We start from the raw sequence: 112,686 nt of genomic DNA on the forward strand, positions 1-112,686 counted from the left end.
GGCCGGCCCCTGGCCCCTGCCCTGCTGGACGCGCTTCCAGAGCCGTTCCTTGATCGCGTTGCTTGTGGCGATCACGGCTTTGCCGACATATTTGCCGTCCCTTGCGAGCAGCGCTTCGCTTCGCTTGCCGGGCTGGCGGTGGACGCCGAGCAGTTCGAATTCGCCGATGTCCCAGCATTTGATTTTCACCCAAGCCTCGTCCTTGCCGCCGCTTCGGTATGGGCTTCCCCGGCGCTTCGAAACAATGCCCTCGAGGCCTATCTGCTCGGCTGCCTTATAGAACGCAGCGCCGCCGCCCTCGACGTGCTGGCTGTACTGGATGATACCCTCGGCCGGCTTGACCAGTTCCCACAGGATTGCCTTGCGATCGATCGCCGGCAGCGGGCGCAGATCCTGGCCGTCCCTGTGCAGGATGTCGAACGCTACGAACGCGAGCAGTTCGGCGTTCCAGGCCACGCGCGAGTGGATCTCATGGAAGTTCGGCCGACCGTCCGGCTCGGGCGCGATCATCTCGCCGTCGAGGATGAGCGATCGGGGCAACCTCGACCAGGATCGGTTCCTGCGGCTTGATGAACCTCAGCCGCTTACCATCGCTTCGCATACACGCACACTCCCACCCGCCGCCATTAAATAAGGTTGAGCTAAAATAGTTCCGGAACTCGGAAATCGGCTTTTTGGTGCAACAAACATGTCAACTGGACGTTGCGGTGGGCGAAGGAGGAATCGATATGGCCGACGATAAGAGCAAGCGGGATTCTCGCGATCGGGACCGTGTTTCAGCCGACGACGATTATGAGGTTCAGTATTTCGCCAAGAAGGCCGGGATCACGCCCCAGCAGGTGAAGGAACTGATCGCCAAGCACGGGAACAATCGCGCGACGCTGGAGCGGGAAGCGAAGGCAATGGGGAAGCGATAGGTAAGCCAGCATGCCAGAGTATCAGGTGGAAGAGTGGCATGGAGCGGAGTGTGTCTCAACTCAAGCCACAAACGCGGATGATCCGATATCAGCTGTAGAGAAAGTCGCTGGGCAACGAGTGTCGCCTCGAGCTCTTCAGGAACACTGGTTTCGTGTGGTCGATGAGGATGCGAGAAGCACGCACGAATTCAGTCTTGAGGATGGCGTGCCCGGGGACTTTGCCAAATGACGAGAATTGCGGACCCTGGACCACCCAGGCCCGGCAAGCCCCACGAGCCGAAGGCAGACGGCCACGACCGTTTTCACACATGCCCGATCTGCGGCCAGCAGGTCGACCCGCGCGACTTTCGCCAGGTGAGTGGCACCAGCAGCCGGACCACGAGCCGCTTGAATTGAACAACTAGGCGCGGGGCGGTTGCCGAAGACCCTCAACCATGCCGTCGACCTCGATCAGCAAGTTCGACTATGATCCAAACACCCGGGTTCTCTCGGTCTGGTTTGTAGCCAGCGGGAAGCACTACGAGTTCTTGGACGTACCAGTTGAGGCCTTTGCCGCGTTTAAATCGGCGTTTGCTAAGGGCCGCTATTTCAACAACCACATCCGTAACAACTACGCATTCCGGCTCGCGGAGGGAAAGGCAGGAAGCTCATCGGGCGATTGACATAAGCGGCAAGAGAAAGCTCGACCTCCTGGCTCGCGCCGCGGGCATGAAAAACGGCTCGCATCGCTGCAAGACGGCCCTGCAGACGAAGGCAAAGACCATTGTAACTTTCCAGAGTGTGGGCCCGCCCCTCTGGGGGCGATGCGGGCCCGGCCAAGGGTTGGGGCGGCCCTCGGCCAGCAGCGGGCCGCTGCCGCATCTGAAACCAGCCGCAAAATATCGGGTTCCGCTTATGTATCAAAAAGCCGGCCAAGCTCTTTTGACCGGCAGCCGCATCGGCTAGATAGTGCCAGTCCGTATGATCCATTCCAGCAAGTTGGAATCTACGTCATCGCTATCCGTATAGTTTCGGATCAACAGCGCAGCCTCATCACGCCATCGGTTCTCCGGGATGTTCTTTTCAATGACGCATTTTACGAAGGCACCGCGCAAGACATTGCAGTCGGAAGCCGATATCCTTGGCTGGGTCATGATGCCAACCTCTAATCCCGGGGCGAAAGCGCAACGAACTCCAAGCACCGATGTCCATACGTCGCCGGTGACCTTGGGGGATTTAATGCGCTCAGAGGTGGCTTCAACCAGGACTCACCGTACGTCCTTAACCAATCGTTGCCGATCGTTCGGAGAGCGCTAATTTCCGTGGGCGGGTCCCGTATTCCGCGGTGGCCGGCGCGGATTTCACTGTTCTCACCGGCCAAGATCGCGTCGGCCATCTTCAGGCTCTATAAGCATCGCCTAATGAACGATTCCACCAACCGGCCTGGCCCCCCGGGCCGGTCAGGGCCGGACGTTCATCCCGCCACCCCAACGCACTGCCGGCCCGCTACTCTCACCGTACACACAGGTTCCTGCTTCGCTTTTTTTGTTCAAAAAGTGTGAGCTTGTCCGGATAGCCAAGCCTTATCCTCGCGTCGCATTGGTCGCAGTTGAAGCTCGATATAACCTTGAACCACGAGCCCTTTTTCACCATTACATGGGCACAGTGGGCACTCAAATTCCAGGTACTCGTCCTTCAACTCATTCGAAATTGGCATTAAGCCACGTCCCCATACAACGACGCGAATGACACTGCCGAACGTAGCGCTTCAGCAAACGTTCCGCGTTCCGACTACCAAAACTGGGCCCGTTCCTGAGGCTTTAGCCGGACCGGAACGGGCCACGTGGCAACAGGCACTAGCTAGAATCGCAGCACGACCGCAGGACGCCGTCTACGATAGCACCGGACGCGACGCCGGCCATGCCGCCAGTAACTCCGGCAAACCCGTCTCCAGCCGCGCCGGCGATAGTGTCGGCGGCGATGCCAGTAGCGATGGTAGACTTGCTGCACTTCTGCCTGTGCATCTTCGTCAAAAGCATCGGCCTTTGGCGTCTCGAGTTCATCGAGAATGCCATTTCCGGCGACTGGAACACCGGCCATCGCGTTGATGGGTCGGACAGTACTTGCAAGGGCCGCTACCCCGGCGATGCCGAACATTGCAGTCAAGAAGGATCGCCGATCCATAGTAAACCTCCCAAGGTTGCATGAGCGAAGCGCCCCACGACATGTCAGCCAAGCACCATGCCCATCACCAGGAAGCTGACGGCTGTGGCGAAAATTGGCGCGAGCAACCACCACGCTTGGCCAACACTCTTATCCATTTGTTTTCTCCCACTTTTCGAAGGGACAACAATCAGGATTGGGGGCCGTTCCGTCGGGAATTCATGCTTGGACTATTGCTTTTGCCTGCAGGACCAAAGTCGGACCGGCATGTCCGACTGAAGCCCGGCGATGGAACGTTCGCCCCGGCCCAAGGTTTGGTTCCCCGGACGCCGGCCAGTCCGGTCGGCGCCGATCTCAACGAGGAGTGAAACCATGAGAATGTACCTTTCTGCCGCCGCTGCGGCATTTGTTCTCTTGGCCGGTGTAGGCGTTGCTGCCGCCGAGGACATCATCATCCAGCCCGAACAGGACACGGTCATCCAAGAGTATGTAAAGAAACAGCCGCTGGCGTCGGTGAAGCTTCCCGGGGTGGAACTCAATGTCGGCACAGCTCTGCCCGATACAGTCGAACTCCATGAAGTTCCCAACGTCAAATATCGCTACGTAGTGGTCGACAACCGAACGGTTCTTGTCGATCCGGGCACCCGGAAGATCATCAAGGTCTATAACTGACCTTCGCCTCATCAAGTAAACGCCCGTCGCCTTCAATGGCGACGGGCAGACCATCAAGGATGAGTATCAGCATGTCGAATCATGACTCTAGAAAATCCGACGCTTTGGGCACGCGCGTCGCTAATCTCAAGGCGCGCATGCTGGAAGCTAAAATCACAGATAGCGAAATTCATAGTTTTAAGAAGGTCGCTGCCATTATGGATGGCGGTCGGGGCCGCATCGACGGCGACGATCTGATTGCCGCTTCGTTCCTCGCGGATCCTCTTGAATAGCCATGCCAACACATGCGCAAGAGCCACACGCGCAGGCCGAGATGCAGGCCCGCGACCAAGGCGGGACGCGGGCCCGGCCAAGTCTTGCGGCCCTTGGCCAGCAGCAGTGCTGCCGCGTACACAACCTACGGTCCTATATGCCGTTCCGCTAATAGAACAAAAAGAGCCCGCCACCGCGATGCGGCAGCGGGCAGTTTGGTATGGAGTAGCCGGAATCAACCGGCGCGAGTCAACGAACGTTGAAGATGTTGGTTGCAACCTCGTTCTCGTCGCTCCCAGGGGTCCAAAGAGCGACAAGTTGTTGTCTGAGCTGCGCCGTACTGAAACATCGCCGCGCCATAAAAGGATGCGCGTTCACGGTAAGCGGACCATAAAGGCAACGCTAAAAAAGGTACGCTTAAAAAGGCCCGCCCGAATGCGGAAACGGGCGGGCAAGGGAGGCGAAGTGTGCCGGTTAAACCGGCATAAGTTAACGAGCGCCGGAGCGGTTGGTTGCGGCTGAGCGTAGCTGCCGAATGTAGGCCTGGCAGGCGCCGGCAACCGCTGACTGCGAGTCCTTTCGAAATCATCTGGAGCGGTTCTGCATCGCATCGAAGATGACGTCGAACACGCTGCCGACTTCTTCGGTCATCTCTTCCAGGCTGATGCCCTCTTTTTCGGCCGCCTTAATAGCCTGATCGGCAAGGTCGGTAATTGCCGCAAACCGTAGTCGGCCGGTTCATGCCCTTCGGCGCCGTCCCGCATGCCCCTGGACGCGTTTCCGTTAGCGGATAGCACGGCTCGAGTGGATGAAAGCGCTGCCGACATAGCGGCCGGTCTTGCGATCAGCCATCAGCGCAAAGGCAGGTTTTCCGGGCTCGCGCTCTATGCCGAGAAGATCGAATTCGCCGATTGCATAGCATTTTGCCTTCAACCAGTTGGTCGACGGGCCGCTCCGATATTGGCCGACCGTGCGTTTCGACACACGGCTTGGTCGGCAAGATGAAAGATGCTCTTTGCGTCGCCAGGAAACCGAGGCGTTCGAACAGCCCGCGGCGGACAGTGGCAGGTACTCGAACGTCCGAAACATCCTGGCGCGCTCTAGATGAGCTTTGATAAGCGGGAAAACCAAGCCAGAACGGTATCAGCGTGAGAAGCGCCGCCCCTCTTGTGGCACGGGGCCTCGATACCGCTGCGGTGGCGCAGCGCCTACAAGGTCGCGGATTGGCGGCTGCTGCTCAATGGGACGCACATCCACATCGGCCGTCTTTCGCACGAGCCAGGCGGGCAGAAGTTCCCTGAGTACCGATTTGAGGTAAAGCATCACAGAGCGTCGCGGCTAATGGCGCGAGGGCGCAGTTGCTTCAGTCAGCCTTGCGATATCTCGCTCGACCTGTTGGGCGGCCGCGTCGGTTTCGTCCATGCTCCGCTCGAGTACGTGCTCCAGCAATGCGAGCCGGGCTTGGCGATAGATCGGCCCGCTCTTGGCGATTTCAGGGTTGAGAGGAAAGGTCGGTGTCATGGACTAGACTCCTTTGTCCCGTCGGCCCGGCTCATTCACAGAGCCGGGCCTGCAGTGGACGGAAATCAGTTCTGGATGATGACGTGACGATGGCGATGGGGGCGATCATCGCGCTTGATGACCACAACGTCGTCAGAGCGGTGCTTCCGCTTCCAATAGCTTTTGCCGTGCCAATGGCGCTTGCCGTGATCGTAAAAAGCTTCCCGGCCGTGCTTGCGATAATGGAGCCGCTGGCCGTCCTCATTTATGACAATCGCCGGCTTGTGGTGGTGGCGGTGATGCTTCGTTGTCACGACGACCGAAGCCGCCGAAGCAACCGTTGGCGCGACCAGGCAAAGGGCCATAGCGCCCAGAATCAGGGTGGTTTTCACGTTCAGTTCTCCGAATTAATTTGCCCTTCGCTGGGTAAACATAGCTGCCGGACTTTTGTTCCTCCTTGCGACCGCAAGGTCCAAGTTGGGACCAAGTGCCACGTCAGTATTGTGGCGTCACCAGGCGCTACTTTGGATCATCCTTAAGGGGATCATCCTTAAGGCGCAGCTGGTCGGATCCGATGCGACTACAGAGCATCGCAAGGCTGAGACAAACGCCGGTATCGTCGTCCAAAGCCTGATTTGCTTGATCAAGCGAACGCTCCGCACGCTTCACGCGCAGCCGGGCCTTCGCCGCTTCAAAGTCATAGATTTCGACCATCGTTCCGAATCCTTACGGTTCGAGGTCCCTTCGATAAACCAACCCCCGTCAACCGCTTTGGTTCCTGCGGCCGAACGCAAGCGATGGCCGGTCAGCGGGAGGCAGCGGGCACAATGCAAATTTGCCTCGCCAGCCAATTGCGCCGACGCGAACTGATGCGGTCGGTCGGACAACGCCGTTGCCTGCCGCCTACGCCTTTGCCTCGTTCAACGAGGCGTCGTGCGCCTGCTGCTCGCGCTCCCATCTTTCGTCCTCGTCAGCTTCCTCTTTGTCCAGTTCCTGCCGTCGCTGCCTGATGGCGTTCATGGCGTCCTCATGGCGGCTACGAGCCCGTTCGAAAACGGCATTGGCCTTGGCAATCGCTCGTTCGCGTCGCCTTTTCGCACGCTCGCGCTCGGCCTCTGCTTTTGCGCGATCGAGGGCCTGACGTTTGTTTTCTTTTTCGAGAGCCGCAGCCGCCTTCAGTTCCGCTTTCTCTGCAGATTTCGTGTCGGCTTTCTTGCCAACGTGCGGGCGTTGCACACGATCGTGCGCAGCTCGCTGACCCACGTCGGGTGCTCTCGGAAACGCAGCCTTTTGAGTGAATTTCTCGCGCGATCCGACCGGCCGCCGTAAAACCACGCCTGGCGTGGCTATCGCTGCTTCAACCACTTTGGGGTCTTCCGTCTGTTTCGCGAACCCGCGCTTGAAGATGTCGGGGTCCGATCCCCATGCTTCTGCGGCAGCCTTCATCGATGGTGCGGCGACGGCAAGGTCGAAGAAACCGATGGAGGTTTGATAGACTTTGAGTTTCTTAGCCATCTGATAGCGACCCTTACATGCACCGCGTTTTGGAATAGATGGACTTTGCACCCTTTGCCCACGGCGCCCCAGCCTTTGTCAGGCCGCTCGATAAGCTCGTGGTCCTGCAAGCTGCACGCATCGTCGAAGGTGCGGCAGATCTGGCACTAGTCGCGGCTTACAGGCCTCAGATTGCTGCAGAAAGGTCAAGGGAACATATTAGCCATATTAAATGTTTGAATGCTTATGGACAGCCGCAACCTACTCTCAGCAGATCAATTAAGAGCAGCACGATCCCTCCTGAACTGGTCGCGAGTTCGACTTGCCGCAAAGGCCAATCTTAGCGAAATGACGATCAGCGATTTTGAGAACGGCGTTAGGAAACCGCGTCCCCATAACATCGCGGCCATGCGCCAGGCGTTTGAGGACGCCGGAATTGTCTTCACCGTCGGAGGCACTCCATCGCTCGCCCGCCCTGAAGATGATAATGGTCTCGTCACCGACAATAGAATGTGGCGCCGCCGGCAGAGAAAGGCATAAGGGGAAACCCCGCCATCCCTCTCTTTCGCGTTGCGCTGTGCTCTACCTCATGCCTACCTAAGCTCGCAGTCGCGTCGCGCGGCCATGCCTCCGACGAAGTGGCGGCCGCCTCCTGCATCCATTAACATACAGAGCTGAGCTCGCTGTGCAGTTCGTCGGATGCACCGGGGCGCCTCCTCCCCTGCTGTGCGCCTCACAGCCTAGGGGCGACTGTCACTCCGAAGGCCAGGAACTGCTCGCACCAACGCCGAGGATCAATTTGTCCTGTTAATCGACGTAACCGCGAGGTTCGTCAGCTTGTTGTTGGTGGCTTTTTCCTGGTCGAGGATCTCGCTGAGCAACTTGTGCGCCTCATCATGCCCAAGATCCTTTGCCCATTCCCTCAGCGAGCCGTACCGGGATATCTCATAGTGCTCGACTGCCTGACAAGCCGCCAGCAGGCCGGAATCGAGGGCCGTTCCTGACGCTTCCTCCATCAGTCCGTCAGCTTCCTTGATGAGGCCCTCTATCGCGTCGCACTTCTCGCCAGACGCCTTCTTGCCTATCGACTTGAACACCTGCTCGAGTTTCTTGATCTGTCCCTTCGTCTCCTCGAGATGGTCCTCGGCCGCTTTCTTTAACTTGGCGTCCTTCACGGCCGCAGCCACCTTGGGCAAGGCCTTGGTAATCGCGTTCTCCGCGTAATACATGTCTTGGAGGGTATGCTCGAAAATATCGGCTAGAGTTTTCATTACAATGCTCCTTGCCCGAATTGGCTTCGAGTGAAAGAGCGGGCGAGGCGAAAGGTTCCGTGCCCTTCACGCGGGCGCGCTACATCCTGCCGGAAGTCGCGATGGCTTATAGAATTGCGATGGCTTACCGCGTGGTCAGCGGCGAAGACCCAACATCAAGGTGGTCAGTGTTGCGCTCGCGCAGGCCACCGCAAACAGCACGACAACTCCAGCAGGGTTAGACTTTTGCTCTGCGCGCAATCCGACGACCTGTCTTGCAGGCAAAGCACTGTGAACCACCGCGTGCAGATTGGACCTGCTGCCGTGTCGAACGGAATAGGCGCGAGTGATTTCCGCACCAAAAAGAAAAATTTCCGCCGAGTAGTAAACCCACAGCAGGATGACGAGCAGACCACCGGCAGCCCCATATGAGGACGCGATCGCGCTGGAGCCGATATACCAACCGATAAGCGATTTCCCGAGCGTGAACAGGGCAGCGGTCACAACGGCGCCAATCCCGACATCGCGCCATTCAAGGGTTCGATCAGGCAAGATCTTGAAGATAGCGGCGAACATGGCTGCGATCAGGACGAACGAAACGACTGCGTTGATCACGCCTAGGACGATTGTGCCGAACGGCAACTGTGCGTTGATGACGTTGCCTAGGGCCGAAATCGCCGCGCTCGCTACGAGAGAGACGAGCAACATGAAGCCAAGTGCAGCGACCAGTCCCAGACTTGCTGCACGTGCGCGCACCAGGCGCGACAACGAACTGCCCTGCGCTTCGACCTTCCATATCGCGTTCAACGACTGCTGCATTTCGCCAAAGACACCGGAAGCGGTCACAAGCAAGGTGATGATGCCAATGACCGCCGCCCAGGTGCCGGATGATTTTCCGGATGCGCTCTCTAGTGCAGTTTGAAGGAGACTTGCGCTTTCTGGACCCATCAGGCCTGTAATCTGGGCAGACAAAGCCAATTGCGCGGCTTCATGGCCGAATGCGAGACCCGCGATTGCCACGACGATAAGCAGAATTGGCGCCAACGATGTCGTGGCGTAGAAAGCGATTGCCGCGCCGTGGCTAAGAGCGTTGTCGTTGACAAACCCAACGACACTTTCTCGCAGCATGCCCCATGCAGTTGTCAACGCGCGACTCATTTTGAGTCCCAGTCGAATTGCCGTTCACTAGCAATGCACCAACACTTCCGATGTTCCGGTTGGGACCACAGCAGGAGTTTCGCACTCCTCTCAAATCCGAGGGCTAAGCGTCGCAAGAGGGGCTGTGAAAAAACGCGTGATCCCTAGGACCACGCGCCTCAGTCACGAGTAAGAACGTGCAAGCTCGATTATTGGATCAGCGTCTAATCATTCGAGCCACGGCAATCAAAATGCATGCACCGATGAAGCCGGCGACAAGATAGCCAAGCCAGCCGCTCAACGATACGCCCAGCAGCCCGAGAAGGACGTTGGCAACGATGGCGCCAACGATCCCCAAAATGATGTTCATGAGCACGCCCATATTGCTTTTCATGAACATCTCGGCGAGCCAGCCGGCGATACCGCCGATGACGATAGCAGCTATCCAACCGACACCTGGATTTTCCATATTTTCCCCTTTCCTTGAACCTAAATTGGTTCGGCGGGAAAACGTGCCATACGCCAATAAAGTTCCTCGGGGGAATACTGAGCTACACTCAGGCAGGTCGCGTCACCCCAGCTGCCAGCTTCCGCCTACCTCTGGAGGTGACGACGAAGCAGTCGGATGTTGCGGTTGTTGGCTTTAAAATAGATATCGAAGATTGAACCGAGAATAGGAACGCTTCCCCCTACCGTATCAAGCAGCACGTTCCCTAACATGCGGGCGACCAAGCCATTTCCAGCACCGCAGTTTCGGGCTCGCACCACGATATATGCCGAGACTAGGCCCGTCGCCACATCTCCGAGTACGGGCACCAGACCCACCAGGGCATCCAACCCAAAACGAATTGATGTTCCTGGAATGCGCCATCGGGAATCAAGCAACGCGGCCAACAAATCCAACTCGACAATTGCTCTTGCCACCTCAGAATCGCCATCCCGGCTCGTCTCAGCGGCCGGGCGTGTGCGATTTATCAAATCGACCCGGTCTAGAGCTGTGGCCCTAGACATCGTCCTGGCCGGTTGAATTCTTAGCTTGTGGCCTACGCGTGGGCACGTCATCAAGCAGGGTCGTTTCACCCGAGTCTCGCGTCGGCTCAGCGGGCAATTTACCATCTGGCGTCATCTTGTTGACTGCTTCGGGCAAATCTCGCGTGATCCTGCTGATGAGGTCCTCGCGTGAAAGACCCGTCTGCATCGAGAGCGAAGTGAGTGTGTCTTCGTCTATGGCCGCCTCTACGTCGCTTGGCTGGAGAGGCTGGTTCGGCCCGGTGCCAACCCAAGAGTCGACCTTCGATCCTGCCCCTGCCCCTCTGAATCGGTCGAGGATGTCACCTAGGGCTGTTCCCGACACGCCTTTCGATATCTGATCCAGAATCCCGCCTTGCGGGTCGCTTGGATTACGATCTCCCGCCCTACGGATCATGTCGCCGATCTTGTCGCGATTCTGGTATGCCAGGACGCCAAGCATCGCTATCGCCAATCTTCCCAGATTTGCCATTTTGGTCTCCTCCACGGTTCAAATGGAGGAAGGGCTCAGCTTCACAAAAGTTCCGCGAGCGGCGATCTAATGTTGGGTATCGTTGCGGCGCTGTCCGAGCGCGACCAAGCTATCCGACTGAGGTGTGAGGGCCGGTACGAAGTTACGCTTAGGTGGATCGCGGGCTGCCGCAAAGAGCTATTGGCTTCATCGATTTGACGCCAGCATCCGCTTCAATGTCCCATCGCGAAGCCAAAACTGATGGAAGAGAGCAGCCAAGGCATGGACCGAAATCAGAAGGTGCGTGATCGTAGAGGATCACGCGCCTAAAATCAGTAGCCGTCCGGGCACCGAGCCACGTAAACTCTTCCATACCTATCGCGGTATCTGCACTGGCCGGCTTCGCTGGCGTGCCCAATGACCGCCCCGGCTATCGCGCCAACTGCGCCGCCAACAACCGCGCCTTTGACGGGGTCGCCTGCCACGGCGGCGCCGACTGCTGCGCCGCCCAATCCGCCGACGGCAGCGCCCTGTTCGGTGCGCGAACATGCTGCGAGCGGGATAAGTAGACTCAAAATAAGAAGCGTCTTTTTCATTGATTCCTCCTTAGGCCATTATTAGCCATAACTTAAATGCGCGATCGGGTTTTTTGATCCACCGACACCCGCTGCCAGCAAGCGAAAATCAGACCAGGCATGTCGCATTCGTCAGTCATTGGGCCTGATTTTCATTCGGCGTGCGGCGTCCACCAACGCGGCACCGTCTCCTTCAATGCTATCGACGAGTTCGCGAGCTTGATCGGGGTCGATGCCGGTTTCCCTTGATAGGAAGAAGACACGGAAGGACTTCTCTTCAGATGGAACAGGCGCAACATACCCGCCCCCATCTTCAGCCAGACGCTTGGTACGCTTCCGCGGTGTGCGCTTCCTCTGATCAGATGCCGTGAGCGGGTCGACGGACATGGCCACGCCGTCTGCTGGGCCAGAAACGCTCATTATCGCTGTCCTCGATCTGCCGCTTCTTCTTCGAGCACGATAAGCTTTTCCCGGATCTCCTCCGGCTCGGCGTGCTCCAATCCGACGACATCGTTTCTGGTTTCATCCAGTGAAACGATGATCTCATCGAGTTTGGCGTGGATGGCGGCTGTGTCTCGGTAGCCCTGAATGAGGACGATCCCCGTGATCACGATAGCCGCTACTGAAAGCGCATAGGTAACTGCATTTGTCATGCCAAAGGGCACCAGAGCGGTGCACGCCACCATGGCTATCATCAAGACGTAGAAACCCGGTGGCCGCGATAGGAAATCGGCCGCCACGAAAAGGATGCGGTTCATGTCCTTGCCACGGTCAACAAGGCGATCAGGGCAGCGAGGGCGACGCAAATTGGCACTGCCGCGAGTAAGCCTGCCTCCAGGACTTCTTTGTCGCGAAACATTAGTTCACCCACGCTAACCAGTCAGAACAGAGGGTATCGATCGCCATTTTCTGCTGCAGTAGAATCGTCTCAGCGCAGCAATGGGCCAAGCAGATGTTGGGATCGTCAGCCAAGGGATATTCCAATCATCAGGAACGTGACGGCCACCGCAAAAATCGGCGCGAGCAGCCAACGCGCTTGGCCAACATTTCTATCCATAGGTTCCTCCTGCAATCTCATCAAACAACGAGCGCAGGGAGTGGCTGTTCCGGGCAGCATAATCCGCAAGACCATTGCGCCTTGCAGTCAGACCTTGGTCCTGCGTCAGCCCGACCGAAGTCTGTGCCTGGGAACATTTGCAATACGACAAAGTTGGATTGGCCAGGCCGACGACGAGGGTCGGTCCGTGCTGACCTAACAAGGGAGAAAATCATGAAAATCTATCTTACCGGCACCGCAGCGGCGCTTCTGCTTCTCGCAGGCATCGGGGCCGCTGCTGCAGAAGACATCATCATCCAGCCCGAGCAAGACACGGTTATCCGTGAATATGTGAAGAAACAGCCTCTCGCTTCGGTGAAGCTTCCCGGTGTGGAACTCAACGTCGGCACGGCTCTGCCTGATACGGTCGAGCTTCACGAAGTGCCGAACGTCCAATACCGTTACGTCGTGATCGACAACCGCACGGTTCTCGTGGATCCGGGCACCCGCAAAATCGTGAAGGTCTACGACTGAGCACGTTGCTACGTCAGCCCGTCGCCTCCCAAGGAGGTGACGGGCGAACAAGATGCGGGTTGTTCGCTGTCAACCTGTTGTCGGCCACGGGCAGTCAGACGCAGACCCAGACAATCGCCGCCGCCATTACGCGCCACCAGCCAACCGATCGGGCGCATGGCCAGAGCCTCAGTCCCGGCCCGCAACTGCCAGGTCAACGCGGCGTGTTGTCATTGGCCTGCCGGGCGGCTTGAGCCTCGGCAACGTCGATCGCGCAAAGCTCGTGGCCGCCCTGGTCGCGCACGCGTACCAGCCATCCGGTCAGATCGTCAGCGCCGGGCTGCAGATCGACCAGCATGTCGATTGCGCAACGGATCGCTTCGGCACGAGCGGCCTCAAAACTTGGCATTTCGGCAGGGGGAACCTGGCAGGCCTTGTCCCCCATCGCGATATTCGAACGTGCTCTCCCCCGAATGGACATCGTCGCGTTCCGCAGAACCATCCGACACGTCGTTCCCGTGACTGGCATCTCGAACGTCGCGGTCTGGACAAGCAGGGCTTTTGCACGGTCGATTGCGCCCAGCGCGCTGTCGGCGTCTTCGCCTCGCGCCATTTCGACGGCGACAGCTTCCCGCCCTCACCTTCAAACACCACTCGAACCAGAGGCAGGCCGGAGGGCGCGGCCGTAGGCCCAATGTTGATGCCAACAATCTGCATGGGAATTCTATGAACAGCCTCTCGCCACTGCCGATCAGCGATTTGGCTGATCGTCGTCTTCATCCGCGCGGCCGAGATAGTCGCTGGCTGCCGTCAATACAGACAGGAATGCAGCGGCGTATCTGGCAAATCCGAAGGCCTGTGCGGCGGCCAATTTCGCACCGCGCGCGTGTTCGGCGATAAACTTGTCCGCGGCATCCTGAACTTCAGCTCCAGCCTTGCCGAACAGGGCGCGCTCTTTTGCTGTGGGCTCGAACGCCTTGCCGATAATGTGGCCAAGCAACAGGCCTCCTGCAGATCCAGCAAGCACCTTCGTACGCATTGAGTTTGTGATCGCCTTGGGCGTATGGGCTTCGTATCGAATTGACGCTGCGTCCGAATGCGTGGTGCTGGCAACCAGGTCGACACCGTCGCCATCGGCGCTTGCTGGGCCGCGGGCACTTCGCCTGCCGGCGTCAAACACCGCAACGGCGCCCAACGCGACTGCTGCGGCGGCGCCGCCATTATCCTTCACCGCGTCGGACACACCGCCAAGCGCCATCGCAACCTTCCGCTTCGCGTATCGGGTCGACGCATCGACCAGATTTCGGGGCTGCAGCCGCCGGCTTGTTTCGCTGACAGGCTCAAACAAGGCCTGCCGTTCTGCTCGGCTTTGCAGCATGATCTCTCGCATCTCTTCACTGGGTTGAGCCAAAACGCATCCCCTGTTTTAGTGCTGCGATATCGGTGCGCACCTGGTTGACGGTCTCGACCGGTGTGATGGTCCATCCCACCAGCGCTCGCTTGGCAAGATAGAGCAACAGCACTCCGCCGACCCCCAGCAAAACACCGACCGCCAGACAAGCGACCATCGGATTTACGCCGACATGGATCATCGCGAGGATCAGGAACTGGACCATCGCGAACGCTGCCAGGACAAAGAGTGCTAATGCGGCGATGCCGCATGCACCCGATGAGACGATCGTCGACGTCTTGACCTTCATCTCCGCCTGGAGAAGCCGAAGATCGAGGCGCATCAGCGAAGCGAAATGGCTCAGCCCTTCGCTGAACACGCTCCCCAAGGGTCGGCGATCGAAACCATCATCCATTTGGAGTACTCTTCCTCTCAGGACCGATCGGAGCTTCGCATGATGCGCGTGAGAACCACGCCGGCCAGGATGCCGACGCCGAAAAAGGCAGCCGGTTGGCGCTGGGCGAATTTCGTCACCGAATCCAGCAATTCGCCAACGTTGCGATCCCTGATATCCGACGAAATCCGTTCCACGCCTTCGGCGGCGCTGCGGACCATGCCAGCAACCTGTGGGGATTGTTTCTCGATGCCGTCGGCTGCTTCTTTGACGGAATGGGCGATATTGGCAATCGCGTCGGCGCCCGCGGTCTTGTTCGACTCGACCGCTTCCTTGAATGCTCCAGCAGCATCCGATGCCACCGAGCCGGCATAATTTTTCGCGTCAGTCGAAACTGACGCGGCTGCGGTTTTGAGGTGCGTTGCGGTTTCAGCCGCGCTCGACTTCAACTTGCCGAGTGCTTCCTTGCTGGTGCCGGCCTTCTCGGTAGTGTGAAGCCATTCCAGGTCGCTTGAAGTTTCGCTGAGGTCGTTGGTTGGTGTGTTCACGATTTTTCACTCCTGTTGTCGTGAATTGAACTCGGCCAACAGCAACCAGTTCCTGCCGCAAACGAATATTCCTGCCGCCAAATTTGCCGCCCAGGCCGGGCCGCCGCAAGTGGCCTCAGCTACCCCTGACTTCGTATCGCCGATGGACAACCCGTCGCCGGGCCAATCCAGTCTGGACCAAGGGCAGCAACTGCCGACTTTCAAATGACGAGCTGGCAGCAAAGGAGGTGCGATGGCAAAGCCAACGACCAGCACCGAACCGGATTCGGACACCTGCTCCTACGAGCTGAATTTTTTCGCCGACAAGCACGTCCTGTCTCTGAAGATGGCGGAGGTCATTTCGCGCAGCGACGGGCCATCCCGGCCGCGGTGCGATTGCGCGGCTGCAGCCTATCTTCGCTTTAAGCGTTTGAGGGAGGTGAGAGCCAAGCCGCCAGCGACGAGTATCAAATCCCAGAGTGCCATGACGGGAAGCGCTGTGTCTGGCTTCAGATCGAAAGGAACACGCAATGCCAAAAAATACGATTTGCCTCTGGTACGACAAAGACGCGGAGGCTGCGGCTCGGTTTTACGCCGAGACCTTTCCCGATAGCGAAGTGGGTGCCGTCCATCGCGCACCAAGTGACTTTCCGTCCGGAAAGAAGGGCGACGTCTTGACGGTCGAATTTACCGTCGCTGGCGTTGCCTGTATCGGTCTCAATGGCGGCCCAGCGTTCAAACAGAGCGAAGCCTTCTCGTTCCAGATCGCCACCGACGATCAGAAAGAGACGGACCGCTTCTGGAATGCAATCATCGGGAATGGCGGCCAGGAAAGCGCTTGCGGTTGGTGTAAAGACAAGTGGGGCGTTTCTTGGCAAATTACACCGCGCATACTGACCGAGGCGATGGCGGCCGGCGGCGACCAAGCCAAGCGCGCGTTTGATGCGATGATGGACATGAAGAAAATCGATGTCGCGGTGATCGAGGCGGCGCGTCGCGGCTGAGGTTCGATCGCGCCGAGCGGCTATGTGCGAACGTCAGGGAACGAATGATTCTTCTGCGAATTGTTAGCGGGCGCTAACAAATTTGTGGGAGGGATATAATGGGTCGTCGAGATTGCTTTGCCGTGCTGGAATTCCGATTCTGATGATCATTCTCGTCATGCTTTTCGCGCGCCAGGTGCCACTTGGCTGACCAAAGGCGCCCTAGAGTGCTCGTTGTTGAGGACGAAGTGCTTGTCGCCATGCTCATCGAAGACATGTTGGCGGACTTGGGATTTGAGGTTCTCGGCCCCGCAATGCGCCTTGACACTGCGCTAAAGATGGCGAGGGAAGAAACGTTTGATCTCGCGGTTCTGGACGTCAATTTGGCGAATGAACAGTCCTTTCCCGTAGCCCAGTTGCTCCAGGAGCGAGGTATCCCTTTCTTTTTCGCCACAGGCTACGGTCTGCGTGGACTGGACGAGCGCTTCAAAGAAGTCATGACACTTCAAAAGCCGTTCGAACCGCACCAACTCGCAGATGCAATTTCCTCGGCCTTACCTAGGCGGGGATAAATAGTTTCATTTTCTAGATCGCACTTGATTAGTCTCAGCATGTTGATTGGCGCGCCGAACAAGTGTGGGGATGAAATTGCCTCGTCTGTCAGCTCGATTGTATCTCCTGGGTCTGATAACAGCCGCGGTTGTACCGGTTTGGCTCTTTGCTGCTTACCTCCTCGCGCAATACGCGTTGAACGAGCGGTCGCGTTTCGAGAGTGAGGCGCTGCAGGTCGCGCACCAGATGTCACTCGTGGTCGAAGGCGAGATTACCAACCTCGCCACGGTGGTAGGCGGTCTGTCTAAATCCTCCGCTATGTCTCGAGGCGACCTGATGACGCTGCACAAGGAAGCGGCCCGCTTGGTGCTGGGTACAGATCGCATCATCTTCTTGCGTGACGTAGGCCGCAACCAGTTGCTCAGCACTCAGGCGCCCTTCGGCACCGCCTTGCCGCCAGTCTCTGCGCTGTCAACATCGGAGATAGCCAAGCTAAGGTCCAATCTGCCGATCGTCAGTGGCGTCTATGCGGTTTCGGGCACATATCGAATTGCAGTCTCTATTCCTGTACATGGCCCGAACGGCGAAGACTGGCTCCTCGCCATTTCGGTCCGCACCGACCACATTCGCGACATCATGATGCCGGCTGTGCCGGAGGGTTGGACTATTGGAGTTGGTGACCGGGAGGGCGCCTATGTGGCAAGGTCCTCGCTTCACGAGGAAATGACCGGTAAGCCGGGCTTGCCCGAGTATCTGGAGAAAGTAGCCGGCCGCTCGGGGACGTTCACCTCCCGCAACTTTCAGGGCATGACGCTGCTGGCCGGCTACTACCGCTCCGGCGCCTCCAACTGGTTCTACACCGCAAACGTGCCGCTCTCGATCGTTCAGGCACCCCTTTGGCGATCCCTGGCAGCGATCGCCGCCCTTGCCCTTGTGGCAATGTTGATCTCTTCCGCACTCACCTACGTGGTCGGCAAGGGGTTCGCCAAGGCGGCCCGCGATCTGGCTAGCCGCGCTGATGCCTTGGGACAAGGCCGACCGGTCAAGGCCATGTCCACCGCGATCTCAGAGTTTGCAGTGATCGCTGACGCGCTTGTCGCCGCCGAACGCGCGCTTGCTGAACGCGAATTCGAACTGGAAGCTGTGCTGGAAACGGCGCCTGCGGCGGTCTGGTTCACCTACGATCCCCAAGCACGCCGGGTGATACGCAATCGCTTTGCGGCGGAACTCATGGGTTTGCCGACCGACACTCGGAAGTCCTTCGGTACGACCGATTTGGTTATCGACACGATTGCCCTGCAGGATGGCCATACCGTGAGCCGCGAAGATCGGCCGCTGAGCAAGGCGATGCGCGGCGAGCAGACAGACAATCAGGAATTTGCTTACATCCTTCCGAATGGCGTTCAGCGCACACTTCTGTCGAGTGCCCGCCCGATCCGCGGCACTTCTGGCAAGGTCATCGGCGCCGTGCAGGTCAGCCTCGACATAACCGCACGCAAGCAGGGCGAAGAACAGCGCAGGCTCCTTGTTAACGAGCTCAATCACCGTGTCAAAAACACCTTGGCGGTTGTTCAGTCCATCGCGAGCCAAACCCTGCGCAATGCCACCAGTTTGCCCGAGGCGGGACGCTCGCTCACAAGCAGGCTCGTCTCGCTCGCCAAGGCACACGATATCCTGACGCAAGAGAATTGGAGCGGTGCCGATCTGAAGGAAGTCGTCACAGCGGCACTTTCACCGCATGCCAATACGGAGCGCTTGGAAATCTCAGGGGATGCGGTCTGGCTTTCCCCTGCCCTGGCACTGTCCCTGTCATTGGGTTTCCATGAGCTGACCACCAATGCAATCAAATACGGAGCACTCTCGTGCAAGGAAGGAACCGTCTCCATCTCCTGGGCGGTGAGTCGGCGAGGGGAGAGCAAGCACGTTCGAATTGAATGGCGCGAGCTGGACGGCCCCCCTGTGGTAGCTGTCGAGCGCAAAGGATTCGGTACGCGAATGCTTGAAGGGCTTCTCGGGCCACAATCTGTAGGGAACGTTACCATTACGTTCGAGCCGACCGGGCTCGTTTGCGTTTTTGAGGTTGACCTGGGAGAATCCGCGGGACTCGATAACGCGTCCTGAGCTCAGCGCGAGGTGTGACTTTCGCCCGATCTCTCGTTCCACCTTGCACAGCCCGCGCACAGGACTCGACAGACTTCCCATCATAGGACGAGCTGAGCGCGCTATTAGGGTCTGCGCATAACCATGCTGTAACGCAAGACCCTCCCATCGGGAACGAAGCGCGAAGCCGTCAGTCCGATGCACCGCCGGCAAAGAACGTCCTCCGGTATTTTGAGGAGAGGATCGTTCAATGACGCGATGTCTTTCAACGCGACGATGTCAAGGTCCTCGCGGCATTGATCAAAGTGGATGCCGATGACCGTCTGCCTAAGGAAGGTGCCAGGCGATCTGAGTGCCGCGGAAAAGTGCGGTTCAGCCGCTCGGCACCGTGGCACGAAAAAGGCTCCCCGAAGGAAGCCTTGGCGGTGTGGCCGAGAACCTCTACCAAACAAATTATCCCACATTTTGTGCGTGCAGCTCAAGCTCGTCTCATGGCGACAGGCGAGGCTTGACGGTCTCGGCGAACAGAGCGGCGCGCAAGCCGGACCCAGCGCCGATGTAAAGTCGTTGGCGCCATCTAACTCAGATGTGTGAGATCTATAAGTACCAGTCGTCTCTTACTGCATGAAGGGACTATTCGGACCAAATGCTCCCGCGGCGCTGCATCACCTCAAGGATGACGTCGACCACGCTGCCAACTTCCTCGCTGATCTCGTCGGCGCTTATACCCAGCTCCTTTGCTGCTTCAATCACCTGGCCAGCTAGTTCGACGGCTGTGGCTGGATCATCGTTGATCGCATGCAGAAGGTGTTCTGCCATCCATTCGTCCAGGAAGTGGCTGCCGCGATCACTCATGCAAGAATACATGTTCGACGCACGTATCTGATGGATTGCACGTAACCTGCGGTAGCGTTTCCAAATATGGATACACAGCCCGTGGCTGCGGGCTGGCGGGAGTCGCCGGTCCGTGATTGGCCGCAGCGGGTCCCACCGGTACCCGTTTCGGCCAACGCTTCTTGTGGGACGACAAACAGTTGACTTTAGATGACGCCGACGCCCCCTTTGCCAACATAGCCTGCCCTTCGTGAGGCGGTGGGCGACCCCGCCCGTGGCTTCATGCCGTGGGGTCGGCGACCGTGTTCGAAGTCGTTGCCACGCCTAGCCTATCAAGAGTAGGCTATCCACTACGTCTTCCGACGCTGCGTCGATGCCCAATTCGACGTCTGCCAGCCGAAGCTGTTCGCCTGCCAGGCCTCAGAAACCCTTCCTTCAGCAATCCAAGCGCATCGAGCGCGTCTTCACCTAAAAGGTCTGTCAAGGCCACGCCCTCTACGACGACAGCTTCTCCGTCATCGATGTCATAGACATCCCAACGGTCGTCTCCGGCCCTTCGTATGGTGTATCGCCGTTCCATTATGTTGCGCTAGCTGAGTCGCACGACAGGGTGTAGCGAAACCTACCGCGGACCGGCAGATGGCAGACCTTACCCACAGGTCAGATGAAGATAGGCCTAGCCGTCCTATGGATAGTACAGCAGACATTCTCGATGATGCCTCCGTTCGCTTTGAGCCGGTGCCAGGCGTTGCCGAGAAAGAAGCCTCACTCATCGTCCGCCGCAAGGCGGCAACGCCTGTGATCAATGACATCCTGGCCAATGTGCGCCATCCGCACGGGATCGGCGCACACATTATGGCCTGCGCGCTGGACTTCGGTGTCGATCGTCCAAGAATGCCACGGGTTGGCAAGTGGATTTTTGTGAAGGATCGAAAAGCGCTCGCTGCGGCTTTCCGCAAATGGCGAACGAACCGGCTCTACTGCGGATCGTCGTAAGCCATGGCGATGCTATCATCGATGAACCCCGCAAGGTCCTCGAAGAGATTGCAGAAGACTTACAGGGCAGAACTGGAGCTAAAAAGGCTCGCCCTTGGAATCCGCCAGGCCAAAGAAAAGGCCGGCGCAATGACGCCAGCCCACTTCTAAAGTCACAGCTTCTTATTGATTGCGGCCGCCGTTTTGTTCGTCGCGTCCTTCACTGCCGATTTCACGCCACCGACAGCCGTCTAGACTTTGCCCTTGGCTTCCTGGGCAGCGCCCTCTGCCCTCAGCCTGTCATTTCCGACAACCTTGCCGACGCCTTGCTTCACATTGCCGGCTGCCTAGCTTGCAAGTCCGGCCGCTTTGTCGCTTGTGCTTCCCCATGAGAATACGCGCTCCTTGAGGATTTGGATCAACTCTTTCAGAACGCCGTCGGGTACGAGGTTCCTCCGTTTGAACCTTCTCGTCAGGCGCGCTGTACATCGTCTGGCCGTCATTGCATCCAAGTAGATCCGGGTCGTGGGGCTGGCTAGAGCTGAGATTCAATCGGAAGGCAACGGACCAATCCCGCCAGGATACGGCGATAGAACCCGGCTTCTGGTTCATGCGTGAAGTCCTGCATTTTGCCTTCGTCGCAGCCGTGCCAGTGCAGAACATTGTGCTTCAGTTCGAGACGGTAACTCGCTTCCGGAGATATCTCTGATTGGAATCGATCCCGCAGCTCAGCAACCAATCTCGCATCCTCAAAGAGGACGCCCATTTCCGAATTCAAAGACACCGACCGCGGATCGAAATTGAAGGAGCCGACGAAGCCGGTCCTGTCGTCAACGGTGAATGCTTTCGTGTGCAGACTGGCGCCCTTTGAACCAAACACCGAGATTGACGGCTGACGGCTGAAGGGTTGAAGCTCGAAAAGTTTGACGCCCTTCCTCAGCAGCCGCTTGCGGTAGTTTGCGTAAGCGCCGTGGACCGCGGCGACGTCTGTGGCGGCCAGGGAATTGGTCAGAACCGAGACTTCAACACCGGCACTGACAAGGTCCAGCAACATCGCTGTGCCCCTTTTGCCGGGGATGAAATAGGGGGAGACAATTTCCAGACACTCGCGCGTCGATTGAATGATGGGACGCAGCTCTTTCATAAGCCAGCTGCGGCGTCTCCAACCACGAACCTTCTCTGGTGGATCGGAAATGATCCGCACTCCATCCACCCAATGAACGTCGTTACCGGCCTCAATAAACACTGAGATCGAGCTCCGGTCGCCGATCCCGTTCAAGAATTTGGAGTCGGTGTCGGAATCTCTTACTTCGAAAAGTCTGACGTGCTCATGCTCCGTCGCCGAACTAAGAGATTTGATTGGCTTGGCTTCCTCGCACGCCCAGAAGGCATCGAATATCGCTGTGGTTTGCTGTACGGCTGGGCCAAGGAGCAGCATGTCGAGGTCCCGGAAATTAGTTTCTGCCGCATCGAAATAGGCATCGCCAACATTGCGCCCGCCGACAATGGCAAACTTGTCGTCGGCGATCCAAGCCTTGTTGTGCATCCGTCGTGTCAGTGCAAAAAGCCGCAACAGCACTTCCATGCCACGCATGATCCGGCCGCTCCTGATGCCACTCGGATTGAACAACTTCAATTCGATGTTTGGATGATTGCTAAGCGCCCAATAGGCAGCATCGTTTTTGCGCGGATTGACGTCGTCAAGGAGCATGCGCACTCGCACGCCGCGGTCAGCGGCTCGAAAAACCTCCTGCAGTAACAAACGGCCAGTGTGGTCATCGTGCCAAAGGTAGTACATGAGGTCGAGCGTGCGCACTGCGCTCCGTGCCGCCAGCACGCGCACAGCGAAAGCATCATAATTGTCCGAAACAAGCAGCAAGCCGCTCTTGCCGGCCTTGATGTTGTCGTCTGCGGTTTGAGAAACCGATACGTCCATGTAAATTGGCCATCTTCGGACGGCGGTCGCAGCCGGCCCTGCTCAAAATCATAGCAAGAACCCTTCACTGCCATTCTGGTTGCATATCCAGCCGTTTAATAGCCTGGAGCCGCCCGTCAAATGACGGCGAACCGGCGGTGGACCACCTAAATCCTACGGCCGGTTCAGGTTGATCTCGCTGATGACAATGTTCTTCCCGGTGGATGGATTTTTGTCGGTTGTCGTCAGACGCATCCCGTTGTCGCCAACCTTCTCCAGCTTCAACTGCGCAGCCCGGTCACCATTGACTTCTTTCGCCCAATGAATGCCCAGCACCAAGGCGTCGCCTGAACGATTGCCATTGAGTCCAGCCGGGCCGGTGCTCGATCCGGTATAGGTGCCCGTGTATGTCTCGCCATCTGTCTTGACGTCGGCGCCGATGGCTCGCGAGAACACGACGTAGCCTGTACATTTGCCATCAAGTGACAGCGAGCTCACTGTAGCGCTGGACGCAAATTTGCAATTGATCTTGATGGGCTTGGAATCGGCGTCGGTTTTCACCGTTCCCTTGCCAACCCAACTTCCGGCAAACGATTTCAAAAAGGCACCGTCATCGGCCTGTGCGGGCCATGCCACGCAGAGCATTGCTGCTGCGAACCATCCAAGGGATTTTTTCATAATAGGTATCCTTATTTTCACCATAGCCGTAGCAACACCGGGGCGGCACGTGCGATCCGTCTAGGCGGCGGCAACTGCCTTCTCTATCTCCTGAGCCGAATGGCCCGTGAGATCCTTGGCGATTTCGCCGATGAGCACGGCTGACAGTTTCTGATGGTAGTGTTTGCGCAGTTCGCCAAGCGTTCGGGGCGCGGCGATGATGATCAGATTGTCGATCTGCCCGCCAAGAACCTGGCGGTTGAGCAGTTCGGCAGTTCCGGCTGCGAAGCTATCTTCCTCGATCCGGCTGTTGTCCGGGTTGGCGGAGCTGCTCTGATGCCGGGCGCCGGATCCCTTGTTCTCGTTTGTCACATCCTCAACTGCCGAGGCAATCAGACTGGGATTGGCTTCGTCTCCCGAATTGCGAAACAAATTGAGCTTCTCGCCATCAGCTACGGCTACGGTCGCTCCCTTGGGGATATCCATTTTTATTGATCTCCGAGATTGCGCCAGCCGGTGGCGAATCCGGTTGATTGCCCGCTGACGTCAGTCTCAACGTTTCAACGCGTTATTGGATGCCTTTCGTGAAGTTTGGTCGAAACCCGGTGTCCCCGCTTTTCGAAAGGACGGCAGAGGGCAGCACTCGGCTATGCGAGGCGAGCGTCAGCCTGAACAAGTTGAAACCCTCAGATCCAAGCGAAGGGGCAATCCGCTGGTCGTGAAATGCGGCCATTGAACTGGCAAACCTAGTCATCAGGATCGTTGGTGCTAGGGGCAGGCTGCGCATTCATCAGCGTAGATAGGGCAGTGATGATCTGGGGGAGGAAGAATGGCTTGGTGATCATAACGCTTTCAGGGACGCCCTCGGCGCCCCAATTGATAGCACTATCGCCGCTCACGTAGATGACGGGGATGCTCGAGTTAGCCTGGCGAAAATGCCTGGCTATTTCCCAGCCGGATTTACCAATTCCCAGGCGGATGTCCGTAACGAGGCCCTTGACCTTGGTTGGATCCGCGTCGAACGCCGCCAAAGCCTGTTCGGCGTCATTAACGGCTATAACTTCGAAACCTGCTTCCTGCAGCGCCGTCTCAACGTCAAGCAGGATTAGCGGCTCATCCTCAACGACCAAAACCGCACCGATACTCATTTGTTAATGTCCCCAATTTCGCACCACTACGGTTCAACCTGGGGTTTGGTTCCACAAGCACACGAATAACCCGATCTTGCCACCGTCGCCGGAGAATGGCGGAACATCCCCAACCAGCGAACCGGCCTCACCAAACGGAACAAGCTATGAGTAGGAAGCGAGACCTCCGGAGCTATATCGGCGCTCTAGTCGATGCAGCAATGCCTCTGGCGGCCGGCCGACTTGTCACGCTACGCTCCGGACGTCTGATTGGAATTGCAAGCATTGCGATACGGTCACGGGTCGCTCGGCGGCTTGCTGAGCGCAGCCTCGGCGCGCTCCTGATCCTTTTTCGCCACGGCCATTCAGGTATCTCGGTCAATCGTCTGGGTTGGTGGCACGCCTGTCCAATATTCCGAAATCTGCGGAATGGGCCCCGCTTTCAGCTTCCAGAAATCCTTCCGCAGCCAAGCCGCGCCTGAGCAATTCCCGGACTGCAGCAGCCCTGCTAGGCATGCGTTTCTGAAAGCGCCAGGTATCGAGCGCCGTGAATTCCTTAGCGTTGAGCATGACTTGAAGACGTTCTGGTCGCTCAAGATTATCCGCCACAGCTGCCTCCATCGGTCGTTGAGTGAAATGAGTAACTTACCCGTGTGCCTCATAAGACCTCAAAGGGTGCGTAGGTTCCAAAGGCGTCAAATACATTTGATGCATGCCCTACTCACCATCATGAAATTCATCCAAAGGCGTAACCTACTAACTTATTGATTTAGCTAGATATTATTTTCGATTTTACTTGCTTTCAGTTTATTTCGGCTGCATGTTCACGTCCGAGGGAAAACCCAGTCCTTGGGACAGGAGTTGACCATGCAATATTCCACAAGCCTGCGAGACGATCTCAACCAGATGGTTGTGGACGCGATTCGAAAGTACGGGATCGTGAACATACCGGTAATCGCGGAGCGCATTCGAGCCCAGCAACCGGATGAAGGTTTCACCGCGCTAGATGCAGAGCACTTAGTGTTAGGCTTCGCAGCCCTGTATTGCGCACCCATTGAGTTTGACAGCACGGGGTGTGCCTGGCGTAAGCGAAGGCCGGTGTCAGCGGTTAACGATGGCCTTCTGTTAGAGTTTGTCGAAGACTGCGATATGGCAGCGCTTGCGGGCCAGCCTGCGGCTGGAACTAAGGCAGCCTAGTGCTGTCGCAGGCACGGAGCCAGTCAAGCCACTGCCTGTACTTTTCGCAGAAAGGCGTGCCGAAAATAGGCTTCGCCTCGCATGAAGGCCCGCCTCGGATTGTGTCCCCAATCAACTCTGCATGGAGTGCAAAAGAGCCTGCACATGCTCTTCAAGGTCGAGCTCGCCACGCGCTTCAATTTTCAATAGGTACTCTGCCTTGACCCGACGCTCGCCCGAGCCGGTCGCGGGATGGGCACATATGGCCAGCAGCGCTTGCTGTTCTATTCGGTCTGCAATCTCGCGGTCGTTCCAGGTGCTGCCGGCGCTATGAACAACCTGATGGAGCGCCTCGTAGGCGACCTCATGGGCGTCGATGAGGGCCTGCAACTCCGGTGCGGTAGCCTCACTCCGCGCTAAAGATGGTTCAACGACAGACGCGACGGCGGCGAACGCAAGAAGCGTGCGGCGAGTGACTCCGGGCATGCGACATCCCCTTTCTGTCTGACAGTTTCCGGCACATTATAGCACCAGCGTAACAGCTCGCGGAGATGTCCGCGGAGCGAGCGCATTGTCTGCTGACAAGATGGCAGAAGCGGCTGGGCTGGTCATGCGGGATATTCATCAGGCGCGCCCACCTTGAAGGGGGAGGCTTCACCGCCGAAGGGCGCTATCCATCGCCTTTTCCAAGTCCTCCTCAAAAAAGGGCTTGGCCAAGCGGGTGGCATTTGTCTGTGTGTCGGATGGAAGTTCGGCATAGCCCGTGGCTAGAATCGCAGGAAGATGGGGGCGCTCGGCCCTTACACCGCATAATCGGTAATAGAATCGATGAGCACGCGATAGCGGTCCTCAACAGGAAGCGATGAGGTCGGCTGCTCGATTGACAATTTTTGCAAAGTTCCTGCTCCCGTAACAGCGAGAAACGCTAGCTCTAACCCTTAGTTCCGTTCTGACAACGGTGTCCTATCTTCTGAAGGTGTGGCTGCCGTCGGAAGGTTCGCCATACATCTCGGCGATACCCCAAGCGATGGCTATCCGAGCACACCCAACAAGACGCCCAGAACAGGCGGCCAATTTGCCCCAGCGAGCTTTGTTTTCTGGAGTGTCGTTCGTCATAAACCTTAAGGGGCGCGGGCCGGCCAGATTGTATAGGCCTACCGCTTGTGCCTCGACGGAAATGAGGTCGGGCGTTCCGGTCAAATAAAAAAGGGCTGTCGGCGTTCGCGAGATGAATCCGCTTTGCCGGGGAACGAGATCCCAAGGCAGCAGTTAACCGGCATCGCGGATACGGCAAGGAGGAAAAAATGGGATTCTTTGGCAAATACTTTTTCGGCTTCGGCCGCAAGAAGTCTGACGACAAGCAACAGAGCGGCGACATGCGCAAGGCTACAGGTGCTGGCCCCGCTATCGCAGCGCATTCAAAGGACGCCAGGAGCTCGGCGGCCACGGGACAGAACCCGGCGGCGGCAAAGAAGAAATCGGACAACTAACCTTCGGGAGGCCACCTGGGCCCAGGATCTTCCGATCCAGGTCGCACTTGGCCACTCCGTAGCGCAAGCGGTACTTCGTCGCGGCGCGCCAGCACTGATAAAATAACAAAAGCTGGCGCCCTCGATCATCACCGTCGAATGCCCGTTTTCGCCAGGCTCTCCCGGTTCGAGTACGGGCCCGAGACGACGGTCCCAGACGCATCGCCGTGCCTACCTCGATCCGAGTGTGTTGTCGATTTCCGCCGGTGGCAACCTTGCTGCAAAGCGATCCTGCGCGTTCCACAATCGCGGTGGCGAAGGCAATTCTGGACCTGATGATTGATGGTCAAAGGCGCGAGTTTGAGCTTATGCGAGCCGGTCCGGGCAATCAGTACGCGAATCGCTCGACTGTCCACGGCAGGGTAGCACTGTAGCAAAGAGGAATGTTGCCTACAGCAGTACGCCCTGCTCATCAGCTTCGCTTACACCGATCGAAGCATTTTGGCGCGAACGGAGGTACAGGCGTCATATGAAATTTTAACATCAACCCGGCGGCCTTCCGGAACAAAACACAGTCTCACCTATTGATGCGTAGCATTCAGTGAGTGACGACAGATGGCGGGTAACACAGCACCGGCGGATAGAACTCCCAAGACATTCCTCGGGCGCATGACCCGCGTGTCCGTGCCCCGTCACGAGCTTGAATTCATCAGCAAAGGGGGCCGCCTCAATCGAGAGGAGGCTGTTGCTCTTCTGCACAAACATATGGGCGACCGAGAGGCTGTTTTCAGGGAGCTGTCATCGCGTCGCAAACCCTGACCACGGAGGACAGCATGGACGACGATTTAAGACAGCGATTGATCGACCATAGCACCCGCATGCGAGGCAGGGCGGCCGAGTTGGCGCTGCCTGAAGGCAACAGCGATATCTCCGCACTGATGTCGGGCATTGCATTGACGCTCGATGCCGTGCTGGTCATTGCCGAAGAGACCAAGACGCCGCGATCTGGACCAGCGGTTGACCCCTCCGAACGCCCCTAAAACTCGTCGAGCCCCGACAGGATGAGGAGGAGTCTGTGGTACGGCTGACCGGCGCACAATGCCGTGCGGCGAGAGGGTTGCTGGGGTGGCCACAGGTCAGGCTGGGTGCGAAGTCGAATGTAAGTGAGGGAACGGTCCGTGATTTCGAAAACGGCAAGCGCGTCCCCACTGTCGACAAGCTGATCGCAATTCAATCGGCGTTGGAAGCGGCAGGTGTCGCCTTTCTGGGTGATGGCGAGACAGCGGAGGGCGGGCCAGGAGTTCGGCTCAAGAAACCACCTGCCTCGCGCCCGGTCATTCGAGATGGTGAAGCCGGCATCATCGACAACAGCGAAATGTAGGAGTGCTCTGAGACGCGGCCGCCATAGTCAGCCCGTTCAAGCTGAAGATGGCGACATTCCTGGCTGCATCTTCTTTGCGCCCCTAGGCATTGCCCGAGGTGGGTTCTGACCATCTGACTGGTGTGTCTTGTCATCGACGTCGTTTACAGGACGCGTCAGCCCGATCCCGTCTTTCGGCTTCTTATTGCCAGCCGCGTCTTGCGAGAACGCGTCCGAAGGGTCCGGGCCGGTCCGGGCCGGATATTTCGTCGCTCCGGTTTCGCGATGGTTTTCGTCGGGCATTTTGATCCTCCTGGCTGATGGATCGATAACCACGCCAGACGCCAAGGAGTTCCGCGCCTCATGGAACATTCCTCCCGGCAGGTCGTTGGCCAGCAAAGGAGATCGTTAGAATGGGCAGCATCAAAAACCTCAACAAGGCGATCATCAAGGACCCTGAAAGCGCCGGCGCCAAAATCGAACGCAAGAATCCGAGCGACAAGGATGCCGGCGGAGCCCCCAAAACTGCGGGAGCCGCGAACGGGAAGGCAAGCCCTTCTACCGATCCGTTCTCAAACCGGCGGAGCGATGCACGGCCGGTAAGCGGCAAGACACCGCGCCCAACCGAGAAGCCCGGAGAATAGTCATGCCGCCCAGACCAGAGCCGACTGACGACCCGCCGGTAGACGCACCAACCTGGACGCCGGACGTACGTGAACCTGATCCCGATCTTCTTCCAGATGAGCTACCCGTCCCCAATCCCGACGAAACCGTGACCCGCCAAAGCGAGCTCTGACAGCGCGGCGGCGACGTCTACACTGGTGGTTGCCTTTGTGGGGCGGTTCGCTTCTCAGTCAAAGGCGCTCCGCTTCGCGTCGGCCTCTGTCACTGCCAGGATTGTCGGCGCGTGAGCGGCAGCGCGTTCAACTTCTTTGGCGTTTGGTCGCGATCGGTTTATGAAGGAACGGGAACCCTCACGACATTTGAAGGCCGAAGTTTCTGCTCCGTTTGCGGTTCCCGTGTCGCATCGCTTCGCGATGACGAGGCGGAGACCATGCTCGGTGCTCTCGACCTTGCTCCCAGCGATATCATCCCGGGCTACGAACTCTGGCTCGGGCGGTGGGAGCCGTGGCTGATGAATCGGCATGGGCCGAACAGTATCAACACGATCGCGAGCCGCGCACCATCGATGCTCCGCCGATCGAATCTGACATTCCCGCGCCGGCGCAACAGCCTGAGACTTAGTGTCGTCCCTAGGCAGTTGTGGCGGTGTCCTGAGCTGGGACCCGTTTTCGAGGGGCGACCCGGAGAGCCGTCATGTTTTCAATATCTGGTCGAACGTGCACTGCTTTGGGCTCTTGTCAGGGCGCCATCGCATAAGTTTTGTGCCATGCCGAAATCGATCGCCGGTGATGTGATCGAAGCGGACTTCCACTACGAGTTCGGGACGAACGGGCTCCCACTGTCCGCTCCTTTCCGTGCTCCACCGGCTCGGACCGCCGGGGGCTTTGCCAGTAAATCCCGGAGGCGATCGCAGCGCTTCGAGTTCCCGTGTCAGCTTTGAACGATCTTCCCGGGCGATCGTCGATGTAAATCCCACGTGGTCGAGTTTGCCTTGGTCGTTGTAGAGGCCAAGCAGCAAGGAGCCGACCTCGCGCGAGTTCGCCAGATAGCGGAACCCGCCGACCACACAATCGGCGGTGCGCAGCCGCTTGACCTTGACCATGGCGCGCTCGCCGGGCCGATATTCGTCGTTGAGAAGCTTGGCGACAACGCCATCCGTTGAACCCTGACCGGATTCCCTGAGCCACTTCATTGCAGTCGCCAAACTCTTAGTACAGCGCGACAGCTCAAGTCCGCTTTCCGGTTCTGCCCTGATTAGGGCTTCCAGCGCCGCGCGTCGTGCCGACAGCGGTTGATCGATCAAGCTGGCATCGGCACTGGCCAGCATGTCGAAGAGGATCAATTTGGCTGGGGTCTCGGCCGACAGTTTCCGAATCCTGCTTTCCGCTGGGTGCAGCCGCATCTGCAGCGCGTCAAACGAAAGGGAGCCTTCAACTTCAATGACGATCTCACCATCGACCACAAACTCCTGCGCATTCAGGTCGCGCAACATCGCAACTACCTCAGGAAAGTATCGGCCAAGTGGCTTGCCGGATTTCGCCCTTAATTCCACCTCGTCGCCGGCTTTGAACGCCAGGCAGCGAAACCCGTCCCATTTGGGTTCGTACTGCCATTGGCTGCTGTCATCAGGCAGCGCGTCCGCCGAGTTTGCCTCCATGGGTTCAGTGTCCAACGGAAGGCCAAAGGACGGTTTCACAAGCTTCGATGTCATGCGGCCAGCTTTGCTGAACCCAGCCGCTTGATGGCGGTGGCGATCGACCGTTCGCCATCGTCATAGTCGGCCCAGGCGACGGTCTTTTTCAGGAGGCCCGGCACGGTTCGGACCGTGTATTTCTTCGGATCGAGATCCGCCTTCACCTGCCCCCATGTCAGCGGCATGGAGACGGTCGCGCCTTCCCTTGCCCGCGGTGACAGCGGAGCAACGGCAGTCGCCATTCGGTCGTTTCGGAGGTAGTCGAGAAATATGCGAGCCGTCCGCAGCTTCTTGGCCATGTTGACGAGGTAGAGATCCGGGCGCTCCGCCGCCATCTGCATACAGACAGCTTTCGCGAAGGCCTTGGCCTCGGGCCATGTCGTCTTGCTGCGCTGGCTGGCCAGTGGCGTGACGACATGCAACCCTTTGCCACCCGTCGTCTTGCAAAAACTCACCAGGCCCAGATCTTCGAGGCGATCGCGCATTTCCTTGGCGGCCGCGACCACCTGCGCAAAGGAGACTTCCGGACCAGGATCCAGATCGAAGACGAGCCGGCCGGGTACTTCCGGATGACCGGGCTGGCAATTCCAGGGATGCAACTCAAGGCCGCCTATCTGGGCGATCGCTGCCAAACCCTCAACGCGGTCGATCTGCAGATATGGCTTGTGGTCGCCGAAGACTTTCACCAGTTCCAGCAGATTGGACGTGCCGGGCATCGCGTGGCGCTGGAAAAACTGCTCGCCTGCGTAGCCGTCTGGGGCTCGCACAAGCGAACAGGGGCGCCCTCTGAGATGTTTGATCATCCAAGGCCCCACGGCCGCAAAGTATTCTGCAAGATCGAGCTTGGTGACAGCGGTGATATCGCCGGCATTCGGCCAGAGCGGCTTGTCCGGCTTGGAAATGATGACGCCCATGACGACCGGGCTTTTTCCCGTCCTGCCAGTCACCTTGGCAGGGTCGGCAATCTGAGTCTCCTGAGGATCGGCCGGGCGCTCGGCCTCGACATCTTTCGCCGGCTTGTCCTCGCGTAGACCTTTGAAGGCCGCCTGCCTGATATTGCCGCCGCCGGTCCAGCCGGCGAACTCGATTTCAGCAACCAGCTCCGGCTTGGCCCAGAACACGGTCGCATCTTTTTTCGGTGCGCCATCGCCGGTGAATGGCGACTTCGCAGCCTTCATCTCCTTTAGCCTTGGCAGCAGCTGCTTGACCTTCGCCTCGCTGTAGCCGGTCCCGACACGGCCGATATAGGCGAAATGCTCGCCGCGATTGACGCCGACCAGCAAGGACCTGAACTTGCCATTGGTGGTCGACCACCCACCTATGACCACCTCATGCCCAGCGCGGCATTTCGATTTTGCCCAAGTGTCGGTCCTTCCCGAGACATAGGTTGCATCAGCCTTTTTGGAGATAATGCCTTCGAGTGCAAGTCGACAGGCGGACTGCAGCACCGCGTCGCCGCCGTTGGTGAAATGCTCGACATAGCGGATGAGATTTTCCCCGCCGCGGTCGACCTCGCCGAGCATCTCCCTCAGCCGCTCCTTGCGCTCAGTGAGAGGCAGTTTTCGCAGATCGACGCCATTTGCGAACAGCAAATCAAAAGCGAAGAAAATCAGATCCTTTGTCCGGCGCTCCGACAGTGCGGCTTGCATTGCGGCAAAATCGGGCGCTCCGTTTTCGCCGAGCGCCACGATCTCACCGTCGACGATGACATTGGGAAGGCTTGCGGCCTCGTTCGCGATAGCGCCGAATTTCTCCGTCCAGTCCAGACCCTTCCGCGTCCTCAGCGTGGCGGCGCCATCTTCGACACGCATCTGGACGCGATAGCCATCGAACTTGATTTCGTGGACCCAGTTCGAGCTGGCCGGCGGCCGGGAAAGCGTCGCGCAGAGCTGTGGCGGGATGAAGTCGGGCATCGTCACTGCCGATGCCCGAACGGCTCTCTTTGGACGCGGAGACGGCTTTGACGCTTTGGCGGCACGCTCGTCGGCAGCATGGCCGCGACTGCTGTCCCTCACGGCATCTGCATCGGCCACCGAGGAGCCCTGCAGCATGAAGGGCTTCGGTCCAGCGCCTTTGCCCGCGGCAATCTTCTCCATGCTCCGTCCAGAGGCGATAGATCGATCCTGCGCCAGCACCGCGTCGCCATTGCCATCTGTCGCGTATTTGTCGCGGTGTTTAATCAGCAGCCAGTTCGTTCGCTTCCCGCCATTGCGGTCATGCTTCATCCGCACCAAGACGAAGCTGCCGTGCAGGCGCTTGCCGTCGAGCGTGAACTTTAGGTCGCCTTTCTCCAGAGCCTGTTCGGGTGACATGGCGCCTTCCGGCTCCCAATATCCGCGATCCCACAGCTGGACGGTCCCGCCGCCATACTGGCCCTTGGGGATCGTGCCTTCGAAGTCGCCATAGTCAAGGGGATGGTCCTCGACCTCGACCGCCAGGCGCTTGTCTTGAGGATCCAGCGACGGACCTTTGGTGACGGCCCACGACTTGAAGACACCGCCGAGTTCCAGACGCAGGTCGTAGTGCAGACGGGTGGCATCGTGCTTCTGGATCACAAACCGAAGCCGGTCCGATTTCGCGATCGACCTCTCGCCGCTGGGTTCCTTGGTCTTCGTGAAATCCCGTTTGGCCCGATAGGTGGAAAGCTCGCCCTTAGTCATGAAAGTGCCCCGACTGATCACGCAATGCGCGATTCAACGCCCTGACGGTCATTCGGTTCATCTCTTGACCAGAAAGACCTGATCATGTTGCGAGGTGAAGGCGCGGACCTCTCGAAGCTTGCCGCGCAGGTCGCCAGCCTAGCCGCACCACCCTGCAATCGAACTACAGCAGTTCGTCCCGGCGAATTAGTGAGGGATCGAGCGCGGATGGAAGCCCACCGCTGACAAACGGCAACACGGCGCTAGCCCAGATCAAAACCTGCGCCAGTGTTTCGATCTGGATTAGCTTCAAGATAACGACCGGTCCTCATCCGCGCGGTCGTGAGCCCTCAGGAAGGACGGTCTTTGAGCCTTCCTACCAGTGGTACTCACCATTCAGGTAGAAAATGTCGCGCTCCTCGCCGGGGACATTCTTCTCGCCCTTTTTCGGCAACATCTCCACGATAGCGGTCAGCTTGCCGTTGCGCTTCGCCTCAATGTCGATCGCCCTACTGAAAACACTGACGCCACCTTCCCGGAATGTCACGAAATCGCAAGCCTGAGACGCGTTGATCACAGTGTGGAGAGCGACGAAATCACTGTCACTACTGAGGCGCCGGAACGTTTCGATGCTCCCATCCCAGATCGGCCCATCGTTGGCCCCGCACCCCGTGCTTTTTGCGATGTTCCTAAGATCGACGGGGTCCAACCGACTAGCCGCTCCCGCCCAGGTCTCAAGGGCGTGTCGGCACATGACCATGGCAACCTCCTTGCACTGCCCTACCGCAACAATGCAAGTGCCGTAGTACTTATACCGGAAGTATTTCATGATCTTGAGGGCTGACTTGGTGGAGCCTGCTTCCGTGTTGAGCACGATGAACAGGTACTCTCCCTTACTACGGCGGGGCTCTGTTTCAGCAAACACACATTCGAAAGCCTCCTCATCAATGTCAGAATTGATGTAGAGGAAATCCGCGTTCCAGTCGTCCGCGAGGTCATTGGCAACTTTCTCAACCCGTTCAAAAACATCCATTTTTCGATGCATCCGTTACTTATCGTTACGTGCCCGGCACGCCCTTCGTGTCGGGGTCGCTGCGTGATTTAGGAGGGGCGACTAGGCCCTGCGATGGGCGAAATGTGCTTGTCCTATAGTATCGTCCAAAAAGGCCAGCCCGTGAGTTCGGGCCCTGAGCGCTGCCACCCCGAACGCACCGCGAGCGAAGCCGTGGCGTGCGAATGATCTTGAAAGCAAGAGTTCTTCACCCCGCCGCGCCTCCTCGGGCGTGCCGAGGTGCGGTGAGCTGGGTGTGGCAGCATCCTCCTGTTCCTACTCAGGACCCGCCCAAGCCGGTCGGCCGCGGTGAGATGCACAGTCAAACGTGAGCGCTCCTCGCGTTCTGTACAACTATTTCATCTGGCTAGACGGCCTCGACCTCACGAAAATTTCGCCACAGCTGGTTCACTGCGGGAAATAGGTTGTTCACGCCCTCCAGCTGGGCGATACGATCGCGTACCGCATCCTCGCTGATCACATCGAGCGGCATGCCCATCTGCTGGAGCCAAAGCGCCGAGAACTGCCAATCGGAACACTTACCACCCGAGAGCCATTCGGCGATCTTGTCCGGGCGATAGTATATGCGGTTACCCTGCCCCCTCCGCATCGTTTCGGTTGCGGGCCCCAAATCGCGCATCCTCCAATTCGCTAAGCTCTGGAGGCTGGCGCCAAGAAACCGTGCTGCAAGGCGAGACGGTATCGGGCGCCATGGAGGAAGGCTTGTCGTCATGGCGATCGAGTAGAAGTGCTTTGCGTCGACGTGCTTGGCGATTCCCTTGGGTGTCCAGCTGTCCAACTGTCCAACCTCTTTTTCTTCAAAGTGATAGTTGGTAGAGATATAGGTCTGCATGGTCCTTTGCTCCGCGCACCTGGTCAGTTGGCCAGCTGGACAGCGGCCGCGATAGCAGGCGTCAGGCCAGATGACATGACATCCGAGTCTCTGCCCGTCAGGGCAACCCGGACCGCATCGTTCGAAGCGTTCATCCACCTTTCGACTTCCTGCCACGCCCAGACATAGCCACGCGGCGACCTTCCGAGGCGCGGAACGGACGTCTTCGTGCTCCGCTTGCAGTCGCCGAGCCTCTTAAGGATCGGGGTGATTTGCTGCACCGTGATTGTCTTCCTCATTCGCGCTTCAACCGCCTCGGCCACGTCCTCGGCGAGGTACACGGGACGATTGAACGGGGCAGAGCCGGTTTCCCGCAGGTCAACGATGACCTGTTCCAACACGGGCGCGCTGGCACGGATCAACTCTTCCTTCGCACCGGTTCGCGGCGGCTCGGCATTTGCGTCGAAGTCGGAGAGATCGAAGTTCAGAAGGTAGTGTTTGAAGGCGGCGACGCTCTCGTCGGAGTGGCCGACCTCCCTGAGATGGCGGTAGTAGGCGTCTTCCCGTTTCGGTGCCTCAACCTTGCACACGAAGAGCCGACGGTCGTCATGCTCGATGGCCATCGGCTTATCGCTGTTGGTCATGATTATGATGCCGCGAGGCGTCCTCACGTTGAACGCATCAACCCCCTTGCGCTCGACCGACTGCGTCTCCTCAGTGGCCCATCGCTTTAGTCGGTTGTAGGCGGTCTTCAGCTCATCGATCTGCAATTCGTCGAGAGCCAGCAGGCGAACATTTCCCAGCTCCGCCTGCCAACGTTCCCCAAGGACGCCACCGTACACCTCCCGGACATCGTTCTCATGAAACATACGCTTAATGGCGCGCACCAAGATGTTCTTACCGACGCCCTGCTTGGATTGAAGCAAGATCGCCGACTTGATCTTGTCGGCCGGCCGCTGAACGAGGTGGGCAAGGTATTGAAGCAGCCAACGCCTCTCGCCGTCACCCGGTAGAAGATAGCGCAGATGGTCAAGCCAAAGAGAAGCGTCGCCTTCCGCGGCAGCCACACCTCCATCCTTCCACGTATTCAACTTGCGGATGCCGTTCTCCTCTACAATGAGCTCTTCATTTCCAACAAGGAAGTCATGCTCATCGGCCAGGCACGACACCCGCGAGTTTCGGAAAGCGATGCTTGCCGTTCGGTTTTTCTGAATGTCCCGCGTGTAGGAGCGGTCGAAATCCTCCCTCGTCTTGTCTCGCCCGTTCAGGACGTCGAAGAACAAACCCGATTTAGTGTCGAGCACGTACTTCGCCTGCAGCGGCGCAAGTCCGGGATCGGTCTTTGCCAGCGCGACCGGTGTGCGAATGACCTTTCCTTCCCGGAATAGGCAGCCCTCACACTCGGAGTTTGTTTTGGCGATCGTCTCGCAGAGCTTCGGGCGATACTTGCTGGCATGATCCAGCTTGTCCTCCGCCTGCTGATACGAGTAGCGATCATCGCGGGAGGACATCAGGTGAAAATACCGCCGTCCTTGCGGGATGTGCGCCAGAATGTCCGCGGCGTCCTTCCACTGCGGCTCCGTCAGGCGCTCGCTGCTCTCATCGCATGAACGAAGGAAACTGCAGGCCGTGACCATCGCCAGCGCACCTGCAGCACTCTCAGCGGCCTCTTCGTCGCCCGACATCATTTCCTGGCGGAGCGCGTCCGCCAGCGAATGCTCGCCAGAACGAGGCGGACCGTTGGAACTTGCGGCCATTCGTGCTGCGACGACGCCTTCCAGTTGTTCGAGAGTCCAGGTCCGACCACTTGCCCCGTCCAAGATGTGGACGGGCTTGGCCGGTTTTGTCTTCGGGTTGAACGTTCCCGGCACCCGAAGAACACGTGCGAGCTCTGCGATCGTGTCCAGCTTGAGCCCGCGTTGTACCCAGGCCAGCCGGGCGTGCTCGTTCCAGGCCGACCAGAGCCGCTCAACGCGGCTCCGATCTTCTTTCGTCTCCAGGTGTAGTGGCTCCTGGAACTGCCAGACCGGATAGATCCCACCACCTGAATGTATGGTCAGGGTGGGCTGAGGCAGACCCGCCTCTTCCAGCAGCTTGAGCGCCTGCTCCTCGTTCTCGGGCAGGTTCTTGGCAGAGTGCACCCCAGTGGCAAGATCAATGTCGAGAGCCAGGAAGGCGACGACACAGGCGGTGTCCTGTCGTCGCGTCTGCTCGTCGACGGCGTGGTGATCGTGAAGCGCTACCGCGAGGTACCGATGAATGCCTTCGGGCTGTGTTGCCAGAAAGTCGAAGGCAACTTCCCGATTGCTGTACGGGAAAACCGCATGCCTCCGCCGTGTGTTCGATTGATCGCGTTCGAACACAACAAGGTTGCCCCGGCTCTCCAGCCCGAACATCCGTTCGACATACTCCTTGATCTGCTTCCTGTCAGTCTGCATGGGCACTTACCATGCCTTCCGAGAAAACAAGGTCGTCAGAAACCTCCGCGGGTCGTCATTGTCGTGGGCCTGGAACTCACGAATGCGTCGAGTGCGATCATCCTTCAGGATAATATCGGCCGCTTGCCTGATATCGTCGTCACTGGCGGTGCGAGCCCAAGACTTATAGTTCGTGGCCTGCCACCGGTAAAACCAATAGCGGTTGGAGACAAATGCCGGACGCGGCTCCGGGCACAGCCCTTCCTTCGCCATTTCGACAAGTGCGTCCCTGGGGATATGAAGACGTTGTGCGACTTTGATGTCGACGAGCAAGTCACGGCATTTTGCCAAATACTGATATAGATCAATCGATCGTGTTCGTTCCATAGGACATATCCTTTTTCAAGTGTTTGGTGGATATGCCCTAATTGTTTACGGTGAACATGCCTCGCAAGGACTGGCAGATGCCGAGGTGCATCACGATGATGCCCCGTGCATCACTGTTATTCTTCTGGGGGATTGAAATAATAATATTCTGCACTACAGGGCGTTGCGCTGAGCAGAATCCAACAAGCGCACTCCTCCACCCGCCGCGCCTGCGCAAAAACCTGAGCCAGGTCCAATGGCCGAACTCTGTCTAAGTAACCAAAGCTGCGGTTACTCTACTGAGCACAGCGTGGACGGGGCGCCGGCGCTCCTACAGCGTCAGTCGAGCTTCAGCCTCTGAGATCCGATGGCCTTGAGACACTGCGCAAAGAAAACGGCCGTGAAGGTTCCTCGTGAAAGCTTGTTGGCTATGTTCACTTCCTTTTCGTGAACGCCGATGTCGGCCAGCTTTTCGACCAGATCGGCGTAGCTGAGCCCCCGCAGTTTCAGCTCAGCCTTCACGAGCCCGCTGAGCAGCCGCTGCCATTCGGTCTCGGTCATCGGGACATTCTCCGCGAAAAAAATGTTGCTCGAACTATTGCGCGGCCTAGTTTCATATTTATCTATCTCAAACATTCAGTTTTATACTGAATAGGATATATTAGCGATCACTCAACTTAGACAGGAAACCCCTCTACATGACCCTCAACCAGACAACGGCAAACGTGCTGACCGCCCTCCTTCGCGAGCTCTCCTCGGAGCTGGACCTCCATTATGACGACGAGGACCTGCACGCCCTCGGGTCAACGATTACAACGATGCAACGGGCCGCCAATATGATGACCGAGGCCGGCTACGAGGCCCCCGAGGTTTACCACCACATGTTGGGCCGCTTCGAACGGATGACTCGCTCCTAACATAACGATCCGACAGCGAAAATTCCACGGCACCCAACCACCACCTTCCACAGGACTTTTCACGATGACTGAGCCATTCGACCCGTCCATTTCGTCCTCCGACTATCTGGCGCTGGCGCGGGAGCGCCACCTCGCCGGAACATCCAAACTGATCGAGGAACTTTCATGGATGCTTGACTACGACGCCTACGATTGCGGTCTCGATAAGAAGCATGTCGCCATCCTGCTCGACCCGCTAAACTGGAGCGCAGCTGTGCGCAACGAGAACAGGCGGCCTCGGGTCTTCCTTGACGCCCGGGTCAACCAGAAGGGTAATGCAGAGATCAACTCGGCCCGCGGGGACCACGAAATTCTGTTCGACGAAGACTTTGTCGCCAGATATGCGGCCTCGGCCCGGTCCTATGACTCGGTCCCGTGGCGGGGCCTTGGGGAGCTGATGTGGTGGAAGGGATATGAGTTGCTCGTCAGCAACGTCATCATTCGGAAATCCCCAGCAGCTGCCGCTCTGTTGTACGCGCATGCAGCGCGCCTTGCCGAACTGTCGTCCTTCCTAGCTCAGCACGTAACATTGGTCGGATCTGTGGCGCTCAACTTCACCTATCAAGAAGGCCAGTTAACCGCCGCTGACTTCGTTCCAACCATTCCAGCTGACCGCCTGCAGGAGATGATCAAGGAGCGCGGCCAGCGGACGGCCGTGAGGCTTCGGGAGGCCGTCGCGCGTATGGTGCCGAAGGATGATCCTGAATGAGCATCCCGCGCACTGCGCCCCTTTTTCTCATGCAAGCCTCCGATCGCTCAATGACCTTCCTCAACGCCCACATTAGTCCCACTGCTCTCGCCGCGTTTTTTGCATCTGGTCGACCGCGGCGTCCCTCCGGGCGCCTAAGGGCGTCTGCTCGGACAGCGATCCCACTGCAGGCGACGAGCAGCGGCCGGGGCCCGGTGGATTTTCAGAAGGCATTTCCGTTTCGCAACTCGGCCGTTGGCCGGAGCGTTTTCGAATTGGCTCGGCGGCCGGATTTATCGATCGCCCGCGCACCTGGGGCGGGCGGCGGAAGGGGTGGATGATTTTCTCAGGAAAGGGTCCCGATGGCGGCGGGAATAGTCCCGCTCATGCCCCGTAAAAAAAAACGCCTTTTCGAGTAATAGCACTCGCCGGCCTCACGGGTCTCTGCGTGAAAAACCGCTCTTCCTATAGTAACGTCTATTGGAGCCATAGAACTCCGGCTTCGACCAAACTAGCAAGCACGCTCCGTATTTCGAAAGCCAGGACGTCTGCTGATCTATGAACACCTGCATTCTTGAGAAGGGCAATCACCCGGACGAAACTGCACCGCTCCGGTTGGATATAGCAGCCCGCATCGCGTTCCCAGATGGAACGATGGGCGCCGCCGGGCTCCGTAAGGAACGGGACGCAGGACGACTTGTCACCGAAATGATCGCTGGCAAAGAATATGTCACCCTGGCCGCGATCGGCGAGATGAGGAATAGATGTCGAGGACTTCGAAAGGGACACGCCTCGTCTGGCGCGATGAAAGCAGGAAGCAGGACGGATCACTCCGAAGCCGCGCCGGCTGGTTCATCCGCGACGGCGCGACCTTCATCAGCGCTTGCGGCGGCACTGGCGACCGCAAACGCGCTGAAAAACGGCTCGCCAGTTACATCACCGAAAAGTATGAACCGGTCCGAGAGCGCGGTCGTGATCCCGCTACCGTCGCGATAGCCGACGCCGTTACCATCTACCTGACTGACGTCGCGCCCAATCACGCCCAACCGAAGGAAACTGCGGGCCGACTGGTGGTTATCCTAAACTGGTTTGGCAATATGATGGTTGGCGACATTAACGGTAAAATCTGCCGTGACTATGCCAAAGCGCATGGCGGCGGTGCGGCCGCTCGACGGCAGCTCGAAGACTTGCGAGCGGCGCTAAACCACTATCACAAAGAAGGCTATGTAACCTCAACACCAGCGATCGTGTTGCCGTCGAAGTCGGCGCCACGTGACCGCTGGCTAACCCGTGATGAGGCCGCCGCGTTGGTCCGTTCTGCGTGGCGCATGCGCCAGTCTTGGAAGGGAAAGCCTAGTGACCGTCGGACTGGAAGACACGTTGCCCGCTTTATCCTAGTCGCTCTCTACACCGGAACACGCTCGGCGGCGATCTGCGGCGCCGCTGTCCGTCCAACGGAGGGCGCGGGCCATGTCGACCTTGAGCGCGGTGTGTTCTATCGCCGCGCAGCCGGTCGTCTCGAGACAAAAAAACGCCAGCCACCGGTGCGCCTGCCCAATCGCCTTCTTGCTCATGTTCGGCGGTGGGCGATCACACCTCTTGAAATCAAGACCAGGCGTCGAGGCAAAAGTGAGAACATTGGCCGAATGATCGCCCAAGATTATGTTGTTGAGTGGAATGGCAAACCGGTACAGTCGATCAAGAAGGCCTTCCGTTCTGTGGTCGAGGCAGCGGGCCTTGGCTGGTACGACGACGTGAGAGCCCCTGACGGAACCGTCAGGTCTGTGTTTCGTACCGACATTACCCCGCACATCTTTCGCCACACCGCTGCCACCTGGCTGATGCAACAAGGATCTGACCCGTGGGCCGCTGCCGGCTTCCTCGGCATGACGGTTGAGATGCTGATCCAGACATACGGCCATCATCATCCAGATTTCCAAGCAGATGCGGCCGAGGCGATCGTTTCCAAGTCGGGGACCAGGAACCTGCCGACAAATGTCGTCCGCATGCCGATGGCACGGAAGATGAACTCCCCCACAGCTCCCCACAGAAACCCCACAGATATGTCAGAAACAAACATGAACAAAGGGGGCCAGTCGTGATGAGGAATGCCGGAAATCCGGGCTTTTGCTGGCCCACCCTCTCGTTCGGGACGAGGGGGTCGCAGGTTCAAATCCTGCCACTCCGACCAGAAAAAACAGACACTTAGGTGTCCGTTTCTCCCGACATCCCCACAAGACACCTTAAAGGCAAACCGGCCGCATCGGCGTCTGGCGTCGGCATGGTGTTTTGACGAGACAACCATCCGCGCTACCTCGATAATGGGACAACCGCCGAAACAGCGGCCCGAAACGAGGTGTGCGGAAGATGAATTTGTTGATTTCGATCGCAGGCCGGCTGGCAGCGCTGCTTGCTCTGTCGCTGGCGACAGGCTGCTCATCGCTGGGCAATACGGTCAACCCGGCGAAATACGACAGCATGACATGCGCCGAGCTCAACAATGCCGTGGGCGATATCGCGCGTGAAATCTCGCAAACCGCCATCACCCGCGGCAAGGTCGCCAACACCAGCGTGCCGAACTGGCTGCTCGGCGGCGCACGCGTCAAGACCGCCGTCGCCAACCGTGAGACGGCCAGGATCGAAAAGCTGAAGCAGCGGGAAGAGGTGATTGTCACGACAAGAGCCGGCAGATGCCCCAAGTCAGCGGGCTAAGCGAACTGGCCCTACCCTGAAGATCTGCTTCACTTCACGCCTCAAGCACTCAACCGGAACCGCGTCACATCGATCGCCGCGCTCATCAGCGTCTGTGTGTAGGCTGCTTGCGGGTTGCTGAATATCTCTTCCGTCGGGCCTTCCTCGACGATCTTGCCTTGCTTCATGACGATGATGTAGTCGGCCATGGCGCGCACCACGGCGAGATCGTGGCTGATGAAGAGGTAGGACAGTTCGTGGTCGGCCTGCAGCTTGCGCAAGAGCTCGACGATCTGTTTCTGCACCGAGCGGTCGAGCGCCGAGGTCGGCTCGTCAAGCACCACCAGTTTGGGCTTCAGGATCATGGCGCGCGCGATGGCAATGCGCTGGCGCTGGCCGCCTGAGAATTCGTGCGGGTAGCGGTTGCGGGCATTGGGGTCGAGGCCGACCTCCAGCAAGGCCTCGACGGCGCGCTGGTCGCGTTGCTTACCTGACAGGTTCGGCTCATGCACCAAAAGCCCTTCGGTGATGACCTGGCCGACAGTCATGCGCGGTGACAGCGAGCCGAACGGATCCTGGAAGACGAGTTGCATCTCACGCCGCAGCGGCCGCATCGCCTGGCGGTCGGCGGTGGAAATATCCCGGTCGCCGAAGCGGATGACGCCGTCGCTCGGCAACAGCCTGAGCAAAGCGCGGCCGAGCGTCGATTTTCCCGAACCGGATTCGCCGACGATGCCGATCGTCTGGTTGCGCTTTAGCCGGATCGAAATGTGGTCGACAGCGCGTAGCATCAACGGCTCGCCGGCGAGGAAGCCGCCGCCGATCTTGAACGTCACTTCGACATTGCGGCCTTCGAGCAGCACCGGCGCGTTGGCCGGCGGCGGTGCCTTGGTGCCGGTCGGTTCGGCGGCCAGAAGCATTTTCGTATAGGCATGCTGCGGGTTGGCAAATAGCGCTTCGGCCTCGCCCTCCTCGACCACCTCGCCATAGCGCATGACATAGACGCGGTCGGCAAAGCGCCGGACAATGCCGAGGTCGTGGGTGATGAAGACGATGGCCATGCCGAGCTTGCGCTGCAGTTCGGCGAGCAGCACCAGGATCTGCGCCTGGATGGTGACGTCGAGCGCCGTCGTTGGCTCGTCGGCGATCAGAATATCGGGGTCGTTGGCGAGCGCCATGGCGATCATGACGCGCTGGCGCTGGCCGCCCGACATTTCGTGCGGATAGGATTTCATCCGCCGCTCGGGATCGGGAATATGCACCAGCCTGAGCAACTTGAGCGCCTCCTCGCGCGCCTCGGCCGCGTTCAGCCCGCGGTGCTTGCGGATCGGTTCAATCAGCTGGTTGCCGATCGAATAGAGCGGATCGAGCGAGGTCATCGGCTCCTGGAAGATCATGCTGATCTTGGCGCCGCGCACCTTGTTGAGGTCGGACTTGCTCAGCGTCAACAGGTTGCGGCCGCGATAGTCGACGTGACCCGTCGCCTCGCCGTTGGACGCCAGCAGGCTCATCGCCGCCATCATCGTCTGGCTCTTGCCGGAGCCGGATTCGCCGACCACGGCGACGGTTTCGCCGGCATTGACGTGGATGTTGATGCCTTTGACGGCTTCGACCGCGCCGTCGAGCGTGCGAAAGCGGACGCGCAGGTCCTTGACGCTGAGGATCGTTTCGGGAGTTTTCATCTCGGCGGTCCCCATATTATCGGTCTCTCGGGTCGAGCGCGTCGCGCAAGCCGTCACCGACGAAATTCAGCGCAAACAGCGTCGAGACGAGGAAGAAGGCGGGGAACAAAAGCAGCCAGTTGGCGGTGCCGATGTTCTTGGCGCCGACCGAGATCAGCACGCCCCAGCTGGTCATCGGCTCCTGCACGCCAAGGCCGAGGAAAGACAGGAAGCTTTCCAGGATGATAACCTGCGGCACCAAGAGCGTCATGTAGATCACCACGGGTCCGAGCAGGTTGGGAATGACATGGCGGAGCAGGATGCCGCGCTGGCCAACGCCCATGGCCTCGGCGGCCTGGACATATTCCTGACGGCGGATCGACAACGCCTGGCCGCGCACGATGCGCGCCATGTCGAGCCACAGCACCGCACCCACCGCTAGGAACATCAGCACGAAGTTGCGGCCAAAGAACACCACCAGCATGATGACGAAGAAGATGAACGGCAGCGAATAGAGCACGTCGACGATGCGCATCATCACCTCGTCGATCTTGCCGCCGGAAAAGCCGGCCGCCGCCCCGTAAAGGACGCCGATGACCACAGCGACTACGCCGGCAAGCAGGCCGATGGCCAGCGAAATGCGCCCTGCCATCAGCGTGCGTGACAACAGATCGCGGCCAGTGTTGTCGGTGCCGAACAGGAAATACTGCTGTTTGACCGACGCGGTCATCGTCAATTCGAGCCCGTCGGCCGATTTGCTCTCTATCTTGGTGTTATCGAAGGCATCGGAGCGGTCGAGATAGCGGATGTTGCGCTCATCGATCGGTTTGGTCGAGGTGACGGTGACGGTGACGCGATCGCCGTCCTGTTTCCATTCCTTGATGTCGACGCGCATGCGCTTGATCGCTTCGTCAAGCGCCGTCTCGATCATGTCGGCCCGTGGATAGGGGCTGAAGCTCGGCGGCGTGCGCACATAGTCGGCATAGATGGTGGTGTATTGATGCGGTACGAGCCAGGGGCCGAACACGCTGATGACGCCGATGAAGGCAAGGTAATAGAGGCTGAACATGGCGGCGCGGTTGGCCTTGAGCCGCGCCCATGCATCGCCCCAGAGCGAGCGGCCGACGACGGCCGGCGGAGCGGCGGTGGCTGCGATATCAGTCATAGCGCACCCTCGGATCGACGACCGCATACATGACGTCGACGATCAGGTTGAAGACGATGGTGAAGAGCGCGATCACCACCACGGTTCCCATCACCAGCGTGTAGTCGCGGTTGAGCGCGGCATCGACGAAATAGCGGCCGACGCCGGGAATGGAGAAGATGGTCTCGACGATGACCGAACCGGTGAGCAGCGCCGCGGCCGCCGGACCGGTGAAAGACACGATCGGCAGGATGGCGCCGCGCAGCGCGTGCTTGACCACCACCGACCAGTCCGACAGGCCGAGCGCCCGCGCCGTTCGGATATGATGCGAACGCAAGCTCTCGATCATCGAACCGCGCATCAGGCGGGCGACAATGGCGATCTGCGGCAAAGCGAGCGTCAGCACCGGGCCGATCTTGTTGATCAGTGCGCCGTCGCCCCAGCCGCCGATCGGCAACAGCTTCCAGGTCAATCCGAACACCAACTGGATCACCGGCGCGATGACGAAGGTGGGGATGGTGCTGCCGGCTGTCGCCAGTGCGATGACCGTGTAGTCGCCAAGCTTGTTCTGGTTGAGCGCGGCAATGGTGCCGAGCACCGAGCCGAGCAGAAGCGCCAGGATCAGCGCGGAGGTGCCGAGCTGGACCGAAATCGGCAAGCCCTTGGCGAAGAGTTCGGTGACTGTGAAGTCAGGCAAATTGTAGCTCGGCCCGAAATTGCCGCGCAAAAGATTGCCGAGATAGTGGGCATATTGCAGCCAGAGCGGATCGTCGAGGCCGAACTGAGCTTCCAGATTGGCCCTGATCTCGGGGCTCAAGCCCCGCTCCTGATTAAACGGACCGCCTGGTGCGACGCGTATCAAGAAGAACGCCATCGTCACGATGACGAATAGCGTCGGTATGGCGGTCAGAAGCCGCCGGAGAATATATCGCAGCATCGGCGCCCCGCTTCGGCCAGAGCGACATTACGTCCATGCGGACGCGTTGCCACGCTCCGGCGCCAAATCTTCGCACCAGGCTTGCCGAAAATCGACCACGACTTTCGGACCGATGCGATGACCGACCAGCCCGCCGCGCCCGGATGAGGCGCGGCGGTCCAGTCAAGGATGATTCAGTCCTTGGAGACGAAGCGGGACGGATGGATGTCCATCACATTGTCGTCGAAGCCATGCAGCTTCGAGGAAACGATGTCGTGGAAGCTGTAGTAGAGAAGCGGAATGTTACCGACGTCATCGACAAGGATGCGCTCGGCCTCAGTGAGGTCCTTCATGCGCTCTTCCGGCTTGCCGCCAGCGGCAGCGGCCTTGTCCATGGCCGCCTCGTATGCAGGGCTGTTGTAGTTCGAATAGTTGTTGCCGCTTGCCTTGCGTGTGATGCCGAGGAAGGTTTCCGGATCCTTGTAGTCGGCGATCCAGGCGGCACGCGCCACGTCGTAGTTACCCTTCTGCTCAAGGAAGGAATAGTGGGTCTTGGTATCGGTGTTGAGCAGCGTGATCTCGACGCCAAGCGGCTTCAGCTGTTCCTGGATGGCAACCGCGGTGTTCTTGTGGTTTTCCGAGGTGTTGTAGCGGATCTCCATCTTCAGCGGATGCTCGGGCGTATAGCCGAGTTTCTCGAGGATCTTCTTGGCGGCGTCCTCGCGGTCGATCTGCGACATGTCGGCGTATTTGGCCATTGCCGGGGTGTAGCCCGCGATGCCTGGAGGCACCATCGAATAGCCAGGCAGCATGGAGTTCTGCCAGACCTTCTCGGCGAGGAAGTCCCGGTCGATCGCCATCGAGATGGCGTTGCGCAGCTCGACATTGTCCCACGGCGCCTTGTCGGTCTTGATCGCATAGTAGTAGGTGCCGAGATACGGTCCGACACGGACCTGATCGCCGAACTTGGTCTTGAGGTCAGCGAGCTGTTCGGTCGGCAGGTCGCCGTAGCTGTCGAGTTCGCCGGCCTCGAAGCGCTTCATCGCCGACGAGCGGTCTTCGGTCGGGATGTAGTTGACCACGTCCATCTTGACGGTCGCGGCGTCCCAGAATTTCGGATTCTTGACCAGCTTCATGTGGTCGTTGGGAATCCACTCGGCCAGTGTATAGGCGCCGTTCGAAACGAGATTGCCCGCCTTGATCCAGTCGGCGCCGAGCTTGTCGATTGAGGCCTTGTTGACCGGATAGGTGGCCTGGTGGGTCAGCATCTCGAGGAAGTATGGCGTCGGCGCCTTCAGCGTCACTTCCAAGGTGTTGGCGTCGATCGCCTTGACGCCCAGATCCTCGGGCTTGCCCTTCTTGGTGTTGACTTCCTCGGCGTTCTTCACGGGATAGAGCATGGAAGCGTATTCGGCGGCGGTCGCCGGATCCTCCAGCCGACGGAAGGAATAGACGAAGTCGTCCGCCGTCACCGGGCTGCCATCCGACCACAAGCCGTCCTTGCGCAGCTTGAAGGTGTAGACGGTGCCGTCATCCGATACGGTCCAGCTTTCGGCGGCGCCCGGAATGAGGTTCGTCTTCTGATCGTGCATGACCAGTCCCTGGAACAGGTCGCGTATGATATCGGCTTCGTAGACGGTCGAGGTCTTGTGCGGATCGACCGTCTCCGCTTCGGCGGCGCTGCCTCTGTTATAGACGGTCTCGGCAAGGGCCGGTGTCAGGAACGTGCCTGCAGCAAAGGTCATGGTTGTAGCGACCAGCGTCGCCTTCAGCATATTTTTCAGCATGAAGTCTCTCCCTGCGGCGCGGCCCAGCGGCTCGCGCCTTTCGAGTGTTAACGCCCCGGAACCGATTTCTGGCCCCTTTGAGCGCGCCGCCGGTTCCCTTTCCGGCAGCTGGTGGCAGGACACTAGACAGACGGAAATATTATTTCAACCGCCCGCTGCTTGACGTAGAGTGAGTAGTCCTGCGCTAAAATAGTTCCAGCTAAAATTCAAATGCCATTCAACTGGCTGCACCTTGCGGTTGCTTTATCGGTTTTCTGTTTTTGCAAGCGAAGTTTGGCATACTCGGCAGTATGCTGCAGAACCCAAAACTCCCCGCTTTGTGGTGTCGTTTCCGGGCGAACGCCTCGGGGACCTCGGCGATCGAATTCGCCATGCTGGCGCCTTTGTTCATCCTGCTTCTACTCGGAATGGTTGCATATGGCATCTATTTCGGCGCCAGCCATTCGGTCCAGCAAATCGCGGCGGATGCGGCGCGAACGGCGATTGCGGGGCTGAACGCCACTGAACGCAAGACGCTGGTGACCAACTTCATCAACAACGATGTCAATGGTTATCCCTTCGTCGATGCCACGAAACTGACGGTCGACGCCAAGGACAGCGTCGCCGATGGCAGTCAGTTCGTGGTCTCGGTCAGCTACGACGCACGGAATTTGCCGATCTGGAATCTGTTCCCCAATCTGGCGATGCCGGGCATGACCATTCGACGCCAATCGACGATCCGGGTCGGGGGCATCTGATGCGTAGTGCCGTTGCTGGAATGTGGCAGATATGCCGGCGGCTGCTGCGCGAGAAGCGGGCCAATTTCGCTGTCATGACGGCGCTCTGCGCGCCCGTCGCGCTGGTCCTGACGGCGTTCGCCGTCGACCAAGGTGCGCTATTCAACGAGCGCCGCGCAGCGCAGTCGATCGTCGACCTGGCGGCGATCACCGCTGCGGCCAATCTCGCCAACGTTGAAACGGCGGTGTTGACGACGCTGAAGGACAATGGCATCAGCTCGGTTGCCGTGCAGAAAGACGAGACAACCGTCGCGCCAACAGCCACCAAGGCGGTGGTCCAGATTGTGCAGGGGCGCTACACCGGCTTGAGTTCGATCGCCGCCGGCAGCCGGTTCGAAGCGGGCAAGCTGCCCTACAACGCCGTGCGCGTGTTCCTGAAGAAGCAGGGCACGCTCTATTTCGGCGCCTCGCTCATGGCCCCACCGGTCATCGGCACGACGGCCACCGCAAACGCCCAGGCGCAGGCGACATTTTCGGTCGGCTCGAGGCTGGTCAGCGTCAATGACGGCCTGCTCAATGCGCTCCTCAAGGGACTGGTGGGCGGCAACATCTCGCTCAGCGTGATGGACTATAATTCCCTGATCGCGGCCGACATCAACGTGCTTTCCTTTGTCGACGCGCTCGCGGTTCAGTTGAACATGACCGGCGTATCCTATTCGGATGTGCTGGCTTCAAAGGCCAGCATCGGCCAGATCGCAACCGCCATGGCCAATGTCCCGGGGCTTGGCAACACGGCCAAGCTGGCCTTGCAGTCGGTGGCCTCGAAGGCCACCAGCACGGTCCAGATTCCGCTCAGCCACCTTGTCGACCTCGGCTCGGTCGGCCGCCTGGGTCTCGGGCAAAAGCCCTCGGGTCTGGGTGTCGATACCAGCGCCATGGGGATGCTGACGGCCGCAGCCTCCCTTGCCAACGGCACCAACCAGGCCCAGCTCGACCTTGGCGTCACCGTGCCTGGCCTCACCGCCACGACGCTCAACGTCGGCATTGGAGAGCCGATGCAATCCTCGCCATGGCTGGCTGTCGGCGAGGCCGGCACCGTGGTGCGCACCGCGCAGACACGCATCAAGCTTCTGGCATCGGTCACCGTCGGCAACAGCAAAATCGGCGGCGGCGCCAGCCTGCTCTCCGTCACCCTGCCGCTGCATATCGAAATCGCCTATGCGGAGGCCAAGCTGACGGACATAAGCTGTCCGACGGGCCTTCCCGAGAGCATCAAGGTCACCATCGCCACGCGCCCCGGTGTCGTCGAAGCGCATCTCGCGGCCAGCAGTGCCGACGGCAATCCCGGCGCCTTCGCCGATTTCACCAAACCGCAATCCTTCTACAACACCGAAATCGCTACGGTGAGGCTGCCGCTCGTCCACCTCTTGTCGGTGAAGGGCTCTGCGGCGTTTGCGATGACCAACATGAACTCGACGGACCTCGTCTTCAATTATAGCGACATCACCGCCAAGACGATCAAGACCGTCTCAACGCAGAACCTGACGCAGTCGCTGACCACCTCGCTGGTCAACAATCTGTCGCTGACGGCCAACGTGCTGGGCCTGCCGATCAACCTCAGCGCCCTGCTTGGAACGGTCAAGCCGGCTGTGGTGGCGCTGCTGAACAGCGTGACGGCGCCTGTCGACGCGCTGGTCTACAATGTGCTCGCAGCGCTCGGTGTGAGCGTCGGCCAGGCCGATGTCCGGGTCACCGGCGCGACCTGCGGCCGCTCCGTTCTGGTGCAATAGGCCCGATCTATAGGTTAGAGCAATTCTAGGAAAAGTGTGTGCGGTTTTCCCGGGAAAAGCGCGGAGCGCTTTCCCTTGGGAATTGCGTGAAAACAAAGAGATAGAGCGGTTCGCCGTTTCCGTGAAACGGTGAAACGCTCTAGCCGGTTCGTCCGACAAACCAGCCCAGCGCCTGTAGCGACAGCCCCTCCTCCTGTAGGACCGCACCGCCACCCGGAGCTATCGCCACGACGGGCCCGAAATCCGGCGGCAGTGGCCAGTCGGCCGGCTCGTCGGCGAAATTGAAGACGCAGAGCAATGTCTCGCCCTCGCCCTGCCTGATGAAGGCAAGCACATCGCCCTCGGTGTCGAGAAAACGGATCGAACCCTTGACCAGAGCCGGATGCGCCTTGCGCAAGGCCAGCATCGTCCGGTAGCCGGCGAGCACCGAATTTTCGTCGCCATTCTGGACGTCGACCGCCCGGGCGCGCTGACTTGCCGGCACCGGCAGCCAGGGCTTGGCCGAGGAAAAACCGGCATTGTCCGCGCCCGCTTCCCAGACCATCGGCGTGCGGCAGCCGTCCCTGCCCTTGACCGTCGGCCAGAAGCGGATGCCGAAGGGATCACGCAGATCCTCGAAGGCCAGTTCCGCCTCCTGCAGCCCAAGCTCCTCGCCTTGATAGAGACAGATCGATCCGCGCAGGCAGGCGAGCAGAGCGATCGAGAATTTCGCCACCGCATCCGGATCGCCGCCCGGCCGCGTCCAGCGGCTGACATGGCGCACGACATCGTGGTTGGAAAACGCCCAGCAGACCCAGCCATCGGCAACCGCTGTTTCAAACGCCTCGACGCAGCCGCGCACATGGGCAGACGAGAATTGCGCGCCGAGCAGGTCGAATGTGTAGCACATGTTGAGCTTGTCGCCGCCGGAGGTGTAGGCGGCCAGCGTCTGCAGCGAACGGCTTTCGTCGCCGACCTCGCCGACACTGGCGCGGCCGTCATACTCGTCGAGCAGAGCGCGAAAGCGCCGGAGGAAACCGAGGTTCTCCGGCTGCGACTTGTCGAACAGATGCTCCTGGAAGAGATAGGTGTTGGTTTCGCCATTGGTGCCGGCGACGCTCGACGCCAAAGGCGGATTGCTACGCAGCCAGCGGTCATGGACATAGTAGTTTACCGTGTCCAGGCGGAAGCCGTCGACGCCGCGGTCGAGCCAGAACCGCACCGTGTCGAGCAGCGCGTCCTGGACCTCCGTATTGTGGAAATTGAGGTCGGGCTGTGAAGCCAGGAAATTGTGCATGTAGTATTGCCGGCGGGTCGCGTCCCACTCCCAGGCCGGGCCGCCGAAGACCGACAGCCAGTTGTTGGGGGCGTTGCCATCGGGTTTGGTGTCGGCCCAGACGTACCAGTCGGCCTTGGGGTTGTCGCGACTCGATCGGCTTTCGACGAACCATTCGTGCTTGTCGGAGGAATGCGACAGCACCTGGTCGATGATCACCTTCAGGCCGAGCCGGTGCGCCTCGGCCACCAGCGCGTCGAAATCCTCCAGGGAGCCGAACATCGGATCGACCGCCTGATAGTCCGATACGTCGTAGCCCATGTCGGCCATTGGCGACTTGAAGAAGGGCGACAGCCAGACGGCGTCGACGCCGAGCGAGGCGACGTGCGCCAGCCGCGATGTGACGCCTAAGAGGTCGCCGCTGCCGTCGCCTGTCGTATCCTGGAACGAGCGCGGGTAGATCTGGTAGATGACGCAGCCGCGCCACCAGTCGGCGCTCTCTTCAGGTCCCGACTGGGCGTTGTCGTCGGCCATCACGAACCCTTCCTGGCGCGGACCTTTGCGGTCCGGCGCTCGATCATGAAACTGACACTGCGGCCGGGCAGCGGGCGCGCAAGGTCGACCGCCTGCGTTTCAACAGCCGGCTGCCATTGGAACCCTTCCCGCACGGGCAGCGTGAAGACGCATTGGCGGCGGTCGCCATTGACGATGACGGCAAGGCGGCCTTCCGCCGTATTGCCAAGCAGCATGACGAGACGGTGGCGCGAGGCATCGTTCCAGTCGGCCTCACTGAGCAGCGCGCCGGTCTCGGTCAGCCAGGCGACATCGGGCACATCAGAACCAGTCGGCGGCTCCCCGGTCAGGAAGCGCGTGTCAGAAAGCGCTGGCGCAGCGCGGCGCAGTGCGGCGAGCGCCGACACATGGGCTTCCAGCACGAGGTCGCGCCCGGCCCAGTCGAGCCAGGTGATGGCGTTGTCCTGTGCGTAGGCGTTGTTGTTGCCCTTTTGCGTGCGGCCGAATTCGTCGCCCGCCGTCAGCATGATCGTACCGCGCGAGGCAAACAAGGTGGCGAGCAGCGCCCGGCAGTCACCGGAACGGGCCTCGGCAACCGCCTTGTCAGGGGTCTCGCCCTCGACGCCATTGTTCCACGACAGGTTCTCATTGTGGCCGTCGCGGTTCTTCTCGCCATTGGCCTGGTTGTGCTTGGCCTCATAGGCGACGATGTCGGCGAGCGTCATGCCGTCATGCGCGGCGATGAAATTCACCGTGCGGCTGGCGCTGCGCCCTTCTTTGGCGAAGACATCGGACGAGCCGGCAAGCCTTGTCGCCAACGCACCGACGGCGCCTGCATCGCCACGCCAGAAGCGCCTGACGTCGTCGCGGTAGCGGTCGTTCCATTCCAGATATGGCGGGCGGAAATCGCCCAGCTGATAGCCGTTCGGGCCAATATCCCAGGGCTCGGCGATCAGCACCCTATCGGCAAGGATCGGGTCGGCAGCAATCGCTTGAAGCAAGGGTGCTTCCGGATCGAAAATGCCATCGACGCGCCCGAGGATCGGCGCCAAATCGAAGCGGAAACCGTCGACGCCGGCGTAGCGGACGAAATGACGGAGCGTATCGAACACCATCTCCCGAACGATAGGATGGTCACAGGCGACCGTGTTGCCGGTGCCGGTGTCATTGACCAGGCGGTTGTCGGCCTCATGCCTATAGTAGGCACGGTTGTCGAGGCCGCGCAGCGATAGCGTCGGGCCGAGCCGATCGCTCTCACCGGTGTGGTTGAAGACGAGATCGAGGATGGTGCCGATGCCGGCCTTGCGCAGCGCAGCTACCGTGTCGCGCAATTCGGTCAGGCCGCCCGGCGCCAGGCGCGGGTCGAGGGCCATGAAGGTAACCGGGTTGTAGCCCCAGGCGTTGCTCAAGCCGAGCGGCGGCAGATGCCGCTCGTCGATCCATGCCGTCACCGGCATCAGTTCGACGGCGGAGACGCCTATCTTCTTGAGGTGTTCGATGATGGCGGGATGAGCAAGTGCCGCGATGGTGCCGCGCTGCACTTCCGGCACGTTGGGATGCAACCTGGTGAAGGAACGGACATTGAGTTCGTAGATCAGGCCGCCGGGCTTGAACAGCGGCCGCTTGGCCGGCACGACCTTGGGCGAAGCCACGGCAATTGCCTTGGGCATGAGCTGCGCGGTGTCGGCGCCTTCGTTGCGTTTGGCCGTGAGCCGCCAGTGATACTGGTACGGCCGGTCGATTTCGATGGCGTAGGGATCGGTGAGCAGCTTGTCAGGATCGAACCACAGGCCGCGTTCGGGCGCATAGTCGCCATCGGCGCGAAAGCCATAGCGGGTGCCGCCGGCAAGGCCGGCGACTGACAAGGCAAAAACGCCCTCGCCTTCCGGCTGAAGCTCAAGCCGGTCGGTTTCGCGGGTGCCGGTGTCGTCGAAGATCGACACCCAAAGACGCCGTGCCGACGACGACCAGGCGGCGAAGCGGATGCCATCGCGGGTGATGGTTGCGCCGAGATGGGTCATGGGCGCGGCTCTCCTTCTCCCCTTGTGGGAGAAGGTGGATCGGCGCGCAGCGCCGAGACGGATGAGGGGTGCTGGAAGGAATGAGGCATTGGTGCTTGAAACGATGGTGTGCGCCAAGCTGGAGCACCCCTCCTCCGGCCGAGCCTCGCTCGGCCACCTTCTCCCACAAGGGGAGAAGGAGAGGCGCGCCGCACCACTCTCAAGTAATCACGCTCGGCTTGTTGCGGCCGGTGTGGCTCTTGATCCCGGCAATATCATCCGCCGCCGCAATCAGGTCGGCGAGCGCCTCTTGCGTGTCGAGATCGTGCCTCGCTCCGTCCGGCTCGTAGCGCTCGATATAGACGCGCAGCGTCGCGCCTGAAGTGCCGGTGCCCGAGAGGCGGAAGACGACGCGCGAGCCGCCTTCGAACAGAATCCTTATGCCCTGGTTCTTGCTCACCGAACCGTCGACCGGATCGTGATAGGCGAAGTCGTCGGCATTGGCGATCTTCAGGCCGCGCACGCTGGTGCCAGGCAGCGAGGTCAGCTTGGCGCGCAACTCGTCGACCAGGGCATTGGCGCGTTCGGTCTCGACCTCTTCATAGTCGTGGCGCGAATAATAGTTGCGGCCATAGGTCGCCCAGTGCTCTGTGACCACCTGCTTGGCGCTTTCGCCGCGCACCGCCAGGATGTTGAGCCACAAGAGCACTGCCCACAGCCCGTCCTTCTCGCGGACATGGTTGGAGCCGGTGCCGGCACTTTCCTCGCCGCAGATCGTGGCCATGCCGGCATCGAGCAGATTGCCGAAGAACTTCCAGCCGGTGGGCGTTTCGTAGATGCCAATGCCGAGCTTTTCGGCAACGCGGTCGGCAGCGCCGCTGGTCGGCATCGAGCGGGCGATGCCTTTGAGGCCGTCCTTGTAGCCCGGCGCCAGTTGCGCATTGGCGGCAAGCATCGCCACCGAATCCGAGGGGGTGACGAAGATGCCCTTGCCGATGATCAAATTGCGGTCGCCGTCACCATCGGAGGCGGCGCCGAAATCTGGCGCGTCCGGTCCCATCATCTCGTCATAGAGATGCTTGGCATGGACCAGATTGGGGTCGGGGTGATGGCCGCCGAAATCCGGCAGCGGCTTGTAGTTGCGGCAGGTGCCGTTCTCCGCGCCAAGCCGGCGTTCGAGGATTTCCTTGGCATAGGGACCGGTGACCGCATGCATGGCGTCGAAGCGCATGCGAAAGCCGTATTTGAAATTGGCGCGGATGGCGTCGAAATCGAACAGGCTTTCCATCAGCTCGGCATAGTCGGTGACCGGATCGATCACCTCCACCGTCATGCCGCCGGCCTCGACGGTGCCGATCTTGTCGATGTCGATCTGGTCGATATCGGCGATCTTGAAACTCGAAATCGTCTTGGTCTTTTCGAAGATCGCGTCGGTGAGCTTTTCCGGCGCCGGGCCGCCATTGCCGGCATTGTACTTGATGCCGAAATCCTCATGCGGGCCGCCTGGATTGTGGCTGGCCGACARAATGATGCCGCCGAAGGTCTTGTATTTGCGGATGACATGCGAGGCGGCCGGCGTCGACAATATGCCGCCCTGCCCGACCATCACCTTACCGAAGCCGTTGGCCGCCGCCATGGCGATGGCTTTCTGGATGACCTCGCGGTTGTAGAAGCGGCCGTCGCCGCCGATCACCAGCGTCTTGCCCTTGAAGCCATCGAGCGCATCGAAGATCGACTGAATGAAGTTCTCGGCGTAGTGCTCCTGCTGGAAGACGGGCACCTTCTTGCGCAGGCCGGACGTGCCGGGTTTCTGGTCAAGATAGGGTTTGGTTGGAACGGTTCGGATCATGCTTCAGGCAACCCTTTTCGAAAGCAACAGGCGGTAGAGTTCAACGTATTTGTCGGCGCTCTTGTCCCAGGAAACATCGGCTTTCATGCCCTGGCGCTGGATCTGTTCCCACACCGCCGGGCTCGCATGCGCGTCGACCAGCCGGCGGATGGCGTGCAGCATGGCGCCGCCATTGTTGGGCGCGAACTGGAAACCGGTGGCTACACCTGCCGAGATCGCGGCTTCGTTGGCGTCTATGATGGTGTCGGCAAGGCCGCCGGTACGGGCAACGACCGGCACGCAGCCATAGCGCAGGCCGTAAAGCTGGGTCAGCCCGCAGGGCTCGAAGCGCGACGGGATGACGATGGCGTCGCAGCCGCCTTGCATAATGTGGGACAAGCCCTCGTCGTAACCGACGACAACGCCGACGCGGCCGCGATGGCGGGCGGCGGCGGCAAGCAGCGCGCCTTCGAGGCCGGCGTCACCCGAGCCGAGGATCGCCAGCCGCGCACCGGTGGCGACGACGCCGTCGACCACCGCTGCCAGTATGTCCATGCCCTTTTGCCAGGTCAGCCGGCTGATCACGCAGACAATCGGGCTGTCGTCGTGCTCCAGATTGAAACGGTCCTCGACAACCGCCCGGTTGGGAAGGCGAGCCTTGAGCGTCTGCGCGGAATAGGCCGACACCAGATGCTTGTCGGTCTCGGGGTTCCAGATGTCGGTGTCGATGCCGTTGACGATGCCGTAGAGGTCCGAGGATCGCATGTTGATCAGGCCGTCGAGGCCCATGCCGAATTCGGGCGAGCGGATTTCCTGCGCGTAGGTCGGGCTGACCGTGGTGATCGCCCAGGCGGCCTGCAGGCCGGCCTTGAGGAAGCCGACGCCGCCATAATACTCAACGCCGTCAAGCGCCATCGCCACCGCCGGCAGGCCGAGCTCACCGAAGATGCCGGCGCCGAACTGGCCCTGGAAGGCAAGGTTGTGCACGGTGATCAGCGACGGCACGCCGACCGCCTTGCCGTATCGCATATAGGCCAGCGTCATCGCCGACTGCCAGTCATGGGCATGGACGAGATCGGGCTGGTAACCGGAGATGGCGCCACTGGCGATGTCGCCGCCGACCTGGCTCAACGCCGCGAAGCGCCGCCAGTTGTCGGGCCAGTCGGCGCCGGCCGCATTGCCGTAAGGGCCGCCCGGACGGTCGTAGAGATGCGGCGCGTCAAGCACGAACAGATCGAGCCCGGCAATCTTGACGGCATGGACCGAAGCCTTGCCGCCCTGCAGCAGCGGGTACTGGTAGACGGCCTTCCTTTTCTTGAAGGCGTCCATCACCTGCGGAAAGCCGGGAATGAGCGTGCGCATCGTCACGCCCTTGGCGGCAAGGGCGATCGGCAGTGCGCCGGTCACGTCGGCAAGTCCGCCGGTCTTGATCAGCGGGAAAATTTCGGGCGTGACCGACAGAACCTGCATGCGTTTATGGTATCCTGTCTAACTCTTTGTTTTGCGCAATTCCGGACGGAAAACCGTTTCACACTTTTCCTGGAATTGCTTCAAAGCTTCAGCTTGTCGATCATGTCCTGCGTGACCAGGCAGATGCCCTTTTCCGAAACGCGGAAGCGCTTGGCGTCGAGAGCGGGGTCTTCGCCGACCACCAAGCCTTCCGGTATCCTTACACCGTGGTCGATGACGACGCGCTTCAACTTTGCGTTCCGGCCGACATGAACGTCGGGCAGCATGACGACTTCTTCCAGCGTCGAATAGGAGTTGATGCGCGCGCCGGTGAAGATCAGGCTGCGCTTCAGCGAAGCACCCGAGACGATGCAATCGCCTGATACCAGCGAGGAGACGGCCGAACCGCGCCGGCCGTCCTCGTCATGCACGAACTTTGCCGGCGGCTTCAATTCGGCATAGGTCCAGATCGGCCAGTCGCGGTCGTAGAGATCGAGTTCAGGGGTAATATCGGTCAAGTCGATATTGGCTTCCCAATAGGCGTCGACCGTGCCGACGTCACGCCAATAGGCCTCGTTCTCGGCGGTCGAGCGCACGCAGGATTTGGCGAAGCGATGCGCGATCGCCTTACCGTGCTGGACGATATAGGGGATGATGTCCTTGCCGAAGTCGCGGCTCGAACCCGGCTCGGCGGCATCGCGGCGCAGTTGCTCCATCAGGAACTTGGTCTTGAAGACATAGATGCCCATCGAGGCCAGCGCGAATTCCGGCTTGTCGGGAATGCCGGGCGGATCGGCGGGCTTTTCGACGAAGGCGATGATGTTATCCTTGCCGTCGACGTGCATGACGCCGAAGCCGGTCGCTTCCATGCGCGGCACTTCGAGGCAGCCGACGGTAACGTCAGCGTTGGCGTCGACGTGCTGGCGCAGCATCAGTTCGTAGTCCATCTTGTAGATGTGGTCGCCGGCCAGGATGACCATGTATTCGGGGCCGTAGGCCTCGATGATGTCGATGTTCTGGTAGACGGCGTCGGCCGTGCCTTCATACCACTGGGTTTCCGAGACACGCTGGCTGGCCGGCAGGATGTCGAAGCTTTCGTTTCGCTCCGGGCGCAGGAAGTTCCAGCCGCGCTGCAGGTGGCGGATCAGCGAATGCGCCTTGTATTGGGTGGCGACACCGAGGCGGCGAATGCCGGAATTCAGCGCATTGGACAGCGCGAAATCGATGATGCGCGTCTTGCCGCCGAAATAGACAGCGGGCTTGGCGCGCCGGTCGGTCAATTCCTTGAGCCGGCTGCCGCGGCCGCCGGCCAGCACATAGGCCATGGCATCGCGCGCCAGCGGCTGGGTTCTCTTCAAGTCTGCCATTTTTTACCCTCCCAAATTACCGGTCTGGAGCATCGCTCAGTCGCAACGCGCTGACGGATTTAGTCCGCAACGAGTTCAAGCATGATCGTCGACAGCGGCGGCAAAAGCATCGTTGCCGATATGCCTCCTCCCTCCGCCCTGGCTTCGACCACGCCCCCATTGCCCTTGCCTGAACCACCATAGTCCGAAGCGTCGGTGTTGATGATTTCGCGCCATTTGCCGACGTTGGGCAACGGCACGCGATAATTGTCGCGCGGCACCGGCGTGAAGTTGGAAATGACGGCGATAGGATTGCCATCCGGCGCACTGCGCAGCCAGGCGAAGACCGAGTTTTCCTTGTCGTCGACGATCAGCCAGGAGAAGCCGTCCGGCTCGCAGTCGCGCGCATGCAGCGCCGGGCGCGAGCGGTAGAGGTAGTTGAGGTCGCGCACCGTCTGCCAGACACCGCGATGCGGGCGGAAGTCGAGCAGGTTCCAGTCGAGCGCGCGCGCCTCGCTCCATTCGCGGCGCTGGGCGAATTCCTGGCCCATGAACAACAGCTTCTTGCCGGGATAGCCCCACATGAAGGCGTAAAAGGCGCGCAAAGTCGCGAATTTCTGCCAGTCGTCACCGGCCATCTTGCCAAGCAGCGTGCCTTTGCCGTGCACGACCTCGTCATGGGAGAGCGGCAGCACGAAATTCTCTGAAAAGGCGTAGGTCAGGCCGAAGGTCAGGTCGTTGTGATGGTGCTTGCGGAAGATCGGCTCCTTGGCGAAATACTCCAGCGTGTCGTGCATGAAGCCCATGTTCCACTTGAAGCCAAAGCCCAGCCCGCCTTCATGCACCGGCGCCGAGACTTTCGGCCATGAGGTCGATTCCTCGGCGATCGTCATCACGCCGGGATGGTGGCCGTAGAGCTCCTTGTTCATCTTCTGCAGGAAGGAGACCGCTTCGAGGTTTTCGCGGCCGCCTTTCTCGTTGGGGATCCATTCGCCGGCTTTGCGCGAGTAGTCGAGGTAGAGCATCGACGCCACCGCGTCGACGCGCAAACCGTCGACATGGTATTTCTCGGCCCAGAACAGCGCATTGTTGACGAGGAACGACACCACTTCGCGGCGGCCGAAATTGTAGATCGCGGTGTTCCAGTCGGGATGAAAACCCTTGCGCGGGTCGGCATGCTCGTAGAGCGCAGTACCGTCGAAATTGGCCAGGCCATGCGCGTCGACCGGGAAATGCGCCGGCACCCAGTCGAGGATGACGCCGACGCCAGCGCGGTGCGCACCGTCGACGAAACGGGCAAAGCCGTCCGGGTCGCCGAAGCGCGCCGACGGGGCATAAAGTCCGGTTGTCTGATAACCCCAGGACGGGTCATAGGGATGTTCGGAGATCGGCAGGAATTCGATGTGGGTGAAGCCGGTTTCGACGGCATAGGGAATCAGCTGGTCGGCGAGTTCGTCCCATGACAGGAAGCTGCCGTCATCGTGCTGCTGCCACGAACCGGCATGGACCTCGTAGATCGATATGGCTTCGCGCCGGGGATCGGCCTTGCGCCAGTAGCTGCGATGCGCATCGTCGCCCCATTCATGCGCCGGCGGCACCGCCGTCACCGAAGCGGTGGCCGGGCGCAGTTCGGATTTGAAGGCGAATGGATCGGCCTTGAGCGGCAGGCGCACGCCGTCGGGGGCGATGATCTCGTATTTGTAGGGCCGTCCAGCGCCGATATCGGGAATGAACAGCTCCCAGATGCCGGTGTCGCGGCGGTCGCGCATCGTGTGCCGGCGGCCATCCCATTCGTTGAAATCGCCGACCACGGAGACGCGGCGCGCATTGGGCGCCCAGACGGCGAAATGCACGCCCGACGCGCCTTCATGGTCGATGAGATGGGCGCCGAGCTTGTCGAACAGCCTGAGATGGGATCCTTGGGCGATATAATAGTCATCCATCGGGCCGAGCACCGGGCCGAAGGAATAGGGATCGGTCAGCCACCAGTCGCCGCCGGCATTTTTGGCGTGATAGCGCAGCGGCTGGCGTTTGCGGATCGAAACCTTGCCCTCGAAGAAACCGGCATCGTCGCGGCGTGAGAGTTCGCCAACCTCCTTGCCGGTCAACGTATAGGCGGTGACGAACTCGGCATTGGGCACGAAGCAGCGGGCGGCGAAGCCCTTGCCGGCTTCATGCACGCCCAGGATTGCAAAAGGATCGCCATGCGTGCCGGCAACAATCGCCGCGACATCGCCGGCTGGTGCCAGCCCGTCCGGCCCGCTTGTCGCAGCGGTCACGCGCGGTTTCCTCATCAGCCGATTTCCCTCCCGGGGAGCCAGTACTTGTTCTTGTGCACAAGACCCATGGTTCGTGGCCTCATGCAATCATATCAGGCGGGTACGTTCCAGATTTCTTTCGCATATTGACGGATCGTGCGATCGGAAGAGAACCAGCCGACGCGGGCAACGTTGCGGATGGCACGTGCATACCAGTCGGGACTGTTGCGCCAGACGGCGTCGACATCGCGCTGGGTGGCGGCATAGGCATCGAAATCGGCCGCCACCATGAACCAGTCGGTGTTGTAGAGACCGTCGATCAGCTCGCGGTAGCGGTCCGGCTGGTCGGGCGAGAACACGCCCGACGAGACGGCGGAGACAGCCTGGGCCAGTTCCGGCGATCCTTCGATCACGGCGCGCGGGTTGTAGCCATTGCCGCGCCGCTCGGCGACTTCGGCCGTGGTCAGGCCGAAGATGAAGATGTTGTCGTCGCCGACGCACTCCTTGATCTCGACATTGGCGCCGTCGAGCGTGCCGATGGTCAAGGCGCCGTTCAGCGCGAACTTCATGTTGCCGGTGCCCGACGCTTCCATGCCGGCGGTCGAGATCTGTTCGGATAGGTCCGCGGCCGGCATCAGCACTTCGGCCAGGCTGACATTGTAGTTCGGCACGAACACCACTTTCAGCAGGCCGCGTACCGACGGGTCGCTGTTGATGACCTTGGCGACGTCGTTGGCGAGTTTGATGATCAGCTTGGCGTTGTGGTAGCTCGGCGCCGCCTTGCCGCCGAAGAATTTCACGCGTGGCATCCAGTCGCGTTCGGGATGCGAGCGGATCTGGTCGTAGAGCGCGATCGCCTCCAGGATGTTGAGCAGCTGGCGCTTGTATTCGTGGATGCGCTTGACCTGGATGTCGAACAGCGCCGACGGATCGAGCTTGATGCCGAGCCGATCGGCGACGAGATTGGCGAGCTTGACCTTGTTGGAGCGCTTGACGGCGGCGAACTTGTCGCGGAAGGCCGCGTCGTCGGCAAAGGCATCGAGCCCCTTGATGGCGTCGATATTGTCGAGGAAGCGGTCGCCGATCGCCTCGCGGGTAAGCGCGGTGAGGCCTGGATTGCACTGGATCAGCCAGCGCCGCGGCGTAATGCCGTTGGTCTTGTTGTTGATGCGGTCGGGATAGAGCTTGTGGAGATCGGCAAACACCGTCTCCTTCATCAGCTCGGTATGCAGGGCCGACACGCCGTTGATCGAGTGCGAGCCGACAAAGGCGAGGTTGCCCATGCGCACGCGGCGGTCGCCGGCTTCCTGGATCAGTGAGATGCGGCTGATCTGCTCACCCGAGAACTGGTTGGTGGCGCGCGCTTCGAGCAGCACCTGCGCATTGATGGCGTAGACGATCTGCATGTGGCGCGGCAAAAGCCGCTCGAACAGCGGCACCGGCCAGCTTTCCAGCGCCTCGGGCAGCAGCGTGTGGTTGGTGTAGCCGAAGGTGCGCTTGGTGATGTCCCAGGCCTGGTCGAAGTCCATGCCGTGGACGTCCATCAGCAGGCGCATCAGCTCCGGCACGGCAATCGCCGGATGGGTGTCGTTGAGATGAATCGCCGCCTTGTCGGGCAGCGACACGAGATCGCCATACTGGCTGAGATGGCGCTGGACGATGTCCTGGAGCGAGGCGGTGGAGAAGAAATATTCCTGGCGCAGCCGCAGTTCCTGCCCGGCCTTGTGGGAATCGGCGGGGTAAAGCACGCGCGACAGCGCATCGGCCTTGTTGCTTTCGGCAAGCGCGCCGATGTGGTCGCCGGCGTTGAACTTGTCGAGCAGGATCGGATCGATCGGCATGCCGGACCACAGCCGCAGCGTGTTGACCCGGTTGGCGCGCCAGCCGACCACCGGCGTGTCGTAAGCGACGGCCTGGACATGTTCGGTCGGCTTCCAGACGTGGCGTTCGAGCCTTCCATCCTTGGAGGTGATCGATTCCACCGAACCGCCGAAGCCGACCTCGAAGGCGCGCTCGCGGCGTTCGAACTCCCAGGGGTTGCCGTGGTCGAGCCAGGTCTCGGGCAGTTCGACCTGCCAGCCGTCATGGATTTCCTGGCGGAACATGCCGTTGGCGTAGCGGATGCCGTAGCCATGCGCGGGAATGTCGACAGTCGCCATGCTTTCCATGAAGCAGGCGGCGAGCCGGCCGAGACCGCCATTGCCGAGCGCGGCGTCCGGCTCGAGCCCGGCGATGAGGTCGAGGTCGACGCCCAGCGACTTCAGCGCTTCGCGCATATTGTCCATCAGGCCGAGATTGGAGAAGGCATCGCGCATCAGCCGGCCGATGAGGAATTCGAGCGACAGATAGTAGACGCGCTTTTCCTGCTGGGCGTAGGCCTCCTGCGTCGCCTGCATCCAGTGATCGACGATGCGGTCGCGCACGACCTTGATCGAGGCTGTCAGCCAGTCATATTGGGTGGCGACGGAGGTGCCCTTGCCGACCCGGTATTTGAGTGCCGACAGCACCTCGTCGGCGAGCGTCTTGGGATCGGGGATTTCGAGAACAGGGGCTTTGGCTGTCATTGTTCGCGTCATACTGCCTCTCGTGATCGTGCTGCGATCATACCGGCTTTCGCTGTCAGTCCCAGCCCATCCTAGTGCATTGCAACATACATTCAATCGATTTAGATCGATATGCCGCCGGTTGCCCCTGCGGCAATTTATCCGTCGAGCGGATCAGGCCGCGAGCGCCGCCTCCGGCGGAACCTTGGCTCCCGTCATGAAAGCCACGGCATCCGACATCGTATATTGCTTGGGATCGATGACGCAGAGGCGACGTCCCAGCCGATGGATGTGGATGCGGTCGGCGACTTCGAAGACATGCGGCATGTTGTGCGAGATCAGCACGATCGGCAGCCCGCGTTTCTTGACGTCCAGGATCAGCTCGAGCACGCGACGGCTCTCCTTGACGCCAAGGGCTGCGGTCGGCTCGTCCATGATCACCATCTTCGAGCCGAAGGCGGCGGCGCGTGCCACCGCCACGCCCTGGCGCTGACCGCCCGAGAGCGTCTCCACCGCCTGGCTGATGTTCTGGATGGTCATCAGGCCCAGTTCGGTGAGCTTGTCGCGGGCGCGCTTTTCCATTGCCGGACGGTCGAGCATGCGCATCCATTGTCCCAGGAAGCCCTGTTTGCGGATTTCGCGGCCGAGGAACATGTTGTCGGCGATGGACAGCGCCGGCGAAAGCGCCAGATTCTGATAGACGGTCTCGATGCCTGCTTCGCGAGCCTCCATCGGCGACTTAAAAGCGATAGGTTTGCCATCGAGGCGGATCTCGCCCTCGTCGGGCGTGACCGCACCGGAAATCGCCTTGATCAGCGACGACTTGCCGGCGCCGTTGTCGCCGATGACGGCAAGGATTTCGCCCGGATAGAGGTCGAAGTCGGCGTTGTCCAAGGCGGTGACGCGGCCATAGCGTTTGACGAGCCCGCGGGCGGTGAGAATAGGGTCCTGAGCCTGGGTCATGCCGATATCTTCCTGATCCACTGGTCGATGCCAACCGCCACGATGATAAGGGCGCCGACGGACAATTGCGTCCATTGCGGATCCGTGCCCCAGAGCCTCAGGCCGAGCGCAAACACGCCGACGATAAGTGCGCCGAAGATGGTCCCGAGAATGGAACCGCGCCCACCGAATAGCGAGGTGCCGCCGATCACCACGGCGGTGATCGAGTTGATGTTCTCGAACTGACCTGCTTGTGGCGAAACCGATCCGATGCGCCCAATCAAGGCCCAGCCGGCAATGGCGCAGATGATGCCCGTGAGCGTATAGACCGCGAGCAGCATCCGGTCGACCCGAACACCCGACAGTTCGGCCGCCTCCGGATCGTCGCCTACTGCATAGACATGCCGTCCCCAGGCGGTATGGTTGAGCACGTACCAGGCGATCGCCGCCATGATCAGCATCAGCAGCACGCCATAGGTGAACACCGCGCCGCCAACCTTGAACGAGCCGCCGAAGAACTGCAGGAGCGGCGCAGTCGTTTCGAGATCCTGGCTGCGGATGGTCTCGTTTCCGGAGTAGATGAAATTGATGGCCGCATAGATCGACCATGTGCCGAGCGTCACGATGAAGGGCGGCAACTTCACCCTGGCGATGAGGACGCCGTTGATGAAGCCGCACAGCGCGCCGACGAGAAGCCCGACTGCGACGGCGACCGGGGCCGGGACGCCGTAGTGCATGGCGAACTGACCCATCACGACCGAACTTAGCACCATGATGGCGCCGACGGACAGGTCGATGCCGGCTGTGAGCACCACGAGCGTCTGGGCGATGCCCACCATGCCGGTGATCGCCACCTGTTGCAGGATCAGCGTCAGCGTGAACGGAGAAAAGAAACGCCCGCCGACGACGATGGCAAACAGGATCACCGAAAGCAACAGGATGATCAACGGCACCATGGCCGGGCTTTTGTGCAGCCGGTGCTGGATACTCTCCAGCGGCGTGCGCGAATGGGTGTCGAAGGAAGCGACGCTGGTGTCGCTTGCGGCCAAAGTCTTTTCGAACTCCTGTGGTCCGCTGGCCTTGGTGGTTTCAACGCTCAAAACGGCCTCCCCGCCTTTTGCGCGAGGCGGCTGTGGCCACCTCGCGCAATTCTCTTCTTATCGTTGTCTCAAGATTGAGCCGATCGGAGGTTCAAATCAACCCCAGCACTTGGCGAGCCCTGCCTTGGTGTCGATGGACTCGATGCCGGCTGCAGGCTTGTCGGTGATCAGCGTCACGCCGGTGTTGTAGAAATTCAGGCCCGGCGACGGTTCGGGCTTTTTGCCACTATCGGCAAATGCTTTGATCGCCTCAATGCCGAGGGAGGCCATCAGCAGCGGATATTGCTGGGAGGTGGCTCCGATCACACCCTCGGCAACGTTCTTGACGCCGGGGCAGCCGCCGTCGACCGAGACGATCAGCACGTCCTTCTCCTTGCCGACTGCCTTCAGCGCCTGATAGGCACCGGCGGCCGCCGGTTCATTGATGGTGTAGACCACGTTGATATCCGGATCCTTCTGCAGGCAGTTCTCCATGGCGGTGTGGCCGCCATCCTCGTTGCCGCTCGACAGATCGTGGCAGACATTGCGTGCATCCGTTTCGTCGCCGATTTTCTTGGGGTCGCCAAGGTCGATGCCGAAGCCCTTCATGAAGCCCTGATCGCGTTGCACGTCGACTGAGGGCTGGCTGGCGATCAGATCCATATAGGCGATATGGGCATCCTTGGCCTTGTCGCCCAGCGTCGCCTTGGCCCAAGAGCCGATAAGCTCGCCGGCCTTGAAATTGTCGGTGGCAAAGGTCGCATCGGCGGCGTCGGCAGGCTCAAGCTGCGTATCCAGAGCAATCACAAGCACTCCTGCGTCACGTGCCTTCTTCACCGCCGGCACGATAGCCGCCGTATCGGTCGCGGTGATCAGAATGCCCTTGGCGCCATCGGCGATGCAGGATTCGATTGCCGCAACCTGGCCTTCGTTGTCGCCTTCCGCTTTGCCGGCATAGGACTTGAGGTCGACGCCGATCTCCTTGGCTTTAGCGGTCGCGCCCTCCTTCATCTTGACGAAGAAGGGGTTGGTGTCGGTCTTGGTAATCAGGCAAGCGCCGACGCCGGCGGCAGATGCCGTAGAGGCAAAGGCCATCAGGCCGAGGCCCGCCGCGGCGAACACGGTGGACTTCAATAATGCTTTGGTCACGATCTTCCTCCCATGGAACCATGCGGATGCCGCCAACCGGCATCTCGGGCGCATCCACTGAAGTTCTCCCAGTGTGGACGCGCCCTCAAAAGACACCAGTCGGCCGGGGCTGTCAATAATTAAATCACTCTTATTTATTATTGACACAGTTGCACCGTTCACTCATTCTAACCCAAAAGCAGTGAGGGGAAACAACGGGAGGAATAAGGGTGGAAACCGGCACTGCAAGGCACGGTTCGCCCGAGGCGGCTGACAGCCGCCTGCACCGCGGCACCAACCAGAGCGGCATGCGCGACCACAATGAGCGGCTGGTGCTGTCGTTGGTGCGCCAGCATGGCAGCCTGGCCAAATCAGACATTGCGCGCATGACCGGGCTTTCGGCGCAGACCGTGTCGGTCATCATGCGCGAGCTGGAGGAAGACAGCCTGCTGGTGCGCCAGGCGCCGTTGCGCGGCAAGATCGGCCAGCCTTCCATCCCGATGGCGCTGAACCCCGAAGGCGCATTCTTCATCGGCCTCAAAATCGGCCGTCGCAGCGCCGAACTGGTGCTGATCGATTTCCTTGGGCATGTGCGCTCGATGCTGCAGCACTCCTACCGCTATCCGGCGCCACGCGAGACGGTGGAGTTCGTTACATCTGGCATGAAGACGATGCGCGCCGAACTGACACCGGCGCAGGATAAGCGCATTGCCGGGCTAGGCATCGCCATGCCGTTCGAACTGTGGAACTGGGCCGATACGGCGGGTGCGCCACGCGACATCATGGACGAATGGCGCCATCGCGACATCCGCGCCGACATCCAGTCGCAATGCGAATTCCCGGTCTATCTGCAGAACGACGCGACGTCGGCCTGTGGCGCCGAACTGGTGTTCGGCCAAACCGGCGGCGTGCGCGACTTCGTCTATTTCTACATCGGCGCCTTTGCCGGCGGCGGCATCGTGCTCAACGGCCGGCTTTTTGGTGGACCGACCGGCAATGCCGGGGCGCTGGGCTCGATGCCGGTGCCGGGGCCGGACGGCAAGCCGACACAGCTCATCGACGTCGCCTCGATCGCCATGCTGGAAAAGGCGCTCAGCGCGCGCGGCATCGACGGCTCCTATCTCTGGACCTCACCGCAGGAATGGGGCGACATCGGCGCCGATTTGGACGACTGGATCGCCAGCGCCTCGCGAGCGCTTGCCTACGCCATTGTCGCAGCGTCCTCGGTGATCGATTTCGAGGCCGCGGTGATCGATGGTTGGATGCCGCTCGCAGTACGGCGTCGCCTCGTCGATGCCGTCAGGCAGACGATCGGCACGATCGACGGTGAAGGCCTGAAGCTGCCGGACGTGCGCGAAGGCACCGTCGGCATCCATGCCCGCGCGCTGGGTGGCGCCAGCCTGCCGCTGTCCGAACGCTTCCTCATCGGTTCGACCACGATTTCCAGGAGCACCTGAATGCTGATCGGTATTCCGTCGCTGCTCGGTCCGGAGCTTCTGGCGACCTTGCGCGCCATGGGCCATGGCGACGAAATTGCGCTCGTCGACGGCAACTACCCGGCGGAAGAACAGGCAAACCGGCTGGTACGAGCCGACGGTCATCACCTGATACCGGTGCTCGACGCCATATTGAGCGTGCTGCCGGTGGACGACTTCGTGCCGGAAGCGCTTTTTCGCGCCTCGGTCAAAGGCGATCCCTCCGTTGCCGATCCGGTCCACCGCGAGATCGAGGCGATCTGCACCAAGCGTGCGCCGGGCCGCAAGGTGGTTGCGCTGGCCGGCGCCGACTTCTATGCACGCGTCCGGTCGGCGTATGCGATCGTCGCGACCGGTGAGCCCAGGCTCTACGCCAACATCATCATCCGCAAAGGCGTGATCTATCCGCCGGAAAGTCCTGAGACATGATCCTCTGCTGCGGCGAAGCCCTGATCGACATGCTGCCGCGCACCACGACGCTGGGCGAGCCGGCCTTTGCGCCCTATGTCGGCGGTGCGGTGTTCAACACTGCGATCGCGCTTGGCCGCCTCGGCGCCCCCGCGGGCTTCTTTTCCGGCCTGTCGTCGGATCTGTTCGGCGGCCAGTTCCGCGAGGCGCTGGGGGCAAGCAAGGTCAGCTCCACCTATGCGCACACCTCCCCTCGCCCCACCACGCTGGCCTTCGTGCGGCTCACCAACGGCCAGGCGACCTACACTTTCTATGACGAGAACACCGCCGGGCGCATGCTGACGACAGAGGATCTGCCGGAACTCGGCGCCGAGATCGAAGCCATGCTGTTTGGCGCCATCAGCCTGATCTCAGACCCGGCGGGTGCTGCCTACGAGGAATTCATGAAGCGCGAGCATCAGCGCCGCGTCATGATGCTCGATCCCAACATCCGGCCGAACTTCATCCCCGACAAGGCCAGGCATCTCCGCCGCATCCGCTCGATGATGGCGATGGCCGACATCGTGAAACTGTCGGATGAGGATTTGCACTGGTTCGGTGAGGCCGGCTCGCATGAGGACGTCATCCGCAACTGGCTGGACCGGGGGCCGAAGCTGATCGTCGTCACCCACGGCAGCGAAGGCGCCGTCGGCTACAGCCGCGAGCACAAGGTCACCGTGATGCCGCAGAAGGTGGAGGTGGTCGACACGGTCGGCGCCGGCGACACTTTCAATGCCGGCATTCTGGCCTCGCTGCACGAGCAAGGCCTGCTCACCAAGGCTGAGATGGGCGGCCTTTCCGAGGACGCCATCCGCCAAGCGCTGACGCTCGGTTCCAAGGCGGCGGCGGTGACGGTGTCACGAGCCGGCGCCAATCCGCCTTGGCGGCATGAAATCGCCTGATCCATGCTTCATCCGGCCGCTAGCCGCCCATGAGAGCCGATCACTTTATGTTTCCGCGAGCCGGAAAGACGCGATAAATTAGCCACGTCACGTCCTGGAAAGCCCGGATTTCCGGCATCTTGCTGCAGCGCGGCAAAAACCTGAGGTAACGGGCTGCGACACCTCGGCTGCCGGCCGCCTGGCCGGTCCGGCTTTCTCGACCGGCCCAACTCTGGTACCAGCGGGCCGGTTAAGTTGTTGTTTCTGCGCGTATCGTTGTTCCCTGGACCGCGCGCATTACCGTTTTGAGGCCGACATGCAGTTCATCGATCTTGGCGCGCAGCGCGAACGTATCCGCGACCGGCTGAAGGCCGCGATCGACAATGTCGTCGAGGAAGGCCGCTATATCCTCGGGCCGCAGGTCACCGAATTCGAAAACAAGCTCGCCGCCTATGTCGGCACCAAGCATGTCGTGGCCTGCGCCAATGGCACCGACGCGCTGCTGCTGCCGCTGTTTGCCGCCGGCATCGGCCCGGGCGACGCGGTGTTCGTGCCGAGCTTCACCTTCGCCGCGACGGCGGAAGTGGTGGCTTTGGCCAAGGCCGAACCGGTGTTTGTCGATGTCGACGCCGAGACCTACAACATCGACATCGCCAGCCTCGAGGCGGCGATCATGATGATCAAGAAGGAAGGCCGGCTGAAGCCGAAGGCGATCATTCCGGTCGACCTGTTTGGGCTTGCCGCCGACTACGAGGCGATCATGGCGATTGCCAAGCGCGAAGGGTTGCTGGTGATCGAAGATGCGGCGCAGTCGATCGGCGGCTCGTCAGACGGCACAATGTGCGGCGCCTTCGGCCATGTCGGTTCGACCAGCTTCTATCCGGCAAAGCCGCTCGGCTGCTACGGCGATGGCGGCGCGATGTTCACCAATGACGATGCGCTGGCCGACCAGCTCAGATCGTTTGCCTTCCACGGCAAGGGCGAAACGCAGTACGACAATGTACGCGTCGGCATCAATTCACGCCTCGACACGATCCAGGCGGCGATCCTGATCGAGAAGCTTGCCATCCTCGAAGACGAGATGGTCGCCCGCCAGGTGGTGGCCAAGCGCTATGCCGAAGGTCTCGGCGACATCGTCAAGGCGTCACGCAATCTGGGTGGCGGCCGCTCAGCCTGGGCGCAATATGCCATCGAGACGCCGAAGCGCGACGGCTTGCGCGCGCATCTCGGCGACAAGGGCATCCCGTCGGTGATCTATTATGTGAAGCCGCTGCACCAGCAGATCGCCTACAAGAATTATCCGCGCACGCCGACCGGCCTCGCCGTGTCGGAGGACCTGCCGAAGCGTATCCTGTGCCTGCCGATGCACCCCTATCTCAGCGAAGCCGATCAGGACCGCATCATCGAGACGATCCGCAATTATATTGGGTCGAACTCGGCGCATGTAGCGGCGGCGTAGGACTAGATGATCTCCCCCCTTGAGGGGGAGATGTCGCCGAAGGCGACAGAGGGGGTCGGTTCGACCGGGCTCGGCCTCCTTACTACAGAAAGAGGTTGGCGCTTCACGCGTGGCGACCCCCTCTGGCCTGCCGGCCATCTCCCCCTCAAGGGGGGAGATTACGCGTTTGCTTCCGCTGCCTTCCCGCTCGCAATAAAATGCGGGTTGGCGAAATCCGCGTCGTCGCTCTGCTCGCGCTTGCCATAGGTGAGCGGCTCGCCGTCCAGCGTGCGTGTCATGCCGCCGGCGGCGCGCAGCACGGCGTCGCCGGCCGCGGTGTCCCATTCCATGGTGCGGCCGAAGCGCGGATAGATGTCGGCTTCGGCGGCGGCGAGCAGGCAGAATTTCAGCGATGAGCCGACCGAGACGATCTCGGCGGCGCCGAGGTCCCTGATGAAGGCTTCGGTCTCCGGTGTGTTGTGCGAGCGGCTGGCCACTACGGCGAGCGGCGTCACCGCCGTCCTGACCGAAATCCGTCGCCGGCCGACGATCCGGAAGTCGCCATCGACCTCGATTGCTTCGGCCCTGCCCGGCCGTCCGGAGAAGAACCGCCCGCTACAGGGCGCGAAGACGACGCCGACTTCCGGCACCCCGTCGCGGATGAGCGCAATGTTGACGGTGAAATCGGTCCTGCGGTTGACGAATTCCTTGGTGCCGTCGAGCGGATCGATCAGGAAGAAGGCGCCATCGAGATCAGGCGGCACGATGCCGGCGGCGACCTCTTCCTCGGCCACGCAGGGAATATCGGGATAAGCCGCACGCAGGCCGGCAAGGATGATCGTCTCGCTCTCGCGGTCGGCTTCCGTCACCGGCGAGGAGTCGGACTTTTTGTCGACCGCGCAGCCGGCCTTGAAGACCCGCATCACCTCGCGTCCTGCATCGAGCGCCAGGCGCTCGAATACGGCCAGCATCACCTCGTCGTCAGATGCCGCCGCCGGCTTCGTATTGGTCTTCAGCAATGTCGCGCTCGTTCAGCCAGTGTTCCAGAGCCTCTACCATCTCCTCGGCCGTCTTGCCGAGTGTCTTAAGATGGATTTCCGGTTTTTCCGGGGCTTCATACGGTGAATCGACGCCGGTGAAGTTCTTGATCTCGCCATTCAGCGCCCGCGCGTAAAGGCCCTTCGGGTCGCGCCGGGCGCATTCCTCGAACGGCGTATCGACGAACACCTCGACGAATTCGCCGTCGGCCATCAGCTCGCGCGCCATGCGGCGCTCGGCGCTGAAGGGCGAGATGAAGGAGACGATGACGATCAGCCCGGCATCGGCCATCAGCTTGGCCACTTCGGCGACGCGGCGGATGTTTTCGACGCGGTCGGCATCGGTGAAGCCGAGATCACGGTTGAGGCCGTGGCGGACATTGTCGCCGTCGAGAATGTAGGTGTGGCGTCCCGAGGCGAACAGTTTCTTCTCAAGCAGGTTGGCGATGGTCGACTTGCCTGAACCCGAAAGCCCGGTGAACCAGAACACGGCGGGGCGCTGGCCTTTCAGGTCCGAGCGGCCGCGCTTGCCGACATCGAGCGACTGCCAGTGGATGTTTTCGGCGCGGCGCAACGTATGCAGGATCATGCCGGCGCCGACCGTGGCGTTGGTGATGCGATCGATCAGGATGAAAGCGCCGGTGGTGCGGTTGTCGGCGAAGGTGTCGAAGGCGATCGGCGCGCGGGTCGAGATGTTGCAGATGCCGACTTCGTTCATGTCAAGCGACTTTGCCGCCTCACGGGCGAAGTCGTTGACGTTGACGCGGTATTTCAGGTCGGTGACGGTAGCGCTGGTCTGGTCGGTCTCGGTGCGCAGAATGTAGGAGCGGCCCGGCAACAGCGCTGCCTCGTCGAACCAGACGATGTTGGCGGCGAACTGGTCGGCGACCTGAGGCCGTGCCGCGGGTGACACCAGCAAGTTGCCTCTGGAGACCTCGACCTCGTCGTCGAGCACAAGGGTGATGGCCTGGCCGGCGACGGCCTGGGCGAGATCGCCGCCGTGCGCGACGATGCGCTTGACCCGCGAGGCCTTGCCGGATTTTGCGACGATCACCTCGTCCCCCGGCGCGACCTGGCCGGACGCGATGGTGCCGGCAAAGCCGCGGAAGTCGAGATTGGGCCGGTTGACATACTGCACCGGGAACCGGAACGGCAGTTCGACCGCGGCTTCGTCGACCGACACGGTCTCGAGATGCTCAATCAGCGACGGGCCGGAATACCACGCCGTCTTGTCCGAGCGGCTGGTGACATTGTCGCCGTAGCGGGCCGACATCGGGATCGGCACGATCGTCTGGAAGCCGAGTTCATGCGAGAACTGCCGGTAATCCTCGACGATGCGGTCGAACACGGCCTGGTCGAAAGCGACGAGATCGATCTTGTTGACGGCCAGCACGATGTGGCGGATGCCGAGCAGCGAGGCTATGATCGAGTGGCGCCGGGTCTGGCGCAGCACGCCCTGGCGCGCATCGATCAACACGATGGCGAGATCCGCGGTCGAAGCGCCGGTCGCCATGTTGCGGGTGTATTGTTCGTGGCCGGGCGTGTCGGCGACGATGAACTTGCGCTTCGGCGTGGCGAAGAAGCGGTAGGCGACGTCGATGGTGATGCCTTGCTCGCGCTCGGCCTCTAGGCCGTCGACCAGAAGTGCGAAGTCGATGTCGTCGCCGGTGGTGCCGTGCTTGCGGGAATCGCGCTCGAGTGCTGCGAGTTGATCCTCGAAGATCTGCTTGGTGTCGGACAGAAGGCGGCCGATCAGCGTCGACTTGCCGTCGTCGACCGAGCCGCAGGTGAGGAAGCGCAGCAGCGACTTCTTCTCCTGTGTCGCCATATATTCGCGGATGCCATCGGTGGGGGCGAGGCTCTTGGCCAGGATGTGGCGCATACTCAGAAATACCCCTCGCGCTTCTTCTTTTCCATCGAGCCGGCTTCATCGCGATCGATGAGGCGGCCCTGGCGCTCGGAGGTGCGCGCCGTCAGCATCTCGCCGACAATGGCCTCCAGCGTGTCGGCGTCGGATTCGATAGCGCCGGTCAGCGGATAGCAGCCGAGCGTGCGGAAGCGCACCAGCCGGTTCTCGACCGTCTCGCCGGGTCGCAGCGCCATGCGGTCATCGTCCTTGAGGATCAGCATGCCGTCGCGTTCGACCACCGGCCGCTCCTTGGCGAAATAGAGCGGCACGATCGGAATGTTCTCCTGCAGAATGTACTGCCAGATGTCGAGTTCGGTCCAGTTCGACAGCGGAAAGACGCGGATCGATTCGCCCGGCGCGATGCGAGTGTTGAAGATCTTCCACATTTCCGGCCGCTGGTTCTTCGGGTCCCAGACATGCTGGGCGTTGCGGAAGGAAAAGATGCGCTCCTTGGCGCGCGACTTCTCCTCGTCGCGCCGCGCTCCGCCGAAGGCGGCGTCGAAACCGTATTTGTCGAGCGCCTGCCGCAACGCCACAGTCTTCATCACATGGGTGTGGGTGTTGGAGCCATGGTCGAAGGGATTGATGCCGTCGCGCACGCCGTCTTCATTGACGTGGACGAGCAGGTCGAAGCCGAGCTTCTGCGCCATCTGATCGCGAAAGGCGATCATCTCGCGGAACTTCCAGGTGGTGTCGACATGCAGGAAGGGGAAAGGCGGCTTGGCCGGATAGAAGGCCTTCATCGCCAGATGCATCAGCACGGAGGAATCCTTGCCGACGGAATAGAGCATCACCGGCTTGGAGAAGGAGGCAGCAACCTCACGGAAGATGTGGATGGATTCGGCCTCGAGCCGCTGCAAATGCGTAAGCGCGATGTTCATGGACTGTGAGCGTTCTCTCGTGCCATCCAGACCTTGCATCAGATGGATCGGGCGTCTTTTTCAGCCGCCCGGTTCAAGCTTCACTGCTGGACACTATCGGTTCGTGCCGGCGTTCTAGCAGATCGCCACCTGATATAACAACGCTGGAAAGGCCGGCGGCCAAGCCGATAAGGAACGAATTTTCCATGAAAAGCCCGGAATCCGGAAATTTCTACCCGGCAGATTGATAGCCCTCAAAGGCCGTGAAAAATCTTGGCGGAACCCTCGGGAAAACGGTCGGGCCGGTGGATGCTTTCGCTATGCGATGCGGTCATGCCACGGATTTCGATGGTTGCAAGATCCTCGCCGCACTATCGAAAACCGGACCCAGCCGCTATACCGGCTCCTGAACCCGCGCCGGGCGGGATGCTGCAAAAAAGTCGCCACCAAACACCGTCCGTCGCCAAGCGACCCCAGCGCATTGTGAACCAGAGCATTGACCCCGATTTCCACCATCAAGCAGCACCTCTCGCCGTCACGGATCAACATCACCTTCTCCATCCTCTGCTTCTTTTGCCCGCCTGTGCTGGGGTCGGCGGTCAGCTTTGTGTTCAATGGCGGCGGCCTGTGGTCGGTGTTTCTGCTTGCCCTGAAAAGACGGCGTTTCAACATCGACCGGCCAATGGTCGCGATGACGGTGGCCATCTATGCCTATTGTGCAGCCTTCGTGCTCGCCTCCATCGTCAACAATTCGATCGCCAAAGATGCGCCTCATCTGGCAGGGCTGATCACCTTCCTGTTTTTCCCCGTCTCATACGCAACCTGGAGCATCACCGAGAAAACCACGCTGGCGCGCATCGTCGTGCTGGCGAGCGCTGCCACATGTTTTGGCGCCCTGCTGCTGGCGATCGTGCAACATTACTGGCTGGGCGTACGATCCGAAGGCGGTGCCGGCAATCCAATCGTATTCGCGACGGTCGCCTGCCTCAGTGTTCTGATGTGCCTGGTGGGCGCCCTTTCAAACGTCGAAAAGAACAAGGTCCTGCTTGCCTGCGCAGCGCTGGCCGGGGCGGTCGCCATCCTCTACTCGGGGTCGCGGATCATATGGCTGGCACTGCCGGTGGCCAGCATCGCCGTCCTGCTGATCAACCGGCGCAGGCTCACCAGCCGAAACGCCATTCGTCTGCTGCTGATTGCTGCCGCGATCGGCGTGGTTATCGCCGCCATCGGATTCCCGATCATTTACGAGCGCGCAGCTTTCCTGTTCAGCGACTGGGATGCGCTGGCCACGAAAGGTGACCATGCCACGGCGCTCGGCTTCCGCGCCGCGCTTTGGCAGATCGGCCTCGGCGCTTTCCACGACATGCCGATTTTCGGTCACGGCATTGCTGCAAGCCGCGAGCTGATAAAGGATGGATTCAACAATCAGTTCAACATGCCATATACGGGCTTCAGCCATTTCCACAACGGCTTTCTGACCGCATTGGTGGAGGCCGGGCTCATCGGCGCCATCACGCTTGCGGCTGTGTTCGTCGTTGCCGCCAGAAACGCAGCAATCGTTCTGCGCACCAGCACCGACACCATCGAGCGGTTCGGTGCCACGATGATCGTCGCTACCGTGATCACCTATCTGATCGCTGGCCTGACCGGCATCCTGATCGGCCACGACATCCTCGATTCGACACTGATGGTGTTCCTGGTATCCGGGACTTATCTTGCTTCGGGCCGGCAACAGGCGTTGCCGGAACCAGCCTCAACGCCGCAGGCAGGCCAGCCGTGAAAGTGCTGGTCACAGGCGCGACGGGCTTCATCGGCCGGCAGGTCGTCAACCAGCTTGGCGAAGCCGGGTTCGAGGTGCGCATGGCGTCGCGTCACCCGGAGCGGCTCGACCCCGCGAGCGATGCCGTCAAGTTGCCGGAGTTCGACGAGCCCGCCAGCGCGTTCAAGGCGCTGATGCCAGATATCACCCATGTCGTTCACTGTGCGGCTCTCAACAATGACCGCAAAGCGAGCGAGGCCGACTTCCTGGCCGCCAACGCGACACTGACCGCCCAGTTGGCGCGCGCGGCCGCCGCGCAGGCCAGCGGGCGCTTCATCTATTTGTCTTCGATCCGGGCAGTAGTCGGTCCCGGTTTCAGTGGGACGATCAGCGAGGCGACGCCGCCAGCCCCGCAATGTGCCTATGGGCGCTCGAAACGCGAAGGCGAGATCAGGATGCTGGAAGCCTATGCGTCCAGACCTACCGATGCCACGGCGCTGCGCCTGCCGTCGATCTATGGCGAAGGCATGAAGGGAAACCTGGCGACGCTGATGCGCCTGGGCGGCATGCCTATGGCCTTGTCGCTGCCGGCGGCGGCCTTCAGCGGCGTACGATCGCTGATGTCATACGAGGCGGCGGCGCGGACCGCGGTGTATCTGTTGAGCCGTCCGCAGCCGCTTCGCCCCGTCTATGTCGCCTGCGATCTCCCTCCTCTCCCGGTCTCGGCAATCATCGGGGCGTTCCGGAACGGTTTTGGCTACTCATTGCGGCTATCTAGAGTGCCTGCCAGCCTGATGCGGGCAGTGTTGACCTTACTGGGCAAACGCAAAGCATGGGACGCGATCACAGCGACACAGATTTGCGATCCATCCCTGCTGGTCTCCGAAGGCTGGGCGCCGCGGACCGACACGCTCGAACAACTGACCGAGCTTGCGCGCCGCTATAAATCCGGCGTTGCTCAACCGCGGTAGAAGATCGTACCGACGAGAATGCGGACATCGAGGCCGATCGCGGCCATCCTGAGATAGTCGGCATCGGTCTCGGCGCAAAGTTTCGGGTCGGACATGTCGATGCCTTTCATCTGCGCCAGCCCGGTAATGCCCGGAAGCGCCGCAAGCACACCTAATTGCCTGCGGCGTTCGATCAGCTCCGTTTGCGTGGGCAGGCAAGGACGCGGCCCGACCAGGCTCATCTCTCCCTTCAGCACATTCCACAGCTGCGGCAGCTCGTCGATCTTGAATTTTCGCAGCACCGCGCCGACGGAAGTGACGGAGTTTGCCGGCGCCTGATGCGAGGGCAAAGACGGCGTTCCGACAACCATCGTCCGCAGCTTATGGCAGCGAAACAGCATGCCATTCTGTCCGACCCGGATTTGCGAAAACAAGGCGGGTCCAGGCGACGACAGCCTGATTGCCAGCATGGCAAGCAGGATGACGGGCGAGGTCAGCGGCAAGAGAACCGCCGCCACGACGAGGTCGAAAGCTCGCTTGGGTCCCCTCATGGCCGTCCCTGCATGCTCTAGATCCGCCGCCAGATGAAGGCCAGATAGAGCCCAAGCGTACCACCCAGCGTCTGCCGGTAGACGCCGCTTTTCCTGAGAAGACGCAGGCGTCGCAAGACACCGCCCTTGCGCGCCCTGATGAACAGGCCGAGGCAAACGGCGGCATCCCTGCTGAGGATGTCGCGATTGACCGCCAGGCCGCTCAGATTGTGATCGGTCCAGACGGCGAACTCGCCCTTGAACAGGCGCCCCAGCCGCGACAGCCGCGCCTTCCACGACACGTTGGCGCCAACCAGGTTTGCCTCATGCTGGCGGTAGCGCACCAGCGGCCGCGGATCATAGCGGATAATGCCGCCGGCAGCAGTGACGATCAGATAGGTCCACCAGTCATGGCTGACGAACTCGGTTCTTGCCGATGCCGTTGCCAGCAACTTTCGCGCCGCGCGGTTGATCATCATGGTGTTGCCGCCGGCAATGCTCTGCACGAGCGCATTGCGAAACGACGGCGGCTTTAGGAACAGCGGCGAATAGCCTTGCGCTGCTCCGGTTTCGGACATGGTCGCGGTCCTCGAGCAAAACAGCAGCGGTGTTTCGGCATCGTGCCCCTGCATCCAGGCAATAGCGCTCTCCAGCCTGTCCGGCTCCCAGATGTCGTCCTGGTCGCAGAAGGCGTAGTAGTCGGCATCGATGCGCGGATCGATGATCATCGAGCGGAAGTTGGCGGCAAAGCCCTGGCGAGGACCGTTCGACAGGGTCAGCCGGCCCTTGGGCCAGCGGCTCTGCCAGGCGCCGATGATGGCAGAAGTGCCATCCGTCGACCCGTCGTCGGAGACCCAGAGGTCGACAAGAGGATGCGACTGCGCAAGCAGCGATGCGAGCTGCTCGTCAAGGAAAGCCGCGCCATCTTTCGTGCCCAGCAGCACGGCCACGCGCTGATCTTGTCTGGTCACGGGTTCAGAATCATCTGCAAACGCCTGGGAACGGCCATCGGATTGGTTTCAATAGCCAATCCCGGTCGATCAGGACAGGCTTAACCCGCTTGCCCGACTGTTTTCGCAATGATTTCGCGGTGTGCGTCGGCTTGAGGCTCTTCCGCCTGATGAAGCCCGGCCATGACGGCGAGCGCGGCGGCCTTGTCCTGGTCGCGCATGGCCGCCTGCAGCGACGTCAGCGCCGCCTGGACCCTGGGCCACCCCACGACATCGGTTCGCAGGCCGAAGATCTTGGGGATATCGAGCGCGACAATCTCCTCATTGCCGCCGTGCAGGACCTCGTGAAGCTTCTCGCCCGGCCTGATCCCGGTGAAACGGATCGGAATGTCGGTGTAGGGGCTTTTGCCGGCCATACGGATCATGGTTTCGGCGACTTCGAGGATCGGCACCGGCTTGCCCATGTCAAGCATGTAGATGGCGTAATCGTCCTTGCCCTGGCGCCGCTCGGCATCGGCCGCCGACATGATGACGAGGTCGACGGCTTCGGCCACCGTCATGAAGTAGCGGGTCATGCGGCGATCGGTGATGGTGACCGGACCGCCGGCCTCGATCTGCGCCTGGAAGATGGTGGCGACCGAACCGTTGGAGCCGAAGACATTGCCGAACCGCACGGCGATGAACTTGGTGCCGGAGCGACGGCCATTGGGTTCGGTGGCGTGCGTTTCGTGCAGCGAAGAGACGATCTGCTCGGCGGCGCGTTTTGTCATGCCGAGCACCGAGGTCGGATCGACCGCCTTGTCGCTGGAAATCAGCAGGAACTGCGGCACGCCGCATTTGGCGGCAACCTCGGCGCAGACGAGAGTACCCAAAATGTTGGTCTGGATCGCCGATTCCCAGTTTTCCTCAAGCAGCGGCACATGTTTGAGCGCGGCGGCGTGGAAGATGATGTCGGGCTTGAAGTCGCTGACGACGCGGGTGATCTGGCGCCGGTCGGTGACATCGACGATGCGGCTCTTGAGCCGGGCATGATCTTTCTCGTCGAGCTGCTGGTCGAGCTGGAAAATCCCGAACTCCGAGATGTCGGCAACCAGAACCGCCTCGGCGCCGAGTTCCAGCGCCCGCTTGACCAGGATGCGGCCGATGGAGCCGGCGCCGCCGGTCACCAGCACGCGCTTGCCGCCGACGAAGCCGCCAATGCGCTCAACGTCCGACGGAACCGTGGAACGGCGCAGGATGGTTTCCATCTCGACAGCGTCGAGAACCAGCTTTCCGCCCTGCCCGAGCTCCGAGACGCCGGAGAACTGGACGACGGCGATGCCGCTGTGACGGGCGACACGGACCAGCTCCGAGTATTCCTCGATCTCGCGCTCGGTGCCATTGCCGAAAATCAGCATGTCGAGGCTTTTGGTGCCTCTTGCATATTCTTCCAGCACCTCGACCAGGTGGGGTCGCACGGCCACCACGGGGACGCCCTGGATCTGCGTGCCCAACGGCGCGCCGTTCTCGATGGCCATGATGCCGGCGATGGAATACTCGGCCGGCTCTGTCGTGCGCGTGAACCTAATGATGACGTCTGCTTCGCCCAGCCTGCCGACGAACAGCGCCTGCTTGATCGCCGCATTGCTCGCGTTGCGGCTCAGGATTCGCCAGCTCGCCCCGTCGCGCAGGAAGCGGTAGTAGAGCCGAGGCGCCGAGATGATGGTGAAGGAGACGAGGAAAAAGACGATAAACTGGCGCTCGTTGAGGCCCGTCACCGGCTGAAACCATCGGACCGCCAGCGAGACGACATAGAGCGTGACGGTCAGGATCGCGCAGCTCTTCAGAATGTTGAAGAAGTCGGGCGTGGAGGCGAAACGCCACACGGTGTTGTAGAGACCGCAATAGCGAAACAAGAGATGGCTGAGAAGAACAATGCTCACCCAGCACGCCAGGCCTGGCCAGGAGAGCGCATCGAATGAAAGTCTCGACTGCGAAAGCCCGAGACTCAGCGCCACCGCGACCAAGACCATGACCAGGTCCTGGATCATTATAATGGCGCGCCGCATCTTCGGCCGAAGTCCCGATACGGCTTGTACGTATGATGTCATTGGGTAGTACTGAACTCCAGGCGCGGGTATATCAATACCAGACAGGCGCCGGATGGAACATCATCCGTCACCACTCCAGATTGCAAATTCCAAGTCCCTTGCCCAGCTATCGCAATAGCGCGGAGTCGGGGGGATCGCCAGATGTTTTTGACGAATATGTGATCAAAGGTGAATGCGGCTGTTCCGGACCAATCGCAATTGGCTGAACTGTGGCCTTTCACGACAATTGTACAGGTCCAAAAGACATTGCTAATGGTTGGTCTCAAGAAATTGCCGGGCTTCACTAAGCCGCAATCATTTGCCATACGCTCGTCGCAATGGCTATGAAATGTCCCTCGCCTCATGTGGCCATCGGACATACGAAGCGACCAAGAACGGATTGCGACACCAACAATGATTTTGGCACTGAACGGCGCTGTCGACGATATCAGCAAGGCCATGAAGCTGCACCGGGTCTGGATTGCGCTTGCTCACGAAGATATCGGCGACCAGCATAGGCGCACGACGCTCGGCCCGCTTTGGCTGCTGGTCAACTACGTCGCGTTCGTGGGCACCTTCGTTTTCGTGTTCCAGCCCGCCGGCAACGATGCTGCGGGCTATGCTGCCTATGTCGCCATCGGGCTTCTGGTGTGGTTCTACCTGATGGAGGTCATCAGCTTGAGCGTGTCGCTCTTCAAACGCGAAGAGAGCTTCATAGAAGGTACCACGCTGCCGTTGTTTGTGTATGTGATGCGCTTGGCGCTGCAATCAATTATACGCGCGGGCTATGCGATCGTGGGTTGCGTTGTCATTCTGTTCCTGAGCGGGTCCGGGCTCAGTGCTGGTTGGCTGTGGTCGTTCGTGGGACTGCTCATGATCCTGATTGCCACCCCAGCCGTTATCACCGTCTTCGCCTTCCTTGGCGCTTTCTTCCCGGACAGCGAGTTCATCGTCGGCAACATGATGCGGGTTGGAATGTTTTTTACGCCCGTTTTCTGGGTATATGATGGGCAAGAGGGCATTCAAAAATATGCCTATCACTGGAACCCGTTCACCTATTTTCTGGAGATTGTTCGAGTTCCGATCATCAGTGACGAATTGCCAATGCACGCTTTCGCTGTAACCGGCATCATCTGTCTGACTGTATGGGCGATTGCATTGCTGCTGCTTGGCCGGTATCGCAAGCAGGTCGTCTTCATCATCTGAGTTTTCGATGGTTTCCATAAAACTGCACAATATTAGCTTGGTCTACAAACTGCATGAGAAGCTGACGCTTTCCGCGCCCGATCGGCGTGTGGGCGGGCCAGGCGGCAGAATTGAAGGCTCAGGCAGAAAGCAGTTTGTGCAAGCTCTCGACGGCATCAGTTTCGAGCTCAAGGCTGGCGACCGACTGGGCCTGGTCGGCCCAAACGGAGCCGGCAAGACAACACTTCTCAAGGTGCTATATGGCATCTACGAGCCATCCGGAGGAAGCATAGCCATTGAAGGCAAGGTCGACGCCCTGTTCAACATCAACATAGGCTTTCGCCGCGAAGCCACCGGGCGCCGGAACATCGTCCTGCGTGGATTGATCAACGGCTGGACGGAAGCCGAGATCGAGGAAAAAATGGAGGACATCATTGCCTTCAGCGAGCTTGGCGACTTCATTGACCTGCCGTTCAAGGCGTACAGTCAAGGCATGGCCGCGCGGCTTGCGTTTTCAATGGCAACGTCGCTCGATCCGGAGATCCTGCTGATGGATGAATGGATCGGAGCGGGCGACGCCTCTTTTCAGGACAAGGCCAAAAGGCGTATGGACGAACTCGCGGAAAAGGCAGGCATCATCGTTCTGGCAAGCCACAATGAGAGCCTGATCGAAAGCGTATGCACAAAAAAGCTGACGCTCAAAAGTGGCCGGGTGGAATCACTTACGACGAAGCCGGTCAAAACCTCACAAGTTGGAAAAACTGCTTTGTCGCGACCAAGATAAATTCTTGACGACAGGCCTCATCAAAACTGCTGCGCTGGGCTTAGCTGTCGCACCAAGCACCATTGCGATCAAATCCGAGCTTTGGCAAGCAGGTCCAGCCGTTCGACGATTGCGCTGGGCTGGACGCATATGAACGGCACATTGCCGTCGATCGTGTGCAGGCCAAATCAAGCGCCCCGATACCGCGCTTCACTCGGTGAGAAGTTCCGTAGAGGTGCGAAATCCTGGCGCCGTCCTTAACGGCTGCAGAAAGCGGGTAGCGCGCGGGAGCAAAGTTCTTTAGGCCCATGCTGAGAACGGTAGCCGACGGGTGTCGAGAGAAGAAGAGAAGAGTGGATTGTCAAAGCTTATTATTCAGATCCCATGCTTGAATGAGGAGGGAACACTCGCCATTACGCTTGCTGATCTCCCACGTCAGGTCGCGGGTTTCGACACGGTGGAGTGGCTCGTAATAGACGATGGCTCCACTGACCGCACAGTGGAGGTTGCCCAGGAAAACGGCGTGGATCACGTGGTCTCATTGCACCACAATCAGGGACTTGCCAAAGCCTTCATGGCCGGTATTGAAACAGCGCTGCAACTCGGCGCTGATGTTATCGTGAACACCGATGCAGACAACCAGTACGATGCCTCCTGCATTCCCGATCTCGTCCGGCCTATACTAGAAAAAAAGGCTCAGATCGTCGTCGGCGCAAGGCCGATCAGTGAGATAGAGCATTTTTCTCCCATCAAGAAATTCCTGCAGAAGCTGGGAAGCCTAGTCGTCACGCTTGCCAGCGGCACGACGATCCCCGATGCGCCGAGCGGTTTCCGCGCCATTCACCGCGACGCGGCGATACAGCTCAACGTCTTCAACCGCTATACCTATACGCTGGAAACGATCATCCAGGCAGGACGCAGGAACATTCCGATTACCTCCGTGCCGATCCGCGTGAACGGCGATCTTCGGCCCTCGCGGCTGGTCAAGAGCATACCAAGCTATGTGCGGCGTTCCCTGATAACGGTTGTGAGGATCTTTGTCGTCTATAGCCCGCTGCGCTTCTTCACGGTGTGTGCGGCTATAGTCGCCACACCGGGCTTAATCATGATCGTCCGGTTCCTTTTCAATTACTTGAGGGGCGAAGGCAGTGGCAACATCCAGTCGCTCGTCCTTTCCAGCGCCTTGCTTGCCCTTGCTGGCATCCTTGTCATGAGTGGGATCCTCGCCGAACTAATCGCGGTTAATCGACAAATTCTCGAAGAAATCAGGATCAGGCAATTGCAGCAAGAGCATCGAGGCGCTGCATTGGCCCGCTCATCTTCAGTAAATCGTGAAGACCTTAAAGTCGAGACGCAGGTAAAATAAGCGGAATACTATAATGAGCGAAGCGCCGACAGCATACGACAACGTTCCGGGCAATTATTATGACAAGTACAATACCCGAAATCCGATCGCACGATATCTCATGGATGGCTTTCTGAGCAGTTTCGATACGCTGACAGCAAAGACAGGCGTTCGCAACGCGTACGAGGTCGGCTGTGGCGAGGGAAATCTATCCATTCGCCTTCATGATCAAGGCTGGAATGTCCGCGGTAGCGACCTGGAAGCTGTCAGTGTTTCGGAGGCCAATGAGCAATGCGCCCAGCGCGGACTGGAGCCAATATTCGAAACCCGCTCGCTTTTCGACCTGACACCAGAAGTCGCTTCGGCCGAATTGGTGATATGTTGCGAAGTTCTCGAGCATATCCCCGATACTGAACAGGCACTTTCAGTGCTCAAATCTCTTGCCAAACCGTACCTTCTCGTCAGCGTGCCACGGGAGCCTATCTGGCGGGCACTTAATGTCGCCAGAGGTAAATACATCACGAGCTTTGGAAATACGCCGGGGCATATCCAGCACTGGTCATCTGCGTCCTTCATCAAGCTGCTAAGCAAATCGCTGAAGATCGTGGAGGCGCGCAAGCCGCTCCCCTGGACCATGGTCCTCTGTCGTTGTGACTAGGATAATGCAGACGGCACCGCCGGCCAAAGGCAGCAAGTTAAAGTCCATAGTTCGCTTTGGGGGGCTGGCCGTCAGCCTTGCAGCGCTTGTCTTCGTGGGGCTGGCGATCCACCGCTCCTTCGGTGATCTGCAACGACAGCTCATCTCGCCACTTTTTTTGATCGCCATATTAGGTTGTGCAATCGCTTATGCCGTTATTCTGCAACTGGTCGGTATCGCTTGGTATCGGTTCCTGGTTGTCGTCGACGGACCATCGCTTGGATTGAGTCGCGCGCTTGCCATTTTTGGAAGGACGCAGATCTACAAATACCTGCCGAGCAACGTGATGCATATGGTTGGTCGCTTTACCCTTACCCGCAATGCCGGGGCATCGAGCAAGGCGCTTGCCTTTGCACAGATAGGAGAATTGTCCGTCATAGTTCTTGCCGCCGGGGCGCTGGGCGCATTGCTGGCGTGGCCGGTTTTCCAAGACGCATATGCGCGGTATGGCCCCGATAACCCTACATTGATTGTGGGATTGATCGTCGCCGGTCTTTTGGCGCTTGCGATCGGGATGGTATTTTCTTTCCGCATCAGGATGGCGGAGCGCGGCGGCAGAGCACTTCTCGCATCTGCCGAAGCTTTTTTTCTCTATGCCCTGTTTTTCATTGGCAATGGGTTGCTGATCGTTGCGCTGTCCAGGACTCTAAACGATGCGGGCCACATGGCTGAGTTGATCGGCATAGGAGCGGCCGCCTGGCTCATTGGCTTTATCGTTCCGGGAGCGCCGGGAGGGCTTGGCGTGCGGGAGGCCGCTCTCATTATGGGCCTTACTGCTGCGGGTCTGCCGCCTCCAGCGGCTACGGCGGTTGCGCTCGGCAACCGACTTGTCACCGTTCTTGGAGACTGCCTGGTCGCCCTGGCAGAGTTGATATTGCAAAAGGGGAAGAGTGTATGAATACGCAAATGAGGGGAACACCCGTGCAAGGCAGCCATTTGCTGGAACAGGCCCCATTTTTGCGACACGTCACTTCGATGGTGCTTCTTCTCGTTTTCGTGCTGAGTATCGTGGGCGTAAATCCTTTTCGGCAAACGCTGGCACCAATGGATCTGCTGTTAGCCTATCCAGGATGGGATAACGCCGGGATCGATACCCCACTTGTCAATCCGGAGCGTTCTGACGCATTGGATCACCGCCTTCCAAATTGGCGGGAGTTTAGGCGAGAGCTATGGGAAGGGCATATCCCTCTATGGAATCCCCTCCATCAACTGGGTGCAGCGGGTATCCAATCGCCTATTTATGAAGGTCTTTCGATACCCTTTCTAATTTATGCCCTCACGCCGAACGAGGCTATGGGTTACACGTTCGCAATTCTGGCGAATTATCTGCTGGCTGCTTTCGGCACCTACTTTCTGCTGTTTTTCATGTTCAGGAATCGAGTATCCGCAGTTTTCGGCGCCATGGTATTTGCATTTTGCGGTTTTAACGTCGCTTGGGCACATTGGCCGCACCTGACAACGAGCGCACTTATCCCCTGGGTTCTCGCCACTCAGCTTCGATATTGGCAGACAGGCCGCCTGAGTTGGGCCTTGGGGTTCACTCTCAGTGTAGCCTTGATAGGCCTGGGCGGCTTTCCGTTTGTGGCCGTCCTAGGAGTCATCTCGTCCCTGATGCTAGGAGCCGTAGTCCTTGTTGCCGAGTTCTGGATCGCCGGCATCAAACAGATTCCAGTCAGGCGAATTATTGGGCTAGGATGCGCAGGCATTGCAGGTGCATTCCTCGCCCTCCCCGGCCTTTTGCAAGTTAAAGACATTCTCGATTCAACTGATTTGTCGATTCGATCAGGTGGAACGATCTTTACACCCTACGACATAATCTACATGTTTGGTTCTGATTTTGTGAATCATCTAGGCGTCGAGCGTACCTTCTCAGCTGGAATACTCGCCGCTATCCTTGCTATCTTTGCGCTATATTTCCTTTTCAAGTCACCTAATCGATTTGCTGTCTTTGGGTTTCTGGTGGCAATTTTCACGTTAGCGACTGCATTTGGCGTAGCACCCGCCAAACTCGTGAAACTAATTCCTAGCTTTGACGTCAACACGTGGAGCAGAGCCTCCATATTATTTGGATTGTCAGTATCTATATTATCTTCGTATTCGATCAGCTCTATACTTTCATCATCGCCAAAGGACGTATGGTCCTATCGAACACATTTCGTACTATTTATATGCCTATTGCAAGCAATTAATCTTGGGTACTCCTTCAAGCAATTTAATTCTCGACCCGACATCGAAACTTTTTTCCCAGAAACACCGTCGCTAACTTATGTCTTATCTAAGATCATCCCAGGTCAAAGTGTTATTGCAGACGGCAGCTTCGTTGTCTCAGGGGTTTTGTCAAACTATCGATTGCCAGAATTGTTTGCTCACGGGTTTCGTACCGATGCTCAGAAACAGATAGCCTCAGACATCGTCGCTTCCTATCAGACAACATATACGGCTTCTATCATTCAATGCTCCGACATTAATTTCTCCAGCCGGGGGATTATCTACGCCGCTGTCCGTTTCTTTCTCGTCAAAGAAGGTTGCACTGATGTAGCTCATGAGACTGCCGGCATTGGCCATCGACCGACTGTTCCCCTTAATAGTGGCGCCCTCAAAGGAAACTTGTTAATCGACAAGCCCATCATGGTTACGAAAGTGCAGGTGTTATTCGGAACCTATGACCAGAACTTCGCCCCGTCAGCATTGATATTTGACCTTTACCAAGGTGAACTCCTCGTGGCTCACGCTGAATTACAGCCGGAGGCGATACGAAACAACCAATTCGCCACCTTTGGTTTCAATCGAGACGTTCCTCTTGTGGCCGGAACCTATCGGTACGTCATTTCAATGACCAAACCCGATAGCGAGAAGATGCTCAGTGCATGGGCCTTCGAAACCGCAGGAGGGGCAACCTATCAAATTGGTTCGAGTGTATTTCCGGGCATTCCAAAAATGCGGCTTATTGAGAAAACTCGCCTTCCCCCGAATTTTACGATCACGCCGGTAGAACTGGGCATTGACGTTATCGAAAATCGTGCAGTTTCAGGTTCCGGCTATTATGTGACTGCGTTGAACGGGCAACCGGAAGCGGATTTTGGGCCTGTTCGCCTTGCGACGTATCAACCGGACGACGTGACAGTGGAATATTTTGGCGCAACCCATGGTTGGGTCGTGTTCCCCATTCGCACCAATAAGTATTGGCGAGCCACGCTAGATGGAAAGCCCGTAGAACTAAAAAAGTTTCTAGATTTCTTTCCCGCCGTTGAGGTGAGCGGACAAAGCAAGATTCGCTTCTATTACGATAGCAATCACTTGCAGAAAACGCTGGAATTTTGCATGGCCGGCTTTGCAGCCTCAGTCATTCTCCTAATCATGGTGAATGGCAGAACTTCCAGGCCACGAACAGGGAGTTGGGGCGGGGGCGATTGAAGGTGATTCAGGCCGACGAATGTGCCGCGGCGTGAGTTGAGATTTTGAAAATCCGAGCAAACCCTGTGCCAGCGAGAGAGCCGGCGTGACCGGGGCCTCGCAGGCTGCTAGGGTCCTTCCAGCATAGGATGTTAGAGGACATGATGGACATTCTAGACGCATACGTCGCGACTGCGCCAAGCGCCCAAAATGCAGTTGATATTTTCAAAGACGAATGGTCGTCCAAATTTCCGGCGTCTGCCGGCGCGACAACGACTCCTGGGAGCGCCGCCCTATTTGAGGATGCGCGCATCGAATGGCTTTCGAAAATCATTGGGGGATTTTCTGGTAAGCGCATCCTGGAGCTAGGACCGCTGGAGGCGGGACACACTTATATGATGCATCAAGCAGGAGCGGAATCGATACTCGCCGTCGAATCCAATTCGCGATCCTATCTGAAATGTCTCTGTGTGAAGGAAATCTTCGACCTCAATCGTGCACGGTTTCTCTACGGCGACGCGATGACGTATTTGTCGGAAACCGGCGAACGCTTCGATGTATGCCTAGCGTCAGGCATACTATATCATATGACCCACCCTATCGAACTTCTCCGCAACATTGGGCGTGTGTCCGATACGCTCTTCCTCTGGACGCACTACTACGACGACTCGTTGCGTACTCGAGGAAATCTGGCCAAGCAGTTTGAGAAGCCGTACGAGATCGAGGTCAGCGGTAAGTCATATACGGTATCCAGGCGCAACTATCAGGAGGCGCTCAAATGGGCCGGCTTCTGCGGCGGTGCAAAGCCATGGGCGTTTTGGCTTACCCGCGATTCCCTGATGCGCGCGATCGCTGATTTCGGCTTCAGAGTGGAAACAATCGAATTCGACCACCCCGGACATCCGAACGGCCCGGCATTGGCTCTGGTGGCGCACAAAGCGTGAAACTTTGTCTTCTTCACACTTACTCTTCGTCATTTAATGAGAATGGCTAAGATATTAAAGCCGCCTGAGTGTCACATAGAATTCCAGCTCGTTTGGCTGCGTTTGAGAGAATGACACAACCTCAAAAGAACCTTTTATTATATTTGGTATGAAATTAATGCAATCAAGAAACTCAAAATCAGCAAACACCCAGCAATGAGAATCGATGTACCCTCCCGTAAGTTTCATATCTCGGAGTATGTCTAATATATCGTTTCTATCAATTATATATTCAGCATTTTCAGAAGTAATAGTTTTGCTCCAACAATCTACCGCGTTAGCTTTGCTGACATTCCAGAAGTGGTCGCAAACCTGCTGGAAACTTGGCATGGTCCGCTTCTCAAGATAGGCGGCAACGAGGTCAGAAACCATGCTGCTTTTTCGTTTCAGGTCCAAGCAGTAACGTTTATCCGGAAACGCGACGGCGATCCGACCGCCGGGCTTGAGCACCTTTAGATTCGCCTCGAGCCAACCCAACAGATCGGGCACATGCTCCATGACATGCGACGCGACGATGTAGTCGATCGACTCCTTTGGGAGAAATTCAGAAATCAGCTTGCCGCCGGTGACGATGTCGATCTCGGGGATCAGGCTGACATCGACGTTGGGATCGTTGGCATAATGTTGTGCCAAGGAAGCACGATCGGCATGGTCCACGTAAGAAACATCGTAATGCGGCTTCCGTAAGAGTGCTGCGTGCAAGGGACCGTATTCGATGCCCTTTCCGGCAAGATTCAACGCCGAAGTGATCTTCCTCGTCCGTTGTTCTAGCGCGGGGGGAGAGTTCTGGAATAGTCGCATCTGACCCTATTTCACCATCACGCACATCGACTGGCCGAGTTTGTGTTCATCGAGAACGGGGGCGTCGGCGTCGATAAATTTCTCCACCTTGAAGCCTATCCGGGCGGCGAAAACCTCAATGACTTCACGCTCCAGGAACATGTTGAGATGCGGGCGAGTACTGGCCTCGTATTGCTTCACAGTTGCCTCAAAAATGGGCCAGAGGGCGGCCATGCGAAACTCCAGGAACGAAAAAAGCAGCTTGCCGCCCTTCTTCAGCACACGGTGGCAGTCGCGCATATAGATGAACGTCTCTTCATGCAGAAGGTGGGTAAACAGGCTGAAAGCGCAAATGTAATCGAACGTCGCGTCCGGCGCCGGGATTTTCACCCCCCTGTTCATGTGGAATTTGTAGTTGTCGGGCGTCTTGCTCCTGGCATACTCGAGCAAGGCCTGAATGATATCATAACCGTCATAGTCGATGCGCAAGCGTCTTGCGAGTGCAACCGCCCCACGCCCGGAACCGCAACCGATATCGGCTAGACGCATCCCGTCGCGCAGACCGTTCCTTATGAGGATTTCGGCTTCAATACGGCCGACAATGTCATAGGCGCCGCCGACGGCGAGCGACATTGCTTCGTCAATCGGATGATTGCGCATGAGCGTCGCGACGTGCTTTTCGTAGTCTTCGACGAAATGGAATTCAGCCATTGCTATTTTTTCCGATATCAACTCAGCGAGAAGTCTTCACGCCCTCTTGTCAGATTCGGTGAATAGAAAGGATCACGCTCGATGATCTTTTTCCATCGTCTTTGCATATACGCAATTTCACTGTTGAAACGCGCCATTTTTTCCGGCGCATCCTCAACGCCGCGAGAGACGCTTTCGAGGTGGTAGAGTTCGGCATAAGGCGTCCAGACGTTTGAGTAGCCGGCTTCCTGTACCTTCAGACAAAGGTCAACGTCGTTGAAGGCGACCGTCAGGTCGACCTCATTGAGACCGCCGACTTCTTCAAACAGGTTCTTGCGGATCAGGAGACAAGCTGCCGTAACAGCGGAGAGATTCTGCAGGACCTGCAGCCTGTAAAAATACCCTGGATGATGGCGCGGGAAGTCCTTGTGCGAATGACATGCGACACCGCCCAATCCAACAATCACGCCGCCATGCTGAATCGTGTCATTGGCATAATAGAGCTTCGCGCCGACGCAGCCCACATCCGGCTGAACGGCCCAGGAGACCATTTCCGTCAACCAGTCCGGCGATATCACTTCGATATCGTTGTTGACGAGGCCGATGATCGAGCCCTTCGCTTTCCCTACAGCGAAATTGTTGATCGCAGAGTAATTGAACGGCTTGTCGTAGCGGAGCACACGAACATTCTTCGCTTTCTTTAGCTCGCTGAAATAGGCAAGCGTTTCCTCTTCCACCGAGCCGTTGTCGACCACCAGGATCTCGTAGTTCCCATAAGTGGTCTTTTCTCGGATGGACGTCACACAGCCACGGAGGAGATCGACCTTGTCGCGCGTTGGAATGATGAGGCTCACAAGCGGCTGCGGTTCGGGGACTAGAAAGCGGAGACGGTAGCAGGGTGTACCGGGAGCTTCCTCAGCTTTCGCCGGAATAGCCATGCGTTCGACATGCTCTTCCAGGGCACGCAACCCGGCCATATAGGCGTAGCCCTTTTGCGACCCGTCAAGCGCCGTCGAGCCTTCCACCGCGCGCCAATGGTAGAGCACCTTCGGGATGTGCCGAATTCTGTCAGGAGCGATGCGCTCGAAGATGCGCAGATTGAGGTCGTAGTCCTGGCTGCCTTCGAAGCCGGGGCGCCAGCCGCCGACGGCGCGAATATTTTGCGCCCGATGTGCGGTGAGATGGTTCAGATAGTTCTGTGACCGGAAAAGCTCCCGCGAGAAATCCGGCTTGAAGCAGGGGTCATAACGCCTGCCTTCCGAATCGATCTTATCCTCGTCGCTATAGATCAGTTCGGCATCAGGATGACGATCGACTTCCAGCGCGATCTCAGCCAGTGCGTGCGGGCGCAGAATATCGTCGTGGTCGAGCAACGCAACCCATTCGCCAGCGACAAGCTCCAGGGCAGAATTGGATGCCAGCGAAATATGACCGTTCTTGCTGCGAAAGACGACTTTGATGCGTGGATCGCGTTTCGCATATTCGTCCAGAACGCTCCGCACGTGCGGCTTCGTCGAACAATCGTCCGCTATACATAACTCCCAGTTCTCGTAGATCTGTGCGCGGACGCTCTCGATCGCTTCCCGCAGGAGCCTCTCTGGCGTATTGTAGACTGGCATCAGTATCGAAATGAGCGGCTTCTTCTCCAACTCAGCCAACCGCCGGCCTAAGTCCGCAACGTCGTGTTCCGTCGGCGTGTCATTGAGCGCAATCCATCCTTCATAAGTAACGCTGCCCAGAGCGCCCCGTGCCTCCGCCGATCGGAGGGTGGCCGCAAATCCCCGGAGGCCGCTTTGCCTCAACAGTTTTACGCCACGCGCGGCAGACCGTACGAGGGAACCGGGGCTTTTCAGGTGGCGGGCGGCGATTCTCCCGATGAGACGAGCGTAGTATTCAATCCGGTCGAGCTTGCGTAGCCGCACGCGGCCGATAGCGATCTTGACGGAACCGTCACTCGGATCGATACGCAGTTTTTCTGCGCCTGCATGAAGCGAAAATACGGCCAAGGTCAGGCCTTTGCCATTCGACCGAAAACGCAGATCAATCCGTTCGATTTCGTTGTACCCTCTGCCACTGTCGACATAGAGGCGCACGTCGCTCAACGCATCCGATTCGGCTGGCACACGCGCGCTGATCTGGTAGTGCCCGGGAACCAAGGGGCCGAAGCCCGGCCAAAGGAGCTCGAACTGCGGATCATCGCCGGTTACAGTCCACTCCGTGGCCCGCTTGCCCAATGGCACGCCTTCCAAATGATGGAGCGCGCGCAACGCGACGGTTCGTCCGGCATAAAAAGCTGCCGTGGTCGGAAGTGATGCAAGTCTTCGCAGGAACGATCCATAACGCCAGGTCCGGCTGCTGTGAATCAATTCGATTTCGCGACGTAACGCGGCCACCTGCTGATCGCGTTCCTGCACCTTACGCTCAAGCACCACGTTGTCCTGGTCCCTTGCGGCGAGATTCGTGTTGGCTACCTTCAGCGCTTGCGTGACGGCGCGGACTTGCACGCGCTCGGCGGTCAGCGCAGCGGCCTGGGCATCAAACTCATCTTTACCGCTCCGAATCCGTTCGCGCATTTCAACTGCCTCATGGGAGATCGCCTCTATGCGCGACTCGTAACGTTTGATCAACTCCCGGTTGTTTCCAAGCTGGTCTTCCACCGTCACCGAATGCAACGACCATGGGTTTCCCGTTTGATCTGCTGGCTTGTTCACCTCGCCATCCAGGGACATCACACGTTCGTCAACGAGCGCAATGGTGCCTGCCACACGTCGGTTCCCCAGGACATTTTCCTGAATTGGACGTTTCGTTACAACGCAAAGGGAGTTCAGGAACTCAATGGCATGGATCGACTCAACGGAGGCGCCCTCGAATGCGAGCTTGTGCCTTTCGGCGAAAGCGGCCAAGGCATCCAGTCGACGTCGGTCCTGCCCCCAATGCTCATAGTTGGCCACGTCAACCAGACGTTTGAAGAATGACATCGATGAAAAGGGATCGTAAAGACCACCCTCGAATTCCTGCCAATAACTGCAGTGCAAATCCTCAACTATGTATACCCCCCCTTCGGAAACATGAGGGTAGTAGCGGGTGAATGAACGTATTATGTCCGAAGAACTGTGAGATCCGTCATCAATGATAATGTCGAATTTTTCGGATCTTTCGACAATAATGCGTTCGACTTCCTCGGTATTGGCATCACCAATGATAACGGCGATCTTCTCATCGTCGAAAATCAGATTGCTGCAGGCCGGGTTGATATCGCAGCCGAGAATAAGCTCCGCATTCGGAAAATATTGCCGCCAGATTTCGAGCGAACCGCCGTTCTGAACTCCTATTTCCAGAATTCGAACCGGCTTGTTTCGATATTCCGCAAAAATGCGGTCATATGTGTCCAGATAGATAGACCATTTGTCCGACACTTTGCCGCTATGCGCGTCGTACAGATCACGAAGTGAAACGTCGCGTTGTCCAGGCCGTCCAGCTTTCGCCTTGCCCCGCGCTTTCGGCGTCACTTCAGGCATCGCATCGCGCCTGTTCTTCGGTGAAGGGTGCTTGTTCATCAAGTCAAAGCCTGTCTCGTGTCACCGACGCGAAGTCGGTGCACCACGGTCTCCGCCGATTGCCGCCATTCCGGCACGGCCCACTCGAACACGGCTGCGAACCTCGCCGTCGACAGCCGTGAATTAGCGGGCCGCTTTGCCTTGGTCGGATAGTCGCTGGTGGCGATATCGCGCACCCGCGCTGTCGGCCCGCCGTATCGCGCGCTTGTGTCGAGTATATGACGGGCAAAGCCGCTCCAGTTGGTCTCGCCGGTGCCGGCCAGATGATAGATGCCGTAACCGTCAAACGCCTCGTCGTCGCGCAACACCGCCGCCGCATGCAGGATCGCATCGGCAATATCAAATGCGGAGGTCGGATTTCCCCATTGGTCGGCGACGACAGCGATCTCGTCGCGGTCGCCGGCCAGCCTTAGCATGGTCTTGACGAAATTCCTGCCGAACGGGCTGTAGACCCAGGCGGTGCGCAGGACCAGGTGGCGCGGATTGAGCGCTGCCACCGCCTGTTCGCCGGCGAGCTTGGAGGCGCCGTAGACGCCGAGCGGCGCGGTGGCGTCGGTCTCGACATAGGCGCCGTCCTTGGTGCCATCGAAGACGTAGTCGGTCGATAGATGGATAACGGGCACGCCGAGCCGAGCCGCCGCCTCGGCGACCTTGCCGGCGCCGACGGCGTTTACCGCGAAGGCAAGATCAGGCTCGTCCTCGGCCTGGTCGACCGCGGTGTAGGCGGCAGCCGACGCCACGACGTCCGGCCGCGCTGCTGCGATGGCGTCGAACACCGTGTCGGGTTGCGCCAGGTCGAGGGCCGGCCGGCCGACCGCGACGACCTCAACGTCATCGCGCCCCTGCCCGGCCTCCAGCAGGCTGGTGGCGACCTGACCGTCGCGTCCGGTGACAACCAGCCTCACGCCGCGCCCTTCCTGCCTTCAATCTGGCCCCGGGACTGGACTTGCCCCAGCCGCTCGCCGGCATAGCGCTGCTCGCGGATCGGCCCCCACCACCATTTGTTGTCGAGGAACCAGTCGACCGTCCTTGCCAGGCCGCTGTCGAAACTCTCCGACGGCGCCCAGCCGAGATCCCTGCCGATCTTGGAGGCGTCGATGGCATAGCGGCGGTCGTGACCCGGGCGATCGGTGACGAAGCTGATCAGGTCGCGATAGCGTTTGCCGCCTGCGCGTGGCCGTCTGGCGTCGAGAAGGTCGCAGATCGTCTCGACGACGCTCAAGTTGGTCCGTTCGGAATTGCCGCCGACATTGTAGCTCTCGCCCGGCTGACCCTTGGTGGCGACCAGTTCCAGGGCGCGCGCATGATCCTCGACGAACAGCCAGTCGCGCACATTGGCGCCGGCGCCGTAGACCGGCAGCGGCTTTTCGTCGAGCGCGTTGAGGATCACCAGCGGTATCAGCTTTTCGGGAAAGTGATATGGCCCGTAATTGTTCGAGCAGTTGGAGAGCACGACCGGCAGGCCGTACGTCTCGTGCCAGGCCCGCACCAGATGGTCGGACGCCGCCTTCGAAGCGGAATAGGGCGAGGACGGCGCGTAAGGCGTTTCCTCGACGAACATGCCGCCGTCGAAGGGCAGATCGCCGAACACTTCATCGGTCGAGACATGGTGGAAGCGGAAGCGGGCTTTCCTGTCCTCGCCAAGGCCGCGCCAATATTCGAGCGCCGAATTCAGCACCCGGTAGGTGCCGACGATGTTGGTCTCGATGAAGGCGCCGGGTCCGTCGATCGAGCGGTCGACATGGCTTTCGGCGGCGAGATTCATGACGACGTCGATCTCGTCGCGGTGGAGGATGTCGAGGACCGCCCGCTCGTCACAAATGTCGGCCTGCTCAAATTTGTAGTTATGCGCATTCTCGATCGTGCGCAGCGAGGCGAGATTGCCGGCATAGGTAAGCTTGTCGAGATTGGTCACATGGTAGGCCGGATTGGCGCACAAATGCCGGCACACCGCCGAGCCGATGAAGCCGGCACCGCCTGTCACCAGAAAATTCATGGCGCTCTCCTCACATCGTCGCGCGTCATGCGAACACCTCGGCATTGGCGAGCGTCGGCGCCTTGAGGTCCTTGGCCGAGAGCTCGAAGGCGCCGGCTGGCGATGGCCAATCGATGCCGATGTCGGGGTCGTCGAAACGGATCGATCGGTCGTGCGCCGGCGAATAGGTGTCGGTGACCTTATACAGGACCTCGGTGTCCGGCACGAGCGTGACGAAGCCGTGCGCGAAACCCTTCGGCACCAGGATCTGGTTGCCTTTCTCGGCCGATATTTCGAGCGCGACCCATTTTCCGAAGGTTTTCGAGCTGCGGCGAATGTCGACCGCGACGTCGAGGATCTTGCCTCTGATCACACGCAGCAATTTGTCCTGCGCGCGTGGAGGCAGCTGATAGTGAAGTCCCCGCACGACACCCGCGGCCGCCGAATAGGAGTGGTTGTCCTGGACGAAACGCAAATCGATGCCGGCTTCAAAAAAGCGCTCGGCATTCCAGGTCTCGATAAAATAGCCGCGCGCATCGCCGCGCCGCTTCGGCACGATCTCGAGCACGCCATCGAGACCAAGCTGCCTGACGTCCACTCTAGTTCTCCGTCAGCTCGGTGACACGCCGGCGCAAATAGGCGGCGTATTCATTCTTGCCCAGGCGCGTGGCGCGCTCAAGCACCTTGTCGGCGGTCAGCCAGCCCTGCTCGAAAGCGATTTCTTCAGGACAGGCAACCTTGATGCCCTGGCGGTGCTCGATGGTGCGCACGAAGGACGAGGCCTCATGCAGGCTGTCATGCGTGCCGGTGTCGAGCCAGGCATAGCCGCGGCCAAGCTGATGCACATGCAGCTGCCCGCGCTCGAGATAGACGTTGTTGACCGCCGTAATCTCGAGCTCGCCGCGCGCCGAGGGCTTGATTGTCGAAGCGATGTCAACGACCTCGTTGTCGTAGAAATAGAGGCCGGTGACCGCCCAGTTGGACTTCGGCTTCTCTGGCTTTTCCTCGATCGTCAAAGCGGTGCCGCTGAGCTTGTCGAACGACACCACGCCATAGCGCTGCGGATCCTCGACATGGTAGGCGAACACCGAAGCGCCGCTTTCACGCTGCGCAGCCGCACGGCAGAGCTGCGACAGGCCCTCGCCGAAATAGATGTTGTCGCCGAGGATCATCGAAACATTGTCCTTGCCGATGAAGTCGCGGCCGATGATGAAGGCCTCGGCAAGCCCGTTGGGCTGCGGCTGTTCGGCATAGGACAATTCGAGCCCGAATTCCGAACCGTCCCCCAGCAACTCGCGAAAGATCGGCAAGTCGCGTGGTGTCGAAATGATCAGAATCTGTTGGATCCCCGCGAGCATCAAGACGCTCAGCGGGTAAAAAATCATCGGCTTGTCGTATATCGGCAGGATCTGCTTAGAGATCGCTAATGTTAGGGGATAAAGACGCGTCCCGCTGCCTCCTGCAAGGATGATTCCTTTCAACAAGCTCTCCTTGAATTGCCAGGCCCCCGCCCGAAATCAAGTTGACCGTGCTTAGGTTTCGTGCGGAGGCTTGTCAATTCAAACTCGGCCGTGGATCAGCACCAGAATTGACCTACATCTGCCGCCTCGTGGTAATTTGACCGACCGACCACAAGCTGTTGACCGACCGGCCACAGGCTGGCGATGCAATCGGCACGGCGATTTGGCAGCCGACTTCCCGCCATCATGGTGGACGCATGAAAACAAAAAGCCGGCGGGCTCGCGCCCGCCGGCTCATTTGCGTTCAAGCGATGTCAGGGCTGCTTCGGCAGCAGCGACCATACCGCCGGCACCAGGCTGGCGGCGAGCGCAACCTTGATCAGGTCGCCGACGATGAACGGCACGACGCCGAACTGCCACGACTTTTCAACGCCGATCAGGGTGGCCAGCCAGGCAAAGCCCATGGCCATCATGACGATTTCGGCGACCAGCATGGCGTTGAACAGCTTGATCGGGTTGCGATCCCAGCCGCGATCGGCGGCCCAGCCGACAATGGCAGCCATGACGACGAAGCCGGCGAGATAACCACCGGTGCCGCCAATCATGTAGGCGATGCCGATGCCCTTTTCAGGCGTGCTCTGGAAGACCGGGAAGCCCATGGCGCCTTCGGCCATGTAGAGAAGCAAGGTAGCGACGCCAAGCCGCAGGCCAAATGCGGTGGCGATCAGCAGGACGGCCAGCGTCTGCATCGAGATGTCGACCGGCCCGAGCACGACTTTCGTCTTGGCCGACAGGGTCAAAAGCAGCGTTCCGGCGATCGCCAGCAAAAGCTGGGTTGCCAGGCGCAGCGCGCCCTCCTGAGGCAAAGCGAGAGAAACAAGCGGGCGCATCGTCGTTGCAAGTGCCATGGTCTTCCCCAATCCGGATTGCCGCAGATGGCGGCCTCGCTTTTTCCTATATTGGCTTCCGTGCTATGCGGCAATCGCTTTTGCCGTCCCCTTGACCGGAGCTCAACGACACCGCCATGGCGCTCAAATTCGACACCAGGTTCGATCCGGCCTATGGCCAGGGCGTCACCGTGGCGCCGGACGTTCTGCGCGTCACCGCCAAAAACCCCGGTCCGTTCACCTTTCACGGCACCAACAGCTACGTCATCGGCCGCGACACGCTGGCAGTGATCGACCCGGGTCCGGACGACGATGCGCATTTCCAGACGCTGCTCGAGGTGATCGCAAACCGGCCGGTCAGCCACATTTTCGTCAGCCACACGCATCGCGACCATTCTCCGCTGGCCGCGCGGCTGAAAGCGCACACTGGTGCACCGGTGCTGGCCGAAGGGTCGCATCGCCCGGCACGGCCGTTGCGGATCGGCGAGATCAACCCGCTCGACGCCAGCGCCGACACGGCTTTCGTCCCGGACATCGCGCTGCCCGACGATGCGCTGATCGAGGGCGACGGCTGGGCGATCCGAACCGTGCTGACGCCGGGCCACACCGCCAATCACGCGGCATTTGCGCTCGAAGGCACCGGCATCCTTTTTCCAGCCGACCATGTGATGGCGTGGGCGACCTCGATCGTGGCGCCGCCCGACGGCGCGATGGCCGACTACATGGCCTCGCTCGGCAGATTGATCGCCCGCGGCGACGGGCTGCTGCTGCCCGGCCATGGCGGCCCGGTGACCGCGCCGCGCAGCTTCATGCGCGGGCTGAAGACCCACCGCAAGATGCGCGAACGGGCGATCCTGGAGCGGATCCGCGGCGGTGACCGAACGATTCCAGACATGGTCAAGGCGATCTACAGGGACACCGACCCGCGCCTGCACGGCGCCGCCGGCCTGTCGGTGCTTGCCCATCTCGAGGATCTGGTGGCGCGCGGCCTGGTCAGCACGGAGGGTGATGCGGCCATCGATGGTATTTTTACGCCGGTTGGCTAAAACCGGCTGGAACGTTCTTCCGGTTGAGGCGATTTCAAACCGTGGCAAGAGCATTCCGGATTGACCGGAAGTCGTGCCGCGGTCTCCAGCGCGACCCGCGAGGCTGTCATGGAGAGGCTCGGCAACACGTCATCCTGCAGCAATTTCTGGCGATTGCGGTCCATATAGTCGTTGAATCCAGCGGTTACGAATGCCAAGGGCACGAAGCATGCACCGATCTCGCGCGACAAGGTCGCCTCTGGCGCGATCGAATGGTTGAGCACATCCGCCCCCATGTTTCGAAACGCCAGGGCTTCGGCCGGTGTGGTCAGCCGCGGCCCGTAACAGTGGGCAGCGACCAGCTGCTGTTCGATGCCATGAACGCGGCATTCGGCCGGCCAATGACGGCGGGCGGTTTCGACCAGAACTGCCGCACATCTTGGGCAGACAATCTGCTTGCCCGAGCAATCGAAGCTCTGGCGGCCGGGAAGCAGCGAAAACGGTGTCTGCGTCAGTTCGATGATATCGGCATTCACCACCATGTCGCCGGGCTTGATCGCCTTGTTGACGGCGCCGATGGTCGAGCAGGACAGCACTTGCCGTACACCCGCGTTCATCAATACCCAGAACGCGCGGCGATGGCAGGAATGGTCGATATGGTCGCGGGGATTGCCGTGCGAATACATGCACAAGGCACGTTTCGCTTTGCCTTCGGCAGTAATCGACGCATCGAACTCGAGCAGCTTCCAGTTGTCGGTGCGACCGAAAGGCGTTTCAAAACTCATGTCCCGCCCCAAGGTCCGCACGCCCTCGAATTCGACATCTTCCGGGAAGGCAAGCCCCCAGTTTGCCGACCCGGTGATGATCGCCAACCCGACTTGGGGTATGTCGGATGATTGATCCGCCGGAGCACCGGCTGCGCGATGATTTGTGGGCATGTTTCCAGTCTCGGTCAGGATTTTTCGCGAAGGGTCACGATCAGGACGGCGACCACGACGATGGCCGTCCACAATGTCGAGATCGCCGCAATCGTTGGATCGATCTGATCGCGCAGCGACAGGAACATGAGCTTCGGCAGCGTGCTGTTTTGACCGCTGGCGACGAAGATCGAAATGACTGACTCGTCGAGCGAGGTCAGGAAGGCCATCAGCGTGGCCGACAACAGACTGATCCGGAGTTGCGGGACAATTATGCCGCCAATGGCTTTTGCCCAGTTTGCGCCCAGGCTGCGCGCCGCCTGAACCTGGTTCCAGTCAAAGCGGATCAGTGCCGGCAGCAACACAATGCACGCGACCGGGATGGCCAGCACCACGTGTCCAACCAGCACGCCGAACAGCGTTCCGACCAGACGTTGCGCCGCCAGAACAAAGAACAGACCGATCGCCAGCAGGATGCCCGGCACGATGGACGGGGTGAGCAGAACGCCCTGAATGGTCAGGGCGGCCTTTCCGCCGAGCCTGTTCATCGAGATGCAGGCCAGCAGCCCCAGCGGCACCGCGACCGTCGCCGTCAATGTCCCCAGGATCAGGCTCGTCCTGAGCGCGGCCATCCATGTCGCCGAGCCGAAGAACGTCTCGTACCAGCGCAACGAGTATGCGTGCGGCGGGAACTCGAGAAGATTGGATGCCGAAAAGGAGAGCGGGACGACGACGAGCGTCGGCAGCATCAGGAAAATCATTACGAGCGCGCAGAAGCTCCACAGAAGGATACGGGCCAGCCTGTTGTCCGGATAGGCTTCAAGCATCGGTCGCGCCGACATTGTTGCGCGCCATCAGTCGCCGCGCCGCCAGGAACATCATGCCGATCAGCGCCATGAGAACGAGCAACAGAATACCCAAGACGCTCGCCGACCCCCAATCCTGAAAGGTCGATAGCGTGCGCTCGATCCGGATGGAGAGCGGATTTACCTTGCCGCCGCCAAGCACCGCCGGCGTTATGAAGAAACCTATGGTGTAGATGAAGACGATCATCGAACCCGAGAAGATGCCGCCGGCAGAAAGCGGCAGAATGACCCTGCGGATCGCTTGCCCGAGGGTAGCGCCCATGCTCGCCGACGCGCGAATGAGGTTTGCGTCGATATCGCGCATCGCTGCATAAACGGGCAGCAGGAAGAGCGGCAGCATGTAGTGAACCATGCCGATGAGCGTTCCCGTGAAGTTGTAGACCAGCGGCAATGGCTCCGCTGTCAGGCCTGAACCGGTCAATGCCGCGTTGATCAGGCCATCGCGCCGCAAGAGCACGAGCCAACCATAGGTCCGCACCAGAATGGAGGTCCACAACGGCAGCATGACGAAGGCCATCAGCAAATTGGCCACCTTCGGTCTGGCGCTGGCCAGGGCGAGCGCCAGGGGGGTGCCGAGAAGAATGCAGATCGCCAGCGTGCCCAGGGATAGCTCAAGGGTTGTGACGAGCGCCGACCATGTCAGTCCGCTCGACAGCACCTTCTCGTAATTGCCGACGGTGTATTCGCCCCCCGTGGTCAGGAAGGATTGCCGGATGATCCAGAGGATGGGCAGTATCGCCGCCAGTCCAACGATGAAAAGCGCCGGCAGCGAAAGCGAGAGGAAGAACCGCCGCTCGCGTCGAGCGTCTGCCGCGAGCGCAGGATCGGCGATGACGGTCACGCTCTCGCTCCCGGTATCGCGTGAACTTTCGCCGCTGGTGCATAGGCGGTCACCCGCTGACCGGTGGCAAGCTCGGCGCAGCCACTGGCCAGCGCCGCCGGAATGCAGACAAGAATCTCTTGCCCGCCGTCAAGCGCCAGCGTCAAAAGCCAGTTCTCGCCGCGAAACGCCTTGGCGCGTAGCGTTCCCTCAAGCGCCACCCCGTCCCGCCCAACGAGCTTCGCATCAAGATGGAAGCTTTCTGCGCGGATCATCACAGCTTCGCTTGACGCATCGGTGCCGTCTATTCTGCGCACCGCGCCCGGAGCCACAATGTTGGCCTCACCCATGAACTCCGCGACGAAGCGGGTCGACGGACGATCATAGATCCGCTGTGGCGTGTCGATCTGCTGAATGCGGCCGGAATTCATCACCGCAACCCGGTCTGACATGATCAGTGCTTCGCGCTGGTCATGCGTCACATAGATCGTGGTGATCCCCAGATCGTCGTGCAGACGCCGGATCTCGTACTGCATGGTCTCGCGCAGGTTTTTGTCGAGCGCCGACAACGGCTCGTCCATCAGCATCACGCGTGGCTCGAAGACGATTGCCCGTGCCAGCGCTACGCGCTGGCGCTGGCCGCCGGACAATGCGGCAATGTTGCGCTCCGCCAAACCCTCCAGCTTCACGCGGGCCAAGGTGTCAAGCGCCCGCTGACGCGCCTCCGCTCTCGGCGTCTTGCGCAGCACCAACGGATACTCGACATTTGCCAGAACGTTCATGTGGGGAAACAGGGCGTAGTTCTGGAACACTATGCCGATGTCCCGCTTGTTGGGGGCCAGGCGGGTAATGTCGCGACCATCCAACAGGAGTTTACCGGAATCGGGCCGGACAAAACCGGCCAGAGCCATGAGCAGCGTGGTCTTGCCCGACCCGGAGGGCCCGAGCAGCGTGAGGAATTCGCCAGCCTGAATGTCGAGCGAGACATCGTCCAGCGCGACGTAAGATCCATAGGTCTTGCGCACGCTGTCGATGGTGATCGGGAGCGACTTCATCATGTGCTTCAGCCTTAGAGCTGAGACTCAGCGGGCCATCATCTCATCGAAGGCTTTTTGGGCGGCCTCGCCGCTCTTGACCCACCAGTCGGCGTTCGAAAACACCGAAGTGCCGGCATTTTCAGGCGCCGTCGCCAGGGTCTTGAGGCGATCTTTGGGGATAAGACCACCCTCATAGCCGGCAGGATTGACCGGACCATAGGCGATGAAGTCGGTCAGCTTCGCCACCCGTGCGGGCTGCGTCATCGCCGCGATGAGCTTCATGGCAGCTTCCTTTTTCGGCGCCCCCTTCGGCACCGCAAGGCAGTCCGTGCCGATGACGGAACCCTTGAACGTATAGTCGATCGCGCCGCCATCCGTCTTCACCGTCTGGGCTCGCCCATTCCAGGTGACGACCAGATCCGCCTCGCCGTCTTTCAGCAATTGCGCCGACTGCGCTCCGGAGGTCCACCACACCGAGACATTTGGTTTGATCGCGTCAAGCCGCTTGATGGCGCGCTCCAAACCCTCCGGCGTGCTGAGCACGGGATAGACGTCCGCCGGTGCCACGCCATCCGAGAGCAGCGCGATCTCGATCAAGTCCTGCGCATTGGCACGCAGCGCGCGACGGCCCGGGAATTTGGCGACGTCCCAGAACTCCGCCCAGGTCTTTGGTGGATTGTCGCCATAGGTCTTGGTGTTCCACGACATGACGGTGCCATAGGAGTCGAACGGATAGCAGTAGTCGGACTTTGCGCCGGCCGGCACGGAGTTGGGATCGATGATCTTGTAGTCGAGCGGCTCCAGCAGCGACTGTGCGGCCGCCTGCGCGCCTTCCGGTGAGCCGAGGTGGATGATGTCGGTCGTAACCGCACCCGAGGTTACCTGCATCTTGACGGCAGCCAGGCCGTCGCTTTGCGTCTCCTCGCGGACATCATAGCCGAGCTCTTTTGCAGCGGGAGCCCACATGGCCTCCTTTATGGCGTTGCCATAGTCGCCGCCCGCCGTGGTGATGGTGACTGTTTGGGCATAGACGGGCAAGGCCGCCGAGACTGCGATCGCTGCCAGGGAAATGCGTAGTAACCGGGACATGATTTCTCCTCCTCCGGATTTATCAAAATGCCGACAAGATAGGCTTTTTTACTAATCGTAACGTTACGATTACCGAAAACCGCCCTATAGTCAAGCTGACGGCGGCAGGTCCGTTCAGGCTGGAGGCCTGGATTTGACCCTCAGGTCGAATCCGGTAACGTTGCGATGCCCAGCAGGATCAGCCGGCGCTTTCGCAAATGAAGTCGGGCGATATGGCCAATTTGAAACAGATTGCGGCAGAACTTTCCCTTTCGGTGACCACGGTGTCGCGCGCTCTGAAGGATGGGCCGGAAGTGCAGCCGTCGACCATAGCCCGCGTCAAGGAAGTGGCGAAGCGGGTCGGGTATGTTCCCAATCATCACGGTCGCGCGCTCAAAACCGGACGAACCCTGATGCTGACGGCAGTGCTGCCGATGGAGACACGCGACTACCTGTCCGATCTGGCGAAGCTTCCCTTGATCGAAGGCATGACGCTGGCGGCGCGGCAAGCAGGCTACAGTCTGTCCATCTATTCGACCACGCCCGATGACGATCCCGTCGAAAGCGTACAGCGCCTGCTCGACGCGCGCAGCGCGGACGGCCTGATCATCACGCGCATGGTCTCGGGTGATCCGCGCGTCAAGCTGCTGCTGGATCAACGCATCCCGTTCGTGGCGTTTGGAAGAACCGACCTGGACATCGCGTATCCCTATGTCGATATCGACAATGAGCAGATTGCCTACGATGCGACGCAACGGCTCATGGACAAGGGCTGCCGGCGTATTGCCCTTCAACTCCTCGTGGCGAAGGATCAGGCGAGCGCCATGCGTCTTGCCGGCTATGGCAGGGCGATGGCCGAGGCCGGTATTCCGATCGACCAATCGCTGATCGGTCACGGCACGTTCACGATGGAATCGAGCGTAGCCTGGTTCGATCGCCTGCTGGCGTCATCAGATCCGCCGACGGGCCTGGCATGCGCCAACGAACTGGGCCTTCTGGGAGCGTTGCACGCTCTCGGCAGGCGGGGTCTTGAGCCCGGCCGCGACGTCCACATCGTCACCCGGGACAACACGCGTCTGGCGCGCTTCCTGCCGGCGAAGATCGGCGTTCATTCCGTAGACATGGCAGACGTCGGGCACAAACTCATCGAAGTCCTGGAAAGCCGGATCGCCAATCCGCTTGGGCCGGTCGTGACAGTCTTGTTGCAAGGCAAATTCGACCCGGCCGAGTAGTCTGCCTGCCGTCTCAATCCGCATTTTTGCGGCGCCAGGCGATTCCGATTGGCCGTCAGGTGCTCTGGATGTCACTCAGCCGGCGCGGCCCCCACCTGGCCCGCCACCTCCTGATCAAGCTCGGCGAGGAACCCGACGATGCGCGCTGCGTTGTCGCCGAGGTCATAGCGGCCGTAGCGGGAGGCCGAGCGCATGTCGACGACGATGGTGTCGCCATCATTGCTCACCCGGATCGCGACGTCGGCGGGCAGGCCGACCACGAAGCTCCGGGCCACGGCTGATATCGTCACCTCGTCCTGACCGTCCGTCACCGGATACGGCGCGGTAAGCTGCCAGTCGCGGCGGTCGAGCACGGTTTCGACAGCGTCGACGACGGTTTCGAACGGCAGATCGTAGCTGCGCCCGGTGACCAGCGGATAGGCGTCGGCCTGAAGGCGCGCCTCGCCCGGCGTTGGCAGTGCGAGCAGGTTCATATCCTTGGTGCGGTCGCTGGTGTCGAGCACCGGCGGGTTGTCGAGATCGGTCGAGATGTCCCTGAGCGGCGGCGTGGTCGCCGCCCAATAGGCGGCGATGCCGTAGGGCGTCAGCACCAGCAGCGCCAGCAAGGCGCCGACCGAGAGGTCGCGGCCGCCACGGCCGCCGAAATGCCACAACCTGGACAGAGCGAGGCCGGCAAACAGCAAAGCGAACGCGGCAAGCAGGGCGACGATCGCCAGCACCCACAGGAAGGCCGGCGTTTCGACCAGTTCGAAATGATTGCCGGCCAGCACGGTCAGCAGCAGCACCAGGGCAAAAGCGCCCGTGCGCCGCGACCAGCCGGCCGCCTTCGATGTCTGCCGCTCGTTAACGTCCATTGTCTTCAGCACCGCCACAACCCGCACAGAGGCTTAGAGCAAAGGATGCTCAAATTGAACATCCCCTGCTCTAACGTTTTTGAAGGTCAAGGAATCGCACGGTTCCGATCAATCCGTCGGCAGGCGGTAGTCGCTGAACTGCTTGCGCAAGGTGATCTTCTGGATCTTGCCGGTGGCGGTGTGCGGGATTTCGCCGACAAAGGCGACGTCGTCGGGCATCCACCACTTCGCCACCTTGCCGTCCATGAAGGCCAGGATGTCGGCCTTGCTCGGCTCCTTGCCCGGCTTGGCGACCACGACCAGCAAGGGCCGCTCACCCCATTTCGAGTGATGGACGCCGATAGCGGCTGCCTCGGCGACATCGGGATGGCCGACGGCGAGGTTTTCCAGGTCGATGGTCGAGATCCACTCGCCGCCCGACTTGATCACATCCTTGGCCCTATCGGTGATCTGCATATAGCCGCCCGGATCGATATGGGCGACGTCGCCGGTATCGAACCAGCCGTCCTTGTCGAACTGCTCGGAGCCGACGCCGCCATAATAGCCGCGGGCGATGGCCGGGCCGCGCACCTTCAGCCGGCCGAAGGTCTTGCCGTCCCAGGGCAGTTCCTTGTCGTCATCGTCCGTCACCTTCATCTCGACGCCGAAGGGCGGGTAGCCTTGCTTGCCCTGGACATCGAGCCGGGCCTCGCCCTCGAGCTCCTGATATTGCGGCTTCATGGTGCACAGCGTGCCGAGCGGCGACATTTCGGTCATGCCCCAGGCATGGATGACCTCGACGCCGTAATTGTCTTGGAATTTCCTGGTGATGGCGCGCGGACAGGACGAGCCACCGATGACGACCTTCTTGAGATGGGGAAGCTTCTTGCCGGTCTCTTCCAGATGCTGCAGCAGCATCATCCACACGGTCGGCACGGCGGCGCTGAAAGTCACCTTCTCGGTGTCGAGCAGCTCGTAGATCGAGGCGCCATCCATCTTGCAGCCAGGCATGACCAGCTTGGCGCCGATCATCGGCGCGCTCTGGCCAAGGCCCCAGGCATTGGCATGGAACATCGGCACGACGGGGAGAATCGTGTCCCGCGCGGAGATGCCCATGGCGTCGGGCATGGCGGCGATCATGGCGTGCAGCACGTTCGAACGGTGGCTGTAGAGCACGCCCTTGGGGTCGCCCGTCGTGCCGGAGGTGTAGCACATGCCGGCGGCGGTGTTTTCAGGGAACGTCTTCCAGGCGAAGTCGCCATCGGCCTCGTTCAGCCAGTCCTCATAGGCGACCACATTCGGCAGCGTCGTCTCAGGCAGATGCGCCTTGTCGGTCAGCACGATCACCTTTTTCAGCGATTTGACGGCGCCGGCGATCTTTTCAAGCAGCGGCATGAAGGTCAGGTCGACGAAGATCGCCTTGTCCTCGGCATTGTTCATGATCCAGACGATCTGCTCGGGAAACAGCCGCGGGTTCAGTGTGTGATAGATGGCGCCGATGCCCATGATGCCGTACCAGGCCTCGATATGGCGCGCCGTGTTCCAGGCCAGGGTCGCGATGCGGTCGCCGAGCACAAAGCCGTCGCGTTCGAGCCTTTGGGCAACCTTGAGGGCGCGGCGATGGATCTCGGCATAGGTGGTGCGAACGATCGGACCTTCGACCGAGCGCGACACGATCTCTCGTGTCCCGTGCTGCCGCTCGGCATTGTCGATCAGCTTGTGGCAGAGCAGCGGCCATTCCTGCATCAGTCCGAGCATCTGGTTCCTCCCATTGGTTCCTCGTTCTTCCGTTTTTGTTCCATTGTGAGACGAACGGACAGATTGTCCAGTCATCAAGTCTCCAACCGTTAACGGCTGAAGCAAGCAGTGATCGAATCCCTAGGGAAACCGCCACAATCCGGCCATCGTCGGTGTTAACGTTCGTTAACGGGGCAAGGGGTGCGATAGGCGACTGAAAGAGGTTCGCATGGACGCGCAGCTCGACGACAGGCCGTTGGACGACAGCCAGGCCGAAGACGTGCAGTTGGACGACGTGCAGTTGGATGACATTCAGCTCGACGACAAAGAGCTTGAAGATACACTGGCCGCAAGTCTGGCCGATCTGGTGCCGGAGGCCAAAAAGGTTTCCGAAGACGAATTTGTCGAGGTGGTCGGCGGCGCCCTTGAGGCGGTCGGCGGCACGCTGCTGTTCAAAATGTGCGTCCAGAACGAAGGCGAAGGCCAGCATGTCGCCGCCGCATCGATCGGCGATGGCGGCAATCGCCAGTTCCTGCTGCTCACTTTGCCGACCGGCGGCGGCGCGCTGAAGGTCGAGACCACGTCAAGAAGCACCAATCCGGTGGCCGGCATTGCCGCTGCCTATGCCGGCCTCATGGACGTGTTCAAGACCGCGGCCTGACGTTCGCATATATGTGATCGTTTCAACGACCGACCAGGCACGCCTGGCTGTCACGATGGCCTTGCGCAACTGGTTCTCCGCACACACTTTTAGGGCATGGGAAGCAATCCCCCTCGTGCTCCCAATCGGACAAGGAGACCCCCCGCATGGACCAGATCGCCAACCCCGCCCCCGGCTTCCAGAGCAATCCCGGCAAGGTCATCACCGTCGAGCCTTATCGCGGCGCGGTGGTCGTGCGTGCCGGCGATACGGTGATTGCCTCATCGACGCGGGCGAAGCTTCTGTCCGAACCGCCCTACCCTCAGCATTTCTACATCCCCTTCGAAGACATCGATTTCACGCAGCTCGGCAAAACCGTCCTGTCGACGCATTGCCCCTACAAGGGCGACGCCAGCTATTGGAGCGTGCTGCCGGCCGGCGAAACCGGCAAGGACGCGATGTGGGCCTATGAGCGACCCTTCGACGAAATGGTCGAGATTCGCGACCACGGCGCGTTTTACGCCAACAGGGTCACGATCGAAGCCACGCCGGCCTGAGGGCTGCATGCCCTGAAGGTTAGCCAGAACGCTCGTCGCGTCGTCATCATATGACGAAGCTTATAGGCCTCGGCCGAGTCCCGAATGTTGGCGATGGCTCTCAGGCGGCGATGAAAACCGCCTTCCGCCGCAATCTAATCCGTGGTCCCGTCGTTGCCGACGCCATCGGCGTCGTCGAGCCGCACGAACGTCAGCCCCTTGGCCTTCAACGCCAGCAGGCCTTGCACCACGCCCTCGCCGGCCGCGTGGGTCGGCTGGTTGATGTGGGCGATGATGACATCGCCATCCTTGGCGGCGCCAATGCGGCGGGCGGTTTCCTTCGCGCCGAGCAACGAGCCGCCATCGCCGTTTATCGAAAAGCCGGCGATCTTGAAGCCGAGCTTGCGGATCATGGCGATGGTCGACGGGCTGTATTCGGCGGTCGCGCCGCGGAACCATTTCGGCGCCGGCTCGCCGGTCTGCGCGAGTGCCGCCGCGCCCGACTCGACTTCGGCCTGCACCGCTTCAGGGCTGCCGGCGCTGCGAATGCCGTAGATTTTTTGCGGCGTGTCGACGGCCGGGATGTGATGACCGCCATGGTTTTCCAGTTCGAACAGATCGGGATGCGAGCGCATGATCTCGACGGCGGCGGCATTGCGCTTCAGCCAGATGCCGGTGACGAAGATCGTCGCCGGAATCCGGTTCTCCACCAGGGCCGAAAGTATCCTCGTATCGGTCTGCCCGCCGCAGGCGTCGAGCGTGAGCGCGACGCGGCCCACATTGCCGCCCGCGTCCGCCTTGAGGCGCAGCGTCGGCTCGACAAGCGGCGCCGCGTGGGCCGCAGACGCGGCCCAGACCGAAAGAGCGATGGCGCAAAGCAGTTTTTGCAAGGGATGCCTGTTTTGTTTCAGAATCGGCGCTGTCATAGCCGCATCCCAAGACCCGCAACAAGGCGGAAATCGGGACATCGGCCATGCAGAAAGCTGATATCCCGACAATGTGACCGCCGCGCACCATCAGACGGCGTGTTCCAGCTCCACTTGCGTCCGCGACAGGACTTGGCGCACCGCGGCGACGACCGGTTCGACCTCCAGGCGCCAGACGCAGCACGCCTTGCTGGGATCGAGCGGATTGCACAGGCTGCCCGCGACGCAATTGCACGGCATGGACGGCTGCAAAGCGAGGCTGGGCACGCCGACCGGCCCCCAAACGGCCGGGCTGGTCAGGCCATACAGGCCGACAACCGGCGTTCCGGCGGCTGCTGCCATGTGCATAGGGCCGCTCTCATTGCCGACAAACAGTCGCGCCTGTTGCAACACCGCCAGCAGCGTTTCCAGCGACAGCGCGCCGACGAGGTTGACGATCGGCGACGCGGCGTGAGCGAGGATCTGCTCGGCGGGCTTGCGCTCGTCCGGTCCGCCGACCAGCACAAAGTCCAGTCCGGTCTCGCGCGCAATCGTGTCGATCACCGCGGCAAAGCGTTCCGGCTGCCAGCGCCGGCCGTGAAAGCTCGCGCCGGCATGCACGGCGATGAAACCGTTCGGGCGCAAACGATGTCTGTCCAGCAATGCCTGGGCTCTCGCCGTTTCCAGCGGCAAGGGCCGGATCGACGGCGCGCGCACGCGCAGAGGGACGTCAATCGGCTCGAGCGGCGAAAGATAGCGGTAGAGATAGTGCTGCTCGCCAAAGCCGAACGGCCTGGCAAACAGATTGGCGGGCTGACGCTCGTGCCAACGCAGCGGCCTTTCCGAGGGATTGTAGCCGATGCGGGTCCTGGCATTGAGGAACCTGACGATGATGCGCGAGGTCTTTGAATCGGTGAGATCGATGGTCAGGTCGAAGCGAAATTGGCGCAGCTTGCTGATCATCGAATAGAGTTCGCGCCCCCGCTCCAGCGGGGTGCCGCGCATAGCCGCGCGGCGGAAGGTCACGACCTCCGAGGCGATGCCGTGCGCGGTCACGAAGCTGGCGAGGCGGGCCTCACAGAGAAAAACGATCCTGACGCCGGGATATTCGAGCTGCAGGTTCCTGGCGAGCGTGGAGGAGAGAACAATATCGCCGATGAACTTGGTCTGGAGGATCAGGATCGAACGGAAGGGTTTGGGCGAAATCTGCAACATCTGTTTCTCGGCACCGGGCGGGTTGGGGGACCGTGAAATTGGGCAGAAACGATGTCGGGATTGCGTGCTGAGCCGCGCACATCAGCGTGAATTTGCTTACAAAATCGTAAGCTTAGCGCCAAATGGCCACCCAGGGGTGGCCATTTGCGCGACGCGGAAAGAACTATGTCGAAATCAGGATGCCGCAGCGCTCTTTTTGGGGCGCGGCGCGACCATCTTGGCAATCTGCACCGCGGCCTGCGCGGCGGCCAATCTCGCAATCGGCACGCGGTACGGCGAGCACGAGACATAGTCGAGGCCGACCTCTTCGCAAAAGCGGATCGAGGCCGGATCGCCGCCATGCTCGCCGCAAATGCCGAGCTTGATGTCGGGCCGCGTCGCCCTGCCCTTTTCGGCCGCCATGCGCACCAGTTCGCCGACACCCTCGATGTCGAGCGAGACGAATGGATCCTGCTCGATGATGCCCTTCTGGCGGTAGGTCTCGAGAAAGGAGGCCGCATCGTCGCGCGAGATGCCGAAGGTGGTCTGGGTGAGATCGTTGGTGCCGAAGGAGAAGAACTCGGCCGACTCGGCAATGACATGGGCGCGGATCGCCGCGCGCGGAAGCTCGATCATCGTGCCGGTGAGATAGTCGATCTTGACGCCGGTTTCTTCCATGACGCTCTTGGCGACGGCGTCGATGCGCGCCTTGACGTAATCGAGCTCCTTCACCAGGCCGACCAGCGGCACCATAATCTCGGGAACGACCAGCGCGCCGGCTTTCTTGCCGGCCTCGACGGCGGCCTCGAAAATGGCGCGCGCCTGCATCTCGGCGATCTCGGGATAGGAGACCGCGAGACGGCAGCCGCGATGGCCGAGCATCGGGTTGAACTCGTGCAAGGCCTCGGTGCGCTGCCTGAGCTTGTCCGGCGAGACATTCATGGCAGCGGCGACTTCGGCCACTTCGGCTTCCGTCTTTGGCAGGAATTCATGCAGCGGCGGATCGAGCAATCGGATCGTCACCGGCAGGCCGGCCATGATCTCGAACAGTTCGAGGAAATCCGAGCGCTGCATCGGCAAAAGTTTGGCCAAGGCGGTGCGGCGGTCCTTCTCGGTA

General features: G+C 60.1%; 111 protein-coding genes and 2 pseudogenes (1 of these 113 only partly in view). 41 read left to right on the forward strand and 72 right to left on the reverse strand.

What is annotated here, in order from left to right:
- Positions 1–540, reverse strand: a 540-nt coding sequence (locus AC1D1N_RS15585) for an ATP-dependent DNA ligase (protein WP_477349537.1), incomplete at its 3' end; no start/stop codon positions are given.
- Positions 541–728: 188 nt separating this feature from the next.
- Between AC1D1N_RS15585 and AC1D1N_RS15590 the strand changes: the two genes are divergently transcribed.
- From AC1D1N_RS15590 to AC1D1N_RS15610, 5 genes are all read left to right on the forward strand, one after another.
- Positions 729–917: a DUF3606 domain-containing protein gene (locus tag AC1D1N_RS15590; RefSeq protein WP_477349539.1), complete on the forward strand. Its 189-nt coding sequence runs from the start codon at positions 729–731 to the stop codon at positions 915–917.
- Positions 918–1,351: 434 nt separating this feature from the next.
- On the forward strand, positions 1,352–1,579 hold the full coding sequence (locus tag AC1D1N_RS15595) for a KTSC domain-containing protein (protein WP_477349541.1): 228 nt from the start codon (positions 1,352–1,354) through the stop codon (positions 1,577–1,579).
- A 1,309-nt stretch (positions 1,580–2,888) separates the two neighbouring features.
- Complete coding sequence (locus tag AC1D1N_RS15600; protein ID WP_477345642.1) at positions 2,889–3,104, forward strand: hypothetical protein; 216 nt, start codon at positions 2,889–2,891, stop codon at positions 3,102–3,104.
- A gap of 327 nt (positions 3,105–3,431) precedes the next feature.
- A complete protein-coding gene (locus AC1D1N_RS15605) occupies positions 3,432–3,731 on the forward strand; it encodes a DUF1236 domain-containing protein (protein WP_477345644.1) in 300 nt (99 codons plus the stop codon).
- Between the two features lie 71 nt (positions 3,732–3,802).
- Positions 3,803–4,003, forward strand: coding sequence for a hypothetical protein (locus AC1D1N_RS15610; RefSeq protein WP_477345645.1), 201 nt, complete (start codon positions 3,803–3,805; stop codon positions 4,001–4,003).
- Between the two features lie 763 nt (positions 4,004–4,766).
- Here the strand turns inward: AC1D1N_RS15610 and AC1D1N_RS15615 are convergent.
- The 5 genes from AC1D1N_RS15615 to AC1D1N_RS15635 form a co-directional block, all read right to left on the reverse strand.
- Positions 4,767–4,967 (reverse strand): hypothetical protein, encoded by a 201-nt coding sequence (locus tag AC1D1N_RS15615; RefSeq protein ID WP_477345646.1) that lies wholly within the window; start codon positions 4,965–4,967, stop codon positions 4,767–4,769.
- 354 nt (positions 4,968–5,321) lie between these two features.
- Positions 5,322–5,504 (reverse strand): hypothetical protein, encoded by a 183-nt coding sequence (locus AC1D1N_RS15620; RefSeq protein WP_477345647.1) that lies wholly within the window; start codon positions 5,502–5,504, stop codon positions 5,322–5,324.
- Positions 5,505–5,569: 65 nt separating this feature from the next.
- Positions 5,570–5,875 (reverse strand): hypothetical protein, encoded by a 306-nt coding sequence (locus tag AC1D1N_RS15625; RefSeq protein WP_477349543.1) that lies wholly within the window; start codon positions 5,873–5,875, stop codon positions 5,570–5,572.
- A 127-nt stretch (positions 5,876–6,002) separates the two neighbouring features.
- On the reverse strand, positions 6,003–6,197 hold the full coding sequence (locus AC1D1N_RS15630; RefSeq protein WP_477349545.1) for a hypothetical protein: 195 nt from the start codon (positions 6,195–6,197) through the stop codon (positions 6,003–6,005).
- Positions 6,198–6,386: 189 nt separating this feature from the next.
- Complete coding sequence (locus AC1D1N_RS15635; protein WP_477349547.1) at positions 6,387–6,998, reverse strand: cell envelope biogenesis protein TolA; 612 nt, start codon at positions 6,996–6,998, stop codon at positions 6,387–6,389.
- Between the two features lie 225 nt (positions 6,999–7,223).
- Between AC1D1N_RS15635 and AC1D1N_RS15640 the strand changes: the two genes are divergently transcribed.
- On the forward strand, positions 7,224–7,517 hold the full coding sequence (locus AC1D1N_RS15640) for a helix-turn-helix domain-containing protein (RefSeq protein WP_112564559.1): 294 nt from the start codon (positions 7,224–7,226) through the stop codon (positions 7,515–7,517).
- Between the two features lie 254 nt (positions 7,518–7,771).
- Here the strand turns inward: AC1D1N_RS15640 and AC1D1N_RS15645 are convergent, their stop codons facing one another.
- The 8 genes from AC1D1N_RS15645 to AC1D1N_RS15680 all read right to left on the reverse strand — a co-directional run bounded on the left by AC1D1N_RS15645 (position 7,772) and on the right by AC1D1N_RS15680 (position 12,177).
- Positions 7,772–8,248 carry a YciE/YciF ferroxidase family protein gene (locus AC1D1N_RS15645; RefSeq protein WP_025583720.1) on the reverse strand — a complete coding sequence of 159 codons (477 nt, stop codon included), beginning with the start codon at positions 8,246–8,248 and terminating at the stop codon, positions 7,772–7,774.
- 135 nt (positions 8,249–8,383) lie between these two features.
- Positions 8,384–9,385, reverse strand: a complete 1,002-nt coding sequence (locus AC1D1N_RS15650; RefSeq protein ID WP_112564448.1) for a YihY/virulence factor BrkB family protein — start codon at positions 9,383–9,385, stop codon at positions 8,384–8,386.
- Between the two features lie 196 nt (positions 9,386–9,581).
- The gene (locus tag AC1D1N_RS15655) at positions 9,582–9,833 is read right to left on the reverse strand and encodes a GlsB/YeaQ/YmgE family stress response membrane protein (protein WP_352591637.1); all 252 of its coding nucleotides are present in this window, start codon (positions 9,831–9,833) and stop codon (positions 9,582–9,584) included.
- Positions 9,834–9,958: 125 nt separating this feature from the next.
- Positions 9,959–10,288 (reverse strand): DUF4112 domain-containing protein, encoded by a 330-nt coding sequence (locus AC1D1N_RS15660; protein WP_477349550.1) that lies wholly within the window; start codon positions 10,286–10,288, stop codon positions 9,959–9,961.
- Positions 10,289–10,367: 79 nt separating this feature from the next.
- Positions 10,368–10,865 (reverse strand): YidB family protein, encoded by a 498-nt coding sequence (locus AC1D1N_RS15665; protein WP_477349552.1) that lies wholly within the window; start codon positions 10,863–10,865, stop codon positions 10,368–10,370.
- 311 nt (positions 10,866–11,176) lie between these two features.
- The gene (locus AC1D1N_RS15670) at positions 11,177–11,440 is read right to left on the reverse strand and encodes a YMGG-like glycine zipper-containing protein (protein WP_112564442.1); all 264 of its coding nucleotides are present in this window, start codon (positions 11,438–11,440) and stop codon (positions 11,177–11,179) included.
- Between the two features lie 111 nt (positions 11,441–11,551).
- Positions 11,552–11,839: a hypothetical protein gene (locus AC1D1N_RS15675; protein WP_477349554.1), complete on the reverse strand. Its 288-nt coding sequence runs from the start codon at positions 11,837–11,839 to the stop codon at positions 11,552–11,554.
- Positions 11,839–12,177 (reverse strand): low affinity iron permease family protein, encoded by a 339-nt coding sequence (locus AC1D1N_RS15680; protein WP_477232486.1) that lies wholly within the window; start codon positions 12,175–12,177, stop codon positions 11,839–11,841. Before AC1D1N_RS15680 ends, AC1D1N_RS15675 begins: the two co-directional genes overlap by 1 nt.
- A gap of 512 nt (positions 12,178–12,689) precedes the next feature.
- Between AC1D1N_RS15680 and AC1D1N_RS15685 the strand changes: the two genes are divergently transcribed.
- Positions 12,690–12,989, forward strand: coding sequence for a DUF1236 domain-containing protein (locus AC1D1N_RS15685; RefSeq protein WP_477232487.1), 300 nt, complete (start codon positions 12,690–12,692; stop codon positions 12,987–12,989).
- Between the two features lie 193 nt (positions 12,990–13,182).
- Here the strand turns inward: AC1D1N_RS15685 and AC1D1N_RS15690 are convergent, their stop codons facing one another.
- The 4 genes from AC1D1N_RS15690 to AC1D1N_RS15705 all read right to left on the reverse strand — a co-directional run bounded on the left by AC1D1N_RS15690 (position 13,183) and on the right by AC1D1N_RS15705 (position 15,201).
- On the reverse strand, positions 13,183–13,581 hold the full coding sequence (locus tag AC1D1N_RS15690; RefSeq protein WP_477349556.1) for a DUF6894 family protein: 399 nt from the start codon (positions 13,579–13,581) through the stop codon (positions 13,183–13,185).
- Between the two features lie 138 nt (positions 13,582–13,719).
- Positions 13,720–14,379 (reverse strand): hypothetical protein, encoded by a 660-nt coding sequence (locus AC1D1N_RS15695; RefSeq protein ID WP_477349558.1) that lies wholly within the window; start codon positions 14,377–14,379, stop codon positions 13,720–13,722.
- Positions 14,363–14,773: a phage holin family protein gene (locus tag AC1D1N_RS15700; protein ID WP_477349560.1), complete on the reverse strand. Its 411-nt coding sequence runs from the start codon at positions 14,771–14,773 to the stop codon at positions 14,363–14,365. The genes AC1D1N_RS15695 and AC1D1N_RS15700 overlap by 17 nt, the downstream gene beginning before the upstream one ends.
- Before the next feature lie 17 nt (positions 14,774–14,790).
- Complete coding sequence (locus AC1D1N_RS15705; RefSeq protein WP_477349562.1) at positions 14,791–15,201, reverse strand: hypothetical protein; 411 nt, start codon at positions 15,199–15,201, stop codon at positions 14,791–14,793.
- Positions 15,202–15,292: 91 nt separating this feature from the next.
- On the opposite strand from AC1D1N_RS15705, the gene AC1D1N_RS15710 reads away from it, so the two are divergent.
- From AC1D1N_RS15710 to AC1D1N_RS15725, 4 genes are all read left to right on the forward strand, one after another.
- Complete coding sequence (locus AC1D1N_RS15710; protein WP_477349564.1) at positions 15,293–15,508, forward strand: hypothetical protein; 216 nt, start codon at positions 15,293–15,295, stop codon at positions 15,506–15,508.
- Between the two features lie 301 nt (positions 15,509–15,809).
- Positions 15,810–16,283, forward strand: a complete 474-nt coding sequence (locus tag AC1D1N_RS15715; protein WP_477349566.1) for a VOC family protein — start codon at positions 15,810–15,812, stop codon at positions 16,281–16,283.
- 206 nt (positions 16,284–16,489) lie between these two features.
- Positions 16,490–16,834 carry a response regulator gene (locus AC1D1N_RS15720; RefSeq protein ID WP_477349568.1) on the forward strand — a complete coding sequence of 115 codons (345 nt, stop codon included), beginning with the start codon at positions 16,490–16,492 and terminating at the stop codon, positions 16,832–16,834.
- Between the two features lie 70 nt (positions 16,835–16,904).
- Positions 16,905–18,935 (forward strand): sensor histidine kinase, encoded by a 2,031-nt coding sequence (locus tag AC1D1N_RS15725; protein WP_477349570.1) that lies wholly within the window; start codon positions 16,905–16,907, stop codon positions 18,933–18,935.
- Between the two features lie 612 nt (positions 18,936–19,547).
- Here the strand turns inward: AC1D1N_RS15725 and AC1D1N_RS15730 are convergent.
- Positions 19,548–19,769, reverse strand: coding sequence for a hypothetical protein (locus tag AC1D1N_RS15730; protein ID WP_477349572.1), 222 nt, complete (start codon positions 19,767–19,769; stop codon positions 19,548–19,550).
- Positions 19,770–20,435: 666 nt separating this feature from the next.
- Here AC1D1N_RS15730 and AC1D1N_RS15735 point away from each other — a divergent pair.
- Positions 20,436–20,744, forward strand: a complete 309-nt coding sequence (locus tag AC1D1N_RS15735; RefSeq protein ID WP_477349574.1) for a hypothetical protein — start codon at positions 20,436–20,438, stop codon at positions 20,742–20,744.
- A gap of 152 nt (positions 20,745–20,896) precedes the next feature.
- Here the strand turns inward: AC1D1N_RS15735 and AC1D1N_RS15740 are convergent.
- The 6 genes and pseudogenes from AC1D1N_RS15740 to AC1D1N_RS15765 all read right to left on the reverse strand — a co-directional run bounded on the left by AC1D1N_RS15740 (position 20,897) and on the right by AC1D1N_RS15765 (position 24,992).
- Positions 20,897–21,136: pseudogene (locus AC1D1N_RS15740) on the reverse strand (CsbD family protein).
- A gap of 122 nt (positions 21,137–21,258) precedes the next feature.
- A complete protein-coding gene (locus AC1D1N_RS15745) occupies positions 21,259–22,659 on the reverse strand; it encodes a phospholipase D-like domain-containing protein (RefSeq protein ID WP_477349576.1) in 1,401 nt (466 codons plus the stop codon).
- Positions 22,660–22,812: 153 nt separating this feature from the next.
- Positions 22,813–23,316, reverse strand: coding sequence for a hypothetical protein (locus AC1D1N_RS15750; protein ID WP_477349578.1), 504 nt, complete (start codon positions 23,314–23,316; stop codon positions 22,813–22,815).
- A gap of 60 nt (positions 23,317–23,376) precedes the next feature.
- Positions 23,377–23,781: a host attachment family protein gene (locus AC1D1N_RS15755; RefSeq protein WP_477349580.1), complete on the reverse strand. Its 405-nt coding sequence runs from the start codon at positions 23,779–23,781 to the stop codon at positions 23,377–23,379.
- Between the two features lie 260 nt (positions 23,782–24,041).
- Positions 24,042–24,443 carry a response regulator gene (locus tag AC1D1N_RS15760; RefSeq protein ID WP_477349582.1) on the reverse strand — a complete coding sequence of 134 codons (402 nt, stop codon included), beginning with the start codon at positions 24,441–24,443 and terminating at the stop codon, positions 24,042–24,044.
- 357 nt (positions 24,444–24,800) lie between these two features.
- Positions 24,801–24,992, reverse strand: a complete 192-nt coding sequence (locus tag AC1D1N_RS15765) for a hypothetical protein (protein ID WP_477350086.1) — start codon at positions 24,990–24,992, stop codon at positions 24,801–24,803.
- Between the two features lie 297 nt (positions 24,993–25,289).
- On the opposite strand from AC1D1N_RS15765, the gene AC1D1N_RS15770 reads away from it, so the two are divergent.
- The gene (locus AC1D1N_RS15770; RefSeq protein ID WP_477349584.1) at positions 25,290–25,619 is read left to right on the forward strand and encodes a hypothetical protein; all 330 of its coding nucleotides are present in this window, start codon (positions 25,290–25,292) and stop codon (positions 25,617–25,619) included.
- A gap of 111 nt (positions 25,620–25,730) precedes the next feature.
- Here AC1D1N_RS15770 and AC1D1N_RS15775 read toward each other — a convergent pair whose 3' ends face one another.
- A complete protein-coding gene (locus AC1D1N_RS15775) occupies positions 25,731–26,084 on the reverse strand; it encodes a hypothetical protein (RefSeq protein ID WP_477349586.1) in 354 nt (117 codons plus the stop codon).
- Between the two features lie 818 nt (positions 26,085–26,902).
- Between AC1D1N_RS15775 and AC1D1N_RS15780 the strand changes: the two genes are divergently transcribed.
- The 3 genes from AC1D1N_RS15780 to AC1D1N_RS15790 all read left to right on the forward strand — a co-directional run bounded on the left by AC1D1N_RS15780 (position 26,903) and on the right by AC1D1N_RS15790 (position 28,448).
- On the forward strand, positions 26,903–27,088 hold the full coding sequence (locus AC1D1N_RS15780) for a hypothetical protein (protein WP_477349588.1): 186 nt from the start codon (positions 26,903–26,905) through the stop codon (positions 27,086–27,088).
- 812 nt (positions 27,089–27,900) lie between these two features.
- On the forward strand, positions 27,901–28,107 hold the full coding sequence (locus AC1D1N_RS15785; RefSeq protein ID WP_477349590.1) for a hypothetical protein: 207 nt from the start codon (positions 27,901–27,903) through the stop codon (positions 28,105–28,107).
- Between the two features lie 35 nt (positions 28,108–28,142).
- On the forward strand, positions 28,143–28,448 hold the full coding sequence (locus AC1D1N_RS15790) for a helix-turn-helix domain-containing protein (protein ID WP_477349592.1): 306 nt from the start codon (positions 28,143–28,145) through the stop codon (positions 28,446–28,448).
- Between the two features lie 36 nt (positions 28,449–28,484).
- Here AC1D1N_RS15790 and AC1D1N_RS15795 read toward each other — a convergent pair whose 3' ends face one another.
- A complete protein-coding gene (locus tag AC1D1N_RS15795) occupies positions 28,485–28,730 on the reverse strand; it encodes a hypothetical protein (protein ID WP_477349594.1) in 246 nt (81 codons plus the stop codon).
- Positions 28,731–28,840: 110 nt separating this feature from the next.
- Between AC1D1N_RS15795 and AC1D1N_RS15800 the strand changes: the two genes are divergently transcribed.
- Positions 28,841–29,071, forward strand: coding sequence for a hypothetical protein (locus AC1D1N_RS15800; protein ID WP_112564404.1), 231 nt, complete (start codon positions 28,841–28,843; stop codon positions 29,069–29,071).
- Between the two features lie 167 nt (positions 29,072–29,238).
- A pseudogene (locus AC1D1N_RS15805) lies at positions 29,239–29,562 on the forward strand (GFA family protein); the annotation flags it as partial.
- Positions 29,563–29,742: 180 nt separating this feature from the next.
- Here AC1D1N_RS15805 and AC1D1N_RS15810 read toward each other — a convergent pair.
- The 7 genes from AC1D1N_RS15810 to AC1D1N_RS15840 form a co-directional block, all read right to left on the reverse strand.
- Complete coding sequence (locus AC1D1N_RS15810) at positions 29,743–30,762, reverse strand: ATP-dependent DNA ligase (protein ID WP_477349596.1); 1,020 nt, start codon at positions 30,760–30,762, stop codon at positions 29,743–29,745.
- The gene (gene ligD / locus AC1D1N_RS15815) at positions 30,759–33,404 is read right to left on the reverse strand and encodes a DNA ligase D (protein WP_477349598.1); all 2,646 of its coding nucleotides are present in this window, start codon (positions 33,402–33,404) and stop codon (positions 30,759–30,761) included. Before ligD ends, AC1D1N_RS15810 begins: the two co-directional genes overlap by 4 nt.
- A gap of 355 nt (positions 33,405–33,759) precedes the next feature.
- Positions 33,760–34,416: a hypothetical protein gene (locus tag AC1D1N_RS15820; RefSeq protein WP_477349600.1), complete on the reverse strand. Its 657-nt coding sequence runs from the start codon at positions 34,414–34,416 to the stop codon at positions 33,760–33,762.
- Positions 34,417–34,801: 385 nt separating this feature from the next.
- Positions 34,802–35,287 carry a hypothetical protein gene (locus AC1D1N_RS15825; RefSeq protein ID WP_477349602.1) on the reverse strand — a complete coding sequence of 162 codons (486 nt, stop codon included), beginning with the start codon at positions 35,285–35,287 and terminating at the stop codon, positions 34,802–34,804.
- A gap of 23 nt (positions 35,288–35,310) precedes the next feature.
- The gene (locus AC1D1N_RS15830; protein ID WP_477349604.1) at positions 35,311–37,704 is read right to left on the reverse strand and encodes a primase-helicase family protein; all 2,394 of its coding nucleotides are present in this window, start codon (positions 37,702–37,704) and stop codon (positions 35,311–35,313) included.
- 6 nt (positions 37,705–37,710) lie between these two features.
- A complete protein-coding gene (locus tag AC1D1N_RS15835; protein ID WP_477349606.1) occupies positions 37,711–38,070 on the reverse strand; it encodes a hypothetical protein in 360 nt (119 codons plus the stop codon).
- A 318-nt stretch (positions 38,071–38,388) separates the two neighbouring features.
- Positions 38,389–38,610 (reverse strand): DUF6471 domain-containing protein, encoded by a 222-nt coding sequence (locus AC1D1N_RS15840; RefSeq protein WP_477349608.1) that lies wholly within the window; start codon positions 38,608–38,610, stop codon positions 38,389–38,391.
- A 137-nt stretch (positions 38,611–38,747) separates the two neighbouring features.
- Between AC1D1N_RS15840 and AC1D1N_RS15845 the strand changes: the two genes are divergently transcribed.
- The 4 genes from AC1D1N_RS15845 (at position 38,748) to AC1D1N_RS15860 (ending at position 42,405) form a co-directional block, all read left to right on the forward strand.
- Entirely contained in the window at positions 38,748–38,966 is a 219-nt protein-coding gene (locus AC1D1N_RS15845; RefSeq protein WP_477349610.1) for a hypothetical protein, read from the forward strand.
- A gap of 64 nt (positions 38,967–39,030) precedes the next feature.
- The gene (locus AC1D1N_RS15850; protein WP_477349612.1) at positions 39,031–39,714 is read left to right on the forward strand and encodes a hypothetical protein; all 684 of its coding nucleotides are present in this window, start codon (positions 39,031–39,033) and stop codon (positions 39,712–39,714) included.
- A 743-nt stretch (positions 39,715–40,457) separates the two neighbouring features.
- A complete protein-coding gene (locus AC1D1N_RS15855) occupies positions 40,458–41,795 on the forward strand; it encodes a site-specific integrase (protein ID WP_477349614.1) in 1,338 nt (445 codons plus the stop codon).
- Positions 41,796–42,060: 265 nt separating this feature from the next.
- Positions 42,061–42,405 (forward strand): hypothetical protein, encoded by a 345-nt coding sequence (locus tag AC1D1N_RS15860; RefSeq protein WP_477349616.1) that lies wholly within the window; start codon positions 42,061–42,063, stop codon positions 42,403–42,405.
- Positions 42,406–42,446: 41 nt separating this feature from the next.
- On the opposite strand, the gene AC1D1N_RS15865 is transcribed toward AC1D1N_RS15860, so the two are convergent.
- From AC1D1N_RS15865 to AC1D1N_RS15880, 4 genes are all read right to left on the reverse strand, one after another.
- The gene (locus AC1D1N_RS15865; protein ID WP_436258964.1) at positions 42,447–44,066 is read right to left on the reverse strand and encodes an ABC transporter ATP-binding protein; all 1,620 of its coding nucleotides are present in this window, start codon (positions 44,064–44,066) and stop codon (positions 42,447–42,449) included.
- A 16-nt stretch (positions 44,067–44,082) separates the two neighbouring features.
- On the reverse strand, positions 44,083–45,210 hold the full coding sequence (locus AC1D1N_RS15870) for an ABC transporter permease (protein ID WP_477349618.1): 1,128 nt from the start codon (positions 45,208–45,210) through the stop codon (positions 44,083–44,085).
- A complete protein-coding gene (locus AC1D1N_RS15875; protein WP_023684574.1) occupies positions 45,203–46,126 on the reverse strand; it encodes an ABC transporter permease subunit in 924 nt (307 codons plus the stop codon). The genes AC1D1N_RS15870 and AC1D1N_RS15875 overlap by 8 nt, the downstream gene beginning before the upstream one ends.
- Positions 46,127–46,299: 173 nt before the next feature.
- Positions 46,300–47,892 (reverse strand): peptide ABC transporter substrate-binding protein, encoded by a 1,593-nt coding sequence (locus AC1D1N_RS15880; protein ID WP_436258962.1) that lies wholly within the window; start codon positions 47,890–47,892, stop codon positions 46,300–46,302.
- A 371-nt stretch (positions 47,893–48,263) separates the two neighbouring features.
- Between AC1D1N_RS15880 and AC1D1N_RS15885 the strand changes: the two genes are divergently transcribed.
- Positions 48,264–48,629, forward strand: coding sequence for a TadE/TadG family type IV pilus assembly protein (locus tag AC1D1N_RS15885; protein ID WP_436258961.1), 366 nt, complete (start codon positions 48,264–48,266; stop codon positions 48,627–48,629).
- Positions 48,629–50,398, forward strand: coding sequence for a pilus assembly protein TadG-related protein (locus AC1D1N_RS15890; RefSeq protein ID WP_477349621.1), 1,770 nt, complete (start codon positions 48,629–48,631; stop codon positions 50,396–50,398). The genes AC1D1N_RS15885 and AC1D1N_RS15890 overlap by 1 nt, the downstream gene beginning before the upstream one ends.
- A 139-nt stretch (positions 50,399–50,537) precedes the next feature.
- On the opposite strand, the gene bglA is transcribed toward AC1D1N_RS15890, so the two are convergent.
- The 10 genes from bglA to AC1D1N_RS15940 form a co-directional block, all read right to left on the reverse strand.
- Positions 50,538–52,187: a beta-galactosidase BglA gene (gene bglA / locus AC1D1N_RS15895; protein WP_436258959.1), complete on the reverse strand. Its 1,650-nt coding sequence runs from the start codon at positions 52,185–52,187 to the stop codon at positions 50,538–50,540.
- Complete coding sequence (gene glgX / locus AC1D1N_RS15900; protein WP_477349623.1) at positions 52,187–54,187, reverse strand: glycogen debranching protein GlgX; 2,001 nt, start codon at positions 54,185–54,187, stop codon at positions 52,187–52,189. Before glgX ends, bglA begins: the two co-directional genes overlap by 1 nt.
- Before the next feature lie 199 nt (positions 54,188–54,386).
- Positions 54,387–56,015, reverse strand: coding sequence for an alpha-D-glucose phosphate-specific phosphoglucomutase (locus tag AC1D1N_RS15905; protein WP_436258957.1), 1,629 nt, complete (start codon positions 56,013–56,015; stop codon positions 54,387–54,389).
- Between the two features lie 3 nt (positions 56,016–56,018).
- Positions 56,019–57,464, reverse strand: coding sequence for a glycogen synthase GlgA (gene glgA / locus AC1D1N_RS15910; protein ID WP_436258956.1), 1,446 nt, complete (start codon positions 57,462–57,464; stop codon positions 56,019–56,021).
- An 80-nt stretch (positions 57,465–57,544) separates the two neighbouring features.
- Positions 57,545–58,810 (reverse strand): glucose-1-phosphate adenylyltransferase, encoded by a 1,266-nt coding sequence (glgC, locus tag AC1D1N_RS15915; protein ID WP_112564064.1) that lies wholly within the window; start codon positions 58,808–58,810, stop codon positions 57,545–57,547.
- Between the two features lie 59 nt (positions 58,811–58,869).
- Complete coding sequence (gene glgB / locus AC1D1N_RS15920) at positions 58,870–61,083, reverse strand: 1,4-alpha-glucan branching protein GlgB (RefSeq protein WP_436258955.1); 2,214 nt, start codon at positions 61,081–61,083, stop codon at positions 58,870–58,872.
- A gap of 77 nt (positions 61,084–61,160) precedes the next feature.
- A complete protein-coding gene (locus tag AC1D1N_RS15925) occupies positions 61,161–63,623 on the reverse strand; it encodes a glycogen/starch/alpha-glucan phosphorylase (RefSeq protein ID WP_436258954.1) in 2,463 nt (820 codons plus the stop codon).
- A 141-nt stretch (positions 63,624–63,764) separates the two neighbouring features.
- Positions 63,765–64,553 (reverse strand): ATP-binding cassette domain-containing protein, encoded by a 789-nt coding sequence (locus tag AC1D1N_RS15930; RefSeq protein ID WP_192256459.1) that lies wholly within the window; start codon positions 64,551–64,553, stop codon positions 63,765–63,767.
- A complete protein-coding gene (locus tag AC1D1N_RS15935; RefSeq protein ID WP_436258953.1) occupies positions 64,550–65,632 on the reverse strand; it encodes an ABC transporter permease in 1,083 nt (360 codons plus the stop codon). Before AC1D1N_RS15935 ends, AC1D1N_RS15930 begins: the two co-directional genes overlap by 4 nt.
- Positions 65,633–65,728: 96 nt before the next feature.
- Positions 65,729–66,706 carry a sugar ABC transporter substrate-binding protein gene (locus tag AC1D1N_RS15940; RefSeq protein WP_246501755.1) on the reverse strand — a complete coding sequence of 326 codons (978 nt, stop codon included), beginning with the start codon at positions 66,704–66,706 and terminating at the stop codon, positions 65,729–65,731.
- 263 nt (positions 66,707–66,969) lie between these two features.
- Between AC1D1N_RS15940 and AC1D1N_RS15945 the strand changes: the two genes are divergently transcribed.
- The 4 genes from AC1D1N_RS15945 to AC1D1N_RS15960 all read left to right on the forward strand — a co-directional run bounded on the left by AC1D1N_RS15945 (position 66,970) and on the right by AC1D1N_RS15960 (position 71,001).
- A complete protein-coding gene (locus AC1D1N_RS15945) occupies positions 66,970–68,196 on the forward strand; it encodes an ROK family transcriptional regulator (protein WP_112564057.1) in 1,227 nt (408 codons plus the stop codon).
- The gene (locus AC1D1N_RS15950) at positions 68,197–68,643 is read left to right on the forward strand and encodes an RbsD/FucU family protein (RefSeq protein ID WP_192256452.1); all 447 of its coding nucleotides are present in this window, start codon (positions 68,197–68,199) and stop codon (positions 68,641–68,643) included.
- Positions 68,640–69,563 (forward strand): carbohydrate kinase family protein, encoded by a 924-nt coding sequence (locus tag AC1D1N_RS15955; RefSeq protein WP_203278001.1) that lies wholly within the window; start codon positions 68,640–68,642, stop codon positions 69,561–69,563. Before AC1D1N_RS15950 ends, AC1D1N_RS15955 begins: the two co-directional genes overlap by 4 nt.
- Positions 69,564–69,858: 295 nt before the next feature.
- Positions 69,859–71,001 (forward strand): DegT/DnrJ/EryC1/StrS family aminotransferase, encoded by a 1,143-nt coding sequence (locus tag AC1D1N_RS15960; RefSeq protein ID WP_477349628.1) that lies wholly within the window; start codon positions 69,859–69,861, stop codon positions 70,999–71,001.
- A gap of 158 nt (positions 71,002–71,159) precedes the next feature.
- Here the strand turns inward: AC1D1N_RS15960 and cysQ are convergent, their stop codons facing one another.
- Genes cysQ through cysD form a run of 3 tightly spaced genes read right to left on the reverse strand, consistent with a single transcriptional unit; the run spans position 71,160 to position 74,807 of the window.
- Positions 71,160–71,951, reverse strand: a complete 792-nt coding sequence (cysQ, locus tag AC1D1N_RS15965) for a 3'(2'),5'-bisphosphate nucleotidase CysQ (RefSeq protein WP_477350088.1) — start codon at positions 71,949–71,951, stop codon at positions 71,160–71,162.
- A gap of 10 nt (positions 71,952–71,961) precedes the next feature.
- Positions 71,962–73,899, reverse strand: a complete 1,938-nt coding sequence (cysN, locus tag AC1D1N_RS15970; RefSeq protein WP_477349630.1) for a sulfate adenylyltransferase subunit CysN — start codon at positions 73,897–73,899, stop codon at positions 71,962–71,964.
- A gap of 2 nt (positions 73,900–73,901) precedes the next feature.
- Positions 73,902–74,807, reverse strand: a complete 906-nt coding sequence (gene cysD / locus AC1D1N_RS15975; protein ID WP_142866696.1) for a sulfate adenylyltransferase subunit CysD — start codon at positions 74,805–74,807, stop codon at positions 73,902–73,904.
- Between the two features lie 475 nt (positions 74,808–75,282).
- Between cysD and AC1D1N_RS15980 the strand changes: the two genes are divergently transcribed.
- Both AC1D1N_RS15980 and AC1D1N_RS15985 read left to right on the forward strand, forming a co-directional pair.
- A complete protein-coding gene (locus AC1D1N_RS15980) occupies positions 75,283–76,566 on the forward strand; it encodes an O-antigen ligase family protein (RefSeq protein ID WP_477349632.1) in 1,284 nt (427 codons plus the stop codon).
- Positions 76,563–77,516, forward strand: coding sequence for an NAD-dependent epimerase/dehydratase family protein (locus AC1D1N_RS15985; protein WP_477349634.1), 954 nt, complete (start codon positions 76,563–76,565; stop codon positions 77,514–77,516). The genes AC1D1N_RS15980 and AC1D1N_RS15985 overlap by 4 nt, the downstream gene beginning before the upstream one ends.
- Here the strand turns inward: AC1D1N_RS15985 and AC1D1N_RS15990 are convergent.
- From AC1D1N_RS15990 to AC1D1N_RS16000, 3 genes are all read right to left on the reverse strand, one after another.
- The gene (locus AC1D1N_RS15990) at positions 77,504–78,046 is read right to left on the reverse strand and encodes a sugar transferase (protein WP_477349636.1); all 543 of its coding nucleotides are present in this window, start codon (positions 78,044–78,046) and stop codon (positions 77,504–77,506) included. The genes AC1D1N_RS15985 and AC1D1N_RS15990 overlap by 13 nt on opposite strands.
- 17 nt (positions 78,047–78,063) lie before the next feature.
- Positions 78,064–78,996 (reverse strand): glycosyltransferase family 2 protein, encoded by a 933-nt coding sequence (locus AC1D1N_RS15995; RefSeq protein WP_477349637.1) that lies wholly within the window; start codon positions 78,994–78,996, stop codon positions 78,064–78,066.
- An 80-nt stretch (positions 78,997–79,076) separates the two neighbouring features.
- Positions 79,077–81,065 (reverse strand): SDR family NAD(P)-dependent oxidoreductase, encoded by a 1,989-nt coding sequence (locus tag AC1D1N_RS16000; protein WP_477349639.1) that lies wholly within the window; start codon positions 81,063–81,065, stop codon positions 79,077–79,079.
- A 393-nt stretch (positions 81,066–81,458) separates the two neighbouring features.
- Between AC1D1N_RS16000 and AC1D1N_RS16005 the strand changes: the two genes are divergently transcribed.
- From AC1D1N_RS16005 to AC1D1N_RS16035, 7 genes are all read left to right on the forward strand, one after another.
- Complete coding sequence (locus AC1D1N_RS16005; protein WP_477349641.1) at positions 81,459–82,250, forward strand: ABC transporter permease; 792 nt, start codon at positions 81,459–81,461, stop codon at positions 82,248–82,250.
- 7 nt (positions 82,251–82,257) lie between these two features.
- Positions 82,258–83,013, forward strand: a complete 756-nt coding sequence (locus tag AC1D1N_RS16010) for an ABC transporter ATP-binding protein (RefSeq protein WP_477234054.1) — start codon at positions 82,258–82,260, stop codon at positions 83,011–83,013.
- Positions 83,014–83,350: 337 nt separating this feature from the next.
- Complete coding sequence (locus tag AC1D1N_RS16015; RefSeq protein ID WP_477349643.1) at positions 83,351–84,358, forward strand: glycosyltransferase family 2 protein; 1,008 nt, start codon at positions 83,351–83,353, stop codon at positions 84,356–84,358.
- 13 nt (positions 84,359–84,371) lie between these two features.
- Entirely contained in the window at positions 84,372–84,995 is a 624-nt protein-coding gene (locus tag AC1D1N_RS16020) for a class I SAM-dependent methyltransferase (RefSeq protein WP_477349645.1), read from the forward strand.
- A gap of 4 nt (positions 84,996–84,999) precedes the next feature.
- Positions 85,000–85,932 carry a lysylphosphatidylglycerol synthase domain-containing protein gene (locus AC1D1N_RS16025; RefSeq protein ID WP_477349647.1) on the forward strand — a complete coding sequence of 311 codons (933 nt, stop codon included), beginning with the start codon at positions 85,000–85,002 and terminating at the stop codon, positions 85,930–85,932.
- Positions 85,929–88,448, forward strand: coding sequence for a hypothetical protein (locus tag AC1D1N_RS16030; RefSeq protein ID WP_477349649.1), 2,520 nt, complete (start codon positions 85,929–85,931; stop codon positions 88,446–88,448). Before AC1D1N_RS16025 ends, AC1D1N_RS16030 begins: the two co-directional genes overlap by 4 nt.
- 140 nt (positions 88,449–88,588) lie before the next feature.
- Entirely contained in the window at positions 88,589–89,371 is a 783-nt protein-coding gene (locus tag AC1D1N_RS16035; protein WP_477349651.1) for a class I SAM-dependent methyltransferase, read from the forward strand.
- A gap of 54 nt (positions 89,372–89,425) precedes the next feature.
- Here AC1D1N_RS16035 and AC1D1N_RS16040 read toward each other — a convergent pair whose 3' ends face one another.
- From AC1D1N_RS16040 to AC1D1N_RS16075, 8 genes are all read right to left on the reverse strand, one after another.
- Positions 89,426–90,148, reverse strand: coding sequence for a methyltransferase domain-containing protein (locus AC1D1N_RS16040; protein WP_477349653.1), 723 nt, complete (start codon positions 90,146–90,148; stop codon positions 89,426–89,428).
- Positions 90,149–90,217: 69 nt separating this feature from the next.
- Positions 90,218–90,901, reverse strand: a complete 684-nt coding sequence (locus AC1D1N_RS16045; RefSeq protein ID WP_477234041.1) for a class I SAM-dependent methyltransferase — start codon at positions 90,899–90,901, stop codon at positions 90,218–90,220.
- Between the two features lie 17 nt (positions 90,902–90,918).
- Positions 90,919–94,437: a glycosyltransferase gene (locus AC1D1N_RS16050; protein ID WP_477349655.1), complete on the reverse strand. Its 3,519-nt coding sequence runs from the start codon at positions 94,435–94,437 to the stop codon at positions 90,919–90,921.
- The gene (rfbD, locus tag AC1D1N_RS16055; protein ID WP_477349656.1) at positions 94,437–95,342 is read right to left on the reverse strand and encodes a dTDP-4-dehydrorhamnose reductase; all 906 of its coding nucleotides are present in this window, start codon (positions 95,340–95,342) and stop codon (positions 94,437–94,439) included. The genes AC1D1N_RS16050 and rfbD overlap by 1 nt, the downstream gene beginning before the upstream one ends.
- A complete protein-coding gene (rfbB, locus tag AC1D1N_RS16060) occupies positions 95,339–96,433 on the reverse strand; it encodes a dTDP-glucose 4,6-dehydratase (RefSeq protein ID WP_477349658.1) in 1,095 nt (364 codons plus the stop codon). Before rfbB ends, rfbD begins: the two co-directional genes overlap by 4 nt.
- A gap of 25 nt (positions 96,434–96,458) precedes the next feature.
- On the reverse strand, positions 96,459–97,010 hold the full coding sequence (gene rfbC, locus AC1D1N_RS16065; RefSeq protein WP_477349660.1) for a dTDP-4-dehydrorhamnose 3,5-epimerase: 552 nt from the start codon (positions 97,008–97,010) through the stop codon (positions 96,459–96,461).
- Position 97,011: 1 nt separating this feature from the next.
- Positions 97,012–97,893 (reverse strand): glucose-1-phosphate thymidylyltransferase RfbA, encoded by an 882-nt coding sequence (gene rfbA, locus AC1D1N_RS16070; protein WP_436258924.1) that lies wholly within the window; start codon positions 97,891–97,893, stop codon positions 97,012–97,014.
- A gap of 293 nt (positions 97,894–98,186) precedes the next feature.
- Positions 98,187–98,780, reverse strand: a complete 594-nt coding sequence (locus tag AC1D1N_RS16075) for a biotin transporter BioY (RefSeq protein ID WP_477349662.1) — start codon at positions 98,778–98,780, stop codon at positions 98,187–98,189.
- Positions 98,781–98,896: 116 nt separating this feature from the next.
- On the opposite strand from AC1D1N_RS16075, the gene AC1D1N_RS16080 reads away from it, so the two are divergent.
- Entirely contained in the window at positions 98,897–99,805 is a 909-nt protein-coding gene (locus tag AC1D1N_RS16080) for an MBL fold metallo-hydrolase (RefSeq protein WP_436258922.1), read from the forward strand.
- Here the strand turns inward: AC1D1N_RS16080 and AC1D1N_RS16085 are convergent.
- Genes AC1D1N_RS16085 through AC1D1N_RS16105 form a run of 5 tightly spaced genes read right to left on the reverse strand, consistent with a single transcriptional unit; the run spans position 99,802 to position 104,513 of the window.
- Entirely contained in the window at positions 99,802–100,722 is a 921-nt protein-coding gene (locus AC1D1N_RS16085; RefSeq protein WP_436258921.1) for a phosphorylase family protein, read from the reverse strand. The genes AC1D1N_RS16080 and AC1D1N_RS16085 overlap by 4 nt on opposite strands.
- A gap of 14 nt (positions 100,723–100,736) precedes the next feature.
- On the reverse strand, positions 100,737–101,528 hold the full coding sequence (locus AC1D1N_RS16090) for an ABC transporter permease (protein WP_477349664.1): 792 nt from the start codon (positions 101,526–101,528) through the stop codon (positions 100,737–100,739).
- Positions 101,521–102,408, reverse strand: a complete 888-nt coding sequence (locus tag AC1D1N_RS16095) for an ABC transporter permease (protein ID WP_477349666.1) — start codon at positions 102,406–102,408, stop codon at positions 101,521–101,523. The genes AC1D1N_RS16090 and AC1D1N_RS16095 overlap by 8 nt, the downstream gene beginning before the upstream one ends.
- A complete protein-coding gene (locus tag AC1D1N_RS16100) occupies positions 102,405–103,442 on the reverse strand; it encodes an ABC transporter ATP-binding protein (RefSeq protein ID WP_477350090.1) in 1,038 nt (345 codons plus the stop codon). The genes AC1D1N_RS16095 and AC1D1N_RS16100 overlap by 4 nt, the downstream gene beginning before the upstream one ends.
- Positions 103,443–103,469: 27 nt before the next feature.
- Complete coding sequence (locus tag AC1D1N_RS16105) at positions 103,470–104,513, reverse strand: ABC transporter substrate-binding protein (protein WP_477349668.1); 1,044 nt, start codon at positions 104,511–104,513, stop codon at positions 103,470–103,472.
- A 197-nt stretch (positions 104,514–104,710) separates the two neighbouring features.
- Here AC1D1N_RS16105 and AC1D1N_RS16110 point away from each other — a divergent pair, with 197 nt between their 5' ends.
- Positions 104,711–105,724 (forward strand): LacI family DNA-binding transcriptional regulator, encoded by a 1,014-nt coding sequence (locus AC1D1N_RS16110; protein WP_477349670.1) that lies wholly within the window; start codon positions 104,711–104,713, stop codon positions 105,722–105,724.
- Positions 105,725–105,795: 71 nt separating this feature from the next.
- On the opposite strand, the gene AC1D1N_RS16115 is transcribed toward AC1D1N_RS16110, so the two are convergent.
- Entirely contained in the window at positions 105,796–106,578 is a 783-nt protein-coding gene (locus tag AC1D1N_RS16115; protein WP_477350092.1) for a DUF1499 domain-containing protein, read from the reverse strand.
- A 108-nt stretch (positions 106,579–106,686) separates the two neighbouring features.
- Positions 106,687–108,315, reverse strand: coding sequence for a fatty-acid--CoA ligase (locus tag AC1D1N_RS16120; RefSeq protein WP_477349672.1), 1,629 nt, complete (start codon positions 108,313–108,315; stop codon positions 106,687–106,689).
- A 208-nt stretch (positions 108,316–108,523) separates the two neighbouring features.
- Between AC1D1N_RS16120 and AC1D1N_RS16125 the strand changes: the two genes are divergently transcribed.
- Together AC1D1N_RS16125 and AC1D1N_RS16130 are read left to right on the forward strand one after the other, a co-directional pair.
- Positions 108,524–108,955, forward strand: a complete 432-nt coding sequence (locus AC1D1N_RS16125; RefSeq protein ID WP_246691212.1) for a hypothetical protein — start codon at positions 108,524–108,526, stop codon at positions 108,953–108,955.
- A gap of 146 nt (positions 108,956–109,101) precedes the next feature.
- Complete coding sequence (locus tag AC1D1N_RS16130; RefSeq protein WP_477349674.1) at positions 109,102–109,491, forward strand: DUF427 domain-containing protein; 390 nt, start codon at positions 109,102–109,104, stop codon at positions 109,489–109,491.
- A 134-nt stretch (positions 109,492–109,625) separates the two neighbouring features.
- Here AC1D1N_RS16130 and AC1D1N_RS16135 read toward each other — a convergent pair whose 3' ends face one another.
- From AC1D1N_RS16135 to ppdK, 3 genes are all read right to left on the reverse strand, one after another.
- Positions 109,626–110,396, reverse strand: coding sequence for a polysaccharide deacetylase family protein (locus AC1D1N_RS16135; RefSeq protein WP_477349676.1), 771 nt, complete (start codon positions 110,394–110,396; stop codon positions 109,626–109,628).
- A 90-nt stretch (positions 110,397–110,486) separates the two neighbouring features.
- On the reverse strand, positions 110,487–111,590 hold the full coding sequence (locus AC1D1N_RS16140) for a glycosyltransferase family 9 protein (protein ID WP_477349678.1): 1,104 nt from the start codon (positions 111,588–111,590) through the stop codon (positions 110,487–110,489).
- A gap of 174 nt (positions 111,591–111,764) precedes the next feature.
- Positions 111,765–112,686, reverse strand: partial view of a pyruvate, phosphate dikinase gene (ppdK, locus tag AC1D1N_RS16145; RefSeq protein ID WP_436258913.1) — the 3' end only. It continues 1,784 nt past the right edge of the window; only the last 922 of its 2,706 coding nucleotides appear in the window; the start codon falls outside the window, past its right edge; it ends in the stop codon at positions 111,765–111,767.

The sequence above is a fragment of the Mesorhizobium sp. P2_B5 genome (assembly GCF_056404775.1).

Coding starts and splice junctions, on each gene's coding strand:
- AC1D1N_RS15870 (WP_477349618.1), bottom strand. CDS start 45,210: ATGACTGATATCGCAGCCACCGCCGCTCCGCCGGCCGTCGTCGGCCGC.
- AC1D1N_RS15810 (WP_477349596.1), bottom strand. CDS start 30,762: ATGACATCGAAGCTTGTGAAACCGTCCTTTGGCCTTCCGTTGGACACT.
- AC1D1N_RS15745 (WP_477349576.1), bottom strand. CDS start 22,659: ATGGACGTATCGGTTTCTCAAACCGCAGACGACAACATCAAGGCCGGC.
- AC1D1N_RS16120 (WP_477349672.1), bottom strand. CDS start 108,315: ATGCTCGGACTGATGCAGGAATGGCCGCTGCTCTGCCACAAGCTGATC.
- AC1D1N_RS16045 (WP_477234041.1), bottom strand. CDS start 90,901: ATGGCTGAATTCCATTTCGTCGAAGACTACGAAAAGCACGTCGCGACG.
- AC1D1N_RS15925 (WP_436258954.1), bottom strand. CDS start 63,623: ATGACGCGAACAATGACAGCCAAAGCCCCTGTTCTCGAAATCCCCGAT.
- AC1D1N_RS16090 (WP_477349664.1), bottom strand. CDS start 101,528: ATGCTTGAAGCCTATCCGGACAACAGGCTGGCCCGTATCCTTCTGTGG.
- AC1D1N_RS16020 (WP_477349645.1), top strand. CDS start 84,372: ATGAGCGAAGCGCCGACAGCATACGACAACGTTCCGGGCAATTATTAT.
- AC1D1N_RS15645 (WP_025583720.1), bottom strand. CDS start 8,248: ATGAAAACTCTAGCCGATATTTTCGAGCATACCCTCCAAGACATGTAT.
- AC1D1N_RS15690 (WP_477349556.1), bottom strand. CDS start 13,581: ATGGCGCGAGGCGAAGACGCCGACAGCGCGCTGGGCGCAATCGACCGT.
- AC1D1N_RS16085 (WP_436258921.1), bottom strand. CDS start 100,722: ATGCCCACAAATCATCGCGCAGCCGGTGCTCCGGCGGATCAATCATCC.
- AC1D1N_RS16050 (WP_477349655.1), bottom strand. CDS start 94,437: ATGAACAAGCACCCTTCACCGAAGAACAGGCGCGATGCGATGCCTGAA.
- AC1D1N_RS16110 (WP_477349670.1), top strand. CDS start 104,711: ATGAAGTCGGGCGATATGGCCAATTTGAAACAGATTGCGGCAGAACTT.
- AC1D1N_RS15840 (WP_477349608.1), bottom strand. CDS start 38,610: ATGACCGAGACCGAATGGCAGCGGCTGCTCAGCGGGCTCGTGAAGGCT.
- AC1D1N_RS15770 (WP_477349584.1), top strand. CDS start 25,290: ATGCAATATTCCACAAGCCTGCGAGACGATCTCAACCAGATGGTTGTG.
- AC1D1N_RS15820 (WP_477349600.1), bottom strand. CDS start 34,416: ATGGATGTTTTTGAACGGGTTGAGAAAGTTGCCAATGACCTCGCGGAC.
- AC1D1N_RS15780 (WP_477349588.1), top strand. CDS start 26,903: ATGGGATTCTTTGGCAAATACTTTTTCGGCTTCGGCCGCAAGAAGTCT.
- AC1D1N_RS16035 (WP_477349651.1), top strand. CDS start 88,589: ATGATGGACATTCTAGACGCATACGTCGCGACTGCGCCAAGCGCCCAA.
- AC1D1N_RS15600 (WP_477345642.1), top strand. CDS start 2,889: ATGGTAGACTTGCTGCACTTCTGCCTGTGCATCTTCGTCAAAAGCATC.
- AC1D1N_RS15630 (WP_477349545.1), bottom strand. CDS start 6,197: ATGGTCGAAATCTATGACTTTGAAGCGGCGAAGGCCCGGCTGCGCGTG.
- cysQ (WP_477350088.1), bottom strand. CDS start 71,951: ATGCTGGCCGTATTCGAGCGCCTGGCGCTCGATGCAGGACGCGAGGTG.
- AC1D1N_RS15670 (WP_112564442.1), bottom strand. CDS start 11,440: ATGAAAAAGACGCTTCTTATTTTGAGTCTACTTATCCCGCTCGCAGCA.
- AC1D1N_RS15885 (WP_436258961.1), top strand. CDS start 48,264: ATGCTGGCGCCTTTGTTCATCCTGCTTCTACTCGGAATGGTTGCATAT.
- AC1D1N_RS15700 (WP_477349560.1), bottom strand. CDS start 14,773: ATGGATGATGGTTTCGATCGCCGACCCTTGGGGAGCGTGTTCAGCGAA.
- AC1D1N_RS15610 (WP_477345645.1), top strand. CDS start 3,803: ATGTCGAATCATGACTCTAGAAAATCCGACGCTTTGGGCACGCGCGTC.
- AC1D1N_RS15750 (WP_477349578.1), bottom strand. CDS start 23,316: ATGAAAAAATCCCTTGGATGGTTCGCAGCAGCAATGCTCTGCGTGGCA.
- AC1D1N_RS15830 (WP_477349604.1), bottom strand. CDS start 37,704: ATGCAGACTGACAGGAAGCAGATCAAGGAGTATGTCGAACGGATGTTC.
- AC1D1N_RS16130 (WP_477349674.1), top strand. CDS start 109,102: ATGGACCAGATCGCCAACCCCGCCCCCGGCTTCCAGAGCAATCCCGGC.
- AC1D1N_RS15680 (WP_477232486.1), bottom strand. CDS start 12,177: ATGAACCGCATCCTTTTCGTGGCGGCCGATTTCCTATCGCGGCCACCG.
- AC1D1N_RS15735 (WP_477349574.1), top strand. CDS start 20,436: ATGGATAGTACAGCAGACATTCTCGATGATGCCTCCGTTCGCTTTGAG.
- AC1D1N_RS15620 (WP_477345647.1), bottom strand. CDS start 5,504: ATGACACCGACCTTTCCTCTCAACCCTGAAATCGCCAAGAGCGGGCCG.
- AC1D1N_RS15640 (WP_112564559.1), top strand. CDS start 7,224: ATGGACAGCCGCAACCTACTCTCAGCAGATCAATTAAGAGCAGCACGA.
- AC1D1N_RS15950 (WP_192256452.1), top strand. CDS start 68,197: ATGCTGATCGGTATTCCGTCGCTGCTCGGTCCGGAGCTTCTGGCGACC.
- AC1D1N_RS15825 (WP_477349602.1), bottom strand. CDS start 35,287: ATGCAGACCTATATCTCTACCAACTATCACTTTGAAGAAAAAGAGGTT.
- AC1D1N_RS15650 (WP_112564448.1), bottom strand. CDS start 9,385: ATGAGTCGCGCGTTGACAACTGCATGGGGCATGCTGCGAGAAAGTGTC.
- glgX (WP_477349623.1), bottom strand. CDS start 54,187: ATGACCCATCTCGGCGCAACCATCACCCGCGATGGCATCCGCTTCGCC.
- AC1D1N_RS15875 (WP_023684574.1), bottom strand. CDS start 46,126: ATGCTGCGATATATTCTCCGGCGGCTTCTGACCGCCATACCGACGCTA.
- AC1D1N_RS15845 (WP_477349610.1), top strand. CDS start 38,748: ATGACCCTCAACCAGACAACGGCAAACGTGCTGACCGCCCTCCTTCGC.
- AC1D1N_RS16105 (WP_477349668.1), bottom strand. CDS start 104,513: ATGTCCCGGTTACTACGCATTTCCCTGGCAGCGATCGCAGTCTCGGCG.
- AC1D1N_RS15850 (WP_477349612.1), top strand. CDS start 39,031: ATGACTGAGCCATTCGACCCGTCCATTTCGTCCTCCGACTATCTGGCG.
- AC1D1N_RS15605 (WP_477345644.1), top strand. CDS start 3,432: ATGAGAATGTACCTTTCTGCCGCCGCTGCGGCATTTGTTCTCTTGGCC.
- glgB (WP_436258955.1), bottom strand. CDS start 61,083: ATGAGGAAACCGCGCGTGACCGCTGCGACAAGCGGGCCGGACGGGCTG.
- AC1D1N_RS15655 (WP_352591637.1), bottom strand. CDS start 9,833: ATGGAAAATCCAGGTGTCGGTTGGATAGCTGCTATCGTCATCGGCGGT.
- AC1D1N_RS15860 (WP_477349616.1), top strand. CDS start 42,061: ATGAATTTGTTGATTTCGATCGCAGGCCGGCTGGCAGCGCTGCTTGCT.
- AC1D1N_RS15800 (WP_112564404.1), top strand. CDS start 28,841: ATGGGCAGCATCAAAAACCTCAACAAGGCGATCATCAAGGACCCTGAA.
- AC1D1N_RS15730 (WP_477349572.1), bottom strand. CDS start 19,769: ATGAGTGATCGCGGCAGCCACTTCCTGGACGAATGGATGGCAGAACAC.
- rfbB (WP_477349658.1), bottom strand. CDS start 96,433: ATGAATTTTCTGGTGACAGGCGGTGCCGGCTTCATCGGCTCGGCGGTG.
- AC1D1N_RS15835 (WP_477349606.1), bottom strand. CDS start 38,070: ATGGAACGAACACGATCGATTGATCTATATCAGTATTTGGCAAAATGC.
- AC1D1N_RS16135 (WP_477349676.1), bottom strand. CDS start 110,396: ATGACAGCGCCGATTCTGAAACAAAACAGGCATCCCTTGCAAAAACTG.
- AC1D1N_RS16115 (WP_477350092.1), bottom strand. CDS start 106,578: ATGGACGTTAACGAGCGGCAGACATCGAAGGCGGCCGGCTGGTCGCGG.
- AC1D1N_RS15960 (WP_477349628.1), top strand. CDS start 69,859: ATGCAGTTCATCGATCTTGGCGCGCAGCGCGAACGTATCCGCGACCGG.
- ligD (WP_477349598.1), bottom strand. CDS start 33,404: ATGACTAAGGGCGAGCTTTCCACCTATCGGGCCAAACGGGATTTCACG.
- AC1D1N_RS16080 (WP_436258922.1), top strand. CDS start 98,897: ATGGCGCTCAAATTCGACACCAGGTTCGATCCGGCCTATGGCCAGGGC.
- AC1D1N_RS15890 (WP_477349621.1), top strand. CDS start 48,629: ATGCGTAGTGCCGTTGCTGGAATGTGGCAGATATGCCGGCGGCTGCTG.
- AC1D1N_RS15955 (WP_203278001.1), top strand. CDS start 68,640: ATGATCCTCTGCTGCGGCGAAGCCCTGATCGACATGCTGCCGCGCACC.
- AC1D1N_RS16100 (WP_477350090.1), bottom strand. CDS start 103,442: ATGAAGTCGCTCCCGATCACCATCGACAGCGTGCGCAAGACCTATGGA.
- AC1D1N_RS15880 (WP_436258962.1), bottom strand. CDS start 47,892: ATGCTGAAAAATATGCTGAAGGCGACGCTGGTCGCTACAACCATGACC.
- AC1D1N_RS15635 (WP_477349547.1), bottom strand. CDS start 6,998: ATGGCTAAGAAACTCAAAGTCTATCAAACCTCCATCGGTTTCTTCGAC.
- AC1D1N_RS15940 (WP_246501755.1), bottom strand. CDS start 66,706: ATGGCCTTTGCCTCTACGGCATCTGCCGCCGGCGTCGGCGCTTGCCTG.
- AC1D1N_RS16010 (WP_477234054.1), top strand. CDS start 82,258: ATGGTTTCCATAAAACTGCACAATATTAGCTTGGTCTACAAACTGCAT.
- AC1D1N_RS15595 (WP_477349541.1), top strand. CDS start 1,352: ATGCCGTCGACCTCGATCAGCAAGTTCGACTATGATCCAAACACCCGG.
- AC1D1N_RS15675 (WP_477349554.1), bottom strand. CDS start 11,839: ATGAGCGTTTCTGGCCCAGCAGACGGCGTGGCCATGTCCGTCGACCCG.
- AC1D1N_RS15775 (WP_477349586.1), bottom strand. CDS start 26,084: ATGCCCGGAGTCACTCGCCGCACGCTTCTTGCGTTCGCCGCCGTCGCG.
- cysD (WP_142866696.1), bottom strand. CDS start 74,807: ATGAACATCGCGCTTACGCATTTGCAGCGGCTCGAGGCCGAATCCATC.
- AC1D1N_RS15855 (WP_477349614.1), top strand. CDS start 40,458: ATGTCGAGGACTTCGAAAGGGACACGCCTCGTCTGGCGCGATGAAAGC.
- AC1D1N_RS15665 (WP_477349552.1), bottom strand. CDS start 10,865: ATGGCAAATCTGGGAAGATTGGCGATAGCGATGCTTGGCGTCCTGGCA.
- AC1D1N_RS15765 (WP_477350086.1), bottom strand. CDS start 24,992: ATGCTCAACGCTAAGGAATTCACGGCGCTCGATACCTGGCGCTTTCAG.
- AC1D1N_RS15795 (WP_477349594.1), bottom strand. CDS start 28,730: ATGCCCGACGAAAACCATCGCGAAACCGGAGCGACGAAATATCCGGCC.
- AC1D1N_RS15590 (WP_477349539.1), top strand. CDS start 729: ATGGCCGACGATAAGAGCAAGCGGGATTCTCGCGATCGGGACCGTGTT.
- AC1D1N_RS15785 (WP_477349590.1), top strand. CDS start 27,901: ATGGACGACGATTTAAGACAGCGATTGATCGACCATAGCACCCGCATG.
- AC1D1N_RS16005 (WP_477349641.1), top strand. CDS start 81,459: ATGATTTTGGCACTGAACGGCGCTGTCGACGATATCAGCAAGGCCATG.
- AC1D1N_RS16025 (WP_477349647.1), top strand. CDS start 85,000: ATGCAGACGGCACCGCCGGCCAAAGGCAGCAAGTTAAAGTCCATAGTT.
- AC1D1N_RS15930 (WP_192256459.1), bottom strand. CDS start 64,553: ATGACCCAGGCTCAGGACCCTATTCTCACCGCCCGCGGGCTCGTCAAA.
- AC1D1N_RS16030 (WP_477349649.1), top strand. CDS start 85,929: ATGAATACGCAAATGAGGGGAACACCCGTGCAAGGCAGCCATTTGCTG.
- AC1D1N_RS15685 (WP_477232487.1), top strand. CDS start 12,690: ATGAAAATCTATCTTACCGGCACCGCAGCGGCGCTTCTGCTTCTCGCA.
- AC1D1N_RS15755 (WP_477349580.1), bottom strand. CDS start 23,781: ATGGATATCCCCAAGGGAGCGACCGTAGCCGTAGCTGATGGCGAGAAG.
- AC1D1N_RS15990 (WP_477349636.1), bottom strand. CDS start 78,046: ATGAGGGGACCCAAGCGAGCTTTCGACCTCGTCGTGGCGGCGGTTCTC.
- glgA (WP_436258956.1), bottom strand. CDS start 57,464: ATGCAGGTTCTGTCGGTCACGCCCGAAATTTTCCCGCTGATCAAGACC.
- AC1D1N_RS15725 (WP_477349570.1), top strand. CDS start 16,905: ATGAAATTGCCTCGTCTGTCAGCTCGATTGTATCTCCTGGGTCTGATA.
- glgC (WP_112564064.1), bottom strand. CDS start 58,810: ATGGCAGACTTGAAGAGAACCCAGCCGCTGGCGCGCGATGCCATGGCC.
- AC1D1N_RS16125 (WP_246691212.1), top strand. CDS start 108,524: ATGGACGCGCAGCTCGACGACAGGCCGTTGGACGACAGCCAGGCCGAA.
- AC1D1N_RS15760 (WP_477349582.1), bottom strand. CDS start 24,443: ATGAGTATCGGTGCGGTTTTGGTCGTTGAGGATGAGCCGCTAATCCTG.
- bglA (WP_436258959.1), bottom strand. CDS start 52,187: ATGGCCGACGACAACGCCCAGTCGGGACCTGAAGAGAGCGCCGACTGG.
- AC1D1N_RS16000 (WP_477349639.1), bottom strand. CDS start 81,065: ATGACATCATACGTACAAGCCGTATCGGGACTTCGGCCGAAGATGCGG.
- AC1D1N_RS16075 (WP_477349662.1), bottom strand. CDS start 98,780: ATGGCACTTGCAACGACGATGCGCCCGCTTGTTTCTCTCGCTTTGCCT.
- cysN (WP_477349630.1), bottom strand. CDS start 73,899: ATGCGCCACATCCTGGCCAAGAGCCTCGCCCCCACCGATGGCATCCGC.
- AC1D1N_RS16140 (WP_477349678.1), bottom strand. CDS start 111,590: ATGTTGCAGATTTCGCCCAAACCCTTCCGTTCGATCCTGATCCTCCAG.
- AC1D1N_RS15715 (WP_477349566.1), top strand. CDS start 15,810: ATGCCAAAAAATACGATTTGCCTCTGGTACGACAAAGACGCGGAGGCT.
- AC1D1N_RS15865 (WP_436258964.1), bottom strand. CDS start 44,066: ATGAAAACTCCCGAAACGATCCTCAGCGTCAAGGACCTGCGCGTCCGC.